The organism is Bacillus sp. 205(2023) (assembly GCF_037027485.1).
GTDB lineage: Bacteria > Bacillota > Bacilli > Bacillales > Bacillaceae > Bacillus > Bacillus halotolerans.
In genome coordinates, this window is the sequence record NZ_JAXCHF010000001.1 from 230685 (window position 1) to 346027 (window position 115343).

Annotated in this window: 110 protein-coding genes and 16 pseudogenes (1 of these 126 only partly in view); 83 read left to right on the forward strand and 43 right to left on the reverse strand. The window is 39.1% G+C overall.

What is annotated here, in order from left to right; genetic code table 11:
• Both WA325_RS00905 and WA325_RS00910 read left to right on the forward strand, forming a co-directional pair.
• Positions 1–6179: the final stretch of a non-ribosomal peptide synthetase gene (locus WA325_RS00905; RefSeq protein ID WP_336183390.1), read on the forward strand. Its footprint begins 10324 nt before the window's first position; only the last 6179 of its 16503 coding nucleotides appear in the window; its start codon lies beyond the left edge, outside the window; it ends in the stop codon at positions 6177–6179.
• A 14-nt stretch (positions 6180–6193) separates the two neighbouring features.
• Positions 6194–13885 (forward strand): beta-ketoacyl synthase N-terminal-like domain-containing protein, encoded by a 7692-nt coding sequence (locus WA325_RS00910; RefSeq protein WP_336183073.1) that lies wholly within the window; start codon positions 6194–6196, stop codon positions 13883–13885.
• A 51-nt stretch (positions 13886–13936) separates the two neighbouring features.
• Here the strand turns inward: WA325_RS00910 and WA325_RS00915 are convergent, their stop codons facing one another.
• The 3 genes from WA325_RS00915 to WA325_RS00925 all read right to left on the reverse strand — a co-directional run bounded on the left by WA325_RS00915 (position 13937) and on the right by WA325_RS00925 (position 17279).
• On the reverse strand, positions 13937–15178 hold the full coding sequence (locus tag WA325_RS00915) for a cytochrome P450 family protein (RefSeq protein WP_105991155.1): 1242 nt from the start codon (positions 15176–15178) through the stop codon (positions 13937–13939).
• Between the two features lie 268 nt (positions 15179–15446).
• On the reverse strand, positions 15447–15806 hold the full coding sequence (locus WA325_RS00920) for a hypothetical protein (RefSeq protein ID WP_024121485.1): 360 nt from the start codon (positions 15804–15806) through the stop codon (positions 15447–15449).
• Positions 15807–15950: 144 nt separating this feature from the next.
• Entirely contained in the window at positions 15951–17279 is a 1329-nt protein-coding gene (locus tag WA325_RS00925; RefSeq protein WP_105954280.1) for a S8 family peptidase, read from the reverse strand.
• 222 nt (positions 17280–17501) lie between these two features.
• Here WA325_RS00925 and WA325_RS00930 point away from each other — a divergent pair, with 222 nt between their 5' ends.
• From WA325_RS00930 to WA325_RS00940, 3 genes are all read left to right on the forward strand, one after another.
• Complete coding sequence (locus tag WA325_RS00930; RefSeq protein ID WP_024121487.1) at positions 17502–17735, forward strand: hypothetical protein; 234 nt, start codon at positions 17502–17504, stop codon at positions 17733–17735.
• Between the two features lie 285 nt (positions 17736–18020).
• Positions 18021–18728 carry a poly-gamma-glutamate hydrolase family protein gene (locus WA325_RS00935; RefSeq protein WP_024121488.1) on the forward strand — a complete coding sequence of 236 codons (708 nt, stop codon included), beginning with the start codon at positions 18021–18023 and terminating at the stop codon, positions 18726–18728.
• 71 nt (positions 18729–18799) lie between these two features.
• Positions 18800–19255 (forward strand): OsmC family protein, encoded by a 456-nt coding sequence (locus WA325_RS00940; protein ID WP_101863296.1) that lies wholly within the window; start codon positions 18800–18802, stop codon positions 19253–19255.
• 12 nt (positions 19256–19267) lie between these two features.
• Here WA325_RS00940 and erbB read toward each other — a convergent pair whose 3' ends face one another.
• From erbB to WA325_RS00955, 3 genes are all read right to left on the reverse strand, one after another.
• The gene (erbB, locus tag WA325_RS00945; protein ID WP_024121490.1) at positions 19268–19621 is read right to left on the reverse strand and encodes an SMR family multidrug efflux transporter EbrB; all 354 of its coding nucleotides are present in this window, start codon (positions 19619–19621) and stop codon (positions 19268–19270) included.
• Between the two features lie 13 nt (positions 19622–19634).
• The gene (gene ebrA / locus WA325_RS00950) at positions 19635–19952 is read right to left on the reverse strand and encodes a multidrug efflux SMR transporter subunit EbrA (protein WP_044155800.1); all 318 of its coding nucleotides are present in this window, start codon (positions 19950–19952) and stop codon (positions 19635–19637) included.
• 156 nt (positions 19953–20108) lie between these two features.
• On the reverse strand, positions 20109–20360 hold the full coding sequence (locus tag WA325_RS00955) for a hypothetical protein (protein ID WP_024121492.1): 252 nt from the start codon (positions 20358–20360) through the stop codon (positions 20109–20111).
• A 126-nt stretch (positions 20361–20486) separates the two neighbouring features.
• Here WA325_RS00955 and WA325_RS00960 point away from each other — a divergent pair, with 126 nt between their 5' ends.
• The 10 genes from WA325_RS00960 (at position 20487) to WA325_RS01005 (ending at position 28969) form a co-directional block, all read left to right on the forward strand.
• Entirely contained in the window at positions 20487–20864 is a 378-nt protein-coding gene (locus WA325_RS00960) for a YmaF family protein (protein ID WP_242521240.1), read from the forward strand.
• Positions 20865–20964: 100 nt separating this feature from the next.
• Positions 20965–21909, forward strand: a complete 945-nt coding sequence (gene miaA, locus WA325_RS00965; RefSeq protein ID WP_024121494.1) for a tRNA (adenosine(37)-N6)-dimethylallyltransferase MiaA — start codon at positions 20965–20967, stop codon at positions 21907–21909.
• A gap of 39 nt (positions 21910–21948) precedes the next feature.
• Positions 21949–22170 carry an RNA chaperone Hfq gene (gene hfq / locus WA325_RS00970; RefSeq protein ID WP_003221097.1) on the forward strand — a complete coding sequence of 74 codons (222 nt, stop codon included), beginning with the start codon at positions 21949–21951 and terminating at the stop codon, positions 22168–22170.
• Between the two features lie 165 nt (positions 22171–22335).
• Positions 22336–23910 carry an alpha-amylase gene (amyS, locus tag WA325_RS00975; RefSeq protein ID WP_248336688.1) on the forward strand — a complete coding sequence of 525 codons (1575 nt, stop codon included), beginning with the start codon at positions 22336–22338 and terminating at the stop codon, positions 23908–23910.
• A gap of 111 nt (positions 23911–24021) precedes the next feature.
• Positions 24022–24294 (forward strand): YmzC family protein, encoded by a 273-nt coding sequence (locus WA325_RS00980; protein WP_105954286.1) that lies wholly within the window; start codon positions 24022–24024, stop codon positions 24292–24294.
• An 81-nt stretch (positions 24295–24375) separates the two neighbouring features.
• The gene (locus tag WA325_RS00985; RefSeq protein ID WP_024121497.1) at positions 24376–24606 is read left to right on the forward strand and encodes a hypothetical protein; all 231 of its coding nucleotides are present in this window, start codon (positions 24376–24378) and stop codon (positions 24604–24606) included.
• A 232-nt stretch (positions 24607–24838) separates the two neighbouring features.
• Entirely contained in the window at positions 24839–25231 is a 393-nt protein-coding gene (gene nrdI, locus WA325_RS00990) for a class Ib ribonucleoside-diphosphate reductase assembly flavoprotein NrdI (RefSeq protein ID WP_044155794.1), read from the forward strand.
• On the forward strand, positions 25191–27293 hold the full coding sequence (gene nrdE / locus WA325_RS00995; RefSeq protein WP_024121499.1) for a class 1b ribonucleoside-diphosphate reductase subunit alpha: 2103 nt from the start codon (positions 25191–25193) through the stop codon (positions 27291–27293). The genes nrdI and nrdE overlap by 41 nt, the downstream gene beginning before the upstream one ends.
• 17 nt (positions 27294–27310) lie before the next feature.
• Positions 27311–28300, forward strand: a complete 990-nt coding sequence (gene nrdF / locus WA325_RS01000) for a class 1b ribonucleoside-diphosphate reductase subunit beta (protein WP_044155791.1) — start codon at positions 27311–27313, stop codon at positions 28298–28300.
• Between the two features lie 48 nt (positions 28301–28348).
• Positions 28349–28969 (forward strand): hypothetical protein, encoded by a 621-nt coding sequence (locus WA325_RS01005; protein ID WP_044155790.1) that lies wholly within the window; start codon positions 28349–28351, stop codon positions 28967–28969.
• Between the two features lie 65 nt (positions 28970–29034).
• On the opposite strand, the gene WA325_RS01010 is transcribed toward WA325_RS01005, so the two are convergent.
• A complete protein-coding gene (locus tag WA325_RS01010; RefSeq protein ID WP_336183074.1) occupies positions 29035–29802 on the reverse strand; it encodes an N-acetylmuramoyl-L-alanine amidase in 768 nt (255 codons plus the stop codon).
• Positions 29803–30477: 675 nt separating this feature from the next.
• On the opposite strand from WA325_RS01010, the gene WA325_RS01015 reads away from it, so the two are divergent.
• The 6 genes from WA325_RS01015 (at position 30478) to glnA (ending at position 36555) form a co-directional block, all read left to right on the forward strand.
• Entirely contained in the window at positions 30478–30651 is a 174-nt protein-coding gene (locus WA325_RS01015; RefSeq protein ID WP_336183075.1) for a hypothetical protein, read from the forward strand.
• Positions 30652–31000: 349 nt separating this feature from the next.
• On the forward strand, positions 31001–31969 hold the full coding sequence (gene spoVK / locus WA325_RS01020; protein WP_049809927.1) for a stage V sporulation protein K: 969 nt from the start codon (positions 31001–31003) through the stop codon (positions 31967–31969).
• A 131-nt stretch (positions 31970–32100) separates the two neighbouring features.
• The gene (gene hflX / locus WA325_RS01025; protein ID WP_336183076.1) at positions 32101–33363 is read left to right on the forward strand and encodes a GTPase HflX; all 1263 of its coding nucleotides are present in this window, start codon (positions 32101–32103) and stop codon (positions 33361–33363) included.
• A 17-nt stretch (positions 33364–33380) separates the two neighbouring features.
• The gene (locus tag WA325_RS01030) at positions 33381–34646 is read left to right on the forward strand and encodes a methionine gamma-lyase family protein (protein WP_105991873.1); all 1266 of its coding nucleotides are present in this window, start codon (positions 33381–33383) and stop codon (positions 34644–34646) included.
• A 109-nt stretch (positions 34647–34755) separates the two neighbouring features.
• Positions 34756–35163, forward strand: a complete 408-nt coding sequence (glnR, locus tag WA325_RS01035; protein WP_010334345.1) for a transcriptional repressor GlnR — start codon at positions 34756–34758, stop codon at positions 35161–35163.
• 57 nt (positions 35164–35220) lie between these two features.
• Positions 35221–36555 (forward strand): type I glutamate--ammonia ligase, encoded by a 1335-nt coding sequence (gene glnA / locus WA325_RS01040; protein ID WP_024121509.1) that lies wholly within the window; start codon positions 35221–35223, stop codon positions 36553–36555.
• 117 nt (positions 36556–36672) lie between these two features.
• On the opposite strand, the pseudogene WA325_RS01045 reads toward glnA, so the two are convergent.
• Positions 36673–37854 (reverse strand): annotated as a pseudogene (locus WA325_RS01045) (tyrosine-type recombinase/integrase).
• Between the two features lie 523 nt (positions 37855–38377).
• Between WA325_RS01045 and WA325_RS01050 the strand changes: the two are divergent.
• From WA325_RS01050 to WA325_RS01065, 4 genes are all read left to right on the forward strand, one after another.
• Positions 38378–38743: a lactococcin 972 family bacteriocin gene (locus WA325_RS01050; protein ID WP_051922666.1), complete on the forward strand. Its 366-nt coding sequence runs from the start codon at positions 38378–38380 to the stop codon at positions 38741–38743.
• Between the two features lie 93 nt (positions 38744–38836).
• Complete coding sequence (locus tag WA325_RS01055) at positions 38837–41008, forward strand: DUF1430 domain-containing protein (RefSeq protein WP_336183077.1); 2172 nt, start codon at positions 38837–38839, stop codon at positions 41006–41008.
• Entirely contained in the window at positions 41005–41625 is a 621-nt protein-coding gene (locus WA325_RS01060) for an ATP-binding cassette domain-containing protein (protein WP_202853830.1), read from the forward strand. Before WA325_RS01055 ends, WA325_RS01060 begins: the two co-directional genes overlap by 4 nt.
• A gap of 13 nt (positions 41626–41638) precedes the next feature.
• Entirely contained in the window at positions 41639–41848 is a 210-nt protein-coding gene (locus WA325_RS01065) for a bacteriocin-like WGxF protein (RefSeq protein ID WP_202853829.1), read from the forward strand.
• 184 nt (positions 41849–42032) lie between these two features.
• Here the strand turns inward: WA325_RS01065 and WA325_RS01070 are convergent, their stop codons facing one another.
• Positions 42033–42545 (reverse strand): hypothetical protein, encoded by a 513-nt coding sequence (locus WA325_RS01070; RefSeq protein ID WP_116315469.1) that lies wholly within the window; start codon positions 42543–42545, stop codon positions 42033–42035.
• 93 nt (positions 42546–42638) lie between these two features.
• On the opposite strand from WA325_RS01070, the gene WA325_RS01075 reads away from it, so the two are divergent.
• Entirely contained in the window at positions 42639–42881 is a 243-nt protein-coding gene (locus tag WA325_RS01075; protein WP_305934088.1) for a hypothetical protein, read from the forward strand.
• Positions 42882–43010: 129 nt separating this feature from the next.
• Positions 43011–43484: a hypothetical protein gene (locus tag WA325_RS21410; RefSeq protein ID WP_369810940.1), complete on the forward strand. Its 474-nt coding sequence runs from the start codon at positions 43011–43013 to the stop codon at positions 43482–43484.
• A 41-nt stretch (positions 43485–43525) separates the two neighbouring features.
• Here WA325_RS21410 and WA325_RS01085 read toward each other — a convergent pair.
• Positions 43526–44391: pseudogene (locus WA325_RS01085) on the reverse strand (thermonuclease family protein).
• A gap of 179 nt (positions 44392–44570) precedes the next feature.
• Between WA325_RS01085 and WA325_RS01090 the strand changes: the two are divergent.
• From WA325_RS01090 to WA325_RS01150, 13 genes and pseudogenes are all read left to right on the forward strand, one after another.
• Positions 44571–44827: pseudogene (locus WA325_RS01090) on the forward strand (SunI/YnzG family protein).
• Between the two features lie 66 nt (positions 44828–44893).
• Positions 44894–45448, forward strand: a complete 555-nt coding sequence (locus WA325_RS01095) for an SMI1/KNR4 family protein (RefSeq protein ID WP_305934089.1) — start codon at positions 44894–44896, stop codon at positions 45446–45448.
• A gap of 98 nt (positions 45449–45546) precedes the next feature.
• A complete protein-coding gene (locus tag WA325_RS01100) occupies positions 45547–47352 on the forward strand; it encodes a ribonuclease YeeF family protein (protein WP_105991876.1) in 1806 nt (601 codons plus the stop codon).
• Positions 47353–47354: 2 nt separating this feature from the next.
• Complete coding sequence (locus WA325_RS01105; protein WP_105991877.1) at positions 47355–47813, forward strand: SMI1/KNR4 family protein; 459 nt, start codon at positions 47355–47357, stop codon at positions 47811–47813.
• A gap of 54 nt (positions 47814–47867) precedes the next feature.
• Positions 47868–48445 (forward strand): annotated as a pseudogene (locus tag WA325_RS01110) (SMI1/KNR4 family protein).
• Positions 48446–48483: 38 nt separating this feature from the next.
• A complete protein-coding gene (locus tag WA325_RS01115; RefSeq protein WP_105991878.1) occupies positions 48484–49017 on the forward strand; it encodes a GNAT family N-acetyltransferase in 534 nt (177 codons plus the stop codon).
• A 382-nt stretch (positions 49018–49399) separates the two neighbouring features.
• On the forward strand, positions 49400–50242 hold the full coding sequence (locus WA325_RS01120; protein ID WP_336183078.1) for a hypothetical protein: 843 nt from the start codon (positions 49400–49402) through the stop codon (positions 50240–50242).
• On the forward strand, positions 50236–50664 hold the full coding sequence (locus WA325_RS01125) for a hypothetical protein (protein WP_336183079.1): 429 nt from the start codon (positions 50236–50238) through the stop codon (positions 50662–50664). Before WA325_RS01120 ends, WA325_RS01125 begins: the two co-directional genes overlap by 7 nt.
• On the forward strand, positions 50657–50932 hold the full coding sequence (locus WA325_RS01130; RefSeq protein ID WP_105954391.1) for a DUF2651 family protein: 276 nt from the start codon (positions 50657–50659) through the stop codon (positions 50930–50932). The genes WA325_RS01125 and WA325_RS01130 overlap by 8 nt, the downstream gene beginning before the upstream one ends.
• 414 nt (positions 50933–51346) lie before the next feature.
• On the forward strand, positions 51347–51664 hold the full coding sequence (locus WA325_RS01135; protein ID WP_105954307.1) for an ArsR/SmtB family transcription factor: 318 nt from the start codon (positions 51347–51349) through the stop codon (positions 51662–51664).
• A 235-nt stretch (positions 51665–51899) separates the two neighbouring features.
• Positions 51900–53297 carry an FAD-dependent oxidoreductase gene (locus WA325_RS01140; RefSeq protein ID WP_105991879.1) on the forward strand — a complete coding sequence of 466 codons (1398 nt, stop codon included), beginning with the start codon at positions 51900–51902 and terminating at the stop codon, positions 53295–53297.
• 86 nt (positions 53298–53383) lie between these two features.
• A complete protein-coding gene (locus tag WA325_RS01145; RefSeq protein ID WP_105991880.1) occupies positions 53384–53590 on the forward strand; it encodes a hypothetical protein in 207 nt (68 codons plus the stop codon).
• Positions 53591–53836: 246 nt separating this feature from the next.
• A pseudogene (locus tag WA325_RS01150) lies at positions 53837–54206 on the forward strand (DinB/UmuC family translesion DNA polymerase); the annotation flags it as partial.
• Between the two features lie 44 nt (positions 54207–54250).
• Here WA325_RS01150 and WA325_RS01155 read toward each other — a convergent pair.
• The 3 genes and pseudogenes from WA325_RS01155 to WA325_RS01165 form a co-directional block, all read right to left on the reverse strand.
• Positions 54251–54382: a PhrK family phosphatase-inhibitory pheromone gene (locus WA325_RS01155; protein WP_105991881.1), complete on the reverse strand. Its 132-nt coding sequence runs from the start codon at positions 54380–54382 to the stop codon at positions 54251–54253.
• Positions 54379–55338: pseudogene (locus WA325_RS01160) on the reverse strand (tetratricopeptide repeat protein); the annotation flags it as partial. The gene WA325_RS01155 and the pseudogene WA325_RS01160, both read right to left, overlap by 4 nt.
• A 672-nt stretch (positions 55339–56010) precedes the next feature.
• The gene (locus WA325_RS01165; protein ID WP_258182101.1) at positions 56011–56316 is read right to left on the reverse strand and encodes a hypothetical protein; all 306 of its coding nucleotides are present in this window, start codon (positions 56314–56316) and stop codon (positions 56011–56013) included.
• 107 nt (positions 56317–56423) lie between these two features.
• Here WA325_RS01165 and WA325_RS01170 point away from each other — a divergent pair, with 107 nt between their 5' ends.
• The 5 genes and pseudogenes from WA325_RS01170 to WA325_RS01185 all read left to right on the forward strand — a co-directional run.
• Positions 56424–56966 (forward strand): GNAT family N-acetyltransferase, encoded by a 543-nt coding sequence (locus WA325_RS01170; RefSeq protein WP_336183080.1) that lies wholly within the window; start codon positions 56424–56426, stop codon positions 56964–56966.
• A 323-nt stretch (positions 56967–57289) separates the two neighbouring features.
• Positions 57290–57646 (forward strand): annotated as a pseudogene (locus WA325_RS01175) (hypothetical protein).
• Between the two features lie 446 nt (positions 57647–58092).
• Positions 58093–59382, forward strand: coding sequence for a Na+/H+ antiporter NhaC family protein (locus tag WA325_RS01180; RefSeq protein ID WP_336183082.1), 1290 nt, complete (start codon positions 58093–58095; stop codon positions 59380–59382).
• A gap of 907 nt (positions 59383–60289) precedes the next feature.
• Entirely contained in the window at positions 60290–60493 is a 204-nt protein-coding gene (locus tag WA325_RS21415; RefSeq protein ID WP_105954312.1) for a tyrosine-type recombinase/integrase, read from the forward strand.
• Positions 60494–60616: 123 nt separating this feature from the next.
• Positions 60617–60804, forward strand: a pseudogene (locus WA325_RS01185) (peptidoglycan-binding domain-containing protein); the annotation flags it as partial.
• A gap of 162 nt (positions 60805–60966) precedes the next feature.
• Here WA325_RS01185 and WA325_RS01190 read toward each other — a convergent pair.
• The 7 genes from WA325_RS01190 to WA325_RS01220 form a co-directional block, all read right to left on the reverse strand.
• Positions 60967–61527, reverse strand: coding sequence for a sugar O-acetyltransferase (locus tag WA325_RS01190; protein WP_105954313.1), 561 nt, complete (start codon positions 61525–61527; stop codon positions 60967–60969).
• A 121-nt stretch (positions 61528–61648) separates the two neighbouring features.
• Complete coding sequence (locus WA325_RS01195; RefSeq protein WP_336183083.1) at positions 61649–62641, reverse strand: carbohydrate kinase family protein; 993 nt, start codon at positions 62639–62641, stop codon at positions 61649–61651.
• Positions 62616–64115 (reverse strand): glycoside hydrolase family 32 protein, encoded by a 1500-nt coding sequence (locus WA325_RS01200; RefSeq protein WP_336183084.1) that lies wholly within the window; start codon positions 64113–64115, stop codon positions 62616–62618. The genes WA325_RS01195 and WA325_RS01200 overlap by 26 nt, the downstream gene beginning before the upstream one ends.
• A complete protein-coding gene (locus WA325_RS01205) occupies positions 64108–65364 on the reverse strand; it encodes an MFS transporter (protein WP_202853770.1) in 1257 nt (418 codons plus the stop codon). Before WA325_RS01205 ends, WA325_RS01200 begins: the two co-directional genes overlap by 8 nt.
• A 31-nt stretch (positions 65365–65395) precedes the next feature.
• On the reverse strand, positions 65396–66244 hold the full coding sequence (locus WA325_RS01210; protein WP_105954317.1) for a carbohydrate ABC transporter permease: 849 nt from the start codon (positions 66242–66244) through the stop codon (positions 65396–65398).
• Complete coding sequence (locus tag WA325_RS01215; protein WP_105954318.1) at positions 66241–67179, reverse strand: carbohydrate ABC transporter permease; 939 nt, start codon at positions 67177–67179, stop codon at positions 66241–66243. The genes WA325_RS01210 and WA325_RS01215 overlap by 4 nt, the downstream gene beginning before the upstream one ends.
• A 12-nt stretch (positions 67180–67191) precedes the next feature.
• Positions 67192–68487: an ABC transporter substrate-binding protein gene (locus tag WA325_RS01220; protein ID WP_248336585.1), complete on the reverse strand. Its 1296-nt coding sequence runs from the start codon at positions 68485–68487 to the stop codon at positions 67192–67194.
• 239 nt (positions 68488–68726) lie between these two features.
• Between WA325_RS01220 and WA325_RS01225 the strand changes: the two genes are divergently transcribed.
• From WA325_RS01225 to WA325_RS01275, 11 genes and pseudogenes are all read left to right on the forward strand, one after another.
• On the forward strand, positions 68727–69701 hold the full coding sequence (locus tag WA325_RS01225; protein ID WP_105954320.1) for a LacI family DNA-binding transcriptional regulator: 975 nt from the start codon (positions 68727–68729) through the stop codon (positions 69699–69701).
• Between the two features lie 345 nt (positions 69702–70046).
• Positions 70047–70619, forward strand: a complete 573-nt coding sequence (locus WA325_RS01230; RefSeq protein WP_181185689.1) for a TetR/AcrR family transcriptional regulator — start codon at positions 70047–70049, stop codon at positions 70617–70619.
• 95 nt (positions 70620–70714) lie between these two features.
• Positions 70715–71239 (forward strand): OsmC family protein, encoded by a 525-nt coding sequence (locus WA325_RS01235; RefSeq protein WP_022553777.1) that lies wholly within the window; start codon positions 70715–70717, stop codon positions 71237–71239.
• A gap of 84 nt (positions 71240–71323) precedes the next feature.
• The gene (gene gcvH, locus WA325_RS01240) at positions 71324–71689 is read left to right on the forward strand and encodes a glycine cleavage system protein GcvH (protein WP_105954323.1); all 366 of its coding nucleotides are present in this window, start codon (positions 71324–71326) and stop codon (positions 71687–71689) included.
• A gap of 25 nt (positions 71690–71714) precedes the next feature.
• Entirely contained in the window at positions 71715–72443 is a 729-nt protein-coding gene (locus WA325_RS01245) for a DsbA family oxidoreductase (RefSeq protein WP_105954324.1), read from the forward strand.
• Between the two features lie 136 nt (positions 72444–72579).
• Positions 72580–72915, forward strand: a complete 336-nt coding sequence (locus tag WA325_RS01250) for a thioredoxin family protein (RefSeq protein ID WP_105954325.1) — start codon at positions 72580–72582, stop codon at positions 72913–72915.
• Between the two features lie 54 nt (positions 72916–72969).
• The gene (locus WA325_RS01255) at positions 72970–73404 is read left to right on the forward strand and encodes an OsmC family protein (RefSeq protein ID WP_105954326.1); all 435 of its coding nucleotides are present in this window, start codon (positions 72970–72972) and stop codon (positions 73402–73404) included.
• 35 nt (positions 73405–73439) lie between these two features.
• Positions 73440–73781 (forward strand): annotated as a pseudogene (locus WA325_RS01260) (thioredoxin family protein); the annotation flags it as partial.
• Between the two features lie 43 nt (positions 73782–73824).
• A complete protein-coding gene (gene trxB, locus WA325_RS01265; protein WP_105954327.1) occupies positions 73825–74760 on the forward strand; it encodes a thioredoxin-disulfide reductase in 936 nt (311 codons plus the stop codon).
• A gap of 447 nt (positions 74761–75207) precedes the next feature.
• Positions 75208–75549 carry a thioredoxin family protein gene (locus WA325_RS01270; protein WP_277988455.1) on the forward strand — a complete coding sequence of 114 codons (342 nt, stop codon included), beginning with the start codon at positions 75208–75210 and terminating at the stop codon, positions 75547–75549.
• 224 nt (positions 75550–75773) lie between these two features.
• A complete protein-coding gene (locus WA325_RS01275; protein WP_202853759.1) occupies positions 75774–76838 on the forward strand; it encodes an NADH:flavin oxidoreductase in 1065 nt (354 codons plus the stop codon).
• A gap of 132 nt (positions 76839–76970) precedes the next feature.
• On the opposite strand, the gene WA325_RS01280 is transcribed toward WA325_RS01275, so the two are convergent.
• Entirely contained in the window at positions 76971–77444 is a 474-nt protein-coding gene (locus tag WA325_RS01280) for a MarR family winged helix-turn-helix transcriptional regulator (RefSeq protein WP_105954330.1), read from the reverse strand.
• 215 nt (positions 77445–77659) lie between these two features.
• On the opposite strand from WA325_RS01280, the gene WA325_RS01285 reads away from it, so the two are divergent.
• Positions 77660–78553 (forward strand): DMT family transporter, encoded by an 894-nt coding sequence (locus WA325_RS01285; protein WP_248336571.1) that lies wholly within the window; start codon positions 77660–77662, stop codon positions 78551–78553.
• 277 nt (positions 78554–78830) lie between these two features.
• Positions 78831–80120, forward strand: a complete 1290-nt coding sequence (locus tag WA325_RS01290; RefSeq protein ID WP_336183088.1) for a homocysteine synthase — start codon at positions 78831–78833, stop codon at positions 80118–80120.
• Between the two features lie 321 nt (positions 80121–80441).
• Here the strand turns inward: WA325_RS01290 and bglS are convergent, their stop codons facing one another.
• Positions 80442–81173: a beta-glucanase gene (gene bglS, locus WA325_RS01295; protein ID WP_336183089.1), complete on the reverse strand. Its 732-nt coding sequence runs from the start codon at positions 81171–81173 to the stop codon at positions 80442–80444.
• Positions 81174–81287: 114 nt separating this feature from the next.
• Between bglS and WA325_RS01300 the strand changes: the two are divergent.
• A pseudogene (locus WA325_RS01300) lies at positions 81288–81490 on the forward strand (UV damage repair protein UvrX); the annotation flags it as partial.
• A 40-nt stretch (positions 81491–81530) separates the two neighbouring features.
• Here the strand turns inward: WA325_RS01300 and WA325_RS01305 are convergent.
• The 4 genes from WA325_RS01305 to WA325_RS01320 all read right to left on the reverse strand — a co-directional run bounded on the left by WA325_RS01305 (position 81531) and on the right by WA325_RS01320 (position 84331).
• Positions 81531–81710 (reverse strand): hypothetical protein, encoded by a 180-nt coding sequence (locus WA325_RS01305; RefSeq protein ID WP_024121541.1) that lies wholly within the window; start codon positions 81708–81710, stop codon positions 81531–81533.
• Positions 81700–82836 (reverse strand): response regulator aspartate phosphatase, encoded by a 1137-nt coding sequence (locus WA325_RS01310; RefSeq protein ID WP_336183090.1) that lies wholly within the window; start codon positions 82834–82836, stop codon positions 81700–81702. The genes WA325_RS01305 and WA325_RS01310 overlap by 11 nt, the downstream gene beginning before the upstream one ends.
• 93 nt (positions 82837–82929) lie before the next feature.
• Entirely contained in the window at positions 82930–83091 is a 162-nt protein-coding gene (locus tag WA325_RS01315; protein WP_336183091.1) for a phage holin, read from the reverse strand.
• A gap of 865 nt (positions 83092–83956) precedes the next feature.
• Complete coding sequence (locus tag WA325_RS01320; RefSeq protein ID WP_227599436.1) at positions 83957–84331, reverse strand: YoqO family protein; 375 nt, start codon at positions 84329–84331, stop codon at positions 83957–83959.
• Between the two features lie 113 nt (positions 84332–84444).
• On the opposite strand from WA325_RS01320, the pseudogene WA325_RS01325 reads away from it, so the two are divergent.
• Positions 84445–84590 (forward strand): annotated as a pseudogene (locus WA325_RS01325) (hypothetical protein); the annotation flags it as partial.
• Between the two features lie 122 nt (positions 84591–84712).
• On the opposite strand, the pseudogene WA325_RS01330 reads toward WA325_RS01325, so the two are convergent.
• Positions 84713–84864: pseudogene (locus WA325_RS01330) on the reverse strand (hypothetical protein).
• Positions 84865–84994: 130 nt separating this feature from the next.
• Here WA325_RS01330 and WA325_RS01335 point away from each other — a divergent pair.
• A pseudogene (locus WA325_RS01335) lies at positions 84995–85376 on the forward strand (hypothetical protein).
• Between the two features lie 98 nt (positions 85377–85474).
• Here WA325_RS01335 and WA325_RS01340 read toward each other — a convergent pair.
• A pseudogene (locus WA325_RS01340) lies at positions 85475–86053 on the reverse strand (ATP-dependent DNA ligase); the annotation flags it as partial.
• Positions 86054–86113: 60 nt separating this feature from the next.
• On the opposite strand from WA325_RS01340, the pseudogene WA325_RS01345 reads away from it, so the two are divergent.
• From WA325_RS01345 to WA325_RS01365, 5 genes and pseudogenes are all read left to right on the forward strand, one after another.
• Positions 86114–86185 (forward strand): annotated as a pseudogene (locus WA325_RS01345) (hypothetical protein); the annotation flags it as partial.
• A 201-nt stretch (positions 86186–86386) separates the two neighbouring features.
• Positions 86387–87028: an endo-1,4-beta-xylanase XynA gene (gene xynA, locus WA325_RS01350; RefSeq protein ID WP_105991901.1), complete on the forward strand. Its 642-nt coding sequence runs from the start codon at positions 86387–86389 to the stop codon at positions 87026–87028.
• Positions 87029–87299: 271 nt separating this feature from the next.
• Positions 87300–87688, forward strand: a pseudogene (locus tag WA325_RS01355) (hypothetical protein).
• 272 nt (positions 87689–87960) lie between these two features.
• Positions 87961–88863 (forward strand): CPBP family intramembrane glutamic endopeptidase, encoded by a 903-nt coding sequence (locus WA325_RS01360; RefSeq protein ID WP_336183093.1) that lies wholly within the window; start codon positions 87961–87963, stop codon positions 88861–88863.
• A gap of 421 nt (positions 88864–89284) precedes the next feature.
• Positions 89285–89668, forward strand: coding sequence for a UPF0715 family protein (locus WA325_RS01365; RefSeq protein ID WP_227599437.1), 384 nt, complete (start codon positions 89285–89287; stop codon positions 89666–89668).
• A 198-nt stretch (positions 89669–89866) separates the two neighbouring features.
• Here WA325_RS01365 and alr read toward each other — a convergent pair whose 3' ends face one another.
• Positions 89867–91048, reverse strand: a complete 1182-nt coding sequence (alr, locus tag WA325_RS01370; protein WP_095713908.1) for an alanine racemase — start codon at positions 91046–91048, stop codon at positions 89867–89869.
• A 543-nt stretch (positions 91049–91591) separates the two neighbouring features.
• On the opposite strand from alr, the gene WA325_RS01375 reads away from it, so the two are divergent.
• A complete protein-coding gene (locus tag WA325_RS01375) occupies positions 91592–92503 on the forward strand; it encodes a VanW family protein (RefSeq protein WP_336183094.1) in 912 nt (303 codons plus the stop codon).
• A 299-nt stretch (positions 92504–92802) separates the two neighbouring features.
• Here the strand turns inward: WA325_RS01375 and WA325_RS01380 are convergent, their stop codons facing one another.
• The 5 genes from WA325_RS01380 to WA325_RS01400 all read right to left on the reverse strand — a co-directional run bounded on the left by WA325_RS01380 (position 92803) and on the right by WA325_RS01400 (position 98421).
• Complete coding sequence (locus tag WA325_RS01380; protein ID WP_044155762.1) at positions 92803–93594, reverse strand: DUF817 domain-containing protein; 792 nt, start codon at positions 93592–93594, stop codon at positions 92803–92805.
• Between the two features lie 131 nt (positions 93595–93725).
• Entirely contained in the window at positions 93726–93947 is a 222-nt protein-coding gene (locus WA325_RS01385) for a helix-turn-helix domain-containing protein (RefSeq protein WP_105954345.1), read from the reverse strand.
• Positions 93948–93957: 10 nt separating this feature from the next.
• Entirely contained in the window at positions 93958–94440 is a 483-nt protein-coding gene (locus WA325_RS01390) for a DUF2975 domain-containing protein (RefSeq protein ID WP_105991905.1), read from the reverse strand.
• Between the two features lie 316 nt (positions 94441–94756).
• Positions 94757–95431 carry an SOS response-associated peptidase gene (locus WA325_RS01395; RefSeq protein ID WP_336183095.1) on the reverse strand — a complete coding sequence of 225 codons (675 nt, stop codon included), beginning with the start codon at positions 95429–95431 and terminating at the stop codon, positions 94757–94759.
• A 569-nt stretch (positions 95432–96000) separates the two neighbouring features.
• Entirely contained in the window at positions 96001–98421 is a 2421-nt protein-coding gene (locus WA325_RS01400) for a peptidase G2 autoproteolytic cleavage domain-containing protein (RefSeq protein WP_305934116.1), read from the reverse strand.
• Positions 98422–98953: 532 nt separating this feature from the next.
• Between WA325_RS01400 and WA325_RS01405 the strand changes: the two genes are divergently transcribed.
• Positions 98954–99259 carry a hypothetical protein gene (locus WA325_RS01405; RefSeq protein ID WP_336183097.1) on the forward strand — a complete coding sequence of 102 codons (306 nt, stop codon included), beginning with the start codon at positions 98954–98956 and terminating at the stop codon, positions 99257–99259.
• Positions 99260–99383: 124 nt separating this feature from the next.
• Here WA325_RS01405 and WA325_RS01410 read toward each other — a convergent pair whose 3' ends face one another.
• The 3 genes from WA325_RS01410 to WA325_RS01420 form a co-directional block, all read right to left on the reverse strand.
• On the reverse strand, positions 99384–100106 hold the full coding sequence (locus WA325_RS01410) for a YrpD family protein (protein ID WP_336183098.1): 723 nt from the start codon (positions 100104–100106) through the stop codon (positions 99384–99386).
• Between the two features lie 364 nt (positions 100107–100470).
• The gene (locus tag WA325_RS01415) at positions 100471–100674 is read right to left on the reverse strand and encodes a spore coat protein CotC (RefSeq protein ID WP_024121562.1); all 204 of its coding nucleotides are present in this window, start codon (positions 100672–100674) and stop codon (positions 100471–100473) included.
• A gap of 192 nt (positions 100675–100866) precedes the next feature.
• On the reverse strand, positions 100867–101055 hold the full coding sequence (locus tag WA325_RS01420) for a twin-arginine translocase TatA/TatE family subunit (RefSeq protein WP_248336559.1): 189 nt from the start codon (positions 101053–101055) through the stop codon (positions 100867–100869).
• A gap of 263 nt (positions 101056–101318) precedes the next feature.
• Between WA325_RS01420 and WA325_RS01425 the strand changes: the two genes are divergently transcribed.
• Positions 101319–101717 (forward strand): hypothetical protein, encoded by a 399-nt coding sequence (locus WA325_RS01425; protein WP_024121564.1) that lies wholly within the window; start codon positions 101319–101321, stop codon positions 101715–101717.
• 91 nt (positions 101718–101808) lie between these two features.
• Here the strand turns inward: WA325_RS01425 and WA325_RS01430 are convergent, their stop codons facing one another.
• Complete coding sequence (locus WA325_RS01430) at positions 101809–102243, reverse strand: SRPBCC family protein (RefSeq protein WP_105954350.1); 435 nt, start codon at positions 102241–102243, stop codon at positions 101809–101811.
• A gap of 481 nt (positions 102244–102724) precedes the next feature.
• Between WA325_RS01430 and WA325_RS01435 the strand changes: the two genes are divergently transcribed.
• The 6 genes from WA325_RS01435 to WA325_RS01460 all read left to right on the forward strand — a co-directional run bounded on the left by WA325_RS01435 (position 102725) and on the right by WA325_RS01460 (position 107452).
• Positions 102725–102913, forward strand: coding sequence for a hypothetical protein (locus WA325_RS01435; RefSeq protein ID WP_059335696.1), 189 nt, complete (start codon positions 102725–102727; stop codon positions 102911–102913).
• Between the two features lie 69 nt (positions 102914–102982).
• A complete protein-coding gene (locus tag WA325_RS01440) occupies positions 102983–103783 on the forward strand; it encodes a hypothetical protein (RefSeq protein WP_105954352.1) in 801 nt (266 codons plus the stop codon).
• Positions 103784–103787: 4 nt separating this feature from the next.
• Positions 103788–104408: a DUF4166 domain-containing protein gene (locus WA325_RS01445; protein ID WP_105954393.1), complete on the forward strand. Its 621-nt coding sequence runs from the start codon at positions 103788–103790 to the stop codon at positions 104406–104408.
• A complete protein-coding gene (locus tag WA325_RS01450) occupies positions 104402–106033 on the forward strand; it encodes a YndJ family protein (RefSeq protein WP_336183100.1) in 1632 nt (543 codons plus the stop codon). The genes WA325_RS01445 and WA325_RS01450 overlap by 7 nt, the downstream gene beginning before the upstream one ends.
• Positions 106034–106142: 109 nt before the next feature.
• Positions 106143–106454, forward strand: a complete 312-nt coding sequence (locus tag WA325_RS01455; RefSeq protein WP_227599445.1) for a hypothetical protein — start codon at positions 106143–106145, stop codon at positions 106452–106454.
• A gap of 239 nt (positions 106455–106693) precedes the next feature.
• Positions 106694–107452, forward strand: a complete 759-nt coding sequence (locus WA325_RS01460) for a poly-gamma-glutamate hydrolase family protein (RefSeq protein ID WP_336183101.1) — start codon at positions 106694–106696, stop codon at positions 107450–107452.
• 22 nt (positions 107453–107474) lie between these two features.
• Here the strand turns inward: WA325_RS01460 and WA325_RS01465 are convergent, their stop codons facing one another.
• Genes WA325_RS01465 through WA325_RS01475 form a run of 3 tightly spaced genes read right to left on the reverse strand, consistent with a single transcriptional unit; the run spans position 107475 to position 108435 of the window.
• Positions 107475–107927, reverse strand: a complete 453-nt coding sequence (locus WA325_RS01465; RefSeq protein WP_305934122.1) for a YndM family protein — start codon at positions 107925–107927, stop codon at positions 107475–107477.
• 8 nt (positions 107928–107935) lie between these two features.
• Positions 107936–108235, reverse strand: coding sequence for a spore coat protein (locus WA325_RS01470; protein ID WP_059335692.1), 300 nt, complete (start codon positions 108233–108235; stop codon positions 107936–107938).
• Complete coding sequence (locus WA325_RS01475) at positions 108232–108435, reverse strand: DUF892 family protein (RefSeq protein WP_024121571.1); 204 nt, start codon at positions 108433–108435, stop codon at positions 108232–108234. The genes WA325_RS01470 and WA325_RS01475 overlap by 4 nt, the downstream gene beginning before the upstream one ends.
• Positions 108436–108631: 196 nt before the next feature.
• Here WA325_RS01475 and fosM point away from each other — a divergent pair, with 196 nt between their 5' ends.
• Complete coding sequence (fosM, locus tag WA325_RS01480) at positions 108632–109054, forward strand: FosM family fosfomycin resistance protein (RefSeq protein WP_105954355.1); 423 nt, start codon at positions 108632–108634, stop codon at positions 109052–109054.
• 81 nt (positions 109055–109135) lie between these two features.
• Positions 109136–109564 (forward strand): hypothetical protein, encoded by a 429-nt coding sequence (locus WA325_RS01485; RefSeq protein ID WP_336183102.1) that lies wholly within the window; start codon positions 109136–109138, stop codon positions 109562–109564.
• Between the two features lie 392 nt (positions 109565–109956).
• Here WA325_RS01485 and lexA read toward each other — a convergent pair whose 3' ends face one another.
• Positions 109957–110574, reverse strand: a complete 618-nt coding sequence (gene lexA / locus WA325_RS01490) for a transcriptional repressor LexA (RefSeq protein ID WP_010334405.1) — start codon at positions 110572–110574, stop codon at positions 109957–109959.
• A 156-nt stretch (positions 110575–110730) separates the two neighbouring features.
• Here lexA and yneA point away from each other — a divergent pair, with 156 nt between their 5' ends.
• The 6 genes from yneA to WA325_RS01520 all read left to right on the forward strand — a co-directional run bounded on the left by yneA (position 110731) and on the right by WA325_RS01520 (position 115091).
• The gene (gene yneA / locus WA325_RS01495; protein WP_059291742.1) at positions 110731–111042 is read left to right on the forward strand and encodes a cell division suppressor protein YneA; all 312 of its coding nucleotides are present in this window, start codon (positions 110731–110733) and stop codon (positions 111040–111042) included.
• Positions 111043–111059: 17 nt separating this feature from the next.
• Positions 111060–111713 carry a YneB family resolvase-like protein gene (locus WA325_RS01500; protein WP_105991916.1) on the forward strand — a complete coding sequence of 218 codons (654 nt, stop codon included), beginning with the start codon at positions 111060–111062 and terminating at the stop codon, positions 111711–111713.
• Between the two features lie 63 nt (positions 111714–111776).
• Complete coding sequence (locus WA325_RS01505; protein ID WP_024121576.1) at positions 111777–112010, forward strand: DUF896 domain-containing protein; 234 nt, start codon at positions 111777–111779, stop codon at positions 112008–112010.
• Between the two features lie 174 nt (positions 112011–112184).
• On the forward strand, positions 112185–114188 hold the full coding sequence (tkt, locus tag WA325_RS01510) for a transketolase (protein WP_202853661.1): 2004 nt from the start codon (positions 112185–112187) through the stop codon (positions 114186–114188).
• A 152-nt stretch (positions 114189–114340) separates the two neighbouring features.
• Positions 114341–114787, forward strand: coding sequence for a sporulation inhibitor of replication protein SirA (gene sirA / locus WA325_RS01515; protein WP_024121578.1), 447 nt, complete (start codon positions 114341–114343; stop codon positions 114785–114787).
• Between the two features lie 85 nt (positions 114788–114872).
• On the forward strand, positions 114873–115091 hold the full coding sequence (locus WA325_RS01520) for a YneF family protein (protein ID WP_003221221.1): 219 nt from the start codon (positions 114873–114875) through the stop codon (positions 115089–115091).
• Between the two features lie 73 nt (positions 115092–115164).
• On the opposite strand, the gene ynzD is transcribed toward WA325_RS01520, so the two are convergent.
• Positions 115165–115338: an aspartyl-phosphate phosphatase YnzD gene (gene ynzD / locus WA325_RS01525; RefSeq protein WP_024121579.1), complete on the reverse strand. Its 174-nt coding sequence runs from the start codon at positions 115336–115338 to the stop codon at positions 115165–115167.
• Between the last annotated feature and the right edge of the window lie 5 nt (positions 115339–115343).

Consider the following 115343-nt stretch of genomic DNA (forward strand, 5'->3'; position numbering starts at 1 on the left):
AAGTCTTCGGGACATGTTCCTCGAACATGTGGGTATACGCCAGATTCAGTGAAGGCAGCAAATTGACTGATAAGGTGCAAAAGCGGGATATCGATATCTTAGATGAGAACGGCAATGTTTGCGTACGGATAAAAGGTTTGTCATTCAGAGCGGCAGAAAGCGATCCTAGATCAGCAGAGTCTGACCAAACAATGGAAACTTTGATGTTTGAGGAAAAATGGATGTCTAAGGAGATCGACAAAGACGGTCCGGAACCAGAATATGAACGGCATATTATCATGCTTTGTGAAATGAACGGGCTCTCAAAAGACAGCATTGAATCAAAGCTCAAAGGAGCGGAATGTATAGTATTAGAGTCTTACCGGGAGGGTCTGGCAGAGCGATTCCAAGATTATGCCGAACAAGCGCTTGAGACGATACAGAGTATCCTCAAAAGCAAGCCGCAAGGCCATGTTCTGATCCAAATGCTTACCTCCGCGCAAAGAAAGCATTACTCTTTCTCAGGACTTTCGGCGCTCCTTAAAACGGCCGGGCTGGAGAATACAAAGCTGATCGGCCAGACGATTGAAATCGATACAAACGAAACTATGAATAGGATCGCAGACATAGTCCAAGAGAATAAAAGAAACACAGGAGATCAGCGCATTAAATATGAAAAAGGCAAACGGTACATCAATGAATTAAATGAAATTCATACGCCTGACCGTGAAATCAGATTGCCGTGGAGGGATAAGGGTGTGTACCTCATCACAGGCGGCGCAGGAGGACTTGGATTTATTTTTGCGAAAGAAATTGCAAGCCAAGTCAAACAGCCTGTTTTGATTCTTACAGGCAGGTCCGTGCTTAGCGCTGATCAGCAATTACAGCTTAGCGAACTGCAGCGTTTAGGTGCCCGTACAGAGTACAGACGGGTTGATGTGACTAAAACGGAGGCTGCGTCCGAGTTAATCACAAGGATCACAGCTGATTATGGCGACTTGCATGGCGTGATTCACAGTGCTGGACTGCTTAAAGACAACTATCTCATGAATAAAACAAATGAAGAACTTAAGCAGGTCCTCGCTCCTAAGGTAAAAGGGCTCGTAAATGTGGATGAGGCAACCGAGCATCTCGCGTTAGATTTCTTTATCCTTTTCTCTTCCATATCTAGTATCACTGGCAGCGCGGGACAGGCGGATTATGCAATGGCTAATGCATTTATGGACAGCTATGCCGCTTATCGTAATGCGCTTGTGACCGCCATGTACAGACACGGTCAAACATTGTCGATCAATTGGCCGCTGTGGAAAGAGGGCGGCATGCGTGTAAATAAAGAAACTGAAAAAATGACAATGAAAAATACGGGCGTTACGGCTATGCGAACCGAAACCGGCATTCAGGCACTTTATAAAGGATTGGCTTTTGGTAAAGATAACGTCATTGTCATGGAAGGTATCAGAGACATGATGAGAGAAAAGCTGTCTCAAAAGCAGCCTTCTGAGGATGTTCCGAATAAACCAGCACAAGAACCGGTGACCCAGAAAGCAATAATGGATCAAGGCAGCTTATTGGAACAAATACAAGACATTTTAAAGCAAGCAATCTCTCAATTGCTCAAAATCAAAACTGAAGAGATTGATCCGGATATGGAGTTTAATCAATATGGATTTGATTCAATCACTTTGACTGAATTCGCTAATATATTGAATGAACAATACAAGCTGGATCTGACCCCTACAATTTTCTTTGAGCATGCAACTGTTTCTGCCTTTGCCGCATATTTATCAGCAGAATATCAAGATACATTCTCGGCGCAATTTGCAGTACCTGTCAAGGAGGATATGCCTGTACAGCCTGCGGAAAAAGCCATGAAAGACATCAGGTTTTCAACCGAAAACCGTTTTGGCAAACCAAAGGAGCTGCCAGTGAAGAAGGCAGCCGAGCATGCGCCTGAGCCCGAACCTATTGCCATTGTAGGGATGAGCGGAGTTTTCCCAAAAGCAAAGGATGTTGAGGAGTACTGGATGAATTTGAAAGAAGGCACAGATTGTATAACAGAGGTTCCAAAAGACCGCTGGGATTGGCGTGAGTACTACGGAGACCCGCTAAAAGAAGCAAATAAAACGAACGTCAAATGGGGCGGTTTTATTGATGGAGTAGCGAACTTTGATCCGTTGTTCTTCGGCATTTCTCCGCTGGAGGCTGAGCAGATGGAGCCTCAGCAGCGTCTATTAATGACCTATGCTTGGAAAGCGATAGAAGAAGCGGGACATTCAGCCCAAAGCCTATCAGGAACCAAAACGGGCTTATTCATCGGTACTGGAAACACGGGATACAGCTCTCTTCTCTCAAATGTAGATATCGAAGGCTCAGCAGCTGCTAATATGAGTCCTTCTGCCGGACCGAATAGAGTCAGTTATTTTCTGAACATTCATGGACCGAGCGAACCGATTGACACGGCATGTTCAAGCTCATTGGTCGCCATTCATCATGCAGTTTGTGCAATTGAAGCTGGAAACTGTGAAATGGCGATCGCGGGAGGCGTCAACACGGTTGTAACACCGCAAGGCCACATTGCCTACGATAAAGCCGGGGCTCTGAGCAAAGAAGGAAAATGCAAAACGTTCTCTGATAAAGCCGATGGATTTGCGGTCAGTGAAGGTGCAGGCATTCTCTTCCTGAAAAAACTAAAGGCGGCGGAACGCGACGGCGATCATATTTACGGTGTGATCAAAGGAAGTGCGGTAAATCACGGAGGCCGCGCGAATTCTCTGACGACTCCTAATCCGAAGGCTCAGGCAGAAGTCGTAAAAACCGCTTATTTAAAGGCGGGAATCGATCCGAGAACCGTGACGTATATTGAAGCGCATGGAACCGGAACGGAACTTGGCGATCCGGTAGAAATTAACGGGCTGAAGGCTGCATTTAAAGAACTGTACGAGAAAACGGGAGATCCTTCTGTTCATGCCAGCCATTGCGGACTGGGTTCAGCGAAGACAAACATCGGCCATTTATCGCTCGCAGCCGGTGTAGCCGGTGTCATCAAAATCCTGTTGCAGCTAAAACACAAAACGCTGGTAAAAAGTCTGCACAGTGAGACGATCAATCCGTATATCAGGTTGGAAGACAGCCCATTTTATATCGTGCAGGAATCCAGAGAATGGAAATCACTGCGGGATGAAAACGGACGGGAGCTGCCTCGCCGAGCCGGAGTCAGTTCATTTGGCATAGGCGGTGTCAATGCCCATGTGGTTATTGAGGAATATATTCCAAAAGAAACTGCTCCTTCTGAACAAGCGCCAGCAGTGACATCACAGAATCCGGGCATCTTTATCTTGTCGGCAAAGGAAGAAGATCGCCTGAAGGACCAAGCACAGCAATTGGCGGATTTTATCAGCAAACATTCAATCTCAGATCGTGATCTCACTGATATTGCTTATACACTCCAAGAGGGGCGCGATGCAATGGAGGAGAGATTAGGGATTATCGCTGTCTCGGTTCAAGATTTACTGGAGAAACTGTACCTCTTTATAGAAGGACAAACAAATGCGACGAACATGTATAGAGGCAGGGCAAATAAAGGGATATTACAGACACTCAGGTCAGACGAAGACATTCAGAAAACACTCAAAAATGACTGGGAACCCGAAGTTTATACAAAACTGGTTGAATTATGGGTAGCAGGATTAAAAATAGATTGGAATAAAATGTATAACGGAAAACAGCCTAACCGCATCAGCTTGCCAACCTATCCATTTGCAAAAGAGCGCTACTGGATAACGGATATGAAAGAGGAGGCAATCACACAAAAGGCACCGACAAAAACTGTTGATACAGCAGTTTTGCACCCATTAGTACAAACCAACACTTCTGATTTGACAGAGCAGCGTTTCAGCTCAATCTTTACAGGCGCTGAGTTCTTTTTCAACGACCACAAGGTGAAGGGAAAGCCGGTCATGCCGGGGGTCGCGTATCTTGAGATGGTGCATGCAGCCATTTCGCAGGCAGTGCGAGGGCTCAAAGATCATCAATCTGTCATTCATATAAAAAATGTTGTTTGGGTGCAGCCGATTGTGGCGGATGGTCAGCCTGTCCAAGTGCATATCAGTCTTGATCCTCAGCACGATGGTGAAATTGCTTTTGAAATCTTTACAGAAGACGGTGAGGGCGCACGAAAGGTACACAGTCAGGGCAGTGTTGAGATAAGAGAAGCAGGAAACATTCCTTCTCATCATATCAGCGCGCTGCAATCGCAATGCAGTCAAAGCACACTTTCAAATGAACAGTGCTATGAGTTATTTAAAGCGATCGACATAGAATACGGGCTTGGTTTTCAAGGAATACAGCAGCTTTACATTGGCCGCAATCAAGCGTTGGCAGAGCTTTCGCTGCCGTCTGGTTTATCTCAAACGCTGAACGAATTTATTCTTCATCCAAGTATGACGGATTCTGCTTTGCAGGCGTCGATCGGGTTAAAGCTGAATTCCGGAGATGAACAGCTTTCATTGCCTTTTGCACTGCAGGAGCTTGAAGTATATAGCCCATGTACAGAAAACATGTGGGTCTCTGTCGCCTCGCGTCCAAACGAGGACAGAATACAAAGGCTGGATATTGATCTATGTAATGAACAAGGCCAGGTATGTGTAAGAATCAAGGGCATCTCCTCAAGAGTGATAGAAGAAGACATACAACGCCCTGAAAAAATAAAACTATCTGACAGCAAGGCGTCTCTTAATGGAGCGCTTCTAATGGCGCCGGTATGGGATCAAGTGCAAACGGAGAATAGCAGGATCATTCCGTCTGCTGATGAGCGTGTTGTCATTCTAGGTGGGGATGAAAACAGCAGAAACGCTGTACAAAGACAGTTCCCGCTTGCCAAAGAGCTGCACATCAAGCCGCATGATTCTATTCAACAGATGGCAAACCAGCTTGAAGCATTAGGGGCATTTGACCATATTGTGTGGATTTCTCCTTCTCATATTGCGGAGTGCGAAATCAGTGATGCCATGATTGAAGCCCAAAACCAAAGCGTTATTCAACTGTTCAGGCTCATTAAGGCGATGCTTTCTTTAGGCTATGGAGAGAAGACGATAAGCTGGACGGTCGTGACAGCGAATACGCAATGTGTTGATCAGCATGACATTGTCAATCCAATTGATGCCGGTCTTCATGGTCTGATCGGCTCGATGGCAAAAGAATATACAAATTGGCAGACAAAACTGATCGATGTAGATCGAAATGAGAATTGGCCGGTGGATGAAATCTTTTCCTTGCCATTCGACCAAGAGGGAAATACTTGGTCGTATCGGAACAAAACCTGGCACAAACAGCGTCTGATTCCTGTACGCAGCAATCAGCCTGTGCACACCAAGTATAAACACGGAGGCGTTTATGTTGTCATAGGCGGTGCGGGCGGAATTGGAGAAGCTTGGAGCGAATATATGATTCGAACATACCAAGCGCATGTTGTTTGGATTGGCAGAAGAACAAAAGATGCATCCATTCAAAGCAAGCTGGACAGACTTGCGCGTTTAGGGCCGGCTCCGGTTTATATCGAAGCTGATGCCGCAAACCGAGAGGACTTGAAACGCGCTTATGCAGCCATCAAACAAATACATCGGGAAATCAACGGTATCATTCATTCTGCCATTGTTTTGCAAGACCAAAGCCTGATGAATATGGACGAGGAACGTTTCAGAAATGTTCTTTCTGCAAAAGTGGATGTAAGTGTGCAAATGGCTCAAGTCTTCCAGAAAGAGCCGTTGGACTTTGCTTTGTTTTTCTCTTCCGTACAATCATTTGCAAGAGCTTCAGGACAGAGCAATTATGCTGCCGGCTGCAGCTTTAAGGATGCTTTTGCTCATCGGCTTTCACAAGTATGGCCTTGTACAGTAGCTGTGATCAATTGGAGTTATTGGGGCAGCATTGGTGTTGTTTCCTCACCTGATTATCAGCGAAGAATGGCGCAGGCGGGCATAGGCTCCATTGAAGCCCCTGAAGCGATGGAAGCGTTGGAACTGGTGCTCGGGGGGCCGCTGAAACAGCTTGTGATGATGAAGATGGCAGACTGCGAAACGGGCAATGACTTAGAACAGAATGACGAAACAATTGAGGTGTATCCGGAAACTCACAGCTCCGCCATTGAGAAACTGCGAAGCTATCGCCCGGGAGACAGCACAAAGATACAACAACTGTTATAGGAGGGGAAGCGCCAATGCGAAACACAGAAGACATTCTCTGTAAGATGCTGTTAGCACAATTGCAGTCCATAGGATTTTTCAAGGAAAATAAGCCCCAGCCGGTGCTGCAGAATTTCTATGGCAGATGGTTTGAGGAGAGCCTATCGATTTTGGAGCGGCATGGTTTTCTTCAACAAACGGCAAATGGATACGCCGTAACCCGCTCAACAGAGGACATAAATGAATTGTGGAACGAATGGGATGAAAAAAAAGCTGACTTGCTTCAAGACAGTAACATGAAAGCCATGGTGGTGTTAGTAGAGACTGCACTTAAAGCCTTGCCGGATATTCTGACCGGCAAGGCATCTGCCACCGATATCCTTTTTCCGAACTCATCTATGGAGTTAGTGGAAGGAATCTATAAAAACAATCAAGTCGCAGACTATTTTAACGATGTGCTGGCAGACACCTTGGCTGCCTTTATGCAGGAGCGTTTAAAGCAAGAGCATGAAGCAAGGATTCGTATACTAGAAATCGGAGCAGGAACAGGCGGTACAAGCGCGGCAGTTTTTCAAAAAATGAAACCCTATCAGTCGCATATAAAAGAATATTGCTATACAGATCTCTCCAAGGCGTTTTTACTGCATGCGGAAAAAACGTACGGTCCGGACAACCCTTATTTGACGTATAAGGTATTTAATGTGGAAGAGCCGGCGGCTGAACAACATATAGAAGCGGGCGGATATGATGTGGTTGTCGCTGCAAATGTGCTTCATGCGACGAAAAATATCCGGCAGACATTGAGAAATGCCAAAGCGGTTTTGAAGAAGAACGGCCTGCTCGTTCTGAATGAAATTAATGACCATAATATATATTCACACCTGACCTTTGGCTTGTTAGAGGGCTGGTGGCTGTATGAAGATCCCGATCTGCGTATCCCGGGCTGCCCTGGTTTATATCCAGAAACATGGAAAATGGTGCTTGAGAGTGAGGGCTTTCGTTATGTTTCCTTTATGGCTGAACAATCACATCAGCTCGGCCAGCAGATCATTGCAGCGGAAAGTGACGGAATCGTCCGTCAAAAAACGCGAACAGCAAAACCAGCAGAAGAAATTATAGATTACCATCTAGATGAACATCATTCTCAAACGAAGGATAGTGATGAGGATTCTCTTCTTGAACAAACGACACAATTTGTGAAACATACGTTAGCAAAATCAATAAAACTATCACCGGAGCGTATACATGCAGAAACAACGTTTGAGAAGTATGGAATCGATTCTATTTTGCAGGTGAATTTTATTCGTGAGTTAGAAAAACTGACGGGTGAGCTTCCGAAAACAATTTTATTTGAACACAGCAATACGAAAGAACTCGTCGATTTTCTGATAAAGGAGCATGAAGGGAAGCTGCGGACATCACTGCTGAAAGAAAAATCACAGCCCGCAAATAAAGAAACTTCTATTCAAGTGAAGCCAGTAAAATCTGAACAGCCGTTTACATATGAAACGCGCCGTTTTAGCGGAGACCAGCAGCTAATTAAAACTCAGCAAGCAAAGGCGAATCCAAAATCAGAAACCGAAACAGCGAAAAACATAAAGGCAATCCCTTCTCATAGAACTACACCGAATCATTACGGCACAGAAGATATTGCAATTATCGGCATAAGCGGACGTTATCCGATGTCTGAAAACGTAGAAGAGCTCTGGGAGCATTTAATAGCTGGGGATAATTGTATTACAGAGGCTCCGCAATCAAGATGGCGGACATCTTTAGTAAACACTTTGTCGAAAGAATCATTACAATCGGCAGATAAGAAGCGCTACGGCGGATTTTTAAAAGACGTACATGCGTTTGATCATCATCTTTTTGAAGCGGATCAGAATCAAGTAATGGAAATGACGCCGGAACTTCGTTTATTTTTAGAAACCGTCTGGGAAACTTTTGAGGACGGCGGCTATTCCCAAATCCGATTAAATGAACTGCAGGACAACGGAACGGGAGTAGGTGTCTTTGTTGGAAACATGTATAATCAGTATTTTTGGAATATCCCTTCATTAGAACAAGCGGTGCTGAGCTCTAATGGCGGAGACTGGCATATTGCAAATCGCGTTTCTCATTTTTTTAACCTGACAGGACCAAGTCTGGCTGTCAGCTCCGCATGCTCCAGTTCATTAAACGCAATCCATCTTGCATGTGAGAGTTTGAAACTGAAAAACTGTTCGATGGCAATAGCCGGCGGTGTCAATTTAACACTGGATCTCTCAAAATATGATGCACTGGAGCGCGCAAATCTTTTAGGGAACGGACATCAAAGCAAGAGCTTTGGAACAGGAAGCGGGCTTATTCCGGGTGAAGGTGTCGGAGCCGTCCTGCTAAAACCGCTCTCTAAGGCGATAGAAGATCACGACCATATTTATGCCGTCATCAAAAGCAGCTTTGCCAATCATAGCGGCGGAAGGCAGATGTATACAGCGCCAGACCCGAAGCAGCAAGCTGCATTAATCTCCAAGTCCATTCAGCAATCCGGCATTGATCCGGAAACAATCGGCTATATAGAATCTGCGGCAAATGGTTCAGCGTTAGGCGACCCGATTGAAGTAATCGCACTATCTAATGCATTTCAACAGTATACAAATAAGAAACAGTTTTGTGCGATAGGCTCTGTAAAATCGAATCTTGGACATTTGGAGGCGGCTTCCGGCATTTCTCAGCTCACGAAAGTTCTGTTGCAGATGAAAAAGGGGACGCTTGTGCCGACGATTAATGCAACCCCTGTCAATCCAAATATTAACCTGGAAAACACAGCATTTTATCTGCAAAAACGAACGGAGCCGTGGCAGCGGTTAAAAGATCCCGATACAGGAAAGCATCTGCCCAGAAGGAGCATGATTAATTCTTTCGGAGCGGGAGGGGCCTATGCGAATCTCATTATAGAAGAATTCATCGGCGCTGCATCTGAGCAGCAACATCCAGTGCCTCATCAGCAGGAATATCTGGCCGTTTTTTCTGCGAAAACGAAATGGAGCCTGCTCAGCTATCTCGAAAAACTGCGAGTGTTTTTAGAAAAAAAACCATCTTCTATTGGATCAGTTGTACGCTCACTGCACAGGATCAACCATGACTTAGAACATCGGGCTGTATTTTCGGTATCGTCGACGCAGGAATTGATTGAAAAACTAAAAATTTTCCAAAAAACAAAAGAAAGCTCACTCCAGGATGGTATCTATACATCCTTTGATTTACAATCAGATGCGATTTCTACGAATGCAGGGTCTGCTCATGAAGAAACAAGCTTAACTGCACAGCAATGGGCTGCGGGGGCTTCGATTCATTTTGACCATATACATCAAGGGAATGAAACTGGCTGGATCAATCTGCCTCACTATGCATTTGACCATCAAACAGTCTTTCAATTTGGTGCCCTGCCTTATGAAGAAGGGAAAAGGCATGATGAGCAAACGGTGAATCATCCGCTGATACAAGCTTCATTCGCATACGATGAGCCTTACGTTCAAGGCCATGTGTTCAACAAAGAACGGGTGCTCGTCGGTGCAACCTATGCAAGTCTTGCGATTGACGCATTTTTTGAAATGTTTCCTGAGGAAATCAGCGGCCGTATCAGTAAATTAAGTTATCTAAATCCTGTTGTCATAAACCAAGGGCAAACAATTGAAGTGAAAGCTGATCCTCTTCAGAAAGATCATGCAATCGATTTGCAAATCATGTATCGTGAGCGGGCATCTGAGACGTGGAAGCCTGCCGCAATCGGGCAATGCCAAAAAGATCATTTTGAAACAAAAAAAGTCAATATCGAAAGCGTAAAACGTTCGTTAACCGAGCTGGATCATATTGACCAAATGTATCAAACCATCGACGGCGGCGCTGAGTGGGGAGACTTGTATAAAACCATCACTCATCTGTACAGAGGCAATAATTCAATCCTTGCAAAAGTGCGTTTGTCTCAAAACGGCATGACAAATGCGCATCATTACACTGTCAGCCCATTGATTACAAACAGTGCTTACCTGGCAATTCTCAGTTTCATAGAACAATTAGACATAGAGGGGCATTTCTTGCCATTTGGAATCAACGATATTCAATTCACAAAAAATAAAATAAGAGAAGATTGCTGGCTTTTGATTACTTTCGTTAAGAATACCGGTGACATGCTGCTGTTTGACATAGATGTGATGAATGAAGCGTCAGAGACGGTGCTGCGCTATTCAGGTTACTCTTTAAAGCAATTCCGCTTAACAGATCGAGGAAGCAAAGAGGAAAATCAGGAAGTTCAAATACACGATATAAGAGACCGTATTCGAAGCTATATCACAGATAAACTGGCTGAGAAGACGGCCAATCCATCAAAACTGTCTCTTGCAAAAGTTCATATCATGGATTTAGGGATCGATTCTTCCCAATTGATTGCGTTGACAAGAGAGCTGGAATCAGAGACAAAGATTGAGCTAAACCCTACATTGTTTTTTGAATATCCGACTCTTCAAGAACTGGCCGATTTTTTTGCCGAAAAACATGAAAAATCCTTTGTTCAATTGCTTGGAGGGACCAAGCAACAGCAGAAATCCCCGAATATAAAAGAAAATAAAATAAAGCAAATGCAAACCTATGAAAGAAAGACGGATGAAACAAAAAAATATACGGCAGACGGTATAGCCATTATCGGCATGTCGGGGCAGTTTCCAAAAGCAAACAATGTAACGGAATTTTGGGATAACCTGATTCACGGGAGGAATTGTATTTCTGAAGTGCCGGAAGAACGCTGGGATTGGCGAAAATATACCGAAAATACTGATGGGAAGCAGTCAAGCCTCCAATGGGGCGGGTTTATAGAAGGCGTAGGTGAGTTTGACCCGCTGTTTTTCGGCATTTCACCGAAAGAAGCAGCGACAATGGATCCCCAGGAGTTTCTGCTTTTGACACATGCGTGGAAGGCGATGGAAGACGCCGGTATAACAGGCCAAGCCTTATCTAGCTGCCCGACAGGAGTTTTTGTCGCAGCCGGCAATACCGATGCGGCTGTGATTCCTTCCTTAATGCCAAACCGCATTTCCTATGCACTGAATGTAAAAGGGCCAAGTGAATATTATGAGGCGGCCTGTTCCTCAGCTCTTGTCGCTTTGCACAGAGCGATTCAATCCATTCGAAACGGCGAATGTGAGCAAGCCATTGTTGGCGCTGTGAACCTTCTGCTCTCACCAAAGGGCTTTATCGGCTTTGATTCAATGGGATATTTGAGTGCGGAAGGGAAAGCCAAGTCCTTTCAAGCAGAGGCGAATGGATTTGTTCGAAGTGAAGGTGCAGGGGTTCTCATCATTAAACCTTTACAAAAAGCCATTGAAGACTCTGATCATATTTATTCTGTCATTAAAGGGACAGGTGTCTCGCATGGCGGCAGGGGAATGTCACTGCACGCGCCTAATCCGGTCGGAATGAAGGATGCGATGAAGAAGGCTTACCAAGGGGCGCAAGTAGATCCGAAAACGGTGACTTATATAGAAGCGCACGGGATCGCCTCGCCAGTGGCTGATGCTATAGAAGTGGAAGCGTTGAAATCGGGATACAGACAGCTCGAATCGGAGCATTCACACCAACTGCAAGGAGAAATGCCTTGTTACATCAGCAGCTTAAAGCCGAGCATCGGGCATGGAGAACTGGTCTCAGGCATGGCTGCTCTTATGAAAGTCAGCATGGCGATGCAGCATAAAACAATACCTGGTATTCCCGGTTTTGATTCATTGAATGATCAGGTGTCAATAAAGGAAACGCGTTTCCGGATGATTGACGGAAACCAGCAGTGGGAAGAAATACAGGATGATGCAGGCAGAACGATACCACGCAGAGCAAGCATTAATAGCTATGGTTTTGGAGGAATAAACGCGCACATCATCTTAGAAGAATATGTTCCTTCTCATACAGAACCAGCAATTGAACATACAGATGAACCGCACATTGTGGTGCTTTCTGCAAAAAACCAAGACAGACTAAGAGCCGTTGTTCAACAGATGCTTGACTATGTAAAACAGCAAAAAGAACTGTCTTTACAAAATTACGCTTACACACTTCAAGTCGGACGAGAAGAGATGAGTGACCGGATGGCCTTGGTCATCCGCAGTAAGGATGAACTCGTACTCGGATTGGAAGAGTACTTAACAGCTGCGGAAAAAGCCGAAAAGCCGAAAAGCACTGTACCTTGCTTTATCGGAAATTCAGAAGAAGGCTTGTCAGATATCGGCGCCTTGCTTGAGGGAACATTGGGCGATATCGTGATGCAGACACTATTGTCTGAAAGCCGTCTTGAAAAGATCGCGTTTTGCTGGGCAAAAGGAGTGCAAATTCCATGGGAGCAGCTTCATCAAGGAAAAGGTGCGCGGAGAATCTCATTGCCCGCCTATCCGTTTGAAAAAAGAAATTGCTGGAATGGCTTTCTGTCACCAGAAATAGCACCTGCTTTTTCAAATGATGAGATTCCCCTTCACAAAAGAAACGATATTCAAATGATATCTGATGTATTGGGCATGACGCCTGAAGAATTAAATCCTCAAAAGGCATTACAAGATTACGGGTTTGATTCTATTGTTTGTATACAGTTATTGCAGCAATTGCAAGCAGAAGCTGGCCTGTCAATCAGCCTGGCAGAGCTGCAAACGTGTCAAACCGTGCAGAAGATGGTGGACTTGATAGCAACAAAACGGGAAAACACAGTACAAGACCAGTCAGTCCAGACTGTCAGCCGGTCATTTCCGGAATTAATACCGTTAAACGATGGCAAGCGGGGGCGCCCTGTATTTTGGTTTCATGGAGGAGTAGGCGGTGTAGAAATCTATACGCCATTTGCGAAGAAAAGCCAGCGTCCTTTTTACGGCATTCAAGCCAGGGGCTTTATGACAAATCATGCTCCTTTACACGGAATTGAACAAATGGCTTCCTATTATATAGACATTATGCGATCCGTACAGCCGGAAGGCCCTTATGATGTAGGCGGATATTCCTTAGGCGGACTGCTCGCATATGAAGTAACACGCCAGCTGCAAAGCCAGGGGCTTGCTGTAAAAAGCATGGTCATGATTGATTCCCCTTACAGTCCTGGACGTGAACAAAATGAGCCTTCTGTAAAAACATCAATGCTTCAAACGATAAATACGATGCTGGCATCTATTGTTCAGCCGGAAAAGCTTACAGACGTTCTCATCAGCCGTGAAGAGGTAGATGTTGACAGAGAGGAAGAGGAATTTTTAACTGAACTGATTGGTTTAGCAAGAAAGCGGGGATTAAACAAACCGGAGAAGAGAATACGGACTCAGCTTAACCAAATGGTCAAAGCTCAGCATGCTTATGAATTTGAGGCGTACACTGTGCAGCCGCTTGTGGATCCTGAAGCGGTAAAATGTTATTATTTCCGCAATAAAAGCAGGTCATTCCTTGGAGACTTGGACATTTACTTTGCCATTTCAAATGAAAAAATACCGTTGGATGATACTGCCTACTGGGAGGAATGGGAGCGGCAAATCCCTCAATTCCATCTGGTGGATGTCGATTCCAGCAATCATATAATGATGTTAACAGAATCTAAAGCGTCCAGCGCCATGCTGGAGTTTTGTGAAAAACTATACTCAAACAGAGGCGTAGTAAACGCGAATTTCCTTAAGGCTTTTCGCAAAAAACATGAAGCCAGCGAAGAAAACGCTGATGAATTGGTAAAACGCTGAGGAAATATAAAATCCCCCTTTAAAAGGGGGATTTTTATCTGCTGGAAGAAATCAGCTGAGGTGTGAAAGTGAATCTTTCCTTGCAAGTGAGACCGGAAGACTTTCTAATCCTCTTAAAAAAGCATTTTTTCTCCATTTCAACTCTTCTGGCGTTACCGTAAGTTCAATTTGCGGAAATCGTTTCAGCAGTGCGTTAAACGCAATTTGCCCTTCCAATCTTGCCAGCGGCGCTCCTAAACAGAAGTGGATCCCAAAGCCGAAAGAGATATGCCGATTAGGTGTTCTGGTTATATCGAATGTTTCTGGATTTTCAAATCGTTCAGGATCTCGATTGGCAGAACCGATTCCTATAAAAATCATGTCTCCCTTTTTGATAGAATGGCCTTGGTAGGAGAAGTCTTCAATGGCCCACCGATTTGCCATCATAACGACAGGGGAGGTGTAGCGCAGCAATTCTTCAACGGCTGTATCTATCATTTCAGGATGCTGTTTCAGTTTCTCTAATTCTTCCTTGTGCTGAAGCAATGCAAGGGTGCCAGATCCGATTAAGTTAACCGTCGTTTCAAGTCCTGCTACCACCAAAAGGAACAGCATAGAGTAAAGTTCTTTTTCACTTAACGTTTGGCCGTCTTCTTCAGCATGCACAAGTTTACTGATCAAATCGTCTTTGGGCTGTATTCTTCTTTCATGAATTAACTTGCCAACATAGTCTTTAAACTCCCGAAGAGCCTGATTGGTCAGTTCTCGGTTGGCCTCTGAAGTATCAACCATGGCATTGGTCCATATTTGAAACTGTGCCCGATCCTCTTTCGGTATGCCCATCATTTCAGAAATCACGATAAACGGTAACGGAGAGGCAAAGGATGCCATGAAGTCTGTTTCATTCTCTTTTTCCATTTCATCTAACAATCGTTCAGTAATTTGTTCGATGCTGATGCGTAGATTTTCAATGGTGCGGGGGGTAAATGCTTGGTGAACCAGTGACCTTAAACGAGTATGGTCAGGTGTGTCTTTTGCCAGCATATGATCTGATACAAAATCAACGTCTTCACTGACATTGAGCATTTCAATTTGTTCTTTGCTCATTACGTTTTTAACGTCTCTTGTAATTCGGTTGTCTTTAAGAAATGCCATGCAATCATCGTAACGGGTGATTAACCACGCCGGATATGTACTTCCAAAACGGTGTAATTCGAATCGATGAATGGGTGCTTGTTCTCTAAAACGGCCTAAAACTGAAAAGGGGTTTTCATGAAACTCTTTAGCATGCGGATGAAACATCAAATTTTCCATTTTCCATTCTCCTCGCCTAATAGATTAAGACAGATGCATTTATTCAGTTTAGACCAGATGTAAAAGAAAGCTTTGCGCAATCTGTATAACAGAATCCCATTGGAAACGACAACCTGTTATGTCTAAAACTATATATCTATTTTAGGTGCCGTTCAATAGTTTTGGGACGAAAATATCGGCTTGCGGGTAAGGAAATGATTCCATGCAAAAAAGCGCCTTTGGGGCAATTTCAAAGGCGCTGTATTCTTTCGACCAGGTGAAAGTTTCTTCATTTGTTTTGTACATCAATAGTATATACCGCACGATCTGTCAGTACCTTCAATCCGCCATTTTCTTGGTGAATGTGAATATCCCCTAATAAAGGAATTTCATAAGCGTTCTGCGGAAGCGGTACGTCCCCAGCTTCAGTAAAGGTTGTTCCTTCGCCTTCCAGGACGAGTTCGTCATTTGCAACGTAGTCGTCAGGGTGGTTTGCGCTGCGTATGCCCACTTTTTGAAGGTGAAGAACAATCTGATCCAAATCTGAAATCTCGTCTTGGTTATTGGTCAGTTCGCCTTTTCTAATATCAAGCGTCTGGCCGATCCGCTCTCTCAACCATTCAGAAAGCTCAGTATTGTTGAGTGCCATCAGTCATTCCTCCTTTTGATCTATACTGTAACTATTCCCAATTGTTTTATGTTTTACACTCTGCTGGGATATACCGGCTTATGTATGCTAAAAACACTGCTGACCCTTTAACGAACCAGCAGTGTTCACGAAATTCATGAAATCTTATTCACCAGGAATAGCTTTCTCAGCATTGATCGCTCCGGCACCGTAAATATTCGGGTCTTCGCCTGTCCATTTATCAGCCCCATTTTTAAGCAGCTCTTTCACTTCGTCTGGCGTAAGATCCGGATTCTGCTGGAGTATTAAGGCGGCGATTCCCGCACAGATCGGCGTTGCCATTGATGTCCCCGACATTGTAAAATACTGAGACCCTACACGGCTTGATTTTTGCAGCTTATCGATATATGAATTCGGTGAGCGAAGGGAAATGATGTTTACGCCCGGTGCTAAAACATCGGGCTTTTCTTTCCCGTATACAGTCGGTCCGCGGCTTGAGAAAGAAGCAACTGTATCATCTTCGCTGCTTACTGTATTGTTATCGTCAAACGCGCCGACAGTAATGACTTTTTCGCTTACACCAGGGCTTGAAATTGTCTGCGGATCAGGGCCTGAATTTCCAGCAGCAACACAGACGACAATCCCGGCATTCCAAGCTTCTTCAACTGCTTTGACTAATGGATCTTCCAGTTCATTGTCATAACGCAGCGCATCGCCGCCAAGGGACATGCTGATAATATCAATTGGTTCATCCGGATTGTCCTCATTATATTGAATACACCATTCGACGCCTTCAATAATGTCCGCTAACGTGCCTGAACCTTGTTTGTTCAGCACTTTTACTCCGATTAAATTGGCTTCCGGTGCAGGTCCGCGGTATTGGCCGGAAGATGACGCGCCGCTGCTTGCGACATCACCTGCGCAGTGTGTGCCATGTCCATTATCATCATACGGCTCTGTTTTTTGGTTTACCATATCGGCAAATCCAATAATTCTTCCCTCTAAGTCAGGGTGCGGGTAGATTCCTGTATCGACTACTGCGACTGTAACGCCTTTACCGGTTAAGGTTTGCCCGCTTCTGACGACTTCCTTTGCATGGCTTGCTTCGGCTGCTGTGTCAAGAAGCGCTTTGACTTCGCGGTTTAAATACACTTTGCGAATATCGCTGCATTCAGAAAGAAGAGAATGCAATGCTGAAGGGGTAACCTCTGCGCTGCAGCAATTGATTTTGTTAAAACGGTTTTTTAGCTTGCTGCGTTTTTCTTTTTGTAAAACCTGTCCCGCCATCTGAAAGCCTGCCTCATGGCAGCCTTCCTCGAATTCAATGATGACCGACATTTTTTTTCTGTTTTTTAATTTTGTTTCAAAAAACTGATGTAAAAAGCAAGGAGTCCACTTGAAGGGCTTGTAGAGCTGCAAGACGCTTTCACGCAATGGCCAATCAAGCTTATGAGCGTTTGCTCTCACCATTTGTACCATAGAGTAGCCAAACATCGATTTTCCTCCTATTATGAAGTTCTCTGTATACTCTATGAGTGGCTCATATGTTTGGTAAGTTTGTTTGTCCTTTAGAGGAGGCGGACAAGAGTTTGTTTTTATGAATCTTTTGAATCTGATACGAAAGAATCATGTGTACTGTTAATCATTGGGCATTGAAAAAGAACGTTTGTTCGTATTATCATTTATATATATCAAACAGGAGGGAGCGATAATCGTATGAATATCTTCTTACGCCGGTCTTTGGAAGATCAGATACCAATCAGCATTATATATATGAAGAAAGACGGCACCATAACAAAAAGAACGATTATCGTCAGGCAGAAAAGCAAAACACAAATTAAAGCTTTTTGTTTTACGAACCATCAGATCAGAACGTTTTTATTAGACTCTATCCTCTCCTGTGACTTTGTGCGAACAAGGAAGCAAGAACCCCGGTTCGCAGGACTATAACAGGCCGTCCGCTTCAGCATCCCGGACAGCCTGGTTTTTAGTAAAACCTTCCTTATTCCTCTATACATTTAATTACCAAGTGAGGTTATTCCTACCTTTTTCGTTTTTCCTCTCAATCTTTTTTCACTGATATTTGAATATAACCGCTGATAAATGTGACATTCAATTGATTTTTTGAAACCGGGAACTTTTTCACTGATGATATGGTGTATACAATGGTAAGATAAAACCTATTGACTATACCTCATATAATGAACCTTGCCATTCTTGTGAAAGGAGTTTAACATGAGAAGATTTTTACTAAATGTCATATTAGTCTTAGCCATAGTCTTATTCATAAGATATGTTCATTACTCATTAGAACCTGAACCATCTAACCAGCCGGATACATATTCAAATTTCAGCAGTCTGGCAGAGAATGAGGACCCTGCTGATTATGATATTTCTTATCAAGAGAAAAAAGGGAGCAAAGTTTTAATCATGTCTCCGCACGGCGGAAGAATTGAAGGCGGAGTAAGTGAGCTTGTGCGTTATTTCAACGATGACTACTCGACTTACCTGTTTGAGGGCTTAAAGTCACATGATAATCAAACGCTGCACATTACAAGCACCAACTTTGATGAGCCATTGGCTGAAGAGAAGATCAAGGAGCACCAGTACGTTGTCGCTTTTCACGGATATAAAGGAGAAAAGAAAAATACACTTGTCGGAGGAACAGACCGTAAGCGGGCGAAAATGATTGTCAGAGCTCTTGAAAAAAGAGGGTTTTCCGCTGAATTAGCGTCCTCTCAAAGCGGCCTTGCAGGATTAAGTGCAGATAACATTAATAACCAGGGGGAAACCGGGCTGAGTATCCAGCTGGAAATCAGCCGTGAACAGAGAGAAGCCTTTTTTGATGATTTTTACTATAAAGATAGGAAATACACGAAAACCAGTGAATTCTACTCTTATGTCCGGGCGATAAAACATGTACTTGAAAAAGAATATTCCTAATAAGCAAATCAGAGGACAAAATCAAGGAAGATCAGTAGACTGAAATGGAATCCATTGAAGGAGGCAATCAAATGGCAGATCATCATTTTTATTTAAAAGCGAATTGGCCGGGAAAACGCAATGATGTCGGCACAATCGAAAGCGGCAATCTCATCACGTCTATTTCTATTCCTAAAGAAATGGACGGACCGGGGGAGGGGACCAACCCGGATGAAATGCTTCTCGGGGCAGCGGCAACCTGTTATATTATTACGCTTGCTGCTATGATGGAAAGAAGCGGACTGGAAAAAGAAGATCTGCAGATGGAATCAGAAGGCATAGTCGATGTGACAAGAGGGATCTTTACATACAAAAAAATCATTCACCGCCCCGCAGTAGTCCTCAGACACGATGCCTCAGAAGAAGACGTTGCGTTAGCCCACAAGCTTTGTGAAAAAGCGGAGTCTTCCTGCATGATCTCACGAGCCATTCAAGGAAACGTCGAACTGCAGCTGGAGGCTTCTGTAAAAATATCGGAGCAATCATAAAAAAGCAGACGGTCACTGACAGGCCGTCTGCTTTTTTTCTTTATTAGGGGCTTTTGACTGATTTAACAGCACAACGCCTGCAATAACGAGTGTCAGCCCAAATATACCCTTCAAGCTGATGGTTTCGCCAAAAAGCAAAAAACCGACTACCGCTGTAAGCGCCGTCCCGATACCGGACCAAGTGGCGTAAGCGCTTGATAAGTCTATGGTTCTTAAAGAAAAGCTTAAAAACGTGAAGGCGGACAGAAATCCGGCAGCCACTCCGATAATAGGCCAGAATTGCGTAAAGCCTTCGGAGAGTTTGAGCATTGTGCTCCCAAATACCTCAGATAATATGGCAAGAGCCAAATAAAGAAATCCTCTCATATACAACACTCCCTTACTGCCAATTAAGCAGCACGACACCTGAAATTAATAGACCAATCCCAATAAGTCCTTTTACATTCAGTTTTTCCTTGAAAAATTTCGCCCCGATAACGGCCGTCAGCACCGTACCCACGCCGCTCCATGTCGCATATGAAAGGCTTAGAGGGATGCGGTTTAAGGTAAGCGACAGCATATAAAAGGCAAGGGAATAACCAATCACGACCAATGCACTCGGCTTCCACTTTTTGAAGCCGTCAGACACTTTCAGCATGGCCGCTCCGATTGATTCTGAGCATATGGCAATTGTGAGGAATAAGTAACCGATCAACATCGTAATCCTCCTCACTCAAAATATGATAAATGTAAGTTAATGAAAAGATCATCAGCTAGAAAAATATTAGTGCAAACCTATGTATGAGTCAAGAGATTCATTTTAACTCAGATTCGGGGGATAAAAAAGACCCCTTTTATAAGGGGTCTGCCGGGTTTAGTAGTAATATGGGTATGGGGGATAAGGATATCCGCCATAAAAATAAGGGTTAAATAAAGCACTTCCTACCAGTCCGCCTACCAGCCCGCCAAAAAAAGGTCCTCCGTAAAATCCAAACGGCCGTCCAAAGCCATAGCCAAACCCAGGTCTTCCAAATCCAAAACCTGGCCGTCCAAACCCGTAGCCGAACCCTGGTCTGCCAAAGATTCTTGCATCATTTTCGTCAATGAAATATTCTACTTCGTTCATTTTTTCTTTCCTCCAATAATAAAATGTAGATGATGCAGTGTATTCAGCCTACCCAAATTTGATTGGGCGTTCAGCTGAAAAAGAAGGAGAGTGAATTGATTGGGCCTGTATCAGTCTGACTGGGCCATGGCGCCGCCTCACGTACATGCTTATCGTGCTAAAACAACCAGTGAACAGGGGCATTATCATATCATTGAAGGTTTTACTCAGCCGGCAAACGGAACGAATACGGATCGCCATACACACTACTTCACTGGGATTACTTCGTTTGAAAATGGCCATTTCCACCGCTATTACGGGATCTCGGGCCCTGCCATTCCCCGGGCTGACGGCACACATTATCACGAAATTGAAGAAAACACTTATCTCGCTTATAACGAGCCGATTCAGATCCGTTACGGAGGCGTTGTGTACGATCCCCGAAATCACAGCAGAAAAACGCATCGCCATCATTTGAAAGGCAAGACACGGGAAATCGTCGGAAATGAGCCTCTTGGCTGGTAGAAGAGATGTTTACTGCTGCAAAAAAAGGGCAAAATGGATAGGTGGTTATATATGATGAATGCTATAATGGGGGGAGATTTGTAAAAGAGAGTGATACATAGTGAAAAATAACAAACAGCCCGTTGTTATATTAGTCGGACCAACGGCAGTGGGGAAAACCAATTTAAGCATTCAGCTTGCTAAGGCTTTGAACGCGGAAATTATCAGCGGAGATTCCATGCAGGTTTATAAAGGAATGGACATCGGGACAGCTAAAATCTCTGAACAGGAGACAGAAGGTGTGCCGCATCATCTGATTGACATTCTAGACCCGGCAGATTCTTTTTCCACCGCGGATTATCAAGGCTTGGTCAGAAATAAAATCAGCGAGATCGCAAAAAAAGGAAAGCTTCCGATGATTGTAGGCGGTACGGGGCTTTACATTCAATCCGTCCTTTACGATTATACCTTTACGGAAGAGGCGAACGATCCGGCGTTTCGGGAAGAAATGCAGAAGGCTGCGGCGCAGGAGGGGGCTGAATTCCTTCATGCTAAGCTGGCTGCGGCTGATCCGGAGGCAGCAAAAGCGATTCATCCGAATAATACAAGAAGAGTGATTCGCGCACTGGAGATTTTACATACATCTGGTAAAACGATGTCGCAGCATTTAAAAGAGCAAAAGCGGGAGCTGCTGTACAATGCTGTATTAATCGGGCTTACAATGGACAGAGACACGCTTTACGACAGGATTAATCAGCGAGTCGATCTGATGATGGAAGCCGGACTTCTTCCGGAAGTGAAACAGCTCTACGACCGAAAATTGAGAGACTGTCAATCGATACAGGCGATCGGCTACAAGGAGCTGTACGCATATTTTGACGGATTTGTGACACTTTCTGAGGCTGTCGAGCAATTAAAACAAAACTCCAGACGGTATGCAAAACGCCAGCTGACGTGGTTTCGCAACAAAATGCCGGTTGACTGGTTCGATATGACCCCGCCTGTTGATATGGAGCTGAAAAAAAAGGAAATTTTCACACATATAGCAGGAAAACTGCAACTTTAATCGAAACTGTATGATATAGAGAATCAAGGAGGACGAAACATGAAACCGATTAATATTCAGGATCAGTTTTTGAATCAAATCCGCAAAGAAAATACGTATGTCACTGTTTTTTTACTGAACGGCTTTCAATTGCGCGGCCAGGTGAAAGGCTTTGATAACTTTACCGTATTGCTAGAATCGGAAGGTAAGCAGCAGCTTATATATAAACATGCGATCTCAACTTTTGCACCGCAAAAAAACGTCCAGCTTGAATTAGAATAGACCATAAAGATAAAACGAAATAGAAAAACCTCGGGCTGAAAGCCCGAGGTTTTTTGTGTCACAGAAATTCCTATAGAGATTACAAAAAATACAGGAAATTGGTTATTTGTGTAAAAACCCTATTGTTGTACAATGATTTGTAATCACTGGAAAGGGGAGAGGAAAATGATTCACAAACGAAAACGTGCCATATCATGCGGTCTGGTGTTTTTCTTAACATTGCTGTTTGTCACGCTGCCGGTATCTAAAACTTGGGCTGCAAGCGTAAATGGCACGCTGATGCAGTACTTTGAATGGTACCTGCCTAATGACGGACAACATTGGAAACGTTTGCAAGAAGATGCGGGGCATTTATCTGAAATTGGAATCACTGCTGTATGGATTCCGCCTGCATACAAAGGAACGAGTCAATCTGACAATGGATATGGCCCATATGATTTGTACGATTTAGGAGAATTTCAGCAAAAAGGGACGATGCGAACAAAATACGGCACAAAACCGGAGCTCCAGTCAGCGATCAGCTCCCTGCATTCGCAAAACATCCAAGTATACGGTGATGTTGTTTTGAATCATAAGGCAGGCGCGGATGCAACGGAAGATGTAACCGCGGTCGAAGTGAATCCAAACGATAGAAATCAGGAAACATCAGGAGAGTATCAAATAAAAGCATGGACAGGCTTTCATTACCCGGGCCGCGGAAGCACGTACAGCGATTTTAAGTGGCATTGGTACCATTTCGACGGAGCGGATTGGGACGAATCCCGAAAGCTGAACCGCATCTATAAGTTTCGAGGGGATGGAAAGGCATGGGATTGGGAAGTATCAAGGGAAAACGGCAACTACGATTATTTGATGTATGCAGACGTTGACTATGATCATCCGGATGTTGTCGCAGAAACGAAAAGATGGGGTACCTGGTATGCAAACGAGCTTCAACTCGACGGTTTTCGGCTCGACGCTGTTAAACATATTAAATTTTCTTTTCTGAGTGATTGGGTAAAGGCAGTCAGACAATCAACAGGAAAGGAAATGTTTACAGTTGCAGAGTATTGGCAAAATAACCTGAACGAGCTCGAAAACTATTTGAATAAAACTGATTTTAAGCAATCTGTTTTTGATGTCCCGCTTCACTATCATTTGCAGGCTGCATCCTCACAGGGGGGCGGCTATGATATGAGACATTTGCTGGATGGCACTGTCGTATCGAAGCATCCGATGCAAGCGGTAACATTTGTGGAAAATCATGATACACAGCCGGGGCAATCATTGGAGTCGACTGTACAAACATGGTTTAAGCCCCTCGCTTATGCCTTCATTTTAACAAGAGAGGCTGGTTACCCGCAGGTTTTCTATGGAGATATGTATGGAACAAAGGGTTCATCGTCAAGGGAAATTCCGTCGCTCAAAAATAAAATAGAACCCATTTTAAAAGCGCGTAAACATTATGCATACGGGACCCAGCATGATTATTTTGACCATGAGGATGTGATTGGCTGGACGAGGGAAGGTGATCAATCGGCCGCCCAATCAGGATTGGCTGCATTAATCACAGACGGTCCTGGCGGGTCAAAGAGGATGTACGTCGGAAAACAAAATGCCGGCGAGACATGGTATGACATTACTGGGAACCGCTCCGATCCTGTTACGATTCATTCTGATGGATGGGGAGAATTTCATGTAAACGGAGGTTCAGTATCCATTTATGTACAGAAGGAAGAAAGGGAGGGGCTGAAAGGCTAACACAGCAGTCTCTCTGGTTTTTTAACTTGCGTGGTCTTTTTTATAATGAGAACATAAGAAGGGGGAAAGTGTATATAATGTAAAAAATTTGAACGCAAGAGGAGTGAACGAATGTTTTCTGAATCCGAAGCGGAGTTGAGACGAATCAGAATTGCACTTGTCTGGATTGCTGTGTTCTTATTGTTTGGTGCGTGCGGGAGGGATGAAACAGTAATTGAAACAGATAGCGGAGATTCTTATGAAACGCCCCAGCCAAGTTCATTTCCGCTCGAAAATAATCATTTTGGAATCGTAAATGACGGCAATATAGAAATTTATGAGTATAATGAGGCTGATAACAAGGTAAAGCTTAAAAAAGAGTTTCCGTCTGATGAGCTTGAATAAAATTCACAAGCATGGAATTTTACAAAGCAGACGCAGGCCGCTAAACTGAATACTGACACAGAACATACAGAGGGTGAAATGATGAAGCATAAGATTATTGTCAATCACTGGGAAGAAATCTGTGAAGACGATTCCTGCTATGAATATGGAACGAGTATTATTGTTAATGGAAAAGAATTAATCAGAGAAGCCTCAATTATAAGCGCATTGAAGGCAGTTTTAGAAGAAATCGGCGCTGACGCAGAAATAGAAGAAACAGTCGAAAGCGAAAAATGCTGTGACAGTATAAGAAAAAAAAATCTAGACTACTAAGCAGTTTTTTTTCATGTTATGATATACATCGGCTTAAAAACGACACTTCGAGTAGGATGAGAGATGATTCTCGTTCTGCTCTCTTTTTTGGGCCCTGATGAGGGTGCCAGAGAGAAAATATGAATTTTTTATTAAAACGAATCTATATATTGTGTTTTTGCCAGAGGGTAGTATACTATATATAGTGTTAGTAGTTGAGAGATTCATATTTTTTGATAGGTCGTGATAAAACGTGGTACAAATCATATTTGATTCAAAAACAGGGAATGTTCAGCGCTTTGTGAATAAAATAGACTTTCAGCAAATACGCAAGGTGGACGAAATTGACCACCAGGACACTCCGTTTGTTTTGGTCACCTACACGACAAACTTCGGCCAGGTACCGGCATCAACACAATCATTTCTCGAAAAATACGCCCATCTCTTATTAGGGGTCGCTGCGAGCGGCAATAAAGTATGGGGCGATAACTTTGCGAAAAGCGCCGATACCATTTCAAGACAATATCAGGTGCCGATTTTGCACAAATTTGAACTCAGCGGCACATCTAAAGACGTTGAATTGTTTACTCAGGAGGTAGAAAGAGTTGTCACAAAATCAAGTGCCAAAATGGATCCAGTTAAATAACGAAATCATGATCCAAAAAGATGGAAAATTCCAGTTTGATAAGGATAAAGAGGCTGTACATAGCTATTTTGTAGATTATATCAATCAAAACACGGTTTATTTTCACGATTTAAAAGAGAAGCTGGATTATTTGATTGAAAACCAATACTACGAAGAGGAATTCTTAAGCCTTTATTCTTTTGAAGACATTAAAGAAGTGTTTAAGACAGCTTACGCAAAGAAGTTTCGTTTTCCTTCCTTCATGAGTGCGTTTAAATTCTATAATGACTATGCTTTGAAAACGAATGACAAGAAAAGAATCCTCGAGCGTTATGAGGACCGGATCTCAATTGTTGCGCTGTTCTTCGCAAATGGCGACACTGAGAAAGCAAAAGAATATGTCAACCTGATGATCAATCAGGAATATCAGCCGAGCACACCGACATTCTTGAACGCTGGCAGAAAACGCCGCGGAGAACTGGTGAGCTGCTTCTTGCTCGAAGTCAATGATTCTTTAAACGACATTTCAAGAGCGATCGATATCTCCATGCAGCTTTCTAAACTGGGCGGCGGGGTTTCTCTTAATCTGTCCAAGCTTCGCGCGAAAGGTGAAGCCATCAAAGATGTTGAAAATGCCACAAAAGGCGTTGTAGGCGTTATGAAGCTTCTTGATAACGCGTTCCGTTATGCTGACCAAATGGGACAAAGACAAGGATCTGGTGCGGCGTATTTAAACATTTTCCACCGCGATATCAATGATTTTCTCGATACGAAAAAGATTTCTGCCGACGAGGATGTGCGCGTCAAAACACTTTCTATCGGTGTAGTCATTCCGGACAAGTTCGTTGAGCTTGCGCGTGAGGACAAAGCGGCTTATGTATTCTATCCGCATACCATCTATAAAGAGTACGGACAGCACATGGACGAAATGGACATGAATGAAATGTACGATAAGTTTGTCGACAACCCTCGGGTGAAAAAAGAGAAAATCAACCCGCGGAAATTGCTCGAAAAACTGGCGGTGCTTCGTTCTGAATCAGGCTATCCATACATCATGTTCCAGGATAATGTCAACAAAGTACATGCGAATAACCATATTTCAAAGGTGAAATTTTCTAACCTTTGCTCTGAAGTGCTGCAGGCATCTCAGGTTTCTTCTTACACAGACTACGATGTAGAAGATGAAATCGGTTTGGATATTTCCTGCAACCTGGGATCGCTTAACATTCTCAACGTGATGGAGCACAAATCGATCGAAAAGACTGTTAAGCTTGCGACTGATTCTTTAACTCACGTATCTGAAACGACTGATATCCGTAATGCACCTGCTGTAAGACGGGCAAACAAAGCGATGAAATCAATCGGTCTCGGCGCTATGAACCTTCACGGATACCTTGCGCAAAATGGCATCGCGTATGAAAGTCCAGAAGCACGCGACTTTGCGAACACATTCTTTATGATGGTGAACTTCTACTCTATCCAGCGTTCTGCAGAGATCGCAAAAGAGAAGGGCGAGACGTTTGATCAATATGAAGGATCAACCTATGCAACTGGTGAATACTTCGATAAATACGTTTCAACTGATTTCTCGCCGAAATACGAAAAAATCGCAAATCTGTTTGAAGGTATGCATATCCCGACGACAGAGGACTGGAAACAATTAAAAGCATTTGTCGCTGAACACGGCATGTATCACAGCTACAGATTATGCATTGCGCCGACAGGCTCGATTTCATACGTTCAGTCAAGCACGGCATCTGTCATGCCGATTATGGAACGTATTGAAGAAAGAACATACGGCAACTCAAAAACGTACTACCCAATGCCTGGGCTTGCATCTAATAACTGGTTCTTCTACAAAGAAGCCTATGATATGGATATGTTCAAAGTCGTAGATATGATCGCGACAATCCAGCAGCACGTTGATCAGGGAATCAGCTTTACATTGTTCCTAAAAGATACAATGACGACTCGTGATTTAAACCGGATTGATTTGTATGCACATCACAGAGGAATTAAAACCATTTACTATGCAAGAACGAAAGATACTGGGCAAGACAGCTGCCTTTCTTGTGTTGTTTGATTAAAGGAGAGTTTATAGTGACGAAAATTTATGACGCAGCAAACTGGTCAAAGCATGAAGACGACTTTACCCAAATGTTCTATAACCAAAATGTGAAACAGTTCTGGCTTCCGGAAGAGATTGCTTTAAACGGCGATCTCCTCACTTGGAAGTACCTCGGGAAAAACGAGCAAGACACGTATATGAAGGTACTGGCCGGATTGACTCTTCTTGATACAGAGCAGGGGAATACAGGAATGCCGATCGTGGCTGAGCACGTAGACGGCCACCAGCGGAAAGCCGTGCTGAATTTTATGGCGATGATGGAGAACGCCGTTCACGCAAAGTCGTACTCTAATATTTTCATGACACTGGCACCGACTGAAACGATTAATGAAGTATTCGAATGGGTCAAACAAAACAAATTTTTGCAGAAAAAAGCGCAAATCATCGTCGGACTCTACAAAGCGATTAAAAAAGATGACGAGATTTCACTGTTCAAAGCAATGGTTGCATCTGTGTATTTAGAAAGCTTCCTATTCTATAGCGGTTTCTATTATCCGTTATATTTCTACGGACAAGGAAAACTGATGCAAAGCGGTGAAATTATCAACCTGATCCTTCGTGATGAAGCGATTCACGGTGTTTACGTCGGACTTCTCGCTCAAGAAATCTACAATAAGCAGACAGAAGAGACAAAAGCAGAGCTTCGCGAATTTGCCATTGACCTTTTGAATGAGCTTTATGAGAATGAGCTTGAGTATACCGAGGACTTATACGATCAAGTCGGACTCTCCCACGATGTCAAGAAGTTCATCCGCTATAATGCGAATAAAGCGCTGATGAACCTTGGATTTGATCCGTACTTTGAAGAGGAAGACATTAATCCGATCGTTTTAAACGGATTAAATACAAAAACAAAATCACATGACTTCTTCTCCATGAAGGGGAACGGGTACAAAAAAGCGACCGTTGAGCCGATCAAAGACGACGACTTTTTCTTTGATGATGAAAAAGAGCAGATATAATATCTGCTCTTTTCGGCTTGAAGGTTGAAATAGGAGGACGCAGTAATCATGGGAAAAATGGATGAAATCATTTTGGTCGCTCCGCGCGATGAAGTGTTTAAAAAAGAAAAATTGACTTTTCAAGGCGTAAACAGTGAAGATGCCCGAGTAGCAGAAATTATGGCTCAAATTGAGGCGACCTATTCTGAAATGAGAAGGGGAGACGCAGAAGAAGATCCTCATTATAAGCAGCCGATTCCTTATGTCGTCATTAAACGCGAGGATGAAGTTTTCCTTTATGAGCGGCTGGCTGGCGGCGGAGAATCACGTCTTCACAATAAGCTTTCTCTTGGCTTTGGCGGCCATATGAATCATATTGAAGGAGCCGCTTCCTTTGCCGAGGTCTTAAAGCTGAACACAGACCGGGAGCTTGATGAAGAACTGCAAATCGAAGAAGAGGATAAGCAGGCCATTGTCACATTAGGTTTGATAAATGATGATGACAACAGTGTCGGCAAAGTGCATATCGGTATTCTATCTGCGCTTCAATTAAAGCCAGGCTCACATGTGGAAGTCAAAGAGAAAGAGCAAATTGCGGGTAAATGGATGAAAATTTCTGAACTAAAACAAACAGACATTTATAACCGTCTGGAAACATGGTCGCAATTCGTGGTTGACATTCTTGAATAAAAAAACCCGGTTTCTCATGAAGAGGAACCGGGTTTTTTTATCAGGCATGCTCGTCCGCAGCAGTATTATGATTCTAGGAAGACCATAGCGTCAAAGCCGGTATTCTCAGCTCTGGCAGCAAGGGCATCGGCATTATCTTTGGAAGAAAAAGCGCCGATCTGAACCTTATATAATCCGTCCTTTAAGAGCACAATGGCGTCAAAGCCCTTAGACTCTGCGGTGCTTGCAAGATTGTCCGCATTTGCTTTGACCTTAAAAGCCCCGATTTGAACCTTATATAACCCTGAGTTGGATGTCTTTTGAAGGCTGAAGGCTTGCTCCAACCCGTTTGCATGTCCTCTTGCCAAGCTTTGAATAAAACTGCTCGTTTTAAGCTTGTTCGCATCTGTAACCGTATCAATAAAACCGTTTTCCGTAAGCAGGGCAGGCATTGAGGATTCCCTTAATACGTGGAAGTTTGCTGTTTTTTTACCGCGATCGGAAAAGTCGACAGCTTGTATGACTTCAGAGTGAATCTCCGATTGGTAAGTCGTTGTCGGTGCTCCGACTCCCGGATAAATGTAGCTTTCGAAACCTGTTCCGCCCCCGGAATTAATGTGAATGGATAAAAAGAAATCGGCTCCCGAGTTATTTGCAGCATTTGTCCGGTCGCTTAAGCTGACATATTGGTCGCTTGTCCGGCTCAGCAGCACAGTAACACCCTCATACTCATTCGTCAATATAGTGCGTAAAGCTAAAGCGATTTGCAAGGTTAACGTTTTTTCTTGGAGACCATTGCCTGTTGCGCCTGGATCGGACCCGCCATGACCTGGATCAATAAAAATTTTAACCATTCTCCATCACCTCATTACAGGATATGAAAAAAGACGGCTTCTGCTTGTACGATTATCATCCGGCAGAAAAATGAGGAAATAACCCCTGTTACCCAAAAATTATTTCTCGGGAAAGCGCACAATTCAACAGGATGCGACAGGAAGGTTACTAAAAGTTTGTCTTTTAGTCGGTTTAATAAAGGTGGTTATTCAATCAAATTCAGCAGAAAGCGGAGGGGTAAATGATGCTGACATACAACAACGGTCTCTATGCTGCTTCAGTCTTTTTACGGACCGAATGTGGTTTTGGAGGTCAGTCAGAACGTACTCAATGGAAATAGCGTTCAGACATTCTTTTTGTTTCCAATAAATATCTCTCACTCAAGGTTCGCATGGGTTAACGTTTATACTCACTCTTTTCCTCGGTGCCATTATTTTGCTCTCCAGTTCTTCATCGGATTATTGGCATTTGTATTTGAAGGAGTATGGGGATTTGACATCATCCTAGACTTAGTCACCGCTTTTTTCTCAGGAAAGTTGATTTTCCGGGTGTTTTACCCGAGTTTCTTCCAAAAAGTTGCTGGCTTTTATACATCATCAGAAAATCCTCTTTCTCGATAGCCGAAAATTGGTTTAGATATCGTTGCGAAAAGAAGAATACAGCAATTTCTTCATCATGTAAATACTGAGCATAAAATGAGGATTCTTCTCACCTCCCATCAAATTGATGACGTTGAACGTTTATGTAAACGAATCATCCTGATTGAGGAGGGAGAAATTAAATTCGACGGACCGAAAGAAAAGCTGTCACAATTGACGAACAGTAAGAGAAGCTCAGCTGTTGAAGTAGACGCCGTTCATGCAGACTGAATTCACTTTCATGTCAACCTACTGAAGTGAAAGGGAAGTATATCTGATAATTCACAAATTCCTCAGCTCATCACAAGCATATCTGCGCATTGAAAATATCCTAATTGAGGTTTATACATCGAAGAAATATCACTTTCATAGCTGATTGTTCTAACAAATTTGCTGAAAATAAAATCTCTTGGTTTGTCCACCCTGTGTTCGTGAATACAATAAGAAATAAAGTATTTCTCGGGAAAGCGCAGGATTCCCCATTGTTCCCGAAAAAAAGCATTTTGTTTCGACACATGATAGGCGTTTGTCACATAAGGCATACGCTTGAATATCATATAGAGAGAACTGAGAGGTGAAAATGTTGGAGCGCGCTGTGACTTATAAAAACAACGGACAGATCAACATTATTCTTAACGGACAAAAGCAGGTGCTGACAAACGCTGAGGCAGAGGCGGAATATCAAGCGGCTTTGCAAAAAAACGAAGCTAAGCACGGCATTTTGAAGGAAATAGAAAAAGAGATGAACACACTGGTTGGAATGGAGGAAATGAAACGAAACATTAAGGAAATATACGCTTGGATTTTTGTCAATCAAAAACGTGCGGAACAGGGCTTGAAGGTGGGAAAGCAAGCGCTGCATATGATGTTTAAAGGAAATCCGGGAACTGGGAAAACGACAGTTGCACGGCTTATCGGCCGGCTGTTCTTTGAAATGAACGTACTGTCAAAAGGCCACCTGATCGAAGCGGAACGTGCTGACCTGGTCGGGGAATACATTGGCCACACCGCCCAAAAGACGAGGGATTTAATCAAAAAGTCATTAGGCGGCATTTTGTTTATAGACGAAGCCTATTCCCTTGCAAGGGGCGGCGAAAAGGACTTCGGGAAAGAAGCGATTGACACGCTCGTCAAGCATATGGAAGACAAACAGCATGAATTCATTTTAATTCTTGCCGGATATTCACGGGAAATGGAGCATTTTTTATCATTGAATCCCGGTCTCCAATCCAGATTTCCCATCTCCATCGATTTCCCGGATTATTCCGTCAATCAGCTTATGGAAATTGCGAAACGGATGATCGCAGAGCGGGAATACCAGCTCAGTCAGGAAGCTGAATGGAAATTAAAGGATTACTTAATGACAGTCAAAAGCACAACAAGTCCCATTAAATTCAGCAATGGCCGTTTTGTCAGAAATGTCATAGAAAAATCGATCAGAGCGCAAGCCATGAGACTTCTAATGGGCGACCAATACTTAAAAAGCGATTTAATGACCATTAAAAGCCAAGATCTTTCAATTAAAGAAGATACCGCTGGCTCGATATAGACCTCTTCCTGTGAGAGGTCTTTTTTTTCTAATGTATTTCTTGTTTTCACAGCAATCGATTTGTGGTATACACATGCAGGGTTTGGTATGATAATACTACTGCCCAATATGCAATAGAAAGGAACATCCATTTGAACGAACAAGAAACAAGACAGGAAAAGGCCATTTTAGTCGGATGTCAGCTGCCGCATATCACAGATGAGCATTTTGAAAATTCCATGGAAGAGCTTGCATCACTGACAAAAACAGCAGATGGAACGGTATTGACCAGCGTCACGCAAAAACGAAACCGGGCTGACGCAGCTACATATATAGGAAAAGGGAAGGTTGAAGAGCTGAAGACGCTCGTTGAAGAGCTTGAAGCCGAGCTTCTTATTTTTAATGATGAACTGTCACCAAGCCAGCTGAAGTCCTTGGCAACTGCGATTGAAGTAAAAATCATCGACCGCACGCAATTGATATTAGATATTTTTGCGAAAAGAGCAAGAACAAGAGAAGGAAAACTTCAAATCGAGCTGGCTCAGCTTCAGTATGCTCTCCCGCGTCTGACGGGACAGGGGATCAACCTTTCCCGGCAAGGCGGAGGGATCGGCGCGAGAGGACCGGGGGAAACAAAACTGGAGACCGATCGCCGCCATATTAGAAATCGCATTCATGAAATTAACACGCAGTTATCCGCTGTCATTCGCCATAGAAGCCGCTATCGTGAAAGAAGAAAGAAAAACGGTGTGCTGCAAATCGCTCTTGTCGGGTATACGAACGCGGGGAAATCAACGTGGTTTAACCGCCTTACAAGCGCTGACAGCTATGAAGAAGACCTTCTCTTTGCCACACTGGACCCTATGACCAGAAAAATGGTGCTGCCAAGCGGCTACAGTGTGCTCCTGTCAGATACAGTCGGATTTATTCAAGATCTTCCGACGACACTGATCGCTGCATTCCGCTCAACGCTTGAAGAAGTAAAAGAAGCGGATGTGATTCTGCATCTGATTGATTCCTCAAATGAGGAGTACACAGGGCACGAAAAAACGGTGCTTCGCTTGCTGGAAGAGCTTGAAGCAGATGATATCCCGGTGCTGACTGCTTATAACAAACGCGATCAAAAGCTGCCTGACTTTATCCCGTCCGTTGGAAAGAATCATATCATGGTCAGTGCAAGATTTGAGGAGGATGCTGAAAAGTTTAAGGAAGCCATCCAGCGTTATTTGCGCCAAGAACTGTTAACGCCTTTTGAAGCGCAGGTACCGGCAAGTGAGGGCAAGCTTCTCTCCAGAATCAAATCCGAAACGATGGTTGACCGTTTTCATTTTAATGAAGAAAACGAACAGTACGACATATCGGGATATGTACAAGAAGAGCAAAGTATCATCGGTGAATTGAAGAAGTATATGTAAGAAGGGAATACAAGGACATGTTCGAAACTTTAACACACGGAGATTTATTAAAAAAAACAGCAATGGAAGTGGAAACGGAAATTGCCGGCGTTCATAAACAAATAGAAGAAATCAGTGAACGCAATGAATGGAGAGTGCTTCAAAGCTATAGAAAACACAAGGTGAGCGACACTCATTTTACGCCGTCTACAGGATACGGCTATGATGACATCGGAAGAGATACACTTGAAAGCATTTATGCAGATGTGTTTGGCGGAGAAGCTGGGCTTGTCAGGCCTCAAATTATCTCAGGCACACATGCGATTTCCATTGCTTTATTCGGTGTCCTCAGACCGGGGGACGAGCTGCTTTATATCACAGGCAAGCCGTATGATACGTTAGAAGAAATTGTCGGCGTCAGAGGCGGAGAAAATTCTGGATCGCTAAAGGATTTTCAAATCGGCTACAATGCGGTTGACCTGACTGAAGACGGAAAAATAGATTACGATGCTGTTGCTGCAGCTATCAATCCGAAGACAAAGGTGATCGGCATTCAGCGCTCAAAAGGATATGCCAATCGTCCTTCTTTCTTAATTAGTGAAATCAAAGAAATGATTCGCTTTGTAAAAGAAATCAATGAAAATCTTATTGTATTTGTGGACAACTGTTACGGAGAATTTGTAGAAGAGCTGGAACCTTGCCATGTAGGCGCCGATCTCATGGCGGGATCTCTTATTAAAAATCCGGGAGGCGGTCTTGCCAAAACAGGCGGGTACCTCGTTGGAAAATCTGAATGGATCGAGGCTTGTTCATACCGAATGACTTCACCGGGCATCGGCCGGGAAGCCGGAGCGTCTCTTTACTCGCTCCAGGAAATGTATCAAGGCTTCTTTTTGGCGCCTCACGTTGTGTCACAAAGCTTAAAGGGAGCGGTGTTTACAGCGAGATTCCTTGAAAAACTGGGCTTCACTTCAAACCCGAAATGGGATGCGAAAAGAACAGATTTGATACAATCCGTTGAGTTTTCCGACAGAGAAAAGATGATTGCCTTTTGCCAGGCCATTCAATATGCATCGCCGATCAATGCCCACGTGACGCCTTATCCAGCCTACATGCCGGGATACGAAGATGATGTGATTATGGCAGCGGGCACATTTATACAAGGAGCAAGCATTGAATTATCAGCTGATGGCCCTATCCGCCCGCCATATGTAGCGTATGTCCAGGGAGGATTAACCTATGCGCATGTGAAAAATGCCATATGCAGTGCAGTGGATTCTTTAATGGATAAGAAATTAATTTGAATAGTTTAAAATTTTCACTGAATTTCATGTTAAGAATCCTTACATGTTATTGACACAAAATATAACATCACCTATAATGAAACTAAGTTAAGAAAAGGAGGAAATTGAGATGAGTGATAACATTCGCCGCTCAATGCCTTTATTTCCAATAGGAATTGTCATGCAATTGACCGAATTATCAGCAAGACAAATTCGGTATTATGAGGAAAATGGACTGATATTTCCAGCTAGAAGCGAAGGAAATAGACGATTATTCTCATTTCACGATGTAGATAAACTGTTAGAAATTAAACACCTGATTGAACAAGGTGTAAACATGGCAGGAATTAAACAAATTCTGGCGAAAGCATCGGCCGAGCCGGAACAGAAACAAAATGAGAAGACGAAGAAACCAATGAAACATGATCTGTCTGATGACGAACTGAGACAGCTCTTGAAAAACGAGCTTATGCAAGCCGGCCGTTTTCAAAGAGGAAATACTTTCCGTCAAGGCGACATGTCCCGCTTCTTTCATTAATCCGTTAGCAACTGTTTTGCTATATACATTTACCTTTTAGAGGAGGAGTTTTACGAAATGGCAAAGTATACAAGAGAAGATATCGTAAAATTAGTAAATGAGGAAAACGTCAAGTACATCCGCCTGCAATTTACCGACATTCTTGGAACAATCAAGAACGTTGAGATTCCTGTAAGCCAGCTTCCAAAAGCACTGGATAATAAGGTCATGTTTGACGGATCTTCTATTGAAGGTTTCGTTCGCATCGAAGAATCAGATATGTACCTGTATCCTGATCTAAATACATTTGTTATCTTCCCATGGACAGCTGAAAAAGGTAAAGTAGCACGTTTCATCTGTGATATTTACAATCCGGATGGCACACCTTTCGAAGGTGACCCGCGAAACAACTTAAAACGGATTCTGAAAGAAATGGAAGACCTGGGCTTCAGTGATTTCAATCTAGGACCTGAGCCTGAATTCTTCTTATTCAAATTAGACGAAAAAGGCGAACCGACTCTTGAATTAAACGACAAAGGCGGATATTTCGACTTAGCTCCAACTGACTTGGGAGAAAACTGCCGCCGCGATATCGTTCTTGAGCTTGAAGAGATGGGCTTTGAAATCGAAGCATCTCACCACGAAGTAGCGCCTGGCCAGCACGAAATCGACTTTAAATATGCCGGTGCAGTCCGCTCTTGTGACGATATCCAAACGTTTAAACTAGTTGTTAAAACAATTGCCCGCAAACACGGTCTGCATGCGACATTTATGCCAAAACCGTTGTTTGGTGTGAACGGTTCAGGTATGCACTGTAATCTATCACTCTTCAAAGATGGCGTTAACTCATTCTATGATGCAAACGCAGATCTTCAGTTAAGTGAAACAGCGAAACACTTCATTGCAGGTATCGTGAAGCATGCAACAAGCTTTACAGCAGTAACAAACCCGACAGTGAACTCTTACAAACGTCTTGTTCCTGGCTATGAAGCACCTTGCTACGTTGCATGGAGCGCGCAAAACAGAAGCCCGCTTATCCGTATCCCGGCTTCCCGCGGCATCAGCACACGTGTTGAAGTGCGCAGCGTAGATCCAGCTGCGAATCCGTACCTAGCACTTAGCGTCTTGCTTGCTGCAGGTTTAGACGGAATCAAAAACAAACTAGAAGCGCCAGCTCCAATCGACCGCAACATCTACGTGATGAGCAAAGAAGAGCGCATGGAAAACGGAATCGTCGACCTTCCTGCAACACTTGCTGAAGCATTAGACGAATTCAAATCAAACGAAGTGATGGTCAAAGCTCTAGGCGAGCACCTATTCGAGCACTTCATCGAAGCAAAAGAAATCGAGTGGGATATGTTCCGCACACAAGTTCACCCTTGGGAGCGCGAACAGTATATGTCTCAGTATTAATCTAATAAACCTTGATTTAATAGGGTTTTAGATTAATAACCAGGTGGTCAAGTTAAGTGGGATAACTAAAAACAGCTAGTTTGACCACTTTTTGACCACCAAAAACAATAAAAAAATTTAAGAGATAAGTGAATTCATGTATTCTTCATAACCATCCACTGATGTATTTTCAAGCTTCTCAGATATATGAGAGTATACGTCCGATGTGATGGTTATATTTTTATGTCCGAGTCTTTCTTGAACAAACTTCATACTTGCAGCTGATTCTAGAAGAAGGACAGCATGAGTATGCCTTAAACCATGAATTGGCATTTTTTCTAATCCGGCTTTCTTCAGAATGCGATTGAGTGCATTGAAGAGGGTAGATTTTGGTAAAGTTTTTCCATCCTGTCTACAAAAAAACAAGATCTAATTCATGTTCGTAAATCTCATTGAAAACTATTCTATTATCATTTAAATAGTTCATGTGTGTTGTTAACTCTTTTGCTAATGAATTGAATTGCTGATTTTAATTCTTCTTTCGGATTCATATGTTTTTGTTTCCCCGAATATTTCTTCTCCCTCTTTAACCTGAAAGTCTAATGATTTGTTAATGTTGATAAAGTTATTTTTTAGATCAATATCCTTTCTTTGTAAAGCAGCTGCTTCTCCCTTACGCATACCTGTTTCAAGTAGAGTTTTAAAGAAGATATAGTACAAATAATTATCTTGTCTTGCAACCTTAAGGAAGAGGGGAATATCATCTGACTTAATGTATTCTAACTTTTCTTTTTTCTTAGATTTAGCCCTTGGAATTGTTACCCCTTCACATGGGTTTTCTTCAATTTTTTTAAGAGGTTTTACTGCGGTAGTTAAAGCATTGAACATTGTCCCGTGAATGATTTCATTTGTTCTTTTGCTGTATCCTTCGTTTGCTAAATAATTAATGAATTTTTGATAACGTAAGGGTTTTAATATCTTTTAGTTTAATCTCCTTAAAATAGGGAAGGATTTTTGTATTAACATTTCGTTCATGAAGAATGTAAGTGTTTTTTCTAACATTTCCTTGTTTATATTGAGCGAGCCAATCTTTAAGATAATGCTTTAAAAGGGTTTCTCCTCCGTTGATTTCTAAATCACCTATCAATCTTTGTTCTTCTTGTCTTTCAGCTAACTGTGCCTCTTTTTTGTTTTAAATCCACTTTTGGAGACTTCAATTTGCTCTTGTGTTAAAGGGTCTTTATGTTGTATTCTGTATTGCCATGCTTCTTTTTCTAAGAATATCCATATTATTCCACCTTTCTTTGGAACATATCCCATTTAAGCACTTAGTTTTTTCGAGGGACAATCAAAAAGTTCAGACAAGTAAGCCTCTAGCATGTTGGAATAAATTTATCCTCTTGACTCTAAATAAAATTCCCATTTTAAAGAGTTTTATATAGAACAAATTCATAAGCCACTCTGTTAATCAAGAGTGGCTTTTTTCTTTTCCTTTACAGCTAGATGACGCATATCTATCCCTAATTTGAGCTGAAACGTTATTTTAACTCTCAACTTTCCACGCTTACATTACCTTATGTCTTCACTTACTAATCTCATAGGAAATTTGAACTTGAAAAAGATTAAAAGTCATTGTATGATCAAATACACCCAATATTTCCTTATATTGGGTGTATAGAAAGGGGGGATATGGTAGCATAATCAGTTTTTTTGTCGTGGTTCGTCATGTTGGTATTGAAGGTCTTTTCAACACGAAGTGACATAACTTTTTAAGTGTAATACTCATACTTAACAAGAAAGAACGCAGTATATTTTCTTGTGAAAACAAAAAGGAGAGGTTATATTGAAAAAGAAGGTTTTTGCTTCAATGGTGTTGGGAGCTACTTTACTAGTATCATCTTCTGTCGTTTTTGCTAGTTCTTCAGATGAGGCTACACACGGAGAAGTGAACTTGGATGAAACAAGGGATTTAATACAAATCATGAAATTGACCAAAACCAAAGCGGGTGGCGGTACTTGGTATCACGGTTTCGAAGATGATCAAGTTAAATCTAATTACAATCATACTAAAAAGACTCACAAATCAAGTGCGAAGGCTGGCGGAGAAAGGTTCTTTTCATCTAAATGGAAGAAAAAAGATGAAGGGTATACCTACGCTTCAGTGTATGCAACTCTTTTTGGAAATAGGGCTTATTGGGATACGAAATAAAACAGACAATAACAAAGTGATTTTTAATCTACTTCCGGTGCCGTCAAAACTTGAATATAAGGCACCGGATTTTCTTTTTATGGAGGCTATCCAATGAAGAAAACGATTTATATATTGTTCATTCTATTTTTACTCTCAATGAACATATCCAGCTATCACTATACTCTGAATAAGCAAGTTTTTTATACTTTATTCTCTAATAAACAAACGTTAATTATTAATTACAACAAAGCACAATTTAAAAGTGATGATTTCATTAAGGAAATAGCTGAATTTTCAAAGAAAGAGAAAGTGAATATTACTCAATACAATTTTTTAGACGAGAAGACCTTAAATATCTACGCTTCAAACCTTAAGAATGAACCTTCAATCAAAATAGGAGATAGGTTTATATCTAATTTCAATAAAACAGCAAATGAATCAGATAAAAATTTAATTGGTACTATTGATTTCCCTTTATCAACATGGAAAATCAGATACTTCAATTTAAACCAAATAAACAACGTAGGGTTAGGAAATAGATTTTATATTTCATCCGAGGACGAAGATGTAATTGAACAAGCTAAAAAGCTATTCTCAAACTATGGTGATATCAGTATTGAAGAAAACATCAGTTTAAATGACTCTGCTGTGTTCAGCACCGCATTGCTCTTGTTAGCATTGCTTTCCATGCTAATCTTATTTATTGGCATCCTTTATTTCGTAATTAAAAATCGCAAGCAACTTCTCTTACAGAAGCTATGGGGATATTCGAAAACCAAATCACTGTTAACTTTCCCAAAAATGTTTTTAAAACCACTTGTTATGATCATAATTTGCGGCGCCCTTCTCATTGTAATTCTGGCTTTTATATTCAACCTAAACGACTGGTTATCAGTGTACGTTAAAATGTACATGCGAAATGCACTGATTGTGACATTCTCAATGATTGTATACACAATTATTGTTACTTTGATTTTATATAACAACAGCAATATAAGCGCCACGATAAAAGGCGGTATACCATTTAAAAAGTTTCAATGGCTGTCATTGGGTTTTAAGTTAATTATAACAATCCTACTTTTTAATATTTTTGCTTCATCCCTCTCTAATTTGTTCGATCTAAAACAACGGCTAGACAATCAATCTTATTGGAATAAGACACAAACAGTTTATAAAACCAGTTTTGCTGATACGGGTTTAAACTACAGTGACTTAAAAATTGATAGAGAAAAAAACGAGAAGGTACGAAAGCTTTATCATGAATTAGAAAGACATAAAGATGCTTTTATAATGGATGCTCAAAACTATGGAATACTGAAAATGAATGGGAAAACTCCAGTTTATTTCTATACATTGAATACAACCAAAGAAAATGAAATTTATTCACCATCCGGAAGAAGCGTAACGATTAGTCCTAATTATTTAAAAGTAAACACCATTAAAGGAATTAACGGAAACACGATTACTGAAAAACAATTAACCTTCGATCAAAACACATTGAATTTACTTGTTCCAAAAAAATACGCTAAGTATAAAGAAAAAATCCTCAAAGCTTACAAAGATCAATTTTTCTTCGATAAGGTTGAAGTAGACAATATGTATAACAAAGAAATTCAGCAACCATTGAATACGCTGAAAAATGACCAGCTGAAGATCAAAATAATATATACTCAAAATAATCAAGAATACTTCGCTTACAATAGTATGCTCGGCAACAATAAAAACAATATTGTTGATCCAATTGCAATTGTATTCACTGATAATGTTGATTCATCAGTAATAGGTGCATATGCAACCTCAAGTTTATTCTTTTCTGATGTCTCAAAAGGTATGGCATATGACCACATCATCCCTTATTTAGATAAAACAGATACAAAAGAGCTGATTGGTTCTGCGATATCAGTCTATCAAGAATTAAGCGACCAAATAGCACGAATTCAAAATCAGTTCATCCAGAATCTAATTGGATTAACTATAACACTCATATTGTCAGTAGCCTTCCTTATCTCTTATATATGGTCATACTACAGTGCAAATGCGTATCGACTGTACCTTAAAGAGATATTTGGATATTCATACTGGGCTAGAAATAAAAGCTTAATCATATTGTCGACTGTGTCTAACTGTCTGATAGGAATCTGCTTTAGTATTTATTATAAAATCTATGAATTAATAGGCTTGATTGTATTGTTCATTGGAATTGAGATGATTATTCTGTATTTCCTAAGCCTTTATTTGAACAGGAAAAACATGAATAAGATTTTAAAAGGAGACAGATTATGATCGAACTTAAAAGCATATCCAAAAGTTTTGATGGAAAAACAGTTCTTTCTAATTTTTCAATTAACATAGAGGAAAATGAATTCGTTTCTATTGTTGGCAAGAGCGGTTCTGGCAAAACCACTCTTCTAAATATAATCAGCCTCTTAGATTATCCAGATGAAGGTAAAGTTGTGATTTTAGGCTATGAAAATCCTAAATCTAAAGAGGTGATGAAGTTAAGGAGAGAGAATTTAGGATATATCTTTCAAAACTATGTGCTGATGGATAATGAAACTGTATTAACAAATTTATTGCTTTCCACAGCATACGCAAAAGACTTTGACAAAAACAAGCTATCTGAAGCTCTAGAGATGGTAGGCTTAGATAAAAGCTTTTTAAAGAAAAAGGTATACCAGTTGAGTGGTGGGGAGCAACAGCGTGTAGCAATAGCCAGGATTATTCTAAAACCCTGCGATATCATTCTGGCCGATGAACCGACCGGAAACCTTGATGAGTACAACAAGAACATTATTCTTTCTCTTTTCCATCAGTTGAAAGAAATGGGGAAAACAATCATATGTGTAACGCATGATCCAGAAATAGCTAACTGCTCTGATAGAGTAATAAATCTTTCGTAAGGAGTTGTTCTTGATGAAACATATTACTTTTGCAATTTCTACAAGCATCCTGATTATTATTACCGGTATTGTTCACAGGCTTATTTTTAGACTATTTGGATTTCCATTCGATGAAGCGCTTTTCTTCTGGGGCGGGTTTGTAGTTGTTTATTTTGTTTTAGCTTTGATCGCTTCCTTACTCTTTAGAAATGTTGGTTCTAGCAGCAGGAGATATCAGGCGTAAATCAATCTGGTCATTAAACAATAAAATATACCTTATCTTGAATACATTGCAAATATAAAGTATCCTGTATATGTATCATAGTTGGTGTATCAGCCACTATAGGCCAGAGAGTTCCCTCACATACTCTCTGGCTTTTTGTTTAAAAAGCTAAAAAGCCCTTTTAAAGGGCTTTATATCTGACATATTATCTAGGAGTTCTGAAAACTTTATAATCATAACCTATTTGCTTGCTATATTTACTGTCTTTGTAGACGTACATATCAACGATTGTGTATCTATACTTTTTGTCGTAGGCTAAGTATTGGGTTGTTGAGTAATAACGAGTTGGTTTTTTGTGATAGAATGTTCCAAACACAGCTTGAGCGAATATACCAGCCCAGGAGTATTTAAGACCAGGTAATCCTGCAGCAATTCTTGCTCCTAATTCAGCTGCAGTGTCTATGTTCTTAGAGTTCCCTCTAAAATGATCTACAACCTTCCATTTTGTTGATGGTGGTACAGCTTGAATTGAAATTTCTCCATTCTCTTGGATGACTGGAACTGATGATGTTTTAACTAATTCTTGAAGTGGTGTTGAATTAACCTGAGTGATGTAACTTGGTGTAGGTTCTGAGATGGATTCTGCATGGCTAGTTAGTGGAGCCACTGTTGAGAATAGGAGTCCGAGAGATAGGGTAGTTAGAACTGTTTTTTTCACTAACAATCATCCTTTCAAGTTTTTTAATGCTTATGACTATCTGGATGCTGTATAATTATAACATATAATATACATATTTTGGAGGTTGAAATTATGAACTTTGATGACAAAAAGAGTATATTAAAGACTGTAGGGAACATATTTATGGTTCTTGTTCTTATCTCTTTATTTGTTTATGCATTCTCCAATGAATCTATTGAAGGGTATGTTAAGATCGCTTCTATTGTGATGTTAACTATCTCTTATATTTGCTACGCTTTAATTTCTTTGCAGGAAAAATGGTTCATTTTAACTTTGATTATCTCCTGGCTTGTAATTATTTTTTGGGTATTCTAAATCAATAAGGCTGCTGTTCATACTTCCGCAATAAAAAAGGAAGGTAAACAGCAGCCATCTTTATTATTGTGGGAAACTTGTGTTCTAACAGCAGGAGATGTGAAACATGAGCCAAAGGAGGACAACACTGTGTGGAAAGCTTTAAGACAGTTACTTAAGAAACAGAAAAATCAAAGTTTAATCGATGAAGGCTATATACAGATTCCGGAAAAGGATTTTAATCTAGAATTAAAACAAATGATATTTGAGCTGGAGAGCCTGGGGGAAGCAGTATCCGAAAAGCTGCAAAATAAGTATATAGATGTTTTTGAAGCTCAGGGGAGACCAAATCTTAGCATCAAAGTTTGTAGAGACATAGATGGAGATGTAATAAATGATTTAACAGCTGAGAGATGCTTGGAAAAAGAATACCGTTCACAAATAACAATTAATTTTTATAAACTTGAAAAAGCCTATGATGAAGATCTAGACTGCATCACAGTGGATTTGTGGTATTACGACGGTGGCTTTATAGGAAGCGGTTGTGGAACATTATTTGATTTAAATAATAATGACTTAGAAAAAGAAATTGAAGAGGTTCTAATATTTTTACTCAATGATTAACAATCCGAGAAATAAAAAAGAAAGCCGCAAAGGGCTTTCAATTAACGTTCACATGCATAGTTGTCATGATCCCTGTCCATTTTAGATTGGTATGCAGGATGAGAGCTAGGTACTCCATTCGGATATTTCTTTCTTAACTCTGTACAATTTTTAAACGTTTCTGTTTCTCCAGTTGACGCTGAAGATCCTTCGTTTTCAGTTGTAGTCGAAGTTTCACTTGATGTCTTTGGAGTAGTAGGCTGTTTAGCTGCCGGTTTAGATGTTGTTGCTTTTTTAACTGCAGTGGTTTTCTCTTTCACACAGCCATTAAATCCTCGGTCAGTCACATAACCATTCTTACTCCATATAGAAAGCTTTTCTGTTTTTGCCTGTTGCTCATCTTTCCTGAATTGGTCTATGTATTTTGTATTTGGCTCATAAACATATGCAACTCTGGCCAATCCTTCTTTTAATAATGTTTCCTGAACGGATTTACCATCGACATAAACGTAAGCTAACAATCTTCCATATTTATCTCGGTGGTCACCTTTATCAAATTCCATTTGCAGTTTGCCGTCGCTAACCAATTCTTTGTTTCGTTTAGATGCATCCTCACCATATGGTTGAACACAAGAATCTGGCTTTTTACTCTCAGGAGTGTCAACGAGTAAGTAACGTACTGTATCAACGTTCCCGTTGTATTTAACCTTAATCGTATCTCCATCAACAACCTTGTCTAAGTTTACATCCACTAATTCCTTTTTGTCTTTGGAATCGGATTTGTCAGCTGTTTTTTCTTTAGTAGCTTCCTTTTGTTCAGCATCCTGAGTTTAGATTCTGTACTGCTTTTTTCAGTATCATTTGAGCCACAGGCTGCCAAAGATAAACTCAAAGTGAATGTAGCAAAGCCTAATATTCCTTTCTTCAGCTTCATTTCCTCTTTAGAATTTTTGTTCTCTATCTATATCGGTAGAACATGAATAATTACAATCCGGGATCCAATTATTGTGAATTTAATTTTTCCTTAACATGTTCTTTTTTCAGTCTATGTTAGATCAGGTCATGCTAGAATTTTACTGAATTTATAGTCAAAAGGGGAACGTGCTTATGATAGGGGTTAAAGTTGAAAAATCAAAAGAAAACTTGGTAATCAATTGGCAATTATCCAAAATTGAAATTCCAATCAAAGAAATTAACGATGTTGTATTCCTTGATCCAAACTATGGCGGAGAGGAGAAAAGCGCAGTAAGGCTTGGGTTTCCTTATGGCTCTACGGATAGGGTAGTAATTAAAACAGCAAATAACACTAATATTTCGTTCACCACTAACGCTCTTCAATCATGAATAAAATTGTTAATGCTTAAAGTATTAAAGTTTCATTTGCCATGTATTCGTGATAGTAAATAGCATTTATATATGGGGTGATTTATTTGACTAACTTTGTTCATAAGACTGTAAACGGTTTGAAAAGTCTCTTAGATGAAAAAGGAGCCATTAAATTATTTTGTTCTGAAGGATATATCATGGAGTTCCTTGTTACATTTTCACAGGACAAAGCAACCCTGAATGACATTCAAAGCTTTGAGGCTACACACCAGCTTACCCTTCCAGATGATTATCAAAAATTTATTACACTACATAATGGTGCGAAAATTTTTCAGATACTTGCTGATGGGGAGAATATAGGTGGAGGGCTTTATTTATTTAGCCTTGAAGAGATTGAAGAAGAATTAAAATATGAGGATTTGTTTGAAGAGATCAATGGCATCCCAATTGGTCACTTATTAGAAGGTTGCCATTTGATGATTGACAAAAATAAATTGGATAAAGGTGATCCCAACTATCTCTTTATATTTCAAATGGGTGAGTATACACCATTAAATTTAAACTTTGAGATATTTCTAGACCGGTATATACTCTCCAATGGGGAAGCTTTTTGGGAATGGAACTACTATACCGCAGAAAATTATTATAGAACAAGATAGCACTATGTATAAGGCAGTCAACTTTAGGCTGTCTTTTTCTGTTATTGAATTAGATTTGTGGTAAAATTTACATAGAATGAGCTAGGAAGGAGAATGATATGAAGGTATTTGAGGCTGATTCATTGCTTTCTGAAGCGGATAAAAGAACCAAAGAGTATAAGGAACTAAGGTCACATATGGTGAAACTCAGAAAAGCGTTTAAAGACGTAGCTGACCTGGATGACAGCGAATTTTCTGGTAAAGGTGCTGATAACATTAAAGCATTTTATCATGACCATGTTGGCGTGACCGACCAATGGATTGATCTGATTGACATGAAGATTGCTTTCTTAAGCAGCGTTTCTGCTAAACTTGAGGATGCCAAGATGTCTAATGCTTACATAGAAGAATCTTTTCTGGAACATGAGCTAGTAAATGCATACAATAAATCAAAATCCATTATGTCTGAACAGAAGAAAGCCATGAAAGATATTTTAAACGACATCAATGACATCCTTCCTCTTGAAATATTCTCAACAGAAGACTTCAAAGACAAAATTTCTTCCGCAGATGACAAACGTGAAAAAACAATCGATAAGCTAAACAAGCTTGATGAGGATTTAAAAACAGAGTACGCAGAGACTGAGCCAAACGAACAATTCATTCAGCAAGATTTTAAAAAGCTGCAGGAATCAACAGGCAAAGGGAAAAACGCCACCCCGATTCACTATAACGCTAAAGCATACAGAGAAAGTGACATACATAAGAAAAAAGGCGATATTGAGAACCATTCTGAAGCTTACTTAAGTGTGAAGAAAGAAGAAGCAAAAGAACGTGAAATCAAGGAATTAAAGAAAAAACTTAATGATGATGTTTCTGATCCTGATGAATATTTAGAGATCGCTAAGAAAGTAGGCTACGAGAATCTGGAGCCAGCTCAAGTTCAGCTTGCAGTGCAAATCGAACAAGCAAAGCAGCTAGAAGGGGCAGGAGAAATCACCTGGGATATCGTAAAAGGTGTAGGAGTAGGTTTATATGATGTTGGAAAAGACACTGTAACCGGCATATGGGACTTCATCACCGATCCAGGTGAAACGCTCTCAGCGCTGGGTAATGCAGTTATTCATCCAGTTAAAACATACGACGCCATTTCAGCAGCAATAGAAGAGTCATATCAAAAGGATATGGTGAATGGAGATGCCTATTCTAGATCAAGATGGGTTACCTATGCTGTTGGCTCAGTGGCTGCAGCTGTTGTCGGAACAAAAGGTGCAGGAGCCATTAACAAAGCTGATGCAGCAGGCAAGGTAATAAATAAAGCAAGTCAAGCAGGGAAGAAAATGAAGGACGTTAAAATTCCAGATTTGCTTCCGTATAACTCTAAATATAATCTTGCTCTAGCTGATAACATGCCATACAATGTGGTTGATAGCCAATGCCTTAAGAATGAACTTTTGACTAATGCGAAGAAATTAGATGAGACCAGAAAGCCATTTACAGGTAAGGAAATAACTCTCCCTTGGTTAAATAAAGAAAAGTATGGTGCCTTTGAGGTTAAAGGAAAGGTAAAAGCTTCAGGTAAAACTAAAGATGTGAGTCGTAGAGTATACACATTGAAAGATATTGATATAAAGAAAGTTGATGCTGAAAGCGGAAAAACAAATTTACAACTTATGAAAAAAGGTGACGCTCCTTTTGCTAATGACGGCACAAAGATCAACTTACATCATTTAATTCAAGAAGAGCCAGGAACGATGGTGGAAATTCCCGCTTCAGTGCATCAAAATAGTAAAAAGGTTCTTCATGGATTAAAAAAAGGTGGAGAAAGTTTTAGAAATGATAAAGAGCTGCGAAATCAGTATAAAAGCTTCCAACGAAGATATTGGAAATGGAGAGCGAGCCAATTTGAGAAAGGAGAGATGTAACAATGACTTATCATGAAATTGAAGAATTTATTAAAGAAAATGCTGAAGATGATGATTTTACAGGCGGAATAAGTGAAGAAAAAATAAGAGAGATACAAAACAGTTTAAATGTAAAACTTCCCGAGAGTTATAAGTGGTTTTTAAATAAGTATGGTTCAGGTGGAATTTACGGGGTAAATATACTTGGCCATGGGAAAGTTTCTGCAAGAGTTGTGACAGTTACTGAGGAATATAGAACTCATTATGATTTAAGTGATGGTATTGTCGTTATAGAGTATGTAGATGAATTTTCTTATTGCCTTGATACAAACAAGATGGAAAACGGAGAATGTCCAGTTATTGTTTGGGCAAATGAAGCTGGGCATGGAGACACAGTTGCAGATAACTTTCTGCAATTTCTTATGAAAGAGCTTGAAGAGGCAAAAGAAAACTGGGAGGAGGATGAAGACTGGGACGGTTAAGCAAAAGTATTGCAATTGTTCTTTGCTATTGATGTGCAATGCGGAGGGATTTATATGAGCTTCAATAATATCAAACAAGAGTTGAAAGAGTTTTCAATTGTTGAAAAAACAGATCCCAGCATAAATACAAATGAACAACTCAAAGAGATTGAGATGAATATAGGTGATCAATTACCTTCTGATTATAAGGACTTTTTGAAGGAATACGGAGATGTTATTTAGAAAGTAATAAAACAACAGATGAGATTCAGTACGATGTTTGTTATAAACCTTTAGAGAAAGATCCTTGGATGGGCAAGGACGATGACACACAATTGCTAGAGGGTTTTTATGGTTTAGCAAACGATCATAACAGTCTTCAGATAGCGATTGATACCTATTCTGATCGATTTCCTAAAAATATTATCCCTATCGCAAGCTCTGCAGGCGGGAATGAAATATGTATGGATATCGATAATGAAAAGATATTGTTTTGGGATCATGAATTAAGTCATCCCGACAAAGACTTTTTCTTAATTGCTAATTCGTTTGAGGAGTTTGTCTTCAGTTTAGTTGATGAACCAATTGAAACTGATAAAGAAGACGATGGAATTCTCTTCATTGAATTAGATGATGACTTACTAAACAGTTAAGCAAAGTATTGAGATAACTGGAGGAAGGAAAAGTTAAAATGGCAGTTACTTATTGGACAGGGGAAAACCTTACACTGCGAGCAATTCAACCTGAAGATATCGTTATATTTGATTCGTTAGATGATGAAATTCTGCGAAATATGGACTCGCTTCATTTTCCTCGTTCAGCTAATAACATGAGAGAATGGGTAGAAGAACAATTAGAAAAAGATGAATTCCGTTTTATTGCAGTTGATAGAGATAATAATATAGTAGGTATGATTGAAACCTTTGACTGTGATAGGAAAAATGGTACCTTCGATTATTATTTAGCTGTGTTTGAGCCATATAGAGGTAAAGGATATGCCAAAGAAATGATCTTGATGGTTCTTCGCTTCTTTTTTTTGGAGCTTGCTTATCAAAAAGTAAATACAACTGTTTATTCTTTTAATAATCCATCCATACGATTACATGAAAAATTAGGTTTCATGAAAGAGGGACAACTAAGAAAGAGCATTTTCACTAAAGGTACCTATTATGATGGTATTTGCTTTGGGATGACAAGAGAAGAATTTAAACTGAATCATGGATAATATCACTTGTACATCGATAAAGTACTGCGTTCCAATAAAATAATGGTTTTATCCATAAAACAAAAGTTTGCAAATTAGGGAGAAGACGTGCTTAATGCAGGTTCTTTTTTTATTCCAAATCCTAAACAATTTATTTTGCCAATATTTCTAGAGCGGGTACTCTATTTTCGGAGCCCGCTTTTATTTATTTCAAGACATTAATGCAATCAGTAGGCGGACACTGATTAAAATAAATAGGGACTTTTTTAGCATGCCCTTCCCCAAAAGGTTATTGCGGTATGACGAAAACTTACCGAAAACCACTTTTAAATTATTCTAAATATTGAAAATGTCTGTAATATTGTTTAATAATTCGAAACATTTTAGAAAAGAGGGGCTATAAATGGGTACGATCGCACACGAGGTAGTCGCTAATACTCTAAATGAACTTCATGTTGCTATTAATAAATGTGAGATAGATTTGGCAGAGCAACTTCTTAAGAAATCTAAGGAATCCTTGAAGCATAAGGAGGAAAAAATGAAAAGACTAAAGGCCCTTTTTATTCTGATGAGCATTCTTATAGTCACATGCTCTTGTGATTTACAACCGACAGGGAATAAGACAGAAAGGAACAACAATAAAACAGGTTTAAAAAATATAAGTAAAGGAGATTTTATTGTTGGATTTTCACACACATTAGACAGAGGTTCTGAGTTAGCAATATATAAAGATGATGGATCAGTAGAGGATAGTATCATGATAAAGGACGGAATTAATCTTAGCACATCATCATACAATAAAGATGATACGTTTTTTTCTTCAAACAGAAGCAATAACCATTTTATGATCAATAACAAAACTGGACGTATTAAGAAATTTAATGATAAAAGCTTATCTAAAGCAACCGAAGATGAAGGAGCTTTTTTCATTAACACTTCAGAGAATTATGTGCTACATGATATAAACGTTGGGTATACAGACTCAGGATTACAAGGTGAATTGGTTTATTGGAAAGATGACAAACAAAAGAAAAACCAAATTAAACTTGATGGAGAGATTGTGTCAGCACAAGTCCTAGATAATAAAATTTACGCAATTACGAGTGATGAAGAGAATATGTCCATCATCTCAATTAATCCAAAAACAAACAAGCAGGAAAAGAAAGCATCCATTCCAAATAAGACTGTTTATTTCACAGATGATAAAGATCATTCCAAATTTTTGATGAAAGAACATTTATGTTAGCTATTAATGATAATGTAAATGAAAAAGAAGCTTCAAAAATATTATTGATTGATAAGGAGACATTAAAAACAAAAAAAGAAGTTGTAATGGAGAATGGATTCATCCCAACAAAATTAAAGAGAATAAATGATGAGATCGTTGCTGTCTCATACAATGGAAAAGTTAGCTTTTTTGATGAAAATCTAAATAAGAAAAAATCTTTCAAATTCTATGCAGGCAATAAAGAAATGTTATTGAATGATATTAAATTTGGTGATAGTAACATGTACGTCCTTATCAAAGGGTTTGACATGCAAAAAGAGAATGTCTTAGGGGAAATAACCTCCTATGACTTAAAATCAGGGAAAAAGGTTAATACAACACCATTAAAAGCGAAAAAAGAATGGGAAATTGCACGTTTTGAATTATTGCATAATGAATAAGATTAGGAGGATATCTCATTTGGGTGGTCCTGCATTTTTAATACTACTTGTACTGCCGGCTGTATCATTTATCTTAGGGATAATAGGATACTTTATTTTCAAAAGAGTATGGGTAACAACCTTGATTATATTCGTACTCTCTTTAGTTTTTATGCTAATTGAAATAGGATTAGAGCCAACTTTTTTAATCTGGGTGTCTATCATGACAGTTGTATCTTTTATATCTGGAATTCTAACTAAATCCATTGCAACTTTGATTAGAGGATGATAGAAGAAACGAAGCGTTGCAATAACTTTGACAGCATTTTTGTCGTACATTTCTTTCAATAAAACCCTAAGTAATCTGGGAACTTGATTTGCTGCTCCTAATTAACCTCCTTATATAAGGGGGTTTTATTTATTACCAACATTTAAATCGAACCTTCGTTCTTGTTTATATTGAATAAAGAACGTTTGTTCTTTCAATGTTCGATCGATAAAGGAGTAAGTCGATATGCTTAGAGATCGAGGAACAATTTAAACAAAAGTACAATATAAGGGTTGATATATAACGTAAACAACATTATAAATACAGAGTATTAATAAAATTCATAGAAGGATTTTTTTGATGTATTAGTTGCAAAAGGATAAAAATGAGGATATACTAATAACATCAAAAAAAATTGATGTAAGGGGAGTTTTTATGAAACAGTTACCTTTATATAACAAAGTAGTGGGTAATTCATTTTCGATATACGAAAAAAAATTCAAAGCATTAGCAGATGAGAAAAGGTTACATATTCTCTATGAGCTGTGCCAAAGTGGGGAACTGTGTGTTTGCGATATGACAGATCTTTTTAGTCTTTCACAGTCTAAACTTTCTTACCATCTAAAAATTTTGTTAGATGCAAACTTACTTCATAAAACAAAAAAAGGAACATGGAATTATTACAGTATTAATAAAGAGGAAGTAGATGCACTGCTATCAGAACAATTATGTTGCATTTTCCGACCAATGTAATATTGAGCTTTAATAGCTCATATACATTTTTAATTTATACATCAATTTTTTTTGATGTATAAATTAAGTCTAAACGGATTGATTTACGGTAAGAAGGGAGGAGACCTCTTATTGTAGGGAGAATCGTATAAGGTGGTGAAGATAAACCAGTTCTTTTTTTACAACTTATAAATCAATTTTTTTGATGTTTTAATTAACTAAAGTATTCTATTACTTAAAAATGAGGAGGATTTTTATGAAATCCATTAATAATATTCCATTAAATACTGTGTCTTGTTGTTCAACAGAAACTAATTCTTCGTCAGTTAATATGAAAGGAGAAGTCAATAAAAACAAACATTTGCCTGTAGTCATTATCGGAGGAGGACCAATTGGATTAGCTGCTGCTGCACACTTAACAAAGCAAGGACAGCCTTTTATTTTATTAGAAGCTGGATCACAAGTAGGAGCCAATATTCTTACATGGGAGCATATTCGTCTGTTCTCCCCTTGGCGTTATAATATTGATAAAACTGCACACGCTCTTTTAAAACAACATGGATGGAAATCTCCAAATTTAGAAACATTACCAACAGGAAAAGAGTTTGTAGAACAATACCTAGAGCCATTAGCAGATATTGCAGAAATTAAGCCATATGTATATGTAAATACCAAAGTCCTTTCCATTACACGTGAGGAAACAGATAAAATGAAAACGGCAGGCCGAGAGAATAAACCATTCATCGTCTATGCGGAAAAAGGTGGGGTGCTTCAAACATACAAAGCAAGAGCAATCTTAGATGCTTCAGGTACATGGGGAAACCCTAACCCTGCAAATTCTAGTGGTGTATGGTTAAAAGATGAACAAGTACTGAAAGAGCACATCTTTTATGGTATTCCTAATGTATTAGAGAAAGAAAAGGATCGTTATGCTGATAAGCGTGTTGCCGTTGTGGGTAGTGGTCATTCAGCTATCAACGCTTTATTAGAGTTAGCCCAATTGCAAGAAACGTATCCGAAAACTGAAATTCTTTGGTTGATGAGAAAACCGAAGGTCGAAGATGCATATGGTGGAGAAGAAAAGGATGCTCTTGCGGCAAGAGGAGCCCTTGGAAGTCGTATTCATCATCTTGTGGATTCTGGAAAAGTGGAGGTCATAACTCCATATAGAATTCACCATATTACAGCATCAGGGAATGGTATGAAGGTGATAGGAAATCAAAATGAAGAGGACAAAATCCTTTCAAACGTAGATGAAATTATTGTAAATGCAGGTAATCGTCCAGATTTTACAATCATAAGCGAATTGCGTACATCTATAGACTCCATTACGGAGAGTGTAGAAGATTTAGCGCCATTAATTGATCCTAACCTTCATAGCTGCGGCACAGTTCGTGCACATGGAGAAGAAGAGCTTCGTCAACCTGAGAAAGATTTTTATATTGTAGGAGCAAAGAGTTATGGACGTGCACCAACGTTTCTCATGGCAACCGGCTATGAGCAGGTAAGATCGATTTCGGCTGCTCTTGCTGGAGATTATGAATCAGCGAGAAGAGTAGAACTTGATTTACCTGAAACGGGTGTGTGTAGTGTGAATCTACTTCAAGAAAACTCATGTAGTACAGATAGTAACAGTTCAAACTGTGGTTGTTAAATAGGATGTTAGGAAGGGAGTAATCATATTGCTTACTCCCTTTTTTATGATAAATGTCCAGTTTAATCTGAAGGAGGGTATAAATCATGACCATTAATCATTCAAGTACATTAAATAAAGAATATTTTCTATCCTATATGAAATTGATTATGAACGCACAACAAAACACAGTTGACCAAGCAAAGGAACTAGCGTTTCAACGGTTATTTGAATCAGATATAAATAGCTTAGGATGCAACTCTTACGAAAATTTCCTTTTAGCTTACAATGAACTAAAAGAATATGAAAAATAAGAGTTTGATAAAGAAGGTGGGGATGATCATGTCTACTCTAAAAAGTCAGTCTTCTTCGTCACATGTTATTATTTTGGTATTTATTTAACTGCGCTTAGTCTTTTATGAGACTCCGTGTTATACATTATACGGAAAGAGACCGGTCTTGATTCAATTTGGCAAGTTGGTACTCTTCTAGTTATTAATCGGTTTATTCGATTGTCTTTTAATCCATTCGTTGGGTGGTTATATCAAAAAATATATTTACGAACAGGATTTATTAGAATTGGCTACAGCAAAGATGAGCTAGGTGGTGGATTTCATCGAGCAAAAACAATTGATCTTCCCATAAATATCACCATGGATATCTATAGATGCTGCTTGATGCTCTTTAATAAGTTTTACTCAGGTAAGACTGTGAGAAGTATCTCAGTCACTCTTTCCAATATAGAGGATGATAAGAATCAGCAGCTGAGTTTATTTGAGGTGGATAATGAAAAGAGAAGGAAACTCGGATTTGTCATGGATGGGATTAGAAGCAAATATGGATCAAAAGCGATTCTGAGAGCAGTATCTTACACACCCGCAGGGACAGCGCTTCATAGAGCTTGGGCTTACCGAGGGACATAAATCATAAAATAAAAGCCCACTCAAATGTTTGAGTAGGGCTAAATTAATTAATCAACCTTTTTTAACCTCGACAGGCCTTTCAGCTACCTGGATGTTAGATGGTGAATCTGTACTCAATTGCGTTAAAGCTACTCCACTTAAAATCACAGCTAAAATAGATACGCAAAGCACAAGTTTTTTCATAAGATTCCCTCCACCTGATTCATTTTCTGTTCAGCCCAAATTTTCGCATTGTTGCTTCTTCAAAAGCACCTATTGATTCAAACCTTTTTGCAGATATGTAAGACAATTCATCTATACTTTCAAGTTCATTTTGTTGTTTTAAAAACTCAATATTACTAATACAATTATTGAAATTATTTTTTAATTCCCCACAATAAAGGTTATATAATATAAGATGCTGATTTTGGCTTCATATACTTCATTCTCCATTAATATGAGTCTTTCCTGTGCTTTATTGTAAAATTTAATGGCTTTCATTTTTTCGTCAATTTTAAAGAGTTCTTTAATCATCATGAATAAAGAATTTATGAATTTAACCAAGGTTCATTTCCTATTGCTTTTTCAAGAGATTCAATGCATTTATCATGTTTGTTCCAATCAGAATATACGATGCTAAGATTGTGAAGTAATTGAGCTTTCAAAAATTCGTCTTTTGTTTCTTTTGCAATATCAATTGCTTCTAAGTAATATTTTTCTGCTTCCTCAAATCGTTTCATATCAGCATAGTTTGCAGCTGCAATCATTGTTGAAGTAGCTAGTTTGCATTTATAATCAGGGTGTCGCTTATATATTGAAATTGCATTTTTTATATAGTGTTGTGCCACAATGCTTTGTTTAACAAGAGTGTATAAGTAAGAGACTTTAGAGTAAAATTCAGCAGCTTCAATTTCATCCGGAATTTCTGCAAGCTTTTTCTAAGCTAACCCATATAAGTTAATTGCTCGATCGTAGTTTTTGTTGTATGCCTCATACATTGCTTCAAATAAATAAAAGTTGTATTCTAATTTATCATTTGTTTTTTTAATGAAGTTTTGATTGTCTTCAGTAAAATAGGTGTGCTTTTGCAAAGGTTCTCCTCGTGAGGAATGCAGCAACATTTTATGTCTTTCTTCTAATAGACGGTATCCTGCCAGGATTGGGTCTGGGTTCACTCAGCGTCTTTCTTATCTTTGAAGTCTTTTTTGGAGAGAGCGTCTAGAGTGTCCGCAATGTGAATTTAAAAAGAACTTTGTCATGTACGGAAAACACAATGTAACTTGTCGTAAATGCAAGCAGAATATAGCGATAGATTGGAAGAAGCCTCGTTCTTAGCAGATGAGGTTTTATTTTATCCGTAATAAAACCTTAGAAATACTAAACGCATGCTCTTATTATCTCTGTCTTTCAAGTATGTATTTTGAATAAAATCTATATTTTATCTAGAACATAACCACCTCCTTAATATCGAAATACTAGTTGCATATTCGTTTCAGACTTAGCATTAGTTACTTCTTGTTGACTAATATCTTCATTACTGTTTTGTGAGGTACTCTTTCTTAGTTCCAGTAATGATTCAGTGAGAGTTTGTAGCTGTTAACAAAAAAGATAGAAGGCGGAACCTCCTATCTTTTTATCCTCCCTATTCTTACGAACTCGCCAATTAAAGAGCCAACAATGAAAATAGCCAGTGGAATCACAGTAAACTTGTTTCCCAGTACCCCCATGTAAACGAAATAGCACGCACATAAAACAAGGAACAAAAGGATATATCTTTTTATTATCCTATTAATAACTGTTGTTTTTTCTTGTTGCATATTTTCACCTCGTTTTTATGGCCAACAACTTGCCGGAATTGGTCTGCTTCCAAAGAATTTAGCGCTGTCTGCTGTTCTTAGGACTTTCTTTCTTGACGAGTCTTCATAGAATTTTGTTCTATTGGCATAAGGATATGCATTACATTTAAAGGCATAACGATACTGGAATACCGTATAATATGCAGTTGTTTGTGTACCTGCTAAAAATGATACAATACTTAGTATGACATTGTAAGGTGCTTTTGAGACTGCGGCGATTGCTGCGGTAGCAACATCAACTGAAACTCCCTTCAAATTGTATTTATAATTGTATTTACCCATGTATTTTCCACCTGGGGGAATCTTCATAGTTGATGCATTTGAGGGTGATAAAATTCCATCTTCTTGCTTGATCAGATTATCGATAAATTTGAATTAGGAGATTACAAATGCAAAAAATTGAAACCCACCGATTAATTTTAAGAAATTTTTGCGAGGCAGATTCTCAAGGCTTGTTGGAATATTCGGCTAATCCAAGAGTAAACTGCTTTCTTGATGACAGAATTTCTACGTTAGAAGAAGCTGTCTTAAGAGTGCAAAAAAGAAGCAAAGATGACTCTTATATTGCAGTCTGCTTAAAAGATAGTGATGATATAATAGGAGAACTTTTTTATTTTAAAGAAGAGCCAGATACCTATTCTATTTGTTGGAATTTCAATGCTCAATTCGAAGGGCTGGGATACGCAAGTGAAAGTGCGAAGGCTTTCTTAAAGTATCTCTTTATGCAAAAAGGAGCAAGAAGGCTTTATGCATATGTTGAAGATGATAACTATAGGTCTCAAAAATTATGTGAAAGATTAGGTATGCGTAAAGAAGGTTATTTTCGTGAATTTATTTCATTTACTAAATACGAGGATGGAACACCTAAATATGAAAACACTTTTCAATATGCATTGCTAAAAAAAGAATGGTTAAAACAACAGCCCAGTTAATAGAATTTAGGGGGAATAGTCTCTCTCTTTTCACCCTAAAGTTTATGAAGAAATATACTTAAATAAAACGGGGAGCTATAAGGAGACTTATAAGAATTAACATAATGTTAAAGTATTGTTGCTTTTCCGAGTAAGCATCCTCAATCTAAATAAAAGAATGGTTATAAAACAAAAGTTTGCAAATGAGGGAGAGAACATGCTTAATGCAGGTTCTTTTTTTATTCAATTATTAAATCATTTGGAAAATTGTCGATATTTACATGTGTAAAGATGGAAAGGGTGCTCTAAGATTATAAAAAGCTTTGAAAGGATTGTGGTTATCGGTGGTAAATGTAAACTCAAGTGATCTTATTTATGATCCAAAATTTCTTAGCATTTTGCAGCTTGGCTACTGAAGGGTATGGAGGGAATAATCCAACTCCTTCATCCATTAGTTTTAGTGAATTCTGTGAAAAACTTGAGAAAAATGAGGTAGTTTAACCCGAGAATAAAAAAACTCACTTGACATAAATAAGTCTTTAGATTATTGGAAATCCAGATTAAATGGTGGAGGTAGTCTTTCTGCAATGGAGTTGAAGGTATTAGATATTATTAAAAAAGCTTACAACTTAGGCATGGTTAACAAAGATAACATGTTACTACGTAACGAAGCAATTAGTGCTTACAAGAACTCAATTTGAATATGAAAATAGCGCCCTTTTAATTATTGAATTTATTTTCTTGTAAATGCTCCTCATATTCTCTGATGCTGCTATTATTTGAATAACAATTGCTATGACCGCTGATTGAGTTGGTGCATAAAGAGGAAGGGTATGAACCTTTTCCTTTTTATATTGTATTATTGATAATAGCTTTAAACAGTTTTTATGGCCAGTATCGTTGCGTGTTGCCCCCTCAAACATTCCTCATCAAACAGTTGTATTTGTATATGGAACTTTCCAAATAATCTGTTGATGAAAGTGTTATTTCCTCTTCTTGAAAAATCCTTCTTTCTTTTCTGTTTTTAATTTCATAATTACTATACTATTTTTCCGCTTGACTTTTTTACTGTAGCCTTTTAAAGTATGGAATGTTGTTTAGACTATGTTTAACGACTTTGATACTGAAATTAAAGGTGGCTACTTAGATGAAACAAAATGGAAATCCTTGGGCGCTATTGCCACTAGTCTTATTTGTAGGCCTTTTTGTCGGCTCTGGTGTATTGACTGGAGATTTCTATAAATTGCCGATATTGATTGCGGCAATTATAGCATCAGCTTTCGCGCTTTCATTTAACCAGAAGCAATCTCTCAATCAGAAAATAGAATGGTTTGCTTCCGGGGCGGGACATCCTGATATTATTATTATGGTTATCATTTTTATATTAGCGGGTGCTTTTGCTTCTGCAGCTGAGACGATGGGAGCAGTACACTCAACCGTCAACCTTGCTTTGAGCATTATTCCGAAGCAGTTTATACTGCCAGGGCTTTTTATCATTGCTTGTTTTATTTCTGTTTCGATGGGAACATCGATGGGAACGATTGCCGCAGTTGCTCCAATTAGCGCCGGTTTGAGCGGAGAACTTGGCTTGTCTACTGCAATTGCTATTGCAGCTGTTGTCGGCGGAGCTATGTTTGGAGATAATCTTTCTTTTATCTCGGACACCACCATCGCGGCAGTACGGTCACAAAAAACACAAATGATGGATAAATTTAAAACGAATTTTTTGATCGTTTTGCCTGCTGCTATCATAACTATCATTTTATTATTTTTTATACCGACAGGACACGTAGGACATACCGGAGCTGAATCTTACAGCTGGTTTAAAGTACTTCCTTATGTTGCCGTGTTAGTCTTTGCGTTAATTGGTTTTAATGTGGTGGCTGTCATTTTTGGGGGATTGATCTTAACAGGAATTATAGGGTTTGCAAGCGGCAGCTTGACGCTTGAGTCTTATTTTAAAGCAATTACGGATGGAATTGCCGGAATGTCTGATCTTATCATCCTTTCAATGTTAATTGGCGGAATGGTCGGCGTCATGAAACAAAACGGAGGGATTGACTTTTTGGTGGGATTCATTTCCAAAAGAATCAATTCGAAAAAAGGTGCTGAAGCCGGTATTGCCGGATTGGTCAGTGTTACTAACCTAGCTACTGCCAATAATACGATTGCTATTATTGCAGCCGGACCGATAGCCAAAAATATCTCTGATGAATTTAAAATCGATAATAGAAAGTCGGCAAGTATCTTAGATATCTTTTCCTGCGTGATACAAGGCTTAATTCCTTATGGCGCGCAGATGTTATCGGCCGGGAAGTTTGGGAATATTTCACCTGTCAGCATCTTGCATTACTCTTTCTATCCTGTTTTAATCGGGATCTGCGGCATCATAGCAATTATATTCGGACTACCAAAATTCACAAGAAATGAGAAATAAATATAAAAAAGGTACCAAACGGTACCTTTTTCTTTTTTAACCAAAATTCGTAAAAACATATAGAAATGGTGAAAAAGGAAGATAGAGAGTGTAATGAAAACAAGCTTTCACAAGGGTCTTAAAGCCCTTATTCTTTTTTATGTCTTCTAATTTTTAGAGGTTTATTTATTTGGAGACGTGTAGATTATTTTAAGGAAGGATCATTCGAGGATATGGAATAGCTTTACCAATATTTATATCGAACTCTTGTTCCTGTTTATGTTGAATAAGGAACTTTTATTCTATTGATATTAGATCAATAAAGGAGTGAACCAAATTGCTTAGAGATCGAGGGACAATCTTATCCAGACTATAATATAGGAGAGTGTTTATCGTATTTATTGATAGATACATTTTCTATATCTTTTTGTTACTTATTTATAAACAAGTCTGATATTCTAAAGTATACAAAGTAAGCATAATAAGGAGGTTGAGATGATTAAGTGTTATCAATGTTTTAAATTCAAAAGGGGAAAATAGATGGATTGTTGCAAGCAGCAATTTAAATCCCGTAATACCCGTTATGAAGTGTGTTAAGTCTTGATCTCTTGGGCCATTCTGCAAACACTTTAAAACAGATGCATACCATTTAAAACTATATTGGAGCTTCTTAGAGATTAAAAACCTCAATTACGATTCAATTGATTTAAATGTATTGGCCGAGTTTATCAGTTGGCTAAGGCATCCAAAAGGTTCAATAAATTTAACCTATGTAAATGCGACACAAGCTAAGAGGTCAGAAAAAACAATAAACCAAATAGTAAACTATGTAATTGGAATTTATGACTACATGACAAGAAGAGAATATTTTGATAAGGGATGTAAAAATCGCTCTCACCAAGGAAATAAAAACAAAAAATAAAACTTAATGAATATTATTAAAGTAAAGAAACCTCGAAGATACATAAAAACAATTTCTAAAGAACATGTTAATACCCTACTTGCTTCTTATTTGTCAATTAGAGATAAACTAATCATCAGGATTCTATTCGAAACTGGTCAAAGGGCAAATGAGTTACTTAATCTAATTCTGAGTGATTTTAATCTCAGTAAATGCAGTGTTGACTGGTGAAAACAGAACAGATTATATAACATCGGAGACTATAAATCTTTTTCAAGATTACATTATCGAATCGAAAATCATCCTACCGGCTTCCGACTGGCGTTTTCAAAGATGAGAAGGAGAAAGGTAATACAGATTCAAAAAGAACTGGAGGCTCTTTACTTCTATCCGGATAAGGGAGCAAAGAATCATGGCGTTGACGGGGTGTTGGGCCGAAAACAGCAAATGCATTCAAAACGGTTCAACTGATGAATGGATTAACTTCAGATGGCATCTATGCTCCAAAAAACAAGGCGAAATTGGAAGTGAAATTAAAGTGAAAATACCCCCTTCTGCAACAGTAGGGGGGTAAATTCAGTTACCTCACTTTAGGACCTTTTTTAATGTTGATTAATAAAAGATGCGGTTTGATGGCTTCAGCTGATGAAACAGAATAAAGCCTAACTGATTTAAGAATCATAACTCCTCGAAACGCTAGTGTATTATATTTCGAGACGTTTAATTAATTTAGCTGGATTGCCACCAACTACAACATTATCTGGCACATTTTTAGTAACAACAGAACCAGCAGCTATAACAACATTGTTACCTATCATAACTCCTGGATTAATTACTGAGCTTCCTCCAATCCATACATTATTTCCAAAAGTGATGGGTTTTCCATATTCTAACCCTGAATTTCGTTCTGTTGGATGAAGTGGGTGTGTAGCCGTATAGATTTGTACACTAGGTCCAAGCATACAATTATCACCAAATCGAACTTCACATACATCTAAAATTGTACAATCAAAATTTGCGAAAAAGTTATCACCTACATAAGTGTTATATCCATAATCAAACCTAATATTGGGTTGCATATATACGTTTTCTCCTGATGTACCAAGTAACTCTTTCAATAAATTAACCCGTTTAACCACTTCGGTTTCTGTAGTTTGATTGTAAATTCTAACAAGTTGACTTGCTTTTTGTCTGTCTTTTGCTAACTCGGAGTCCGACGGATCATATAAATCTCCGGCTAACATTTTCTCTTTTTCTTTTATCATTAATATCCCCCTTGTTGTGTTTTAATAATGTACGATTTTAAATTAGGTTTAAAAAGTTGGTACAGTGCAAGAGAAATAATCCACTCTTCTTTAGTGATATGAGTGGATTATTTCTAAGTTCTTATTTCTCTTGAATCTCCGTCCTCGCTGAAATAAAGTTTAGTACATGCTGTCTGCCCGGTGCAGCGTGAATAGCTCCTTTTACAGAAGCAGTGAGAGCTCCGCTTGCATTTGCAAACGTCAGCAAACGTGGGTGATGTTTACTTATTTGTTCGCACAGCGTCTCCTTTGATATGCCGATTGACATCAATTCAGATAAAAAACCGCCGATAAAGGCATCGCCTGCACCGGTTGTATCGGAAACAGCGACTTTAAACCCCTTATGTTCGTACGACTCGCCATTTTTTAAATAAATCGCTGCACCGTCGCTTCCTTTTGTCAGAACAACGACATTAACAAGTCCGGTGAAAAGCGATGTGACTGCTTCTTGTTCATCATCAATGTTTGTGATAAACTGCAGTTCCTCATCGGACACTTTTACGATATCCGCAAGAGGCAAGAAGTTCAGAATCGTCTCACGGCAGCTTGCTTCATCAGGCCATAAAGGAAGCCTGATATTGGGGTCAAAGCTAATGATTCCACCAATTCTTTGAAAGTCTTCAATAACTTTGATATGGGTTTGTTTCATTGGACTGTCAACTAAATCTATTGAACAAAAGTGAAGCATATCTCCTTGATGAAACCTTTCCGACATCAACTCATCTGGTGAAAGCAGCAAATCAGCGGCATTTTTTCGATAAAAATGAAAGCTTCTTTCCCCAGACTTGTCTACGGATACAAATGCCAATCCGGTTTCACCTTCATCGCTTTCAATAATATAAGAAGTATCTACGCCGTTTTCTTCAAGTACGCCAACTATATAATCCCCGAAATGATCGTTAGCAATCTTCGTCAGCATGACGGCATGCGCGCCGTATTTTGCAGCAGCGATTGCCGCATTCATCGGCGCGCCGCCGGCAACGCGCTCAAAGGATGTGACATCTTGTAAAGCCCTTTCTTTTTGGACTGGAATGAAATCAATCAGTGTCTCACCGATGCAAAATATTTTTTTCAAGCGATTCATCTTCCTTCCAGATGTCTTTTAAAGTCCAATAGGTGAATTCCTCAACCCTTACAGCGCCTTTCTCAGAAAACAGTTCAATTCCCAATCGGTCTTTTTTCGGATAAATGCGGCTAGTCATCGTTATTTCTCCATGGTTGGCGAATACTTCTATTGATGATCTGTCAATAAATATACGCAGTGTCAGCTTTCCATTTGTTTCTAGCCGCGCATTTCTCACACTGTCTCGCGATTTTCCCGTCTTAGAGCAATCGAGTGTCAGCTTTTGATCAGTTATGCTGTATTTGATAGCTGTTTCTTCTTGTTCAAGGCCGCGAATCTTCAAACCTACTGATTCCGCACTGCAATCTGTTAAGTCATACACGACTTGAATTTCAAGAAGCTCTTCGGCTGTTTTTGCTAAGTAATTCCCTGAAATCAACTGATTAGCACAATCCAGGTGTTTTGATTTTCGCAACAACTTAGTTTCTTCCACAGGATTCATCAAAATTTTATGATCATCCCGCAATGTTAATTCTCTTGGCAATGTCAAAGCACCGCACCATCCATCTGCTTTTGTCGGCATCTCAGATTCCCACATATCCATCCAACCTATGGCAATTCTGCGTCCTTTATCATCTAATAACGTTTGTACAGCATAAAAGTCATGGCCGTGATCCAGCTCTGTAAAAGCGCCATACACAAATTCGTTGGTTTCATCATTATATTCTCCAATTAAATAGCCAGTTTGATGCAAATTCTTATATAAATCACCGTCCGCTTCAATGCCCTGAGGAGAAATCAGCAAGACATGTTTGCCGCCCAATTCGAAGAAGTCAGGACATTCCCACATATAGCCGAGATCGCCATTACTTTGTGCAAGAACACCTTTGTATTCCCAATCTCGCAAATTGGGCGAGCGGTATAAAATAACTCGTCCGACGTTTTCTTTCGTTGAATTCCCGACTGCCATATACCAGCTGTTACGATGCTTCCATACTTTTGGATCACGGAAATGGCGGGAGCTGTCTTCCGGCGGTTTCGCAATGACAGGGTTTTCCTGAAGCTTTTCAAACACGATCCCATCCTGACTGACAGCGATATTTTGATTTTGATAGAAAATGTCTTTCTCTTGATCTATTACATTATGCCCTGTATAAATTAAAGCAAGTTTTCCATTATACTCTACTGCGCTTCCTGAGAAACAGCCGCTTTCATCAAAAGAGTCACCGGGGGCTAAAGCGACCGGAAGATGTTCCCAATGAATGAGATCTTTACTTTTTACATGGCCCCAATGCATTTGGGCCCAATTCTCATCATACGGATGATGCTGATAAAAGACATGGTATTCTCCTTTATAGTGTATAAGCCCGTTCGGGTCATTTATCCAGTTTGCCCGGGGCATGATATGGTACCCTAATCGATAACGAGTATTCATCTTTTCCTCCGCTTTTTTCAAAGCTTCCTCTGCCTGTTGGATTCTATCCATTCGTGACATCCTCTCTATATCTGTTTTTTTGAAAAGGTTGAGTGTACGCAACGCCGTTCTTTGAGTCTAATAAAGTAAAAATTGAAATGATTGTGAAACATAAAGCCAAGGTTCCCATGAATAGATATGTTTGACGGAAACCTATACTGTCGTATAAACCACCCGCAATGGGGGAGAAAATCGATGTACCTACTTGAGATGCAAATTGAAAGCCGACAAGATAAAGAACTGATGAAAGACGTGTATCAAAATTCGCGGCTAAATACTTGAAAATCGCAATCAGCATGATTGGCAATTCTAAAGCATGAATAAGTTTCATCGATGAAATTCCGAACGGCCCGATGACAATTCCAGACCCAATAATACGGAAAGACATCAAAAGTCCCGCGAGAATCAAGCTTTTTTTAGGACCGAGTCTGTTAACAATAAAGGGGGCCAAAAACAACATGCCCGCTTCAAGAAATACTTGAAATGAGTTTAAATATCCAAAAATTTGATTCCCCATAGCTGAAGTGGGAAATAAAGAAGCGTAGTAAATCGGGAATTGCTGATCATAGACGCCGTACACGCATGTCACCCCGATTACGTACAACATTAAAAACCAAAAGTCTTTTAATAGAAAAAGTCCTCCTACGTCTTTTAACCGGATCGAATCCGCTCTTTCCTTATCATAATCCGTCATCTCAATTTTTATGGACATAATAATGGCCACCAATATAACTGCTGAAAGGGAGGCAATCCAGAAATTGATATTCGGATTGATATTGAACAGCTGTCCAGCAAAAAATGTTGCTGCCGCCCAGCCAAGTGAACCCCACATCCTTGTCTTGCCGTATTCGAACTGATATTTTCGGCTGACCTTTTCAATATAGGTTTCAATAGCGCCAACTCCCGCAAGAAAAGCAGTTCCTAGATAAATACCACCTACAATGGCGCCGAGGAAGACATCATATTGTAAAAGCGGCCCGTAGATAAAGATATAAAACGGCCCGGTAAAAACGATAAGTACACTAATCATAAATAATATGTTTTTCTTCAGCCCAAGTTTATCAGAGATAAAGCCATATAAAGGCTGCATGCATAAAGTAAAGATAGCGTTTACAGAAAAGATAATCCCAGTCGCCGATCCATTCAATTTGACTTCCTGTCCCAACCAAATCGCAAACAAAGAGTAGCTGGAAGACCATGTGAAAAAGAAAAAGAAGAGATAAGCGCTCAGTTTCCAATACAGACTTTTTGAGCCTTTCATTTCTACAGCTCCTTTAACCCAACATTGATATCTACTTAATACCTGTTCCTGAACCGCTAAGACCTTCCAAAATGTAGCGCTGAGCCACAATATAAATCAAGATCAATGGGATGGTGGAAATCGTCAATACAGCCATAACTTGATTTGTGTAGACAGGCTCTGTGCTGTTGATAGCTGTAATCGCAACTTGAATCGGAAATTTCGACTTATCCGTCAAAACCATTAGCGGCCAAATATAATCATTCCAGCTGCCGATAAAGGCTAAGGTTCCGACAGTGGCGACAGCTGGTTTAGACATCGGTATCATAATCCGCCAGAAGATTTGCCATGTATTTGCCCCGTCAAGCTTGGCCGATTCAATCATTTCCTCCGGAATTGCCATGAAAAAGTTTCTGAACAAATAAATATTGAATGCCCCCGCTAATGCCGGCAAAATAACGGCAAGGCGTGTATCGACCAAACCGATTTTATGAATAATTGTAAACTGTGAGATTAAAATCGTTTCAAACGGTACAATTAAAAGCGCCAACAAAATGCCAAAGAGCATCTTTTTCCCTGAAAATTGCAGTTTGGCGAATGCAAACCCTGCCATTCCGTTAATCACAACAGATCCGGCTGCTACGCACACACCATAAAAAAGACTGTTACCAATATACATAAGCAAATCAAACCGAGTCAGCACTTCCCTATAGGACGAAAACCATTCTGCCAGATGAAGAGAGGGCAGAAACGCTTTGAAGCTGTTCATATTGTTATAAATTTCCGCTTCCGGTTTCATTGAAGATGCAATCATCCAAATGAGCGGAAAGATAAATAGAACGGCCAGCAAAACAAGACACGTATACTCCAGAATTGTCAAAGGCCCGAACTTACGTCTCAATGGTCTTCATCCTCCTTAACCAGCTTGCGTTGTGCGAGTGTCACCAATCCAATAATCGTTCCAAACAAGAGCGCGATCGAGCTTGCATATCCGACCATCCGATCGGTAAATCCAGTTTGATAAATATAATAGACAACCGTCATCGTTGAATTGACTGGTCCGCCCTGGGTCATAACCATGGGCTGAACAAGGAGTTTAAACGCGCTGATCAGCGTTGTGATAAAGATAAAAACAGATGTCGGTTTTAACAAAGGTAATGTAATGTAAATAAAACGCTGCCATTTATTCATGCCATCTAATTGCGCCGCCTCGTAGACATCCTCGGGAATGTTTTGCAAACCAGCTAAAAAAATGAGCATCTGAAACCCTGCTCCTTGCCAAGCGGAAACGACAACAATCGTAAAGATTGCTTGTTTAGGGCTCGTCAAGAAAGGCTGTGGTGATAGACCGAAGTGCGCCAAGACATTATTTATCATACCTTCATTCGGATTCAGCAAGTACATCCACAAGACGGAGATGACAACCAGTGACATGACGACAGGACTAAAGTATGCGACTTTGAAAAAAGCATTGGCTTTGCGCTTTTTATTCAATAGGAGGGCAAGCCCGAGTGCTGTTCCGATCTGTAGCGGTATCAAAAAGACGACAAATGTAATGGTGTTGCCCAAACTTTTTAAGAATATTGGATCCTGAAAAAGTTTGATGAAATTATCAAAGCCGATAAACTTACGCAAATCAGGCGTTAACAAATAGTAATCTGTAAATGCGTAGTACACAGCCATGATGGAAGGAATCACAAGAAACATTAATAAAATAAGCAAAGCAGGCCCTAAGAACATATATGCGACTGCGTTTTCCCGCCAGCGTATTTTATTCACTGTCTTTCTTTCTAATGGAAAGGCCGGCCTAGTCTCTTTCAATATGGTTTTATTCATGGCGCCCACCTGTTAGTTTGCCTTATCGATGGCAGATTGCATTTCTTTTACACGTGTATCTAGCACGTTTTGAATATCCTGGTTTTGATCATAAAAGCTAATGTCATCGATTGTTTGCTGAAATGCTCGAGTTACCTGCGGATATGCCGGTGTCACCGGACGTGCATGACCCGTTTCTTTCAGCTGCTGCATAAAGACATTCATTTCATCAGAAAATTCTTTTGTCAGCACTTTCTCTGATGAATAACGTACAGGCAGGGCGGCGATTGATCGGCTCAATTCGATATTGGAATCCTTATTAGTCATCCAATCTACTAATTTTGCTGCCCACTCTTTATTTTCAGACGCTTGTGTCATTGCGAACTGCCAGCTTCCTGAAGGCGAGACAAGCTTTTTGGTTTTTGGCGATACAGGATATGGCATCACTCCATAATCGACGTTGGAAAAGTTTGTTTTCATATCGGTTATTGTCCACACGCCGCTCATCTTCATCGGGTATTTCTCCGTTTCAAACGCTTGTTTGACAGGGGTACGTGTTGTATAGCCCTCTTTAAGCATCGTTTGGATAAACGTCATCGCTTCAACGGTGTTTTTTTTGTTAAAGACGCCATCCGCTTTCTTCCCGTTTTCTGAAAGAATATCCCCGCCAGCTGACCAAACAAACGGTAAGAGCGCATAAGTCAATATTTCGTCTTTTGACTGTAATTGCATATCGATGGCTGGTTTATCGTATTTATTTTTCAGCTTTTTGCAAAGATCAAGAAATTCTTTCCATGTCCAAGGATCTTTTACTGTTGGTAGCGTTTTCAAATCAACCCCGGCATCCTTAAGCATTTTTTTGTTATAGTAGATGCCGACCGACGATTCACTGACGCCGAGGGCATACAGTTTCCCTTGGTAGGTGCCTTGCTGCTTAATACTTGGCAATAAATCATCCTGGTCTTTAATAAACTCATCCAAAGGTGCAATAACGCCAGATTTCGCATAAGCCGCAGTATTTGGTCCGTCCAAAGTGATGACATCAGGCAGGGTGTTCGTTGTTAATGCCGCATTCACTTTGTCTTCATAACCTCCACCGTTTCCGCTTCGGGGAATGAATTCAATTTTCGCCTCGACATCTGAAGCGTACTTTTTATTAAAAGCATCCACCCGCTTTTGATAAACCTTTCCTTCCTCATTATCATCCGATACGTGCACCCACATTGTAACCGTTTTCTTTCCGCTGCTATTTGCGCTTTCGCTTTTGTTACAACCCCAGACTGCAAACATGAGCAACAGTGACAAACTTCCTAACATCAACCTTTTCATATTCGTTAATTTCCCTCCTTTTGCACAAAAATGTAAAAGCGCTTTCAAGAAGAATTGTATGTCAACCGGTTTCGTGTGTCAACCGGTTGACATAAATTTATGCATAATTCTAAATTTAAGAACAAACTTGTACATAGCAATATGATCTATGGAAAATCCTTGCACATGTCAGTCTGATTCTCTAAAATAAGTGCGTGACGAGAATTGTAAGCTATTTCAGTAAAGCAGGGGGAAAGGGAATGAAGCCTAGCATTCATGATGTTGCAAAAATAGCGGGAGTTTCATCTACAACCGTTTCGAGGGTATTAAATAATCGCGGCTATATTAGCGAAAAAACAAAAGATAAAGTTTACAAGGCGATGGAAGAAATCAATTACTTTCCAAATGATTTGGCCCGTTCTTTATTTCGAAAGCGCACCAATTTAATAGGGCTTATCATTCCAAACTCCAGCAATCCGTTTTTCGGCGAACTCGCCTTTTATATTGAAAGCATCTGCACGTCCATGGGCTATAAATTGTTGCTTTGCAACAGTTTAAATCGAATAGATAAAGAAGAAAAATATCTCGAAATGCTGATTAGAAATCAAGTGGATGGCGTCATCGCCGTTACTTACAACCGGGGAATACTCAATTATCACCAGCAAAATTTGCCGATTGTCGCAATTGACCATTACTTATCGGAAACAGTTCCTGTTGTCGGTTCAGATAACTATGACGGAGGCAAAAAGGCGGCAGAACTACTGATACAAAAGGACTGTCAGCACATCCTTCACATCAATGGGCCGATTGAACTCGAAACGCCTGCAAATCTGAGGAGAAAAGCATATGAAGATGTTATGCGTGAACACGGAAGACAGCCTATTACATATGAAGTGTCATTTCATGAAAACTACAGGAACATCATTTCAAAACTATTTGATGAACAGCCTGCAGTTGACGGAATTTTTGCCAGTGATGATATCATAGCTGCAGGAGTCATTACGGAAGCCAAAAAACGCGGAAAAGACATTCCAGGTCAATTAAAAGTGATTGGTTATGACGGAACAGAAACCATTCAGGCTATTCTGCCAGAATTGACTACGATCCAACAGCCGGTTGAATTAATCTCCAAAACGGCCATTGAGATTTTAGAAAAACAAATTGAAGGCGAATTTGATAATTTACCACTTGAAACGTATTTGCCCGTACAGCTTTTCGAAGGTAGAACAACTTAAAAATTGCTGGAGTAGGTACTCTATTGTGTAATCGAGCAATATCGTTTTTTCTGAATCAGGGAAGAGTGTCTGTTTCGAGCTCATTCAGAATCGTACACGATATGAAACGGGTAGGAATAGAATTTCTGCCGTTTATTATTTACATGGTGCTAGGAGCCGTTAAAACTGCTTCTATTTGTTCTGCTTTTATAATTTAAGGTATTTCTTAACTGTTCATTACATGAAAGTAATGTTCTGATGACTACACTAGATGATGGAAATATAAACCATTCCTAAATTTCTTGGCAAAACCTAATGGAATCATATAATATATAAACTAAACTTTGCGATTAAGGTGTGAGAAATTTGTCTAAAAAGCATGAAATAATATCAGCTGCAAGAGAAATTATTTATTCTAAGGGATATCAAGCAACCTCTATAAATGATATTCTTATGGCTGCAGAGATTGGAAAAGGCCAATTTTATCATTACTTCTCATCTAAATATGATTTAGGATTAGCAGTAGTGGAATCTATAGTCCATGAATGGCAAACAGAGTTAATATCAGATATTCTTCAGTCAGATAACACTCCAGTAAATAAGTTAAATATGATGCTGGACAGAACCCTTACTTTTCATACTGAAGTGAAGAATAAATCAGGTTGTCCTATAGGAAACTTAGCCATTGAAATGAGTGAGCATGATGAAACGTTTCGTGTAAAAATTCAACATTTATTTGAATGTTGGATAGGGGCTATAGAGATTACATTAAATGAAATGGTTGAGCAAGGTCTGTTAGATTCCTTTGATACTAAAAAAGATGCTCAAGCAATTGTAGCTATGATTGAAGGAGGAATTTTGCTAATGAAAAACCAACAAAGCGTCAACTTTTTAAGTGACATTATAGAAGTAATCCGAAAACAATTTAATCTAGAATAGTCAACTGTTTTTTTCTTGCAATATTGATTTTCTTATGTTAAGCTCTTTCTGTACCGACTGGTAGGTACAATTCTGTGCTGAAGGAGAGATAAACAATGGCGAAATTAAATGGTGTTGATATGAGTATTATTGAAGGTTTAGTGGAGCAATACAAAAAAAATCCTGCTGAAGGTACTGGAAGTTGGTCATCTTCTGTAAAATGGGATAACGGATTCCATGTTGAGGCAAAAGTAGGTGATCATGCTCCTATTCATGTTGATGAGCCAAAATGGTTAGCAGGTTCCAATAAAGGAGCAAACCCAGTGGAATATTTATTAAGCGCACTAGGTTCTTGCTTGTCAGTGGGGTTTATTGCAACTGCTAGTGGAATGGGAATCAAGATAAACTCATTAGAAGTAGAGGTTTCGGGACAACTAGATTTGAATGTCTTTTTAGGATTAAAAGAAGGAAATCCTGGTTTTGATGAAATAAATGCTCATTTTAATGTCGATAGTGATGCGGATGAACATCAGATTGAAGAACTTGTTGCACAGGCCATGAAACTTTCACCTGTAAAAAATACAATCCAAAGAAATGTTCATGTTCAGGCATCTTTAAGTCACAATAAGAAAAAAGAATAATTATAAGCGTATTTTTCAATAGTTACTGTACCGAACGGTAGGTACAGTAACTTGCTTATAACTGACTGAAGGAGTACAACAGATATGTATTATTCTAAAGAACATTTATGGGTAAAGGTTGATAACAGCATTGCTACCTTAGGAATTACTGATTATGCTCAATCAACGCTTGGAGAAATTGTATTTCTGGAATTCCCAGAAATGGGAACTTCAACAGTGAAAGATGCTAGCTTTGGGAGTATTGAATCAGTTAAAACTACATCTGAGCTTTTTTCTCCGATTAACGGACAGATTATAGAAGTGAATACAGAATTAGAAGATAGTCCAGAATTTGTAAATGAATCACCTTATGATAAAGGGTGGTTACTGAAAGTAAAAGCTTCTAACACAGAGGAGATAAAAGAACTTCTAAATGCGGAGGAATACGATAATTACGTAAGCCAAATTTAAATAATTTAATTAAAGGAGTGTTCATATGAAAATTGAAGTTTGGTCTGATGTAGCATGTCCCTTTTGTTATATAGGTAAACAAAATTTAGAAAAAGCATTGAAACAATCCCCTTTTAAAGATGAAGTTAAAGTTGAATATAAAAGCTTTGAATTAGATCCTAGTGCGCCAGTATATAACGGGCAAAGTTATTATGAAAAATTACTCCCTAAATTTGGGGATTCCGAACAAACAAAACAGTTCCTTGAAAACTTAACTCAAAGTGCAAAAAAGGTTGGATTAACATTTAATTTAGAAGGTTTGAAACCAACTAATACGTTTGATTCCCATCGCTTAACAAAATGGGCAAAAACAAAAGGAAAAGAAGCTGATATCTCGGAAACTCTGCTCTATGCACACTTTACTGATTCTAAGGATGTAGGTGATCATGAAACCCTTGCAGATTTAGCAGAAGCTTCTGGTTTAGATAGACAAGAGGCTCTGAAGGTCCTAAATGACAAGTCTCTTTATGCAGATGAGGTAAGATCAGATCAAATAGAAGCTAAGCGTTATGGTATCTCTGGAGTTCCCTTTTTAATTATAAATCAGAAATACGCCGTTTCTGGGGCACAACCAGCAGAGGCTTTCTTAGAGGCACTTAACAAGGTATGGGAAGAAGAAAATCCGTTACTGAAACTTAAGAATCTATCAGTGAATAGTGAGGATGACACACTTTGTACTGATGGAAGCTGCGGAATTCCTACAAGTAAAAAATAAGTGGGAGCAACAAATTTCTCTTAGATGAGTTTGTTTTTAAACTCTAACTTCTCTTCTAAAACTGATCTGATCTCTTTAGCAATGGCAATTTTAAGTTTAATCCTATTAAAGACTGGTATTAGGAGGGAGAGAACTAATGGTAGAAACAGTTGAATTAACATCTTTAGATTCAATAGATAACTTTATCCATCAAAATAAATTTAGTTTTTTGTATATCTCAAGGCCGGATTGTGGAGTATGCCATGCAGTCTTGCCTCAACTTAGAGAATTACTGGATAAATTTCCGCATATCAAATTAGGGTATATCAATGCTTACAACGTAGAGGAGATAGCCTCAAGGTTTTCAATTCTTACAGTTCTTGCACTCCTTTTATTCATTGAAGGAACTGAATATTTGAGAGAAGCACGCTTTGTTCATTTTGAACAATTAGAAAAAAGACTAGAAAGAGTAAGTAAAATATATACAACCTGATGTTTTAACAATGTTAAAAAAGTATGGCAATCAAAAACTAAAGGAGTGTTTAACATGTCTAATTTGAATGTAAAACTGAATGCTGTTTGGAAAGGAGGAGTAGAAGGAAATGGCACCATCAAATCTCAATATATTGATACACCCATTGCTATAGGAACAGAGTATGGAGGTAATGGGAAAGGAGCATCACCTAAAGAAATCCTTGTGTCATCAGTACAAGCTTGTTATGTAGCAACATTAGTGTCGATGGTTGAATCAAGAAAACTGCCAGTAGTGAGTATTGAGGTTGATTCTGAGATGGTTGCTTCTGACAGTAGTTTTGATATTATCCATTATCCTCGTGTTGTTTTATCTGCTGATGCAACAGAAAAAGAAGTACAGTCAATGCAAAGAGTGAATGAAGCAGCTGACAGAGCATGTATAGTAGGTAACATGGTCAAAAAAGCAGGCGTAGAAATAGAAGTCAAAGGTAAAGTGTCTACTCTTTAATCGATTCAATTAATTATTAAAAAAGCTTTTTACAACTCAGGAGGAAAAACAAAATGACTATAATCAAAGTAACAGATGGTAATTTAGAAAAGAACTTAAATACAGATAAAGTGGTTTTACTAAACTTTTCAGCATCTTGGTGTGGACCATGCCGGGTTTTTGCTGAGACATTAGAGGAGTTTGACAAAGAGTATGGTGATAAAGTACAAGTTGTTAAAGTTGATGTGGATGAGAATCCGGAGCTTGCTGCAGAATTTGGTGTAATGAGTATCCCTAATACACGCTTCTACTCTAATAATAAATTCGAAAAACCTTTTGCTGGTATTGTTGGTATTGCGCAATTAAAAGAAGAAGTTTCAAAAATTAAGTCCCTTTAATCAAATGTGCATTAATGGATTCTTTTAAAGGAGGAAGATCATATTGGAGGAAATGAAAATTTATGATGTCATCATAGTTGGGGCAGGTCCCGCGGGAATGACAGCAGCAGTTTACACTTCACGTGCTAATTTGAACACGTTGCTTATTGAACGTGGAATACTTGGTGGACAAATGGCTAATACGCAGGATGTAGAGAATTATCCTGGTTTTGATCATATTTTAGGTCCAGACCTCTCTAATAAAATGTTTGAGCATGCCAAAAAGTTTGGTGCTGTATATGAATATGGAGATATAAAAGAAATTATAGATGAAGGCCGTTTAAAAAAAGTAGTAACTACAAAGAAAGAATACTATGCAAAATCTGTTATTATCGCTACTGGGGCAGACCATAAAAAGCTTGGAGTTCCAGGGGAGAATGAGCTTGGTGGTCTAGGAGTTTCATATTGTGCCGTGTGTGATGGAGCCTTCTTTAAAGGACGTGAACTTGTTGTTGTGGGTGGAGGAGACTCAGCTGTAGAAGAAGCTGTGTATCTTACACGTTTCGCTTCAAAAGTCACCATTATTCACCGTCGAGATCAGTTGCGTGCGCAAAAAATACTCCAAGAAAGAGCATTTAGCAATGAAAAGATTGAATTCATTTGGAATAAAGAAGTTACAAGTATAAACGCAGGAAATGGAACAGTGAATACAGTAACGTTAAAAGATACAAAAACAGGGGAACAATCTCAATTCCCTGCAAATGGTGTATTTATTTACGTGGGGACACTTCCGTTAAATGGTGCATTCAAAAACTTAGACATAACCAATGAAGAAGGTTATGTAATGACGAATGAAGCAATGGCTACAAAGATTCCTGGTATTTATGCAGCTGGAGATATCCGTGAAAAAACCCTGCGCCAAATTGTCACAGCTACGGGTGATGGATCAATAGCAGCTCAAAGCGCCCAACATTATATTGAAAACCTTGAGAATTCATAGGAAACGACATTGATCTATTTTGGTAATATATCATCCCTAATTGTACCAACTGGTAGGTACAAAAAAGTTTAGTTGTTGATAGAAGGAGGTTACAGTAATTACACTAACAGAACTGTATTATTCCAAGGACCCTATTTGGGCAAAAGTTGAAGATCAAGTACGTTTAGGGACAACAGATTACTCAAACAACGATTTGATGAAATTGTATTCTTAGATCTTCCAGAGGAAGGGAATTCATTAACGATAAACAATAGCTGTGGTGATGTGGATTCAATACTCCGAACTTATCTCATCCTTAAATTCCAAAAGTAAACACAGAATTAGAGGATAGTCCTGTATATGTAAATGAATCCCCTTATGATTAAAGATGGATGCGAGAAGTTCAAATGGATAATATAAATGATATCCAACATCTTATATGTGCTAAAGAATACAAAGATTATGTATATGAAAAGAATGGAGGGAATCATGATGGGAAAATTACAATCAATGGATCAATTTGAGAAGTTTAAAAAAACAGAGCGCGTTGTCTTTATGTTTTCAGCGGACTGGTGCCCAGACTGTCGGGCGATCGAGCCAATTTTGCCGGACATTGAAGCAAATTATTCGGAATATCAGTTTATTTATGTAGACCGGGATGACTTTATTGATTTGTGCATCGAACTGAATGTATTTGGTATTCCAAGTTTTATCGCTTATCATAACGGAGAAAAAGCAGGGCGGTTTGTTAGCAAAGCTCGGAAAACACAAGAAGAAATCGAAACATTTCTTAATAGCTTGTCCGCTTAATCTGCTAACATAAAATTGTACCAAACGGTAGGTACGGACGAAAGGAATTAGAGGGAAGAATTATTAGTCAAGACGATGTTAAACAAGTTAAAAAACATAGAGATTCCAAAGAAGAAGTTGCTGAATCAATTATGGTAGCAACTGCCTTGAAAGTCGGATCTGCTCTTGATCATGGAGTTAATGAATAATGAATAAGTCTTAAAGTATAAAACTTGGAGGTTTTTATGAATAATTTTCAGTCAGTTGAAGCTCTTTTTAAACCATTCGAAATGGGAAATCTGAAACTATCTAATCGTATTTTGATGGCACCTATGACGCGAAACTTTTCTCCAAATGGAGTACCAGGGGAGGATGTCGCTGCGTATTATCGTCGTAGAGCTGAAAATGGTGTTGGACTTATTGTGACAGAGGGTACGTTTATCAACCATCCTGATGTTGCATCCGAGGTGCCAGCATGGCAGGAGGACGTACCACACTTATACGGAGAAGAGGCGCTAAACGGTTGGTCAAAAGTAGTTGATGGGGTACACAAGGCCGGTGGGAAAATTTTCTCTCAATTGTGGCACATGGGTGCCCGAGGCAACGCTAATGATTACTCAAAACAAGAAATTTTGGAATTAGTTGAAGCTTTTGCACAGGCAGCAGCCAATGCTAAAAAGGTTGGTTTTGATGGCATTGAGATTATGGCAGCCCATGGATTTTTAATTGATCAGTTCTTTTGGGAAAAAACAAACACACGTACCGATGAATACGGTGGAGACATAGTTAAGCGCACACGCTTTGCGAGTGAGATCATCGCAGCTTGTCGACGTGTTGTTGGACCAGATTTTCCAATCTCGTTGCGAATCTCACAGTGGAAATATGATTTCTATACAGCAAAATTAGTAGAAACTCCAGAAGAACTAAAACGTTTCTTAACGCCATTAGTTGATGCAGGCGTCGACATCTTTCATGCATCTATTCGTCGCTTTTGGGAACCTGCATTTGAAGGATCTGAACTGAATCTATCAGGATGGATTAAAAAATTGACAGGAAAACCAACAATTACAGTTGGCTCTGTCGGTCTTGATGGCGCTGATTTCGTGGATTTCTTCGCTACTGGAGAAGAGGCCAATGGCAAAGCCAACAAAATGGGCAATTTGATCGAGAGATTAGAACGTGAAGAATTTGATTTGATAGCTGTGGGGCGCGCATTATTGGCTGACCCTGACTGGGTAAACAAAATCCGAGATGGACGAACAGAAGAATTAATTCCGTTTACGCGTGAGGCAATTGAAACATTATATTAAACAGCTTAAAAATAATAAAGAACCCATTTTGATTGATTTTTTTCAAAATGGGTTCTTTTAGTTATTTTCAGATAAAGATCCCATAACACTATTATTTATATTTTAGTGAATGATCTTTTAAGGTATATGAAATTAACGGAAACTTTTTCGAGTTGAGTCTTTCATATGGTCGTTTACTACAGAAGCAATTTTCATGAAGTTTATAAAATCTTCTGTTGAAAATTGATTCAGTCTACTCAATATTTTTCCATATTCTTTTCGATCAAGTTCTTTGTGATACTTATAAGCTTGTTTCCCTTTTTCCGACAACTCTATGATAACTTCTCGGCTATTGGTTGGATTTTTATATTTTATAACCAACCCTTTTTTTAATAATTTATCCACCATTTGAGAAATGGCACCTTTTGTTTTATTGGTAAGCTTCACAAGGTGCGAAGGACTAACTTTCACATTTTCTCCAATTAAATCAATGGTATGTGCTTCAACCATATATAGTTCATCTTCTGTTCCATATTTTCGAGGTATGTTTTCGTATGCGCTCGTGTTACGAGAGAGTTCATAAATAGATTCTAGTAGCTCATTAAAAATTTCTTCTCTTGTCTTCATACATTTCACCTGGTATCACTTTAGTTATTTATTCCTCAGTATAGCATACCTATTTACTCTTAATTGAACATGAACAACATAGCCTATATTTAACCTTTGAAGGTAAGCCAGATTTAAGACCCCATACTCAAATTGACTCCTAACAGTTTAGGTGCTAAACTGTTAGGAGTCAATTTGAGATTTAATTACTCATTTAGAAAGGATATGGTAAAGATATGTCTTTCAAACAATTTAGCATCTTACTATTGCTGGCTAGCCTTTTTGGTGCATCATTTTTATTCATCAAAATAGCTTCACCTTCATTAGGCCCTTTATTTCTTATTGAAAGCCGTGTAGGAATTGCAGCTATCTCTCTTTTTATTTTTGCACGATTACTAAAACAAAAAATAGAAATCAAGTACAAATGGAAAGAGTTAATGATTCTGGGTGCCATTAATGCAGCCATTCCATTCGTTTTAATTGCTTACGCTGAGTTAAACATTTCCGCGTCACTTGCTGCTATTATTAATTCTACAACGCCCTTGTTTTCCGTAATCATATCTATTTTATGGCTTAAAGAAGGTAAAAATATGCGTACTTTCCTTGGTATTATTATGGGGTGCATAGGAGTAGGAATCCTGGTTGGTTGGAGTCCTATTCAACTAAATGTAAAGGTTATATTATCAATAGTAGCTATTTCTTTAGCAGCTTTATTCTATGGAATAGGAGGAGTATATAGTAAAAGAGCTTTTCAAGATATGAAATCTTTTGATTTAGCTATTGGACAGCAATTAGGAGCAAGTATTGTTTTACTGCCTTTTGCACTCCTTGATATGCCTAACAAGTTACCAAGTATAGGTGTGACTATTTCAGTTTTAGGATTAGCCATATTTTCTACAAGCGTTGCTTATCTTCTCTATTTTTATCTGATAAAAAATATAGGGCCAACTAAAACCGTTAGTGTAACCCTATTGGTACCCATATTTGGTATAATATGGGGTGTTTTATTTTTAGATGAACGAACTACCTTGAGTACTTATATAGGCTTATCGGTAGTATTAATGAGTATACTCTTAGTGTCTAATACAAAGCAGAAAGCATCAAATATACCCGAACAATTAGTTAAATAGAGAAACTCTTCTTAATTTAATGGGTTGCTAGATCCCTAACTGATAGAAGGGTGAATAATTTGCTGTTGACTCTTTAGTTACTCTATTCTTCATAATGAGAAAGAAAATCTGAAATCAATATTTATAAATTGTTTATTTTAACCAGATAAATTAACATAAGTTTAAAAGAAAGAGCCATTAAACCATTTCAAAGCAAAATGGATAGTAGAGAAGTAAACTCTGTGATATCATTACGCAATATTCAGAATATAAAGACGAGTGAAACGAGGGTATAATGATGGAGAAAAAGCATTCATTAGGGTTTGAAACAATTGCTCTTCATGGAGGACAAGTACCTGACCCCACTACAAATTCTAGAGCAGTCCCTATTTATCAAACAAGCTCATATATCTTTAACGACACAGATCATGCTGCAGATTTGTTTTCTTTAAAAGAACCAGGAAATATTTATACATGTATCATGAATCCTACTCATGATGTTTTTGAGCAACGTGTTGCCCTAATGGAAGGCGGCGTAGGGGCATTAGCAACTTCATCGGGACAGTCAGCTATTACATATTCTATTTTGAATATTGCAGAAGCAGGAGATGAAATTATCGCTTCCAGCAGCCTGTATGGGGGAACCTATGCTTTATTTGCTCATACTTTGCCAAAGCTTGGAATCAAATTTCACTTTGTTGATGTAGACGATCCAGCTCAATTTCAAGAAAAAATGAATGATAAAACAAAGGCTGTGTTTATAGAAACGATTGGAAATCCTCGAATTAATATTGCGGATATTCAAGCAATTGCCGATATTGCACATGCAAATAATGTTCCGCTTATCGTTGATAATACATTTGCCTCCCCATATTTATGCAGGCCAATTGAGTATGGCGCAGATATTGTGGTTCATTCAGCTACCAAATTTATTGGCGGCCATGGAACCTCTATCGGCGGTGTTATCGTAGATTCTGGAAAATTCAATTGGGCTAACGGAAAATTTTCAGGTTTGTCAGAACCAGATCTAAGTTATCATGGGCTAATTTATACAGATGCACTGGGACCGCTAGCTTATATTACAAAAGCACGCGTTACGTTGCTTAGAGACATTGGGGCTTCCGCTTCGCCATTCAATACATTTATGTTTCTTCAGGGATTAGAAACTCTTCCTCTACGGATGGAGCGCCATATAGAAAATGCCCTTAAGGTTGCACAATTTTTAGAAAAACATCCCTATGTCTCTTGGGTTAATTATCCAGGCCTTGCATCAAACCCTTATCACGAACTTGCTCAAAAGTATTTGCCAAAAGGAGCAGGATCCATTTTCACATTTGGTATTAAAGGCGGTGTGGAAGAAGGGAAGAAATTTATTAACAGCGTGAAGATTTTCAGTCATTTGGCGAATGTTGGCGATGCGAAATCACTGGTTATTCATCCTGCCAGCACGACCCATCAACAGCTGGATGAAGTAAGTCAGGTAAAAGCCGGTGTTACTCCGGATATGATTCGTCTTTCTATTGGTATTGAAACGATTGATGATATTCTTTACGATTTAGACAACGCTCTCCAAGCCAGTCAGCAATAACATTACCTGCAGCTCATCGTAAAATAAATTTAAAAAACGCCATTCTATCCTTACAAACCGATAGTGACGTTTTAAATAGAAGAAACAACGGGTTTTTGAGAATTATTATGGTGTTATCATGTAACAGCTAGCATATTGAAGATCTCCATTTTACGTATCATTGATCAATTCTTGATTTTCAGTTATTAGAAGGCAGGAATATGTTCGTGGCTAATTCAGATGGTTATATTCGACTGAATCTGGCATGTCCGAGATCAACTTCTCATTACAATCATAAGAGCCTGGCTATATTGAGACTGCAGGCTCTTATCACATATGGTATTATTTTTTTGTATAACGCACCCAGTCGTAATGAGCGTATAGCGGTGTTACACCATTGTAGGAACCGAGCCATTCATCTACACCCGTACCATTCCACAAGTTCATCATGATCTTTCCTGGTGTTGTCGGAATTTGGCTTGTCGCAGTATGTTTTAATTGCCCATCGACATACCATTTAATAGAGTTTGGCTGCCAATCGAACGCATACGTATGATTGGCATTGGCTGCATCAAATCCGAGATCCACAATCTTCTCATGGTTTCCTACACCATTTGTATAATAGTTAAATTGAACCTTTGTTGTGTCTTTTCCTAAAAATTCGATATCAATCTCATCCCAAGGAGTTCCATCCGTTGGACCTGTGTAGGTGAAGAACGATGAAACGATCCCTGCGTTTTTAGCTGGTTTCATTCTGACTTCATAAAATCCATAGCCATATGTTTGAACAGAGCGGTTTTCCCCGCAGTCAAACTTGTTATAAGATGGACTTGTTAGCGCCAAACGCATTTCACCTAATGACGTCACTGATACGTTATTTGCACGCCAAGTGCAGTTGAACATATTTCCATTCGAATAACCATTTGCTTTTTGCCATAATCCGGAGTTATAGCTGTTAAAAGGGTCAAAAAACGATCCGCCGGTTTGAGCCGAGGCAGTAGAAGTGACTGCAGGCAAACTCATAAACAATCCAGTGACAAAAAGCAACAACACTCGTTTCATACGATTAGACATGTTGGTATCCCCTTTCCTTGAAAGCGTTTTCTTTATCGATCATACATGATTCTTTTAAAAGGGAACATCAGTCAAAATAATGATAATAACAATTTTCTTACTAGAATCATGTAAGTAAGAAGTATCTCGGTTATTCTGTCTAATATTGAAGATAACTCTAATCAGCAAATAAGCCTATTTGAAAGAAGGAAGCTTGGGTCTGTAATGGATGGGAAAGAAACAAATACGAATCGAAAGCGATCCTGAGAGCAGTTTCTTATACACCTGCAGGAACTGCGCTTCAGAAAGCAGGTCTAACTGGTGGACATAAATCGTAAAAATAACCCCTTCAAAATTTGAAGGGGGAATGATACATATTTAAGAAGTATGACCTCTACTAGCAACTTCAAATGAATGTCCATCAGTGAAATAACCAATACTTGCTGTATGCCCTCTACGTGCTTCTTGGACATCTTTTTGAGTATTAGTTAAATAAATGCTGACAAATCCAATTAAAACAATGGCTAAAATAAAGACAGATGCATGCTTAAGTTTCATAAAGACAATCCCCTCTCTGAATTTGTTTACGGGCATAAAGCACTTTCTCATAAAAAACATTAGCTACTTTATGGTCTTCTTTTTCATTATAATACTTCGCTGCATCTGAGGCTAAATCCTCCACGTCTGAAAGCATTGATTTCGATTCTAAATAATTTAGAATCGAATTTAATTTTTCTTTGTCGTCATCAACATATAAGGCATTAATGAATTCAAACATTTTAGCCATAATTTCATCATTTAAATTCTTGGACAAAGACAGACCATGTGCACACCAAGAAATTGCTTCTGATTGATTTCTCATTTTAAATGTGGTTTTTGATAACATTAACAAGATATCTAATAAACGATTTGAATGCTCATACCCATTGTTTTGGTATACTAGAATACCTTCTTTAAAGTACTCAGCTGCCTTTTCATAAGCTTCCTCAGCAAATGAACATAAGCCAAGATTATATAGAGAAGAACCGATTAAACGTGGCATGTCGATTTCTCTCGCATTGTCTAGAGCTTCTTTAAAATGAGGGATCGCTTTTTCAGGATATTCCATATCTAAATAGTTAAGTCCAATAACAAACGAACATTGAATAACCCTTACAGTATAAGTTTCATGTGCTTTATAACTTTCTATTGCTTGAACAATATGATGCATCGACATATGTGTCTGCTTCATATGATAATAAATCTCTGCAACTTTGTAGTGGAATTCTGCTCGTTCTATCTCATCTGCGACAAGTGATAGCTTTTTCTCGGCTTGCTTATAGAAGCTTATGGCATTAAGATATTCGTACTGTTCAAATTCATACATACCCCGGAAAAAGTTAAAATAATATTCAAGAATTCCTTTCAAATCAGTTTGGTTACTTTCGACCTTTTCTAATAAGTCTGAAATTTTAAAGCGTTCTTTGTTCATTGTTTTGGGTTCAAGGTAATCCAGCATCAGCTGATGGCGAAAACACATGAGAGAATAGTACAACAATAAATCTTGATCTTCTTTCATATGCCTTATTTCTTCCTCGACCTCAGCTTTCAATATTTCCGAATCTGGGACACTAAACAATCTTATGTATTTATACCACTCATTTATTTTCACTCCGACTTTAGAAGAAGAGATCATTTGCTCCAAGACAAGCCCTCCTATATTAAATATGTAATATTTTATCATATTTAAATGAATAAGGAAGATTAATGTTATCTTAAAAACGAAAAAATACCTTCCTCAATTAAGAGAAGGTAGGGGTTTATTGAGGAGATTCGTAATCATTGCTTGTTCACTGTCAGAAATGCCTTGAGTTGTGGGGTCAACCACAATTCCCATTGCAGTTAAAAAAGTTAGAAGTGCATTAAATTTCTCTGTCAAATTGTCAACAAATACAATCAAGTCATATATCGTACACGAATAACATGCTTATCGTAAAAATTAAAAAAGAGTTTAAAAAGGCGATAAACATAAGGATATTTGCTAATTTTATTGGTGAATAGGGATTAAACGATCGTAAAACGTAAGAGAGAGTAGAGGGAAGTGGCTGCTTTAAGTAAATATTGAAGAAAAAGAGGAAATTTTAAGAGAGAAAAACATTGGCATTATGCGGTTTTACGATAGCAATTACGATGTAAAATAGGGTGATTTTGAGGCGGAATTAGGAAAATGAAAATTTGGGAGGGGTGTGGAAATGGAAGTGCTATAGACACGTTCGTTCTTGTTTTTGAGTATTTAGATGTAAATATGCCCCCATATATTTGGTAGTTAAATCCCCATATAATAGCTCTTATACCTGCATTTTAGTTACATATAATGGATATGATCTAATGTTTTATGAGTGCATATATAAATGTGAAAATCAAGAATGTTTTTTTAAAAAAACAAAATGATTTCTGGCTTGCTTGAGTAGAGACAGATATCTATGTTTTTGATCGTTTTCGTAACAGGAAAGATTAAAACGAACACTTATTTTATACTTTTATAAGAAATAGTTGTTCTGATGACGCACTGCATATATTCAATCTTGTCTTTAATAATGAAGATGGAGAGTTTATCGTTTTTCATATACTGTAGGCTTGAATTTTAAAGACGAACTTATACAGCAATCACATCAATGGTATGATCAAGTACTTATATTGCAGCTAAGGGTGAATCAGTCGAGACCATAACAGAAAAGAAGGAATTAGGGAAAGTTGATATTGCATTTGATTTCATACATAAAATACCAATAGAAAGAGGCACTTAGCATAAAAAAGGCAAAGAGTTAAAACTCTTTACCATGAGGTGTTTTCCTTAACCGATTCGCAATAAGCTTCATTAAGTTTACTGCAATAGAAACCAAAACAATGATCAAAGCGATCTCAAGTAAGATGATAAGTCCAATATTTAAGTTTAGCCTCTCAAAGTAATCACTGATAAAGGAAAGGAGTTGATAAATACATAGCATTAGAGCTATAAAGATTGCTCCTAAGACAATTAGAGATTTTTTAGAGAAATCCTTAGCATGTTCAAAATTATAAATGATTAAGAATACAAATAGACAAGCCATAGCAATCTCATGAGTCAACGAATCACTTGCTGAAAACCCTTGCACAATTAAGGAAATAATTAATCCAATTATTCCGATTATTTTATTCAAGACATCACCTGCTTTGTATGATCCTAGGTGTCAGCTTACCAATTAAAGGGGAATTTCTCAAGACGATGTACTTTAAAGTTAACTTAAAATCATGATTCCAAGGAGCGAAGATAATGAACGCTTATGTAGTCGATGACAGCAAGTATAAATGTATTTATGTAGGAACTGAATAAGCAGCAGCTTTAAATAATGAATTTGAAAACGAAACAAGAGTAAGGGTTTGATTCGAAGGCAATACATAAAAACATTTGAGAAAGAACTGTTAGATACTATACGACAAGCTGAACAAGTCTAAATAAAAGATAGTTTTTTAACTAAACATATAAGGATGGATCGTTATCGGAAAAACACACGTATCGATAACGATCATAGAAGGATGATTTAGTTTCTATGGCGGCGTCTATCTTCGAAGTGATCTGGATACTCATTCTGTTTTGATTTGGACTTGAATACAAACCAAATTACAGCAGCTAGTGTATAATCCATGACTTTATCAAAAGTCCAATTCGCAAAAAAACCAGTAGAAATCTCATTACATTTCACCTCCGAGACAAAATGTAATTGAAATATAGGAAACTAAAAAGGATTTAAAAAAAATCACATTAGAATCAAAATAAAATATTTATTTTATTGAAAGGGGTAAGGGAAGGGCAAATTATACGCATGAATGATATTAATGACCTGATAAAGCTTTATGCAAGCATTGAGCGTCGAACTTTCTATAGCAAAGAAAACATCTCAGGACAATCCAATCAAAAAGCGTATTTCAAATTCAGAACACAGCTATTCTTTGTTGATAATTACACGGGGGAAGACGTTTATCCGTATGATTTTCCACGATCCAAACGGCTTCTCACACGGAGGTAACGTGTGGCAGCTGATCAATATTTTTAGAGAATTCATCATAACAGGGAAATGCGGCGACCTGAGGGATTATAAAGAAATATGGGCGTACAGCTATGAGGGATGTATGAAAATTCGCAATAAAGGAAAGGAGATTGGATTTGTAGAAAGTATCGTTTACCCTTATAGCTTTGATGAATAGATGAAAATTAAATAAACTAATTAAACCATGTACTAAATTTTCATCAAGCTTTACAGGGCTTGGCACTAAGGAGTTATGTAACGAAGAGTTTATACTCTTCAGAATTTGAAGGAAGGCATGTGGAGTTTACCGTGTTTAGTCTTAAATCTGTGCTTAACCTTACATAAGATAGGTTCAATAAATACATAATCATCAGATTCAGTCTTTACTTGTTTCATAGAGTGGAACTTACTTCGTTCTGCATGTGGCATGAATTCCATAAATCCAGCTGACGTTCCATCGGGATAGGATAGAAGAAATTTTATATCCTTCTTGGTGTAGCCGGTTATGAGAACTTCAGTGTAATCATAATTAATCACTTTTAGCCAATTGTGTGAACGTTTATTAATTTCATAAGGGGAGTCAGCTTTCTTGAGCACGATTCTCTCTAAATTTTTTTCTTTGGCCAAGGCAAAGTAAGTTAGTCCGTTACCATGAATTCCTTCGATAACAAAGACATTAGGATGGTTCAGTTCAAGTAAATTCAAAAATGTCTTACGCACAGTGAGCGGCTTAGAGGCAATTAACTGATCGTCTTTGTAGATAACATTGAAGACACAGTAAACAATCTTATGAGCTGATTTTTTGGATATGAAATGTTCCATTACAGCTTCAAAGTCAGGAGCACCACCCTGGGACAGCTACAATGACGTCACAATCTCTAGTGTATATTTCCTTTATAGGAAATGGTACGAATGGGGTTAATTACAGATATTACTCCATCAGATTTAGAAACAAGAATTGTGATTCTGCGAAAAAAAGATCAGGCTATGGCGGAACAAGACCACTTATAATATAATTTTTAGGTATTTGTAATTAAATTACAAATGTTCTTAATATTTGCTTGTGAATTCGTGATATTATATTGAAGGGAACGATCAAAAGCTTTGGCGTTAGTAATGAAGAATGTTTTAAATATATACGAGTGCTACCTCATGTCAAGTCAGAAAAAATATTATAGGAGGTAACATATGTTTAAATTTAAAAAGAATTTCTTAGTTGGGTTAACGGCAGCTTTCATGAGTATTAGCTTGTTTTCGGCAACCGCCTCTGCAGCTAGCACAGACTACTGGCAAAATTGGACTGATGGGGGCGGAACAGTAAACGCTGTCAATGGGTCTGGCGGGAATTACAGTGTTAATTGGTCTAATACCGGAAATTTCGTTGTAGGTAAAGGATGGACTACAGGTTCGCCATTCAGAACAATAAACTATAATGCCGGAGTTTGGGCGCCGAATGGCAATGGATATTTGACTTTATATGGTTGGACGAGATCACCTCTCATAGAATATTATGTAGTGGATTCATGGGGTACTTATAGACCTACTGGAACGTATAAAGGTACTGTAAACAGTGATGGGGGTACATATGACGTGTACACAACTACACGTTATGATGCACCTTCCATTGATGGCGATAAAACTACTTTTACGCAGTACTGGAGTGTTCGCCAGTCGAAGAGACCAACTGGAAGCAACGCTACAATCACTTTCAGCAATCACGTTAACGCATGGAAGAGATATGGGATGAATCTGGGTAGTAATTGGTCTTACCAAGTCTTAGCGACAGAGGGATATCAAAGTAGTGGAAGTTCTAACGTAACAGTGTGGTAACAGATTATCTTTAATTAAGGGTAGCTAACGGGCTGCTGATCGTTCCTTGAGAAGTTTTATAATCGTTGTTATTGTGAGTTACTAAAAGGCAACGGTCTTTTAGTTGGAATCCCATTATATGCCTCGGGAGTAATGGTTAAAGGTCCTTTCTACGAGGCGAACGGCCTTGGCATTGCTGGAGGTAGTGTATTCTCCATCAGGTTTTATAACTTTCCCTATAAATGGAGCATATTAAAATGAGAATGCTATCAATTTTTTGTTTAATAGCGATATTTTTTGTAGTCTGCGCTTGCTCACAAGAGACACCTTCATTAAATTAAATTTATCAGATAAAGATTTATACATATCGTTGATTAATTTCGAATTGCTTAGAGACAAAAATGAACAATATGCCAATGTTCTTTAGGAGCTGTAAAAAGTTGATCCTTATTTGTTTATTAGGGCTTTAAAAGAAGGATATGCCGTATTGAATTTGATGAGGCCATTGTACGTTTCGTTAATGGAGAAGAACTGGCTATTGTACATAAAACAACCGGCTAGAGGTTCGATGTTGATGTGAAAATGCAGAAGCTGCCTGAGGGATTTACTTTACAGACAATGGATATGTGGTTGTGGAGTGAAATTGTTGAATGCACACAGCTCTTAGTTTTTGATCAGTAGAAGCTTATTTTAAGAAAGAGTCAGCAACTTCAGAAGATATAGTTTGAAAATTCTAATAACTCTGAAATGTAATTATGTTCAAATATTAAGAAACTAAGCGTACCGGCAACTGAGGCTAGGACGCTTTTTTGTTATGGCACCTCAATAAAACAACAATTTTAATCATAATGGAAGTGGGATATGCAGGAATTTGAAACAATAACAGTTATGGAACGTATAGTGACTGTAGAGGTTATAGTGCTTCATATGAATGTTGTGAAAGGGATATCCAAATGCAATTTCATCATACCAAAAACGGAAAACAAAACAATCATCCAAAATGGTTGGTAACTATCTTGCTAAGTTGGGGAACATTCGTATTTGCTTTGTTTTTTGCTACTTTAATCGGTTCAATAGCCCGCCAAGCAGGAGCTTCTAAACTCTTACAGCAAGATATACAATCAGGCTTAGTAACATTAATTACTGTTCCATTACTCTACTTTCTTCTCAAACGGACGTCTAGTAGGCCATTCTGCTCTATCGGACTGTCTGGGTGGAGGCAAGCCGTTCCGAAAGCCATTATGGGAGCAATGTACGTCATTATTCTTTCCGGATCTGGATTCGCAATCGCCCATTTATTGGGCTGGATCAAAATTATACAATTTCATTTCTCTATCCATTTAGTTTCAGTATTGCTCTTAAATATGATTATCGCTTTCTTTTATGAAGCTTTTCCAGAGGAATTAACTTTTCGTGGGGCGGTGTACTCTGCTCTAAACAGGCGATTTAACTGTTTCATGGCCTTGCTCCTGCAGCCGATTCTGTTTGTGCTTGCACCAATAGCTGTAAGTGGTTTGCAATATATAGCTGGAATTGAGTCACCTGCTATCACATTAGATTACATCGTTTTATTGTTGTCTTTTGGATTCATCCTTCAACTCCTGCGTATTGTAACAGAAAGCTTATGGACGTCAATCGCTTTTCATCTAGCCTTTCTCGAAAATTCTCGGTTCTGCGTCCTGCAGGGGGAGGAACGCATTATTACCTATGAAGAAATTGTTCCGGGAACAGGTGAGTTGTTTGTGATCTTTTTTATGTTGCTTATTGTCGGTACTCTGCTATTAATACCTGTTGCAATAACTCGCCGAAATGCTATTCAATGGTTTAAGAATAAGAAAGACACCCAAGATGTTTGATATCTGAATAAAACAGCAAATTTAATGAGACATAATCTCTTGGCACAATAAAGGGAATAGTGCGGAGGGATTGTTTAAATTTGATAATTATTTCTTTTGAAGTACATGCAGCGTTTACTGCTAATGTGGCTTTTCCAACTGATTAAGATATTCAGATGGATATGCTCATGATGAGTCAAGCGATACTCAAGACAGCTGGCTACACAAATTTCTTCATCCGGGATACATACTTTATAGATAGAGATCACAATTCAGTTTATTGTTCTTGTCACTTTGAAGAAACAAAGTAAATCTATTTGTAAAGTTTGGACGTGACGGAGCTTTAATCTAGTCTAGATTTAATTCAGGAAGTAGCTATGTCAATTTTAACAATAATTGAGATCATCATAGTGATGCTTACATTATGAAAGGGGATTTAAACATGCAAGTTTTAAGGATCCTATTTGTTCATGTCTTGTCTGCGTTATCAGCTGCTGTTGTTTATGTTTTTGGCATTGATTATGATGGCTACATTCCATACTTCTTAATAAGTGTTATTCTGTTTATCTTTTATGTAATCTTTGCTGCACCTGTTCAATATTTCGTAAATCGCAATCCAAAGAGGTTTAACCCGAAATATTTACTCATATACATATTCTTTTCCTTCTTAGTATGGTTATTCTTCGCTGTAATTACTGATCCAAAGAACACCTTAGACTTTCTAATGGAATACGAAGTTTACTTATTTAGTATATCATTTGCTGTAATCTTTTGGATCTGGGACTCTGTTTTTCTGCAAAACGAGATAAAGGCAGCAACTAAGTAGCTTAAGTATTCACAATACTTCTTCTTAATCAATCGAGAAATAACACCTAAAATTTCTACCTGGTATTGTGATCCTCTTTCTAAAATTGCAGACGATAGGGGGATAAGTGTGTAAAACTGAATCCCTCTTATTATAGGATCTTAAATCAGCATAAAAGAGGGATTGACCTCACATTTGCAAAAAAATGAAAGAAAAAATCTACACGTACATTACTGGAGTTGATATCTTAAAAATCTCGCCATCTCTTATATAAAAACGGGGGATGCGGCGGCTTAATGTAGACACCACTTCATAGTTAATCGTATTAAGCATTTCAGCAACTTCATCAACGGGAATCTCAGCTCCCTTTTGGTGACCGTAAATCACAACTTCCTCTCCTTGTTTGCCTTCACTCTCTCCTAAACTAACCATGATCATATCCATTGTCACTCTTCCCGCCACCGGCACTCGTTTTCCGCGATGAAGAACAAACCCGCGATTGGAAAGTGCGCGAGAATAACCGTCAGCGTATCCGATCGGGAGTGTAGCAATGACTTCACCGGGATTTGCGATGTATGTAGCACCATAACTAATAGTACGGGGTTCTGTCAGCATGGTTTTCACATAAGCGATACGCGCCTTTAAACTTAATGCGGGTTCAAGCTTAACGAGATGTAGTTGTTTTATATATGCAGAAGGATATAATCCATATAAGCCTATACCTAAACGAATCATATCAGCGCTAAATTCCGGAAAAGCGATAGCCGCAGCCGTGTTGCTCATATGCACGGTGGGCAGCTCAATGTCTTGGTTTTTTAAAAAACGGAGAAAACGGAGAAATTGATCGTGCTGCAGTCTGGTTAGAGTGGTGTCTTCTTCATCGGCTGTTGAAAAATGTGTAAAGATACCTTCCCATCTTAGGAGTTTACTTGCTGTTAATGCCTTCACTACTGCTAAAAGTTCTTCTTTTGTACGTACACCTAATCGGCCCATACCAGTATCCACATTAATATGAATACCCAATCGGTTAGTACTCGCTTCACTTTCCAATATATCGTTAGCCTTTTTAATCCAATCAACCTGAAATGCTGATAACTCTATATTCCAAGCTGCTGATTTTTTCACACAACTAAGGGATGTAAAACCAAGCACAAGGATAGGCGCTGTAATTCCCGCTTTTCGTAAAACGATTCCTTCCTCCACGCTGGCAACAGCGAGCTCACTAGCCCCATGTTCCAGTGCATGGCGCGCCACTTCTACAGACCCATGACCATAACCGTTCGCTTTTACGACAGCCATAATTTTGGTCTTTTTTGGTATATGATGGCGTATTGCTCGTAAATTTTTTTTAATGGCATCAAGATTTACTTCGATCCAAACTTCTCGGCAGAGCTTTGTCATCGACGCTTCCTTCCTTCTTATAGAATAGTGTAAAGCGCATTTAGCCGTTAATAATCCTGTCACATTGATGGTTGGATGCTTTCAATCTGATTTTATTCAACCTTAACTGAAATCATTCAACAGCAAACTCTTGATCTAACGAGAAGATGCTAACCGATGGCCGAAGTCGACAGTACTTTCATTTTTTTGCATATTTGCTGATTAGTTCAATTTTGATTTTCTTCACTTAGGTGAGGATATACTGCGAATGAGGATCAGATAGTACATCTAAACAAAAATAGCCTGCCTATGGCAGTAACTTCATTTACTGATTTAATTCAACGATTGCTTGACAACATTGGTATTGGTTAAGGCATGATTTCATAACACTAGGCGTTGTGGATGCTGAAGTAGACATTGACTACTCACTTAAGTCAAAGCTCTATTAGCGAGGGCTCACGTTGTGCTCAAACAAAGACCAGACGCTAAGGACGATATGATAAGACGAGATACATCAAAGGATAAGCTCCTGTTCATACTAATTGTCGGGAGGTATGCCGACTTATGATACATATTTGGATCACTGGCCTTTTATTATTGGCTCAGCCCAGCGAGCCATCTGACAGTTTAGCGATCACACAACAAGGACGGACGATTGCTACTGTTCACCGCGAAGATTTTACGATGCCTCTTCCCGGTACCCCAATGATTGATCATGAAAAATACCGTCAGTTTATCAAACGGCTTGATCAACAAATTTACCGGGAGCCCATAAACGCCAAGCTTAACGATGAAGGCATCATCATTCCGGGGAAAATGGGTTACAGACTTTATCAACAAGCGTTTAAGGAGAAATTTTATGCCTATTTCTTTGGTCATGGCCCATCAAAAATAGAAGTGCCGGAATTAAACATCTATCCGAAAGTTGACAGCGAGTTGCTTGCTCACATCAGTACGCTGCAATTAGGCAAGTATGTAACTTATTTTAATTCAAGCAATAAAAGCCGTTCACACAATATTTCCCTTTCTGCAAAAGCAATTGACAATCATGTTGTTTTTCCAAATGAGACGTTTTCATTTAACCAAGTTGTTGGGATGAGAACTCAGGACAAAGGATACATGCGTGCACCTATTATCGTGAAAGGTGAGTTGTCTGAAGGTGTAGGCGGGGGAATTTGTCAGGTGTCATCAACATTATTTAATGCTGTCGATCGTGCAGGGCTGCAAATCGTTCAGCGCTATTCTCATACAAGAAGCGTACCATATGTGCCGTCCGGACGCGATGCAACCGTAAGCTGGGGAGGCCCTGACTTTCGCTTTCATAATCAATATAACCAACCGGTCCTAATCCGGGCCAAACGATATGAGGGAAGTATGATTGTTACGCTATATTCCTCTGATGTCATCAATATCAAACTGCGAAAAGTTCCCAAAGCGCCATCACAGCTACCAAAAGAAATAAATGCCGAGCGATAAAGATATAAGCTATTCATTCACCTTATGCAACCTAACGACTTCTTTTACGGGAGGGTGAGTTAGAAAGACATATGTTTAAGTCAAAAGACTGAGCTCTTAAACGAAAGCTGATTTTGATTAAATCATTACTTCCTGGTCGAAATCTTACTGAAATAGCCGTCTATAATTCCGGCAGCTATTTATAAAGAAAAAAGCAACAATTCAAGCGTTGCTTTTTCCATTTTATCTTATTCAGAATGTTGTACGCTAATTCCTTACTATGCGGGATCCAACTTTTATTAAAGAAGATTCTTAAACGATTATAAAAATGGACTAGTATCTATCCTGGTGGAGTTTTTCCCCTTAACTTGTTTTAACGTCGCTACTATAAGAAAGCTGACAATCACTAACAAGAGCCATGAACTCACTTTTCCTAGATGAACGAGACTCCATGTATCGGTTTGGTTTGGGTATTCCCAAGCCCCAAAAAACGTTGCAATATTTTCGGCTATCCATATAAAAAATCCGATGAGCATAAATGAAAGGGCGAGCGGCATACGGTAACGAGTCCCATTCACCTCGTATGTAACCCATGATTGCCAAAAGACGATCAAGACAAGTCCAGATAACCAAAAGCGGACGTCAATCCAAAAATGGTGGATGAAAAAATTCAAATAAATCGCAGCGGCGAGAGGTACAACGGCCCAAAACGGCGGCCACTTAACCAGTTCAACCTTAAGCCTCCTCCATGCCTGGCAAAGATAACTGGCTACACTTGCGTACATGAAGCCGCTATACAAAGGCACTCCAAAAATTTTGGAATATCCCTCCTCCGGATAAGACCAAGAGCCCATATGTACCTTGAAAAGTTCAAGAGCAAGTCCAATAAGGTGGAACATTGTGATCACCTTTAGTTCATCCCGTGTTTCAAGCCCTGAATACACCATCCACCATTGCATGAGAAGGCAGATGATGAGCAGCCAGTCATACCGTGGCAGGAGGGGAAGCGGTATGATTTGTGTAATTGCCAAAGAGGCAAAAATAACGACAGGAAACAGACATGATAGGGCCTGCTCCCAGCCAAAACAAACGAGCTGTTTAAATGCTTTCATGAATTTTGCCTCCAAAGGTTTTTTGATTAAATGGAAGGCCTATTTAGTATAGTACTAAATAGACATAGGGTTATGTGCATAGAATCACCGCCGAGTAACTATCTTTTCCTTTCATGATTATTCCTGCTTTATTAAGCCTGGGTGTCTTCATCACTTCGGTATTCCAAAATATCTCCGGGTTGACATTCTAAAGCCTTACAAATCGCTTCTAAAGTTGATAATCGAATGGCCTTTGCCTTTCCATTTTTCAATATAGAAAGATTAGCCATCGTGATTCCAACCTTCTCAGACAGTTCCGTTACGCTCATTTTCCTTTTAGCCAGCATCACATCAATATTGATTATAATTGCCATTGTTTTCACCTCAGACTGTTAAATCATTTTCTGATTTTATATCTATAGCTTCTTGCAAAAGCCTTTGGAGAACAGCAGCAAAGACTGCGATAACCATTGAGGCAAAAATAAGGACCAATCCGATTAGTATAATACCTGGAGCATCGTCCATCTCCGCGATGAGATAGAAGAGTGGCATGCCTGCCACAAGTAAAAGACTGATGGTGATTGCACAGTATTTTATTTTCTTTAAAGCTCTTACTGATAATTCCGAGAAAGCTTTATTCCGGTCAATATAGCTTAAAAGTGTAAAGGCTTGATACAGAGCGAAATAAAAAGGTATCGCCGCTGCATACAAATCGATATAAACAAGATATTTCAGATAAGAAATATCTGGATACAATTCCGCTGCAAAGTTCGCTATCTGCGGCACCAAAAATATGCACAGAGCAAGAACTGGAATTCCAATAAGAATAACAGCTATCTTTAAAAAGAGTGTTGATCCTCGTTTCATAAAAAGCACCTCACCTAATATTGTCGATTTGAATTTAACATATTATTTATCGTTTTACAATAAAAAAATATTGAAAGGGGTTATTTCCTTGTTGTTTTAGAGCTGTCTTTTTTCACTTTGGACAAGAAAAAAGCATTCCTCATTACAGAGAAACGCTCTATATCTTTAATCGATTCAATTTAAAAATTGGACACTGACTGAATCATTATGGTTTAAAAATAACGCGTGGCACATAAGGGGTTGTTTTTGAATCATGTACACGTTCGTTTATTTTGCTTAGGCGAAGGTGATATATAAAGCAATCTGGCCGCGGTACTTAATGGGCTTCAATAAGCTCAGGTGAATTGTTTTTAGGTGAGTTAACTAATGATGAAACCTGGTATGCTTCCATGTCATCAGCATCATATGGCAAAAGCAAGCTTTTGAGAAAATCGGGATCTGTATTTTTAGGGTTCAGCCATTCTTTTTCATGATCGTGACTCAATATAATCGGCATTCGATCATGGATATTTTTCATAAGCGCATTAGGTTTTGTCGTAATGATTGTGCAAGTGTAGAGCGGGTAACCTTCAGGCGTATCCCACTTTTCGTATAAGCCGGCAAAAGCGAAAAGATTGGATGTTTTCAGCTTGATTCTCATAGGAATCTTAGTTTTTGGATCAATGCGTTTCCACTCATAAAAACTGTCGGCCGGAATGATGCAGCGTTTGCTGACAAGCGGTTTTCGAAAGCTGGGTTTCTCGGCCAATGTTTCAGCACGAGCATTGATCATTTTATAACCGATCTTTTCATCTTTAGCCCAAGGAGGAATGAGACCCCATCTTAATTTTCCAAGACGGTTGCTTGATTCATCATTAATAATGGTAAGGATGTTTTGTGCTGGCGCGACATTATAGCTGGGGTGATATTCGTCTTCAGGCAAGAAGTGATCGATGTTGAATTGCTCAATGATGTCGTCAAATTCTGAGAATAAAGTGAATCTGCCACACATGTTCATCATCCTTTTGGTTTTTTGGAATATTGTACAGGGTTGGTATATGAAAATCAAAAAGGGGAGTATGATGCAGCAAGTGAAGAACGAATTATTTGAATAAAAAACTGAGGGAAAATCAAAGATGCGGAAACATTCAACGTTATGCGTAGCAAGAAAGTTTTAAGGCTACAGATATAAAAGTCGTTCCAAAGATTTAAGAGTTATAAAATGATATGTATAAAAAAGGTGAGTACCTTGTATTGGATAGTATTAGCACCTTAATTGGAATGCATAGAATTTTTAAATACTGATGTAAATATGCAATGTTGGTTAATGTTAACCTTTTCGGAAATGTGAAGAAGGGAATAGGGATCAAAACAAGGATGTTTATAAAATTATTGTGATTTAGGTTTGTTACGTATTGTTGATTTCTAATGAAATGGTCATGAAGCCCAAGTTTCAAGAAAATGAGCCTGAATCTTGGGCTATTTATAGCATGAGATATCTTGATATTAAACCAGCAGGAAATGAAAAAACTGATATCATTTAATCTTTCATCAGTATAATGAACTTGTTCCAGACTCTCACTATCTAATGACGGTGAGTGCGATGCCATACCCTTTTTCCGGAGTGTAAATGGTAGTGATTTTCATTACTTTCCAGGTTCCTTCAGATGCTTTTGTTCCTATCCCATTATGCGCAGTAAGATAGTCTCCTTGGCCCACAGTTTCGTCAATACGTACATAATGCTGTCCCGCCAGTCCAACCACATGCCATTCGTCCCTTACAGCCCGTGAATGATAAGCGGTCTCCAGCGCTGCATCATAGTCTGGATTTTGTTTTGGCACACGTATCAATTCTCCGGTTTCCTTGTCGATCAGATCCTCATAAATGAATCCACCAAACTCATTAGTCAAATAGCGGTCCTGCCAGACGAAGCTGGATGCTCCTGAAATGAAAGCTGCTGTTTCCGAAATAACTCCAAGCATATAATCACCCACGTGGGCGGGCGCTATTTTTTCACCTCTTAAAGTTACGATTGTACCTGTCTGGATTAACTGCCCAGTTGAACTCTCAAAATACTCTCCATATCCATTTAAGGAAGAACTGATCGCTCCTGCAAATGTCCCGTTTCCTCCAACTGAGTCAAGAAGCCATTTCATTGATTGATGGCCTCCTGCTACGGTGTATGGTTCTTCCAGTATAATACTTTCAGAAGACAAAATTGTTCTTGAAACATTGTTTCCTTTAATATGGGCATTGTTTGAAGAAGCGATTAATGCCCGGGAGCCTTCTGTGCTAGAGCCTCCTGAAGCGCCGATGACCGCATTTCTTTCTCCCTTCGCCGTAATGTCTCCGGTACCAGCGATAACTGCGCTCGTTTGGTTAAAGGCGAAGCCAGAGGTTGTTGCAAGCTGTGCGCCGCCTTTTAAATTAATAGGTACATGCTGGTATGTTTGACCTTTGATGGTGACCGCCGCACTATAACCTTCTGCCTGTACACCGAGAATGACGGTTTGATTATTAGGCGACTGAATTCCGACCGCTCCGTTATCAGCAATCATTGTACCGTTTAGTATATTCACATTATAGAGACCGCCACCGATTGAAATTGCTTTTGGAGCAGATTGATAAATATCGAAGTTTGAAATTTTAATATAATCAGTTTTATTTGACCCGCCTGATAAATGAATATCAACACCGGCTTTTTTAAATCCGCGAATTTTAATTCCGTTAAGGGTGATATTCTGACTGCGGTATTGCAAAGCTACGACAGGATTTTCCTTATAGTCATAGTCGGGATCACCAATCACTGTGAATCCGCTTACATTAACGTTTTTATATGCTGAAACAACTAGCGCTCTTGGCGTGACAGCTTCATAAAGAGAGTTGAAAACCGGTTCAATTGCTGAACAATCAATGAGTGTGACATCATAAGCCGTTGTGCTTTCAGGATCCGTGGCTTGATGATGACCAATATGACGAAGATCAAATGCCCGGACATCACGATAAGAAACATGGCCGATGATATGGACATTTTGAGAGGCTGGCCACATTGCATGCGCTTTAACCTCTACTCCACGAATGTTTCCGCTTGTAAAGTTATTCAAAAGCCACACGTGCTTAGACCCATCGTCGATTTCTATTCCGTTGGAGTTGGATACACCCTCTGCAAACTCCGTTCCTCGCGGATTACCGGAATGGCAATTTGAAATAAAGATGTATTCACTATAATGGGTAGTAATGCCGTCGTCTCCTGAACCATATGCCACACAGTTATCAATCCAAATATATTTTGAGCCGTCTTTAGTCCAGTCGGTATCAGGTAAATGATCGTACGTTGGAGATGTAATATCAATACCGTGAAGACCTGCGTTAATGGCTTCCACGTCTCTAATCCATCCATATTCAACTTTAGCAAAAGTTAAACAGCTGGAGAATTGACCACCAGGATTTTTCACACCGCATTGTCTATTTGGATTCCAGTCTAATGACATTCCTTGAACAAAAATATTGCGGTTCCCATTTTGGTAATCATCATTTGTGATTACCCATTCATGAGCGGGAGTGTCTTCATGAAGTTTAATTACGGTAATTCCTTTACCTTGCCCTACAATAGTTGTCCAGGACGGAAGTTTAATCCCTTGAACCAGATATTCTCCGGCAGGAACATTTACTTTGACGCGACCATTACCGATTGCTTTTCGAAAAGCTTCTGTATTGTCTCGTCCATCGGGAACAGCTCCGAAGTCTTCCACATTTACTTCCCGGGTGATTTTACTTAAAAGCTTATGGTATTCTCTGTCAAGACGTTCTTTTAAAAGAGAGGTGATCTCTCCTTCTGCCGTCACCCTTGCGTCAGTAACTTCGACGTTTTGATCTGTAACGGAATGCTTAATAAGGTTTTGCATTCTCTCCTTGACATGTTCAATTTCAGATGTATATTCCGGGTGTGACTCAGATTTGGCGTTTAGAGAAGGATCGGGGTAGTTTTTAAAATGAACCATTCTAAAGACACCTCTTTCTTTTAATATAAGCGCAGTTTTCAGTATTGCAGTTTTTGTAGCGCCTTTTGCGCTTATCTTTCCAATTCTGTATTTGTTGCTAGAATTCCTTTTAAATCCATATTAGTTTTCAAAGATAAGTAAGTCTTGAACAAGAAATCGATGGAAAATAGGGAAATTAGTTAATGTCCATAAAAGGAGTGGCTCAGATTCCAGCGCTGATTTAAAAACTGGGATTACAACAAAAGCAAAAATACTAAAATTAATGTAAGGAAAGATGTCATTAGCCCTTTTAATTTAAGAAAAGATTCACTCCAACTCCGTAGCAGACTTGAATCCACTTTACCTATTCGGTTTCGTTAGAGAGCCAAGGTATTAAAAGAGTCTGATTAGCTTCTGCGGTGTATTCAATGGTAGTAGTCATTAAGAGGCAAGAGAATTGAAAAACATTTAAGTAGGGGAAATTCAAGCATTGACGCACGTTAAGAAGTGTTAATATGTACCGGATTAAATATATGAAAAAGGTGAGAGAAGAATGAAAAGACTTGCCTTGTTATCAAGTTTTACTGCTATTGTCATCTCAATCATCGGACAGCTGATGGGAATGTTAGATGATTCTTATGCAGTGGGTAACGCATGGTTCGTAGGTGTATTAGCAGGATTGATTACCCTTCTTATTTTTATTGACAGTCAAGAGATGACAAAAAGTTTTATCATAAGTTCAAGTACAATTTTAGGTATTCTAGGAGTAGGTTTTTTATATTTCCCAGCTGCATTAATCAACATTTTAATAGCTTTTAAGCTAAACAAGAAAAAAGAGAGGGAATTTTTTAATTCGTAAAGAGAAAATGTGGTAAATGATGACATCGTAGTATTGGAATCATCATTTTATTCAGTGGATTGAATTTTTAGGTTATACAATAAAAAAGGCCGCTGGCAATGCCGGCGGCCCTTTGCAGCATTCCTTATTTATTAACAGAAATCGTGATATTATTTCCAGAAGGGAGGACTTTTGCAAAATCCTGTGTATCTACGACAGGTGTCACTGCTTTATTGTCGATTGTGATATTGTTAAAAGTTGTTGAAAAAGTTGCTTTAATGGCAGAGCGTTGGCTTTCAACTGAAACCGCAGCGGTGGCAAGTGTTTTCCATTTCGACAGAGTGCCGATGTTTGATCCTTGAATTTCCATGATAATACGTCCGGTATAACCGTCATTGTTTGTTCCCCAGAGGGTCATGCGAGTATTCCCGTTCAAGTTTTTGTAGATCGTCATTTGCACTGTGCTTCCGGGACGAAAGCCTTTATTATAAGTGAATTTCTCTTTTCCTTCGATATACGTTTCATCATTTTTAGAACCGACTTTCATGAGCGGTTTCCAGACGTTGTATTGTTTGCTGTACTGAAGGCCGATATCTGCCTCAGTTCCGTTTTTTGCGCTAAAACCTGAATAAATATAAGGGGTAGAGACAGAGTCTTGGATGTTCACAGTGTCGGGAAGCTTAATTTTAGCCGTGAATACAGCGCCTGTACTGTTTAGGTAGGCGCGTCCGCCGATTCCCTTAGGCAGCTGGGAAGCCGCTTTTGCCACTTGAGTGTCTGCTCCTGGAAGACCTGGAACTCCTGAAGAAATGGTTCCGAAAAGAATAGCTGTTCCTACTGCACCTGCAATTAATACTTTTTTCAACAAAATTCCCCCTTTTAAAAGTGGTTTCGCCAATTATTATACCTTATTTTGGAACTGCTTTTATTAAGATAAATCGACAAAATCGTTAAAATCTCATGTTTATGAATGGGTTATGTTTATATATTGACACCATAGACCTAAAAATAAACTAATTAAACTATGTACCAAATGTTCAATTTTTTTAAAAAATCAGCATTAAGGGGCAAATAATAATTGTAAGACACTCACCAAAGGTAAAAAAGCTTTATCCTTTTCTTAACAAATTAGACCTAGGATTCGTTTAGACATTGAAGTTACATAGTTTTTTCTGCAAAAAAACCCCCGGCCATTGACCGGGGGAGCAAAATTGAGGAGATTAAATGGAGTATTAGCAGTGTTTCTTACGCTTTTTATACTCTACAACGTAGTCATAGTCTTTTTTGTCGTGATCATAATGTTTTTTGTCATAATCACAGTAGTAATCTTTTTTATCATGGTGATCATAATGTTTTTTGTCATAGTCGTAATACTTCTTGTAATACGTTTTCTTAACCGTATAATACTCTTCTTTATATTTTTTGTAATAGCCCATAAATACCCCTCCTTTTATGATCATACGCTTTATTATATGGAAGTTAGAGTTTGCGGATTGGACAGTTTAAATTGCAAAAGTAAAAAAGGGCTGTCCAAAAAAAGAAGTTTAGGAATAATCAGAGGAAAACTGAGGGATCATGCAGAAACAACAATATAAAAAGCCGATATGCATCGGCCAAATCATTTTACCTTACATTTGCTTGTCTTCTTTGTTTTCTGAACCACTACTACTTATGTCTTGAGTCAATCCGCTGGTCGCTTTTTTAAATTCTGATAAGGCTTTTCCGGCAGAGCGGCCAAGCGCAGGCAGCTTATCAGGACCAAACACTAAAAAACCTACAAATAAAATAACTAACATTTTTGTGACGCTTAATTCCATGATGCTTCTCCTCCTCTTGTTTGAAGTACGAACCCTTATTAACAAATTATAAAAGATGGCGGTTCAAATGAGAATACGTCTGTTTTGAATATTTTGTATAACACAGGCGAAGGGAGAATGATGGGGATTTATTCAGGAAAAAATGCTGATGATAAAACGTATGGCTTCCAATGCCATACACATACCTGCAATTTTATTTATAGGGGGGTGATATATATATAACTGTAAGTTGTCATGATCAAAATAAGGGGGAGATATTAATTATGAGATGCAATAAGTTAATAGGGTACCTGTCTGTTTTCATGTTCGCTGTCGCTTTTCCATTATCTGCACATGCAGAAAAAGCGGGAACTGCTGGAGCCGGAGAGTGGGATAAGCTTGGGACTTACACCTATACTTATTCAAGTCCGACGGTATACTCGAGCGGAGGTGATTTTAGAGTTTGTCTTTCAGGAAGTACACCTTTCTCCGTATCACTGCATCTATATGAGGATGATGCTGGTGACAATCCTGATGAATATGTGGGTTCTAATTATTTTTCACCCGGAGAATGTCATACCTTTAGCAGTATCGGGAAATTTGTAGATGGAAGCAATAACAAGGCAGAGTTCTTTGTTACTGATTACTCTGGTAAATCAAAAACAGTTACGTTTTACGATTGATTCGAAGATACAGTTCAGTGAATTTAACTTTGTCATGAATAAAAGAGAGAGGGAGCTCTCTCTTTTTATACTGTATGAGCAATGAAATACCTTACTCTTGAACAGCCTTGCGAAGTCGTTCATTCACAATGCCTGTCCAGCCGCCATCCATCTTATCCCGAATGACTGAGCTTTTCTCGTTTGCCTTACCGATCATTTCATCCGGCTTCTTCCAACCGCTGTGGATGAGAGTGAATTCTGTTTTGTTCCCTACGTCTGTTAATTGAAATGTAACAATCCATCCATCAGTATCCCATTCAAAAGAAAGCTCTTCGGGAGCATGAACCGTCAAAACTTTGCAAGGTGATGGTCCAAATGGTGATTGTAAATGAAATTTATATCCTTCCTTCAGCTGAAAATCATTCGGCATAAACCACTTGGCTATGCCTTCTGAAGTTGAGACTGTCTCCCAAACCTTTTGAATAGGCGCCTCTAATGTTATATGTTTCGTAATGTCCGGTAATGTTTTTTCTTGATATTTATCCATATATTGCTCCTCTTTATTCAATATATATTTTCATGCAAATTTTATATCATCTAACGAAATCATGTCCATAGTGAGCATGAATCTGAATCTGTTGTCGGCAAGTGTTTCATTCTATAAATTTCACGATTAAAAGTGAATTTATTATCCATTTATTGTTATATTGAGTGGTGAAAGGCAGGGGAAGCCTCATGCAAAAAAACGAAAATACAGCAGGAGAGCGGAAAATATATATCACGGTCTTTTCATTCTTGTGATTTGTCTGGCAGCAATATGCTTTTATGAACAAAGATTTCTTTTTAATCAATTAGCATTTCGGGTATTGTGCACTGATCAGTTTTGTGTTATTGGCCAATGTGCTGTTTTTCTGGATAAAAAGAAGAGCATAGCATATGTCTCAGGCATTTTGGCTGTAGTTAATGTAATTATGCTGATATCTCTGCTTTTTCTATTGTGATGAGAATGTAAAGAAGGAGGGTTCTGCGTGCTCGGTAAAATAAAAGCGGCCATTGATAATAGTCCGGGAAAACCCGCGAAAATTGTAGTGAATGAAAGCACACTTCAGCAGTTAAAAGAAGAGATGCGTTTTGTTTACGTTTCCAAACCTAAAACCATTATGGGGATACCTGTGGAGGTTTCAGATGATGTAGAAGGCTTTGAACTCAAATTTTAACGTTAATCTATTTTAATACTATAAATATGCTAATATAGGAACTGCTAGAAAAAGAAGGGAGGAGGGGCTGTGAAACAGAAGCCGATTTATGTCGAAATCGAGATGACATCTGACCTGGACAAGCTTTGGGAATATACGCAAAACCCATCGTTACATAAGGAATGGGATCTGCGGTTTTCTGACATTACATATTTACACAGAAGCGTAAATGAAGCGCAGAGGTTTCTTTACGAGACAAGAATTGGCTTTGGATTAAAGGTGTCAGGTGCTGGTGAAACCGTGGGAACGAAATTGCATTCCTCTCAAAGAGTATCCTCCCTGGCCTTTTCCTCCAACCATCCGTTATCCTTGATTAAAAAAGGCAGCGGGTATTGGAAATACATACAGCATGATAACGGGAAGCTTACATTTATGACGCAATATCAATATGAAACGGCATATGGCTTTCTGGGAAGATGGATTGACCGTTTATTATTTCGGCCGCTGTTGGGGTGGGCAACAGCATGGAGTTTTGATTCATTGAGACTTTGGATTGAACAAAATAAACATCCGAAACAATTGATCCGTTATGCGTTTGTCTATATGCTGACGTGCTTGTTTTTTAGTCTGTTTTGGTTTTACCACGGGTTTACAGATCTTGAAACGAACAATATGGCAGGAGCAGCGAAGATAGGATTGGGCATTTTATGGCTGAGTCCATTAAAGAGAAAATGGACACTTCATGCTGTGCAGACCTGTATCTTTGCTGTCTGCGCTTTTCTGGATGCCGGAATATGTTCTTTACTGTTAAGTGTGGTTACTGCGGCAAGCGGCTTGATCAGTCTCCGGCTTCCAAGTGCTCGGCATACGAAACGAAAAAGAAAGAAGTGAAATGGTGAGTTCAATGTATAAAAAAACAATTATAAATTATCATCTATTACATCCCAAGCTGCAGAAACGTTATCAATTAGACAGGTCACATACATTCAGCGGAAGAGGAACGATGTCAGAAATAAGCGGAGGTTCTTTTTTTGTCAGAATGCTGCTGAAGTGCGGGGTGTTTTTTAGATGTTTCTTTTCAGAAAGAGGAAAGGACATCCCTTTTACAATTAAAAACAGAACATGTCTTACGAAGCAGGAACATACGGGGATTGAATGGAATCGGACTTTTGTCTTTAAAGATAAAAAGCGTTTCTTTGATGCAGTTATGGTATACGACGAAAATGAAAAACGAATACTTGATTTTTTCGGCCAACCTCATATTCTGCTGTCCGTTTTAACTTTTGAAGCATTCTCTGACGGGTCTCTCCACATTACATCAGGGAAGCAATGGCTATTAATATGCGGAAAAAGAATTCCTTTGCCAAAATGGCTGAGCGGTAATTCCACTGTTTGCGAAACTTTTGATGAAAGCAACAACTGTTTCACTATTCAAGTTCATGTGGAAAATGCAATTCTTGGCACTCTTTTTTATTATAAAGGGACGTTTCAGGAAACAGAGGGAGAAGTATGTTAAAACGAAACGGCATCATTAGTGCGCTTTGTTTCATCTGGTTTCTTGTATCTGAAGCTCCCGACATATCAGTTGCGGAGGCGCTTGTCTTGTTTTCCATTCTCTTTTTTGTGCCGGGGATTTTTCCTTTTGTTTTTCATCAATCAGCTCACAAGACTATTCAATTTTCGGAAAAAATATTGATGCACATCTATCCGGCAGCAGCTGTTTTCGCGGTATTAGCCCTTGTAACAGACGTGGGGTATTTTGCACTGATCTGGTGGATATACACTGCTTTGTTGGCTTTATATGGTGTGTTGCGGCTCTCGAAAACAAAAATACATAGAATCGAAGAAACATCTATTTTGTTAGGACTCGTTTATTTAGGAGGAGGGGGATTTTGGTTTTTTGCCTATGCTGCGCATTTACATATCCTGCACTTTGGTCCTCTTATTATTTTGCTCACAGCGGTTCATTTTCACTATTCTGCTTTTCTGATCCCGATCTTTCATGGTTTACTTGGCAGAGTCAATAGAGAAAAACGGGTTATGTACGGTTGGGTGACATGGATTATTTTACTGTCGCCGCTCCTCATCGCACTCGGAATAACATACTCAAAAACACTTGATATCTTGGCGGTTGGTATCTATATGGCGGCACTTTATCTTAACTCATACTTAATATTTAAGACAGCTTTTCGCAGTAAGACAGGAAAAGTGCTTATCCGACTGTCTTCTGTCGTGTTAATGATAACGATCTGTTTCTCTTTCATTTACTCCTTCGGTGTATTCCGGCAAGAAGTCACGCTGACCATCAGCCAAATGATTTGGATACACGGTGTCGTGAACGCATTCGGTGTTATTTTGCCGGCTCTTGCAGGATGGAGAAAAGAAAATCCTCAGCCCTCGGATGCGAGTGTCAAGGTTTTCAGCCGTATATACGGAAAGAGAACCATCGGAAAGAACTTTTTGCACAACATTCACGCTGAAAATAACATTCAATATAGCGGACTTGTGGATGATATGAGAAGCCTTCGTTCAAACGATTTTTCACCGGAGCATTTGACACCGTTGATTGTTTCTTTTTATGAACAGACGAAAGATTATGAGGTAAAAGCAAAAGTGACGTGGAGCACTTGGTTTCAGCCCTTTGCGAAAATGTATGAATACATCAGCAAAAGAACCGGACAAATACATCTGTCAACGAATCCTGACTGGTATAGGATGCACAGTACAATAAAAGGTGTCCATTCAAAAAAAGACGGAAGAAAAAAGGTACGTGCCTGGATCAGAACAAATGAAAAAAACGAAACCATTTTTACCGCGCTGTATTCTGTATATCGCTCAAAAGGGGAGGGGTACATGAATATTTCTCTGCCGCTTCCTTTCAGTAACATGACAGGCATTTTAAAGCCTTATCATCACAAAGAGAACCTGATTTTGACCAGCAGGCGGAGAAAAAGCGGTGCTGGGGATGAAGGGATTTATCTTAGAACAAGAATCGGGACCTGCCCGCTTCCATTATCTGAAACCTTTCTTATAAAGGCTCCGGCGGGTGCAAGCAGGCTAACAGCTGTTCACGAAATGTGGCTGTTTGGGATTCAATTTCTAACTGTAGATTATGACATTACATATTGCCCGTCCAAATGAATAATATAAAACAAAGACAATAGTTCATCTGACAGTCTCTCGTCCGGCAAACAACGGTTCGGCACATTTTCATGCTGCGCCTCATACAGACGGGGAAGGAAGGGTTTTTATGTTTTATATCAGTTTGTTTCTGATTGTATGGCTGGCTGCGGGATTTGCAGTGGGGATGAAGCAAGTTTATGTCGATCAGCTGTTCGATAAAGATGTAATCGAAAGGCTTGAAAAAGAAGCAGGTGACTATGATCTTGTTGACCGTTTTATCAAACACCGTTTCATTTATATTGCAGCAGTTACTTTAAGCGGGTTTATTGCTGTTTATAGTGAAATAAAAGCCATGCCGCAAAAGCGGAGAATAAGAAAAATTGAAAAAGACATTTATAAGCTCAATAAAGTAAAGAAACGCGGGAATAACAGAAAGTAAAAGGTGCACAAGCCAGCAGGCGGGTGCATTTTTTTTATGTAATGGGGGAATGAGAATAAAGCCGGTGCGATCTTACTTTTTGCTAAGGAGTATAAATTCATAAATGTGAAGAACAGCGCCCGGGCTAATGGTATATAATATTGTGAATTTAACAAAAATTTAACAAGGAGGACGAGATAATTCGTGCTAAAGCCTCAAAGAGTCCAGCATCCTGTGTTTTTGGTTTTGAGGCGGAGTAGATGAAACCGGCCAAAGTATCCCTGCTCCGCCGTTTGCTCCATTCCTTGAAGCATGTTGATTGTAACATAGCCAAACGTTTTCCATCAACTTTAAAAAATGTAAAAATGTTGTTAATTTTCTTGTTGTTTGTTCCGGTTTCTTCTGTATATGCAGAGGATATCTATCAGAATTTCGAGGAATTAAAGAATCACGAAGATCCTTCAGATTATAACATTGCCACAAAAGAAACCCGCAGCTCTGTGCTTGTTTTAGCTATTCACGGAGGAGGTATTGAAGGCGGCACAAGTGAATTAGCGAGAGAGCTCAGCAAAGAATATTCCATGTATTTGTTTGAAGGTTTGAAGACGTCTGGAAATTCAGTACTGCATATAACAAGCACGCATTTTGATGAGCCTCAGGCACTGAAGCTTGTAGCAAGTCATGAGTATGTCATTTCATTGCATGGATATGCAGGAGAGGACCAACAGATACAAATCGGCGGAACAGACCGATCAAGAGCGGCAGAATTAGTTTCAGAACTGCAAAAAGCCGGTTTTCCGGCTGAATTGCTTGGTACGGATCATCCGCATGCAGGCGTAAGTCCAAACAATATAGCGAATAAATCAAAAACCGGTTTGAGTATCCAATTAGAGATGAGTACAGGGTTCAGAGAATCTTTGTTTGGCATCTTTTCTTTAAAGAGCAGATCCACGACTCAAAATGAGAGGTTTTATGATTTTACAGAAGTGATGACCCATTTCATAGAAAACAGCTATTAAAATAAGGAGGCTTTGCGCCTCCTTATTTTTCGTCCTTCTGATCATTGGCTTCAGGAAACAATTCATCTGATACCTCAGTTTGATATTGCAAAGTGTTATCTTTGACAGTCAGTTCGTTTCGGAATGTTTCATCCAGCACATTTTTCAGTAAATACCGGTGAAAAAAATATTCAAAAACAGTAAGGCAGACAGACGCAATCAGAGCGGCTGCAAACGGTGAGAAACCGTTTCTAGTTTGCGTTTCAAGAAAGACCCAAAGAATAACGAGTGAAAGTCCGAAGTCAGCCAGTGAAGCTGTCATATTGCTGGTTCTCGGCAAGATCAGGATGTCACCGGAAAGGTATGTTACAAAGCTTAAGAAAAATGCAATAAACAGCACACTTAAAAAGGAAGCATGGTAAACTCTATCCAAAATCACATACAATAGGGCAAGAGTTAAAGCTGTCTTAGAAGCAAGAGCGATAATATGTTTCATTTGATCACCTATATTTGTGGCAAATCTTTAGCGGTATCTGCAGCCTCAAGATCGACACTTATTTGCTGAGTTAAATCTTTAGAATGATAAAAACCCTTTGCAGCCATATAATGAAAAATTTGTTCATGGGTATTCATCGCGTCATGTAAATATTGCTGCAGCGTTTCCCTGACTTCTGGGGAAGAAGATTCTGTGATGGCAGCTGCAATATTTCTTACGCCTGTCTTTGCCGATATTAAAAAATCCGTTGCGATCACTTGTTCGGTCATGCTGCCCATTCCGGCTAATTTTTGAAAGAACTCATTCACGCTTGTTCACCTCTCACTGACAGCAATTCCTGCAAACGCGCAACCTGCTGTTTTGTTTTTTGAGCATCCTGCTCAAGAATACTCTTTAATTCTTCATCTTGTACAAGTCCCGTCATCGTTGAAGATTTTGTCAAACAAAGGTTCTTAAACGTAAGCAATTCGTGCAATTCTAACGTTTCATGAAGGCCGTAGCCATTCATAACGGTCATTCCCTTCTGAAGTAATATGGTTTATTTTGAACAAATTGCTTTTGTTTACACTGGTATTTTTTGCTGGTCGCTTGAAACTTTCTGGCTGCAATGTCTGTACACAAGGGGTGGGGGTGAGCTTCTGTTAAACAAATCAATCTTTCATGGTTTTTAATCATCTATTTTTAAATACTAAGGAGGAGACACAGTGGAGATCAAAGGGATCAATCACTTGTTATTTTCTGTTTCTGATTTACTGACTTCCATCGAGTTTTATCAAAATGTCTTTGATGCTAAACTGCTTGTTAAAGGAAGAAGCACTGCATATTCCGATTTAAACGGCATATGGCTGGCTCTCAACGAAGAGCGTGACATTCCCAGAAATGATATTAATGCTTCTTATACCCATATCGCTTTTACAATTGAGGAAAGCAAGTTTGAAGAAATGTCCGCAAAATTAAAAAACCTTCATGTTACTATTTTGTCTGGGAGAGAACGAGATGAACGTGATCGAAAATCAATTTATTTCACTGATCCTGACGGCCATAAATTTGAATTCCATACAGGAACTCTTCAAGACAGACTTCAATATTATAAGCAAGCTAAAACCCACATGGATTTTTACGATTGAAAAAGTACGGGAAACAGAGTAACGGAGAATATACATATTTATCTTCTGGGGTTAATATATGGTAAAGGAGGGGGATTGCAGTTGAGAAATAAAATATTACTCATGACAGCTGTTTTGCTATGTGTTTTTGGAACCGGGACCATTCATGCAGCAACTTCACATTTTGAGCATAAAACCGACTTTATTCTAAATGACGGAACAAAAGCGCTTTATGTAGAAAACATTAGTGATGTACCGGCAATGGATTATTTTTTAGGATACCAATTTACGATATTAGGAGTGAACATTTGTTCAGTTAACATTAAGCTTCAGCGAATGGGACTTGCAGGGGATTATACTACGTTAAGCACAAAACAATTCACCGGTAATTGGTTTGATTTTAGCGCTCAAGATAAGGTTTCCATTGAACCTTATCACCGGTATCGAATATTAGCTGAAGAACATTCAGAAAACTGTGCAAGTGTTCATGTAAAAGGCCGCTATGGTGTAGAATATTTTAATTTTGATTGAAGCTCACATTTTTGAAAAGAAGTGAGCTTTTTTGCAGAATAAATTAACTAAATAAACTATGTACTAAATATTCAGTATATTTCCTTTTGTCTCGCTCAATATAAAAGAGGAGAGTATAACTCATCTTTTCACGTCCGAAAATCGAAACATTTATAACAAAAGAACGTCTAATTTTTTAAATAGCACTTTTTTAAAAAAAGTTTCGTTAAGGAAAGAAAATTTCTTGACTTCAACAATTAAATGATGGATAATTATGGTGTAAACATGATGTTCTTTTTCCTCCTATTCAGGTTCGCACCTAAGCCAGGGCGAGCCTGCTTTTTTAAAAAAACAAAACCCCCACTCCGCAAAGGGAGAGGGGGTTTATTCTTTGTAACTGATAGTTCAATAGTTTAATGGACAGTTCTGAACACACCAATTACTTTTCCTAATATGCTGACATTCTGCAGTATGATCGGAGCCATGGTTGGATTTTCAGGCTGTAAGCGAATGTGTGTATCCTCTTTATAGAAACGTTTTACCGTAGCTTCATCATCTTCTGTCATCGCCACTACGATTTCACCGTTATTCGCCGTGTTTTGCTGTTTTACAATTACATAGTCCTTATCAAGTATACCTGCGTCAATCATACTGTCACCCATGATCTCCAGCATAAACACATGCTCATCCGGAGGAACCATACGGTCAGGAAGCGGGAAGTATTCTTCAATATTTTCAACCGCTGTAATAGGTGAGCCCGCCGTTACTTTTCCGATTACCGGTACATTAACGACTTGGCTTTTTGGAATCTCTACTTCTTCATCCAGAATTTCTATCGCTCTTGGTTTTGTCGGATCGCGTCTAATCAGCCCTTTTGTTTCCAAACGGGCCAAATGGCCGTGGACAGTAGAACTGGACGCAAGGCCGACAGCCTCTCCGATCTCTCTAACCGAAGGCGGATATCCTTTTGATTTAACCTCTGCTTTAATAAAACGGAGGATATCAAGTTGCCTTTTTGATAGCTTCGTCATTTTTTGCACCTCTAAACGTCGATTTTAAATAGATTATAGCATGATTTTCCTGACAGTACAAACATAGGTTCGAAAAAAACAATTGACAGAAACGTTTGTTCGTATATACTGAAACTATAAAAATGCGAACAAACATTCTTGTCGGAGGTTGTTATCATGAATAAAGAATCTATTATTTTTGTCGGCCTGTTCACTGTGATTCTAAGCGTGGTTATCCTTCTGTTGTCTTATACAAGCAGCGACCAGGAGCTTAATCAATATGTTAAAATAAAAGTTCAGTCTGGGGATACGCTCTGGTCGCTCGCTGATCAGGTGGATGACTCAAAAAAGATAAATAAAAGTGATTTTGTTGAATGGGTAGCTGAAAAAAATAATCTCCAGACGTCTGAGATTCAGCCGGGGGATGAATTGGTTATTCCATTAAAAAAGGAACACCCGGCTGCATACGAATTGGCTACTGTTAAATAGAGAGGAAAGGTAGAAAGGTGAAAGCACTCATTTATGCCCGAGTAAGCACAAATAAAGAACAGCAAGAAACCTCATTAAAGCGGCAGGAGGAGGAGCTTACGGCCATTGCTGCCGAGAACGGCATGGAAGTCGTCAAAGTGATTTCTGAAAAAGCCAGCGGATATGAAATGGACCGGGATGGTGTATTTGATTTGCTTGATCACATCAAGAATTCAAATATTAATGTGATTTTAGTTCAGGATGAAACAAGACTCGGCCGAGGAAACGCGAAAATTGCACTTCTTCATTGTATTTACAGGGAAGGTGTGAAAGTATATACGACCGCTCACAGAGGTGAGCTGGAGTTATCAGAGGCTGACTCTATGGTGCTGGAAATCGTCAGCATTGTGGAGGAATACCAGCGGAAAATCCACAACATGAAAATTAAACGCGGAATGAAACGTGCAGTGAAAAATGGTTTTAAGCCACAAAAGAACCTGAAAAACCAGCATGAAAACAGCGGAAAAGAAAGAATAGAAATTCCGATCTCGGAGATTGTCCGGTTGAGAGCGAATAAACTGACGTTTGCTGAAATCGCAGCTACGTTAAGAGGTTTCGGCTATGATGTGTCAAAGGCGACAGTCCATCGGCGTTTTCAGGAATACATAGAGAATGAGCAGACAGGCGAGTGAATCAGTTGTAAAACTCCTCTTGTTTTAGTAGTATATAGACAAAATGCAATAAAGGAGTTTATCATGATTTCAAACGAAAAAATTGCCAGAATCAATGAACTTGCCGCAAAAGCTAAAGCTGGCGTTATTACAGAAGAAGAAAAAGCTGAACAGCAAAAGCTCCGTCAAGAGTACCTAAAAGGATTTCGTTCTTCTATGAAAAATACATTAAAAAGTGTAAAAATCATTGATCCTGAAGGCAATGACGTAACACCTGAAAAGTTAAAAAGAGAAAAAAATAATAACAGACTTCACTAATATAAGAGGAATACGGCAATATCGTATTCCTCTTTTGTATATACTACAAACAACAGCGCTTTCTTCAGGTGACAAAATTCATCAAGTTTCTCTCAAATTTAAGCTGAAACAGTTGAGAAAAAGTCGTCAGACATTTATGATGAAAGGGTACAACATATAAGGAAGGGGATTTTTATGGATACAATTGAAAAGAAATCAGTTGCTACCATTCGCACACTATCAATAGACGCTATTGAAAAAGCAAACTCTGGTCACCCTGGTATGCCTATGGGGGCAGCGCCAATGGCATATACGCTATGGACAAAATTTATGAATGTAAATCCGGCAAACCCTGAGTGGTTTAACCGCGACCGTTTTGTTTTATCTGCGGGACACGGATCAGCACTTTTATACAGCATGCTTCATTTAAGCGGGTATGATCTCAGCATTGAAGATCTTAAGGGATTCCGCCAGTGGGGCAGCAAAACACCGGGGCATCCGGAATTCGGACATACAGCAGGTGTTGATGCAACAACAGGGCCGCTTGGACAAGGAATCGCAATGGCGGTCGGAATGGCTATCGCAGAACGCCATTTAGCCGAAACTTACAACCGCGATTCATTCAATGTAGTTGATCACTATACATACAGCATTTGCGGTGACGGCGATTTAATGGAAGGTATTTCTTCTGAAGCCGCTTCACTTGCAGGCCATCTTCAGCTTGGCCGTCTGATCGTATTATACGATTCTAATGACATCTCATTGGACGGAGATCTGGATCGTTCATTCTCTGAAAACGTGAAACAGCGTTTCGAGGCGATGAATTGGGAAGTTCTTTACGTTGAGGATGGAAACAATATTGAAGAATTATCTGCGGCAATTGAAAAAGCACGCCAAAACGACAAGAAACCTACATTGATTGAAGTAAAAACGACAATCGGTTTCGGTTCTCCTAACCGTGCCGGCACTTCCGGTGTTCACGGTGCTCCGCTTGGCAAAGAAGAAAGTAAATTAACAAAAGAAGCTTATGCATGGACGTATGAAGAAGATTTCTACGTTCCGTCAGAAGTATATGAGCATTTCGCAAAAACAGTAAAAGAATCCGGCGAGAAAAAGGAACAGGAATGGAATGACCAATTCGCTAAATATAAAGAAATTTATCCGGAACTCGCTGAACAGCTTGAGCTGGCTATCAAAGGAGAACTTCCGAAAGACTGGGATCAAGAGGTACCTGTTTATGAAAAAGGAAGCAGTCTGGCATCCCGTGCCTCTTCAGGTGAAGTTCTGAACGGTCTTGCGAATAAAATTCCGTTCTTTGTCGGCGGTTCTGCAGACTTAGCAGGGTCAAACAAAACGACGATTAAAAATTCCGGTGATTATACAGCGCTTGATTACTCAGGCAAAAATTTCTGGTTTGGTGTTCGCGAATTTGCTATGGGTGCAGCCTTAAATGGTATGGCGCTTCACGGCGGACTTCGTGTATTCGGCGGAACATTCTTTGTCTTCTCTGATTACTTGCGTCCGGCCATTCGCCTTGCAGCATTAATGGGTCTTCCTGTGACATATGTCTTTACTCACGACAGTATCGCGGTCGGTGAAGATGGACCGACTCACGAGCCGGTTGAGCAGCTTGCTTCATTACGCGCAATGCCTAACCTTTCTTTAATCCGTCCTGCAGACGGTAATGAGACAGCAGCGGCTTGGAAGCTTGCGGTGCAGAGCACAAATCACCCAACAGCGCTTGTATTGACACGTCAAAACCTTCCTACAATCGACCAAACAGCTGAAGAGGCATTGGCTGGTGTAGAAAAAGGTGCTTATGTTGTTTCTAAGTCTAAAAACGAAACACCTGACGCTCTTCTCATCGCTACGGGCTCAGAGGTTGGCCTCGCAATCGAGGCACAGGCAGAATTGGCGAAAGAAAATATTGATGTTTCTGTCGTCAGCATGCCTTCAGTAGATCGTTTTGAGAAACAATCGGATGAATACAAAAACTCCGTGCTTCCGTCAGATGTGAGAAAACGTCTTGCGATTGAAATGGGCTCATCATTTGGCTGGGGCAAATACACAGGGCTTGAAGGAGACGTGCTCGGCATTGACAAATTCGGCGCCTCCGCTCCTGGCGAAACCATTATCAATGAATACGGCTTCTCAGTTGCAAACGTTGTGGATCGAGTCAAAGCATTAATCAATAAATAAGTTTTTCAAAGGGGATGAGTCAAATCATCCTCTTTTTCTTGTTTATCCGACAAAAATAGTATTGGCTGTTTAACAGTAATAGACAATTCTTTCTTCTCTTCTTTTGTATAATAGAATGCAAATGAAATGCTGCTGGAAAAGGGGATGAGAAGATGGAACGTCACTACTATACGTACCTGATCAAAGAGGAATTTGCCAATCATTATTTCGGGCGGGAATCGGTTATGTTTGAGCTGTTTCAAGACTATCATTGGACAAGCCTGACGAGGCAGCAGTATGAAATGACAGAGAAACAAATTCAATATATTACGAAACCCATTCCGATTTTACATATGCATCAGCGGTTAAAAATGAATTTGAACAATACAAACTATACACAGCTGGATTATATTTATAGATTATCTCTCCCAAAAGCAAAGGGACAAGCGTCTTTTATGATGAAAGAACACATGATTGAAATTGTTGCTAACGGAGATTACGAGGCGGAAACGATATTTTTTGAAGTTCTTCGCAAAGTAAGCCCTTGCTTTCTTGCAATGGATTTCAATACGAAGCGGTATGGGTGGTTAAATCCGGTGAAAGAAAGAAATTTTGTCTAAAACCGAAGAAAAAGAGATGTAAATGTTGTATAATAGCTTTTGGTTTAGTACACTTTAAACTAGACAACATGAAGGAGGAAATAAAATGACTTTATGGGTTGGCATCCTAGTGGGCGTTGTTGCACTGCTCATAGGTGTTGCACTCGGGTTTTTTATTGCTCGTAAATATATGATGAGCTATCTTAAAAAGAATCCGCCTATTAATGAACAAATGTTACGCATGATGATGATGCAAATGGGAATGAAACCTTCTCAAAAGAAAATCAATCAAATGATGAAAGCCATGAATAATCAAACGAAATAATACGTAAAGATTATGATATAGAGAAACATGGTTATAAAATAAAAAACCCTTTATCGGGTTTTTTATTTTGCAATCATTCATCACCCGCTACTGCTCGAAGGCGCTGCTTTTGATATTGTATGAGAAGATGGTCAAGCTCCTGACTGAGTTCTATCGTAATATGAGATGTCATTCCGTTCGCCATGACAATTTGCAGCAGCTCTGCTCTTTTTTTTTCAATTTCATTTAATAGATGCTCTCTAATCACAGGGA

What these genes read in the sequence shown, in the direction of transcription:
- WA325_RS00910 (WP_336183073.1), top strand. Translation starts at nt 6,194, where the DNA reads ATGCGAAACACAGAAGACATTCTCTGTAAGATGCTGTTAGCACAATTG.
- WA325_RS00915 (WP_105991155.1), bottom strand. Translation starts at nt 15,178, where the DNA reads ATGGAAAATTTGATGTTTCATCCGCATGCTAAAGAGTTTCATGAAAAC.
- WA325_RS00920 (WP_024121485.1), bottom strand. Translation starts at nt 15,806, where the DNA reads ATGGCACTCAACAATACTGAGCTTTCTGAATGGTTGAGAGAGCGGATC.
- WA325_RS00925 (WP_105954280.1), bottom strand. Translation starts at nt 17,279, where the DNA reads ATGTTTGGCTACTCTATGGTACAAATGGTGAGAGCAAACGCTCATAAG.
- WA325_RS00930 (WP_024121487.1), top strand. Translation starts at nt 17,502, where the DNA reads ATGAATATCTTCTTACGCCGGTCTTTGGAAGATCAGATACCAATCAGC.
- WA325_RS00935 (WP_024121488.1), top strand. Translation starts at nt 18,021, where the DNA reads ATGAGAAGATTTTTACTAAATGTCATATTAGTCTTAGCCATAGTCTTA.
- WA325_RS00940 (WP_101863296.1), top strand. Translation starts at nt 18,800, where the DNA reads ATGGCAGATCATCATTTTTATTTAAAAGCGAATTGGCCGGGAAAACGC.
- erbB (WP_024121490.1), bottom strand. Translation starts at nt 19,621, where the DNA reads ATGAGAGGATTTCTTTATTTGGCTCTTGCCATATTATCTGAGGTATTT.
- ebrA (WP_044155800.1), bottom strand. Translation starts at nt 19,952, where the DNA reads ATGTTGATCGGTTACTTATTCCTCACAATTGCCATATGCTCAGAATCA.
- WA325_RS00955 (WP_024121492.1), bottom strand. Translation starts at nt 20,360, where the DNA reads ATGAACGAAGTAGAATATTTCATTGACGAAAATGATGCAAGAATCTTT.
- WA325_RS00960 (WP_242521240.1), top strand. Translation starts at nt 20,487, where the DNA reads ATGGCGCCGCCTCACGTACATGCTTATCGTGCTAAAACAACCAGTGAA.
- hfq (WP_003221097.1), top strand. Translation starts at nt 21,949, where the DNA reads ATGAAACCGATTAATATTCAGGATCAGTTTTTGAATCAAATCCGCAAA.
- amyS (WP_248336688.1), top strand. Translation starts at nt 22,336, where the DNA reads ATGATTCACAAACGAAAACGTGCCATATCATGCGGTCTGGTGTTTTTC.
- WA325_RS00980 (WP_105954286.1), top strand. Translation starts at nt 24,022, where the DNA reads ATGTTTTCTGAATCCGAAGCGGAGTTGAGACGAATCAGAATTGCACTT.
- WA325_RS00985 (WP_024121497.1), top strand. Translation starts at nt 24,376, where the DNA reads ATGAAGCATAAGATTATTGTCAATCACTGGGAAGAAATCTGTGAAGAC.
- WA325_RS01005 (WP_044155790.1), top strand. Translation starts at nt 28,349, where the DNA reads ATGGGAAAAATGGATGAAATCATTTTGGTCGCTCCGCGCGATGAAGTG.
- WA325_RS01010 (WP_336183074.1), bottom strand. Translation starts at nt 29,802, where the DNA reads ATGGTTAAAATTTTTATTGATCCAGGTCATGGCGGGTCCGATCCAGGC.
- WA325_RS01015 (WP_336183075.1), top strand. Translation starts at nt 30,478, where the DNA reads ATGAGGATTCTTCTCACCTCCCATCAAATTGATGACGTTGAACGTTTA.
- spoVK (WP_049809927.1), top strand. Translation starts at nt 31,001, where the DNA reads ATGTTGGAGCGCGCTGTGACTTATAAAAACAACGGACAGATCAACATT.
- WA325_RS01030 (WP_105991873.1), top strand. Translation starts at nt 33,381, where the DNA reads ATGTTCGAAACTTTAACACACGGAGATTTATTAAAAAAAACAGCAATG.
- glnR (WP_010334345.1), top strand. Translation starts at nt 34,756, where the DNA reads ATGAGTGATAACATTCGCCGCTCAATGCCTTTATTTCCAATAGGAATT.
- glnA (WP_024121509.1), top strand. Translation starts at nt 35,221, where the DNA reads ATGGCAAAGTATACAAGAGAAGATATCGTAAAATTAGTAAATGAGGAA.
- WA325_RS01055 (WP_336183077.1), top strand. Translation starts at nt 38,837, where the DNA reads ATGAAGAAAACGATTTATATATTGTTCATTCTATTTTTACTCTCAATG.
- WA325_RS01060 (WP_202853830.1), top strand. Translation starts at nt 41,005, where the DNA reads ATGATCGAACTTAAAAGCATATCCAAAAGTTTTGATGGAAAAACAGTT.
- WA325_RS01065 (WP_202853829.1), top strand. Translation starts at nt 41,639, where the DNA reads ATGAAACATATTACTTTTGCAATTTCTACAAGCATCCTGATTATTATT.
- WA325_RS01075 (WP_305934088.1), top strand. Translation starts at nt 42,639, where the DNA reads ATGAACTTTGATGACAAAAAGAGTATATTAAAGACTGTAGGGAACATA.
- WA325_RS01100 (WP_105991876.1), top strand. Translation starts at nt 45,547, where the DNA reads ATGAAGGTATTTGAGGCTGATTCATTGCTTTCTGAAGCGGATAAAAGA.
- WA325_RS01105 (WP_105991877.1), top strand. Translation starts at nt 47,355, where the DNA reads ATGACTTATCATGAAATTGAAGAATTTATTAAAGAAAATGCTGAAGAT.
- WA325_RS01115 (WP_105991878.1), top strand. Translation starts at nt 48,484, where the DNA reads ATGGCAGTTACTTATTGGACAGGGGAAAACCTTACACTGCGAGCAATT.
- WA325_RS01120 (WP_336183078.1), top strand. Translation starts at nt 49,400, where the DNA reads ATGGGTACGATCGCACACGAGGTAGTCGCTAATACTCTAAATGAACTT.
- WA325_RS01125 (WP_336183079.1), top strand. Translation starts at nt 50,236, where the DNA reads ATGTTAGCTATTAATGATAATGTAAATGAAAAAGAAGCTTCAAAAATA.
- WA325_RS01130 (WP_105954391.1), top strand. Translation starts at nt 50,657, where the DNA reads ATGAATAAGATTAGGAGGATATCTCATTTGGGTGGTCCTGCATTTTTA.
- WA325_RS01135 (WP_105954307.1), top strand. Translation starts at nt 51,347, where the DNA reads ATGAAACAGTTACCTTTATATAACAAAGTAGTGGGTAATTCATTTTCG.
- WA325_RS01140 (WP_105991879.1), top strand. Translation starts at nt 51,900, where the DNA reads ATGAAATCCATTAATAATATTCCATTAAATACTGTGTCTTGTTGTTCA.
- WA325_RS01145 (WP_105991880.1), top strand. Translation starts at nt 53,384, where the DNA reads ATGACCATTAATCATTCAAGTACATTAAATAAAGAATATTTTCTATCC.
- WA325_RS01155 (WP_105991881.1), bottom strand. Translation starts at nt 54,382, where the DNA reads ATGAAAAAACTTGTGCTTTGCGTATCTATTTTAGCTGTGATTTTAAGT.
- WA325_RS01165 (WP_258182101.1), bottom strand. Translation starts at nt 56,316, where the DNA reads ATGGGTAAATACAATTATAAATACAATTTGAAGGGAGTTTCAGTTGAT.
- WA325_RS01170 (WP_336183080.1), top strand. Translation starts at nt 56,424, where the DNA reads ATGCAAAAAATTGAAACCCACCGATTAATTTTAAGAAATTTTTGCGAG.
- WA325_RS01180 (WP_336183082.1), top strand. Translation starts at nt 58,093, where the DNA reads ATGAAACAAAATGGAAATCCTTGGGCGCTATTGCCACTAGTCTTATTT.
- WA325_RS21415 (WP_105954312.1), top strand. Translation starts at nt 60,290, where the DNA reads ATGAATATTATTAAAGTAAAGAAACCTCGAAGATACATAAAAACAATT.
- WA325_RS01190 (WP_105954313.1), bottom strand. Translation starts at nt 61,527, where the DNA reads ATGATAAAAGAAAAAGAGAAAATGTTAGCCGGAGATTTATATGATCCG.
- WA325_RS01200 (WP_336183084.1), bottom strand. Translation starts at nt 64,115, where the DNA reads ATGGATAGAATCCAACAGGCAGAGGAAGCTTTGAAAAAAGCGGAGGAA.
- WA325_RS01205 (WP_202853770.1), bottom strand. Translation starts at nt 65,364, where the DNA reads ATGAAAGGCTCAAAAAGTCTGTATTGGAAACTGAGCGCTTATCTCTTC.
- WA325_RS01215 (WP_105954318.1), bottom strand. Translation starts at nt 67,179, where the DNA reads ATGAATAAAACCATATTGAAAGAGACTAGGCCGGCCTTTCCATTAGAA.
- WA325_RS01220 (WP_248336585.1), bottom strand. Translation starts at nt 68,487, where the DNA reads ATGAAAAGGTTGATGTTAGGAAGTTTGTCACTGTTGCTCATGTTTGCA.
- WA325_RS01225 (WP_105954320.1), top strand. Translation starts at nt 68,727, where the DNA reads ATGAAGCCTAGCATTCATGATGTTGCAAAAATAGCGGGAGTTTCATCT.
- WA325_RS01235 (WP_022553777.1), top strand. Translation starts at nt 70,715, where the DNA reads ATGGCGAAATTAAATGGTGTTGATATGAGTATTATTGAAGGTTTAGTG.
- gcvH (WP_105954323.1), top strand. Translation starts at nt 71,324, where the DNA reads ATGTATTATTCTAAAGAACATTTATGGGTAAAGGTTGATAACAGCATT.
- WA325_RS01245 (WP_105954324.1), top strand. Translation starts at nt 71,715, where the DNA reads ATGAAAATTGAAGTTTGGTCTGATGTAGCATGTCCCTTTTGTTATATA.
- WA325_RS01250 (WP_105954325.1), top strand. Translation starts at nt 72,580, where the DNA reads ATGGTAGAAACAGTTGAATTAACATCTTTAGATTCAATAGATAACTTT.
- WA325_RS01255 (WP_105954326.1), top strand. Translation starts at nt 72,970, where the DNA reads ATGTCTAATTTGAATGTAAAACTGAATGCTGTTTGGAAAGGAGGAGTA.
- WA325_RS01270 (WP_277988455.1), top strand. Translation starts at nt 75,208, where the DNA reads ATGAAAAGAATGGAGGGAATCATGATGGGAAAATTACAATCAATGGAT.
- WA325_RS01275 (WP_202853759.1), top strand. Translation starts at nt 75,774, where the DNA reads ATGAATAATTTTCAGTCAGTTGAAGCTCTTTTTAAACCATTCGAAATG.
- WA325_RS01280 (WP_105954330.1), bottom strand. Translation starts at nt 77,444, where the DNA reads ATGAAGACAAGAGAAGAAATTTTTAATGAGCTACTAGAATCTATTTAT.
- WA325_RS01285 (WP_248336571.1), top strand. Translation starts at nt 77,660, where the DNA reads ATGTCTTTCAAACAATTTAGCATCTTACTATTGCTGGCTAGCCTTTTT.
- WA325_RS01290 (WP_336183088.1), top strand. Translation starts at nt 78,831, where the DNA reads ATGGAGAAAAAGCATTCATTAGGGTTTGAAACAATTGCTCTTCATGGA.
- bglS (WP_336183089.1), bottom strand. Translation starts at nt 81,173, where the DNA reads ATGTCTAATCGTATGAAACGAGTGTTGTTGCTTTTTGTCACTGGATTG.
- WA325_RS01305 (WP_024121541.1), bottom strand. Translation starts at nt 81,710, where the DNA reads ATGAAACTTAAGCATGCATCTGTCTTTATTTTAGCCATTGTTTTAATT.
- xynA (WP_105991901.1), top strand. Translation starts at nt 86,387, where the DNA reads ATGTTTAAATTTAAAAAGAATTTCTTAGTTGGGTTAACGGCAGCTTTC.
- WA325_RS01360 (WP_336183093.1), top strand. Translation starts at nt 87,961, where the DNA reads ATGCAATTTCATCATACCAAAAACGGAAAACAAAACAATCATCCAAAA.
- WA325_RS01365 (WP_227599437.1), top strand. Translation starts at nt 89,285, where the DNA reads ATGCAAGTTTTAAGGATCCTATTTGTTCATGTCTTGTCTGCGTTATCA.
- alr (WP_095713908.1), bottom strand. Translation starts at nt 91,048, where the DNA reads ATGACAAAGCTCTGCCGAGAAGTTTGGATCGAAGTAAATCTTGATGCC.
- WA325_RS01375 (WP_336183094.1), top strand. Translation starts at nt 91,592, where the DNA reads ATGATACATATTTGGATCACTGGCCTTTTATTATTGGCTCAGCCCAGC.
- WA325_RS01380 (WP_044155762.1), bottom strand. Translation starts at nt 93,594, where the DNA reads ATGAAAGCATTTAAACAGCTCGTTTGTTTTGGCTGGGAGCAGGCCCTA.
- WA325_RS01385 (WP_105954345.1), bottom strand. Translation starts at nt 93,947, where the DNA reads ATGGCAATTATAATCAATATTGATGTGATGCTGGCTAAAAGGAAAATG.
- WA325_RS01390 (WP_105991905.1), bottom strand. Translation starts at nt 94,440, where the DNA reads ATGAAACGAGGATCAACACTCTTTTTAAAGATAGCTGTTATTCTTATT.
- WA325_RS01395 (WP_336183095.1), bottom strand. Translation starts at nt 95,431, where the DNA reads ATGTGTGGCAGATTCACTTTATTCTCAGAATTTGACGACATCATTGAG.
- WA325_RS01400 (WP_305934116.1), bottom strand. Translation starts at nt 98,421, where the DNA reads ATGGTTCATTTTAAAAACTACCCCGATCCTTCTCTAAACGCCAAATCT.
- WA325_RS01405 (WP_336183097.1), top strand. Translation starts at nt 98,954, where the DNA reads ATGAAAAGACTTGCCTTGTTATCAAGTTTTACTGCTATTGTCATCTCA.
- WA325_RS01415 (WP_024121562.1), bottom strand. Translation starts at nt 100,674, where the DNA reads ATGGGCTATTACAAAAAATATAAAGAAGAGTATTATACGGTTAAGAAA.
- WA325_RS01420 (WP_248336559.1), bottom strand. Translation starts at nt 101,055, where the DNA reads ATGGAATTAAGCGTCACAAAAATGTTAGTTATTTTATTTGTAGGTTTT.
- WA325_RS01425 (WP_024121564.1), top strand. Translation starts at nt 101,319, where the DNA reads ATGAGATGCAATAAGTTAATAGGGTACCTGTCTGTTTTCATGTTCGCT.
- WA325_RS01430 (WP_105954350.1), bottom strand. Translation starts at nt 102,243, where the DNA reads ATGGATAAATATCAAGAAAAAACATTACCGGACATTACGAAACATATA.
- WA325_RS01450 (WP_336183100.1), top strand. Translation starts at nt 104,402, where the DNA reads ATGTTAAAACGAAACGGCATCATTAGTGCGCTTTGTTTCATCTGGTTT.
- WA325_RS01455 (WP_227599445.1), top strand. Translation starts at nt 106,143, where the DNA reads ATGTTTTATATCAGTTTGTTTCTGATTGTATGGCTGGCTGCGGGATTT.
- WA325_RS01460 (WP_336183101.1), top strand. Translation starts at nt 106,694, where the DNA reads ATGAAACCGGCCAAAGTATCCCTGCTCCGCCGTTTGCTCCATTCCTTG.
- WA325_RS01465 (WP_305934122.1), bottom strand. Translation starts at nt 107,927, where the DNA reads ATGAAACATATTATCGCTCTTGCTTCTAAGACAGCTTTAACTCTTGCC.
- WA325_RS01475 (WP_024121571.1), bottom strand. Translation starts at nt 108,435, where the DNA reads ATGAATGGCTACGGCCTTCATGAAACGTTAGAATTGCACGAATTGCTT.
- lexA (WP_010334405.1), bottom strand. Translation starts at nt 110,574, where the DNA reads ATGACGAAGCTATCAAAAAGGCAACTTGATATCCTCCGTTTTATTAAA.
- yneA (WP_059291742.1), top strand. Translation starts at nt 110,731, where the DNA reads ATGAATAAAGAATCTATTATTTTTGTCGGCCTGTTCACTGTGATTCTA.
- WA325_RS01505 (WP_024121576.1), top strand. Translation starts at nt 111,777, where the DNA reads ATGATTTCAAACGAAAAAATTGCCAGAATCAATGAACTTGCCGCAAAA.
- tkt (WP_202853661.1), top strand. Translation starts at nt 112,185, where the DNA reads ATGGATACAATTGAAAAGAAATCAGTTGCTACCATTCGCACACTATCA.
- sirA (WP_024121578.1), top strand. Translation starts at nt 114,341, where the DNA reads ATGGAACGTCACTACTATACGTACCTGATCAAAGAGGAATTTGCCAAT.
- WA325_RS01520 (WP_003221221.1), top strand. Translation starts at nt 114,873, where the DNA reads ATGACTTTATGGGTTGGCATCCTAGTGGGCGTTGTTGCACTGCTCATA.